109 protein-coding genes, 4 pseudogenes and 1 riboswitch (1 of these 114 only partly in view) are annotated in these 112493 nt (G+C 59.3%); of the genes and pseudogenes, 61 read left to right on the top strand and 52 right to left on the bottom strand.

Annotation, left to right across the window (positions count from 1 at the left end; translation table 11 throughout):
- Positions 1–97: 97 nt before the first annotated feature.
- Positions 98–439 (bottom strand): ribosome hibernation-promoting factor, HPF/YfiA family, encoded by a 342-nt coding sequence (gene hpf / locus WJM78_RS06610; RefSeq protein WP_042034639.1) that lies wholly within the window; start codon positions 437–439, stop codon positions 98–100.
- Between the two features lie 371 nt (positions 440–810).
- Here hpf and WJM78_RS06615 point away from each other — a divergent pair, with 371 nt between their 5' ends.
- The 5 genes from WJM78_RS06615 to yciA all read left to right on the top strand — a co-directional run bounded on the left by WJM78_RS06615 (position 811) and on the right by yciA (position 8104).
- Positions 811–3318, top strand: a complete 2508-nt coding sequence (locus tag WJM78_RS06615; RefSeq protein WP_339014584.1) for a putative bifunctional diguanylate cyclase/phosphodiesterase — start codon at positions 811–813, stop codon at positions 3316–3318.
- Between the two features lie 82 nt (positions 3319–3400).
- A complete protein-coding gene (locus WJM78_RS06620; protein WP_339015779.1) occupies positions 3401–5317 on the top strand; it encodes a transglycosylase SLT domain-containing protein in 1917 nt (638 codons plus the stop codon).
- Positions 5318–5496: 179 nt separating this feature from the next.
- Positions 5497–6495: a LacI family DNA-binding transcriptional regulator gene (locus WJM78_RS06625; protein ID WP_339014586.1), complete on the top strand. Its 999-nt coding sequence runs from the start codon at positions 5497–5499 to the stop codon at positions 6493–6495.
- A 260-nt stretch (positions 6496–6755) separates the two neighbouring features.
- A complete protein-coding gene (locus tag WJM78_RS06630; protein ID WP_339014589.1) occupies positions 6756–7568 on the top strand; it encodes an SDR family oxidoreductase in 813 nt (270 codons plus the stop codon).
- 137 nt (positions 7569–7705) lie between these two features.
- Positions 7706–8104 (top strand): acyl-CoA thioester hydrolase YciA, encoded by a 399-nt coding sequence (gene yciA / locus WJM78_RS06635; RefSeq protein WP_084204563.1) that lies wholly within the window; start codon positions 7706–7708, stop codon positions 8102–8104.
- A gap of 6 nt (positions 8105–8110) precedes the next feature.
- On the opposite strand, the gene WJM78_RS06640 is transcribed toward yciA, so the two are convergent.
- Positions 8111–8335, bottom strand: coding sequence for a hypothetical protein (locus WJM78_RS06640; RefSeq protein WP_042034633.1), 225 nt, complete (start codon positions 8333–8335; stop codon positions 8111–8113).
- Between the two features lie 110 nt (positions 8336–8445).
- Here WJM78_RS06640 and WJM78_RS06645 point away from each other — a divergent pair, with 110 nt between their 5' ends.
- Positions 8446–9291: an endonuclease/exonuclease/phosphatase family protein gene (locus WJM78_RS06645; RefSeq protein ID WP_339014593.1), complete on the top strand. Its 846-nt coding sequence runs from the start codon at positions 8446–8448 to the stop codon at positions 9289–9291.
- Positions 9292–9360: 69 nt separating this feature from the next.
- Here the strand turns inward: WJM78_RS06645 and WJM78_RS06650 are convergent.
- Both WJM78_RS06650 and gloB read right to left on the bottom strand, forming a co-directional pair.
- A pseudogene (locus WJM78_RS06650) lies at positions 9361–10908 on the bottom strand (LysM peptidoglycan-binding domain-containing protein).
- A 69-nt stretch (positions 10909–10977) separates the two neighbouring features.
- On the bottom strand, positions 10978–11742 hold the full coding sequence (gene gloB, locus WJM78_RS06655) for a hydroxyacylglutathione hydrolase (RefSeq protein ID WP_339014595.1): 765 nt from the start codon (positions 11740–11742) through the stop codon (positions 10978–10980).
- A 71-nt stretch (positions 11743–11813) separates the two neighbouring features.
- Here gloB and WJM78_RS06660 point away from each other — a divergent pair, with 71 nt between their 5' ends.
- A complete protein-coding gene (locus WJM78_RS06660) occupies positions 11814–12536 on the top strand; it encodes a class I SAM-dependent methyltransferase (protein WP_339014598.1) in 723 nt (240 codons plus the stop codon).
- A gap of 68 nt (positions 12537–12604) precedes the next feature.
- Here the strand turns inward: WJM78_RS06660 and rnhA are convergent, their stop codons facing one another.
- The gene (gene rnhA / locus WJM78_RS06665; protein WP_042034629.1) at positions 12605–13069 is read right to left on the bottom strand and encodes a ribonuclease HI; all 465 of its coding nucleotides are present in this window, start codon (positions 13067–13069) and stop codon (positions 12605–12607) included.
- A 75-nt stretch (positions 13070–13144) separates the two neighbouring features.
- Between rnhA and dnaQ the strand changes: the two genes are divergently transcribed.
- Positions 13145–13879 (top strand): DNA polymerase III subunit epsilon, encoded by a 735-nt coding sequence (gene dnaQ, locus WJM78_RS06670; RefSeq protein ID WP_042034628.1) that lies wholly within the window; start codon positions 13145–13147, stop codon positions 13877–13879.
- The gene (locus tag WJM78_RS06675) at positions 13876–15132 is read left to right on the top strand and encodes a TIGR03503 family protein (RefSeq protein ID WP_212512427.1); all 1257 of its coding nucleotides are present in this window, start codon (positions 13876–13878) and stop codon (positions 15130–15132) included. Before dnaQ ends, WJM78_RS06675 begins: the two co-directional genes overlap by 4 nt.
- A gap of 81 nt (positions 15133–15213) precedes the next feature.
- Here WJM78_RS06675 and WJM78_RS06680 read toward each other — a convergent pair whose 3' ends face one another.
- Positions 15214–16731 (bottom strand): HD domain-containing phosphohydrolase, encoded by a 1518-nt coding sequence (locus WJM78_RS06680; protein ID WP_339015781.1) that lies wholly within the window; start codon positions 16729–16731, stop codon positions 15214–15216.
- 165 nt (positions 16732–16896) lie between these two features.
- The gene (gene fadE, locus WJM78_RS06685; protein ID WP_339014605.1) at positions 16897–19353 is read right to left on the bottom strand and encodes an acyl-CoA dehydrogenase FadE; all 2457 of its coding nucleotides are present in this window, start codon (positions 19351–19353) and stop codon (positions 16897–16899) included.
- Between the two features lie 245 nt (positions 19354–19598).
- Here fadE and lpcA point away from each other — a divergent pair, with 245 nt between their 5' ends.
- The 3 genes from lpcA to WJM78_RS06700 all read left to right on the top strand — a co-directional run bounded on the left by lpcA (position 19599) and on the right by WJM78_RS06700 (position 21766).
- The gene (gene lpcA / locus WJM78_RS06690) at positions 19599–20177 is read left to right on the top strand and encodes a D-sedoheptulose 7-phosphate isomerase (RefSeq protein WP_005309841.1); all 579 of its coding nucleotides are present in this window, start codon (positions 19599–19601) and stop codon (positions 20175–20177) included.
- 148 nt (positions 20178–20325) lie between these two features.
- Positions 20326–21108 carry a class II glutamine amidotransferase gene (locus WJM78_RS06695; RefSeq protein ID WP_212512425.1) on the top strand — a complete coding sequence of 261 codons (783 nt, stop codon included), beginning with the start codon at positions 20326–20328 and terminating at the stop codon, positions 21106–21108.
- Positions 21109–21430: 322 nt separating this feature from the next.
- Positions 21431–21766 (top strand): Hpt domain-containing protein, encoded by a 336-nt coding sequence (locus WJM78_RS06700; protein WP_042034623.1) that lies wholly within the window; start codon positions 21431–21433, stop codon positions 21764–21766.
- Between the two features lie 49 nt (positions 21767–21815).
- Here the strand turns inward: WJM78_RS06700 and WJM78_RS06705 are convergent, their stop codons facing one another.
- Entirely contained in the window at positions 21816–22727 is a 912-nt protein-coding gene (locus tag WJM78_RS06705) for a gluconeogenesis factor YvcK family protein (protein WP_042034622.1), read from the bottom strand.
- A gap of 113 nt (positions 22728–22840) precedes the next feature.
- Between WJM78_RS06705 and WJM78_RS06710 the strand changes: the two genes are divergently transcribed.
- Both WJM78_RS06710 and WJM78_RS06715 read left to right on the top strand, forming a co-directional pair.
- Positions 22841–24025, top strand: coding sequence for an FIST signal transduction protein (locus tag WJM78_RS06710; RefSeq protein ID WP_339014614.1), 1185 nt, complete (start codon positions 22841–22843; stop codon positions 24023–24025).
- Between the two features lie 20 nt (positions 24026–24045).
- Positions 24046–26142 (top strand): hybrid sensor histidine kinase/response regulator, encoded by a 2097-nt coding sequence (locus WJM78_RS06715; protein WP_339014617.1) that lies wholly within the window; start codon positions 24046–24048, stop codon positions 26140–26142.
- A 228-nt stretch (positions 26143–26370) separates the two neighbouring features.
- Here the strand turns inward: WJM78_RS06715 and WJM78_RS06720 are convergent, their stop codons facing one another.
- The 3 genes from WJM78_RS06720 to narQ all read right to left on the bottom strand — a co-directional run bounded on the left by WJM78_RS06720 (position 26371) and on the right by narQ (position 29921).
- Positions 26371–26946 carry an LON peptidase substrate-binding domain-containing protein gene (locus WJM78_RS06720; protein WP_042034619.1) on the bottom strand — a complete coding sequence of 192 codons (576 nt, stop codon included), beginning with the start codon at positions 26944–26946 and terminating at the stop codon, positions 26371–26373.
- Positions 26947–27570: 624 nt separating this feature from the next.
- The gene (gene narL, locus WJM78_RS06725) at positions 27571–28209 is read right to left on the bottom strand and encodes a two-component system response regulator NarL (protein ID WP_042034618.1); all 639 of its coding nucleotides are present in this window, start codon (positions 28207–28209) and stop codon (positions 27571–27573) included.
- Positions 28209–29921 carry a nitrate/nitrite two-component system sensor histidine kinase NarQ gene (gene narQ, locus WJM78_RS06730; RefSeq protein ID WP_042034617.1) on the bottom strand — a complete coding sequence of 571 codons (1713 nt, stop codon included), beginning with the start codon at positions 29919–29921 and terminating at the stop codon, positions 28209–28211. Before narQ ends, narL begins: the two co-directional genes overlap by 1 nt.
- Before the next feature lie 79 nt (positions 29922–30000).
- Positions 30001–30140, top strand: a riboswitch (molybdenum cofactor riboswitch).
- Between narQ and moaA the strand changes: the two genes are divergently transcribed.
- The 16 genes from moaA to WJM78_RS06810 all read left to right on the top strand — a co-directional run bounded on the left by moaA (position 30128) and on the right by WJM78_RS06810 (position 43270).
- Complete coding sequence (gene moaA, locus WJM78_RS06735; RefSeq protein ID WP_042034657.1) at positions 30128–31123, top strand: GTP 3',8-cyclase MoaA; 996 nt, start codon at positions 30128–30130, stop codon at positions 31121–31123. (Overlaps the previous riboswitch by 13 nt.)
- Before the next feature lie 239 nt (positions 31124–31362).
- Positions 31363–31905: a ferredoxin-type protein NapF gene (gene napF / locus WJM78_RS06740; protein WP_339014623.1), complete on the top strand. Its 543-nt coding sequence runs from the start codon at positions 31363–31365 to the stop codon at positions 31903–31905.
- 29 nt (positions 31906–31934) lie between these two features.
- Positions 31935–32198, top strand: coding sequence for a chaperone NapD (locus WJM78_RS06745; RefSeq protein ID WP_339014625.1), 264 nt, complete (start codon positions 31935–31937; stop codon positions 32196–32198).
- 76 nt (positions 32199–32274) lie between these two features.
- Entirely contained in the window at positions 32275–34764 is a 2490-nt protein-coding gene (napA, locus tag WJM78_RS06750; RefSeq protein WP_042034614.1) for a nitrate reductase catalytic subunit NapA, read from the top strand.
- 16 nt (positions 34765–34780) lie between these two features.
- Positions 34781–35515: a ferredoxin-type protein NapG gene (napG, locus tag WJM78_RS06755; RefSeq protein WP_042034613.1), complete on the top strand. Its 735-nt coding sequence runs from the start codon at positions 34781–34783 to the stop codon at positions 35513–35515.
- The gene (napH, locus tag WJM78_RS06760; RefSeq protein WP_042034612.1) at positions 35512–36387 is read left to right on the top strand and encodes a quinol dehydrogenase ferredoxin subunit NapH; all 876 of its coding nucleotides are present in this window, start codon (positions 35512–35514) and stop codon (positions 36385–36387) included. Before napG ends, napH begins: the two co-directional genes overlap by 4 nt.
- A complete protein-coding gene (locus WJM78_RS06765; protein ID WP_042034611.1) occupies positions 36387–36842 on the top strand; it encodes a nitrate reductase cytochrome c-type subunit in 456 nt (151 codons plus the stop codon). The genes napH and WJM78_RS06765 overlap by 1 nt, the downstream gene beginning before the upstream one ends.
- Positions 36843–36853: 11 nt before the next feature.
- Positions 36854–37444, top strand: coding sequence for a cytochrome c3 family protein (locus tag WJM78_RS06770; protein ID WP_042034610.1), 591 nt, complete (start codon positions 36854–36856; stop codon positions 37442–37444).
- 250 nt (positions 37445–37694) lie between these two features.
- Positions 37695–38201 carry a molybdenum cofactor biosynthesis protein B gene (gene moaB / locus WJM78_RS06775; protein WP_042034609.1) on the top strand — a complete coding sequence of 169 codons (507 nt, stop codon included), beginning with the start codon at positions 37695–37697 and terminating at the stop codon, positions 38199–38201.
- A gap of 50 nt (positions 38202–38251) precedes the next feature.
- A complete protein-coding gene (moaC, locus tag WJM78_RS06780; RefSeq protein WP_042034608.1) occupies positions 38252–38746 on the top strand; it encodes a cyclic pyranopterin monophosphate synthase MoaC in 495 nt (164 codons plus the stop codon).
- The gene (gene moaD / locus WJM78_RS06785; protein ID WP_339014630.1) at positions 38743–38988 is read left to right on the top strand and encodes a molybdopterin synthase sulfur carrier subunit; all 246 of its coding nucleotides are present in this window, start codon (positions 38743–38745) and stop codon (positions 38986–38988) included. Before moaC ends, moaD begins: the two co-directional genes overlap by 4 nt.
- A gap of 100 nt (positions 38989–39088) precedes the next feature.
- Positions 39089–39562, top strand: a complete 474-nt coding sequence (gene moaE / locus WJM78_RS06790; protein ID WP_042034606.1) for a molybdopterin synthase catalytic subunit MoaE — start codon at positions 39089–39091, stop codon at positions 39560–39562.
- Positions 39563–39649: 87 nt separating this feature from the next.
- Entirely contained in the window at positions 39650–40378 is a 729-nt protein-coding gene (gene modA / locus WJM78_RS06795) for a molybdate ABC transporter substrate-binding protein (protein ID WP_339014632.1), read from the top strand.
- Between the two features lie 223 nt (positions 40379–40601).
- The gene (gene modB / locus WJM78_RS06800; protein ID WP_108537441.1) at positions 40602–41282 is read left to right on the top strand and encodes a molybdate ABC transporter permease subunit; all 681 of its coding nucleotides are present in this window, start codon (positions 40602–40604) and stop codon (positions 41280–41282) included.
- A complete protein-coding gene (modC, locus tag WJM78_RS06805) occupies positions 41279–42364 on the top strand; it encodes a molybdenum ABC transporter ATP-binding protein (RefSeq protein ID WP_339014634.1) in 1086 nt (361 codons plus the stop codon). The genes modB and modC overlap by 4 nt, the downstream gene beginning before the upstream one ends.
- Before the next feature lie 129 nt (positions 42365–42493).
- On the top strand, positions 42494–43270 hold the full coding sequence (locus tag WJM78_RS06810; RefSeq protein ID WP_339014636.1) for an alpha/beta fold hydrolase: 777 nt from the start codon (positions 42494–42496) through the stop codon (positions 43268–43270).
- 36 nt (positions 43271–43306) lie between these two features.
- Here WJM78_RS06810 and moeB read toward each other — a convergent pair whose 3' ends face one another.
- Both moeB and moeA read right to left on the bottom strand, forming a co-directional pair.
- A complete protein-coding gene (gene moeB / locus WJM78_RS06815) occupies positions 43307–44062 on the bottom strand; it encodes a molybdopterin-synthase adenylyltransferase MoeB (protein ID WP_339014638.1) in 756 nt (251 codons plus the stop codon).
- Positions 44059–45285: a molybdopterin molybdotransferase MoeA gene (gene moeA, locus WJM78_RS06820; RefSeq protein ID WP_339014640.1), complete on the bottom strand. Its 1227-nt coding sequence runs from the start codon at positions 45283–45285 to the stop codon at positions 44059–44061. The genes moeB and moeA overlap by 4 nt, the downstream gene beginning before the upstream one ends.
- 308 nt (positions 45286–45593) lie before the next feature.
- Here moeA and folE point away from each other — a divergent pair, with 308 nt between their 5' ends.
- Entirely contained in the window at positions 45594–46250 is a 657-nt protein-coding gene (folE, locus tag WJM78_RS06825; protein WP_042034596.1) for a GTP cyclohydrolase I FolE, read from the top strand.
- Positions 46251–46576: 326 nt separating this feature from the next.
- On the opposite strand, the gene WJM78_RS06830 is transcribed toward folE, so the two are convergent.
- On the bottom strand, positions 46577–48307 hold the full coding sequence (locus WJM78_RS06830; protein ID WP_339014643.1) for a formate--tetrahydrofolate ligase: 1731 nt from the start codon (positions 48305–48307) through the stop codon (positions 46577–46579).
- A gap of 66 nt (positions 48308–48373) precedes the next feature.
- Here WJM78_RS06830 and WJM78_RS06835 point away from each other — a divergent pair, with 66 nt between their 5' ends.
- Positions 48374–48811, top strand: a complete 438-nt coding sequence (locus WJM78_RS06835; RefSeq protein ID WP_042034594.1) for a hypothetical protein — start codon at positions 48374–48376, stop codon at positions 48809–48811.
- Between the two features lie 14 nt (positions 48812–48825).
- Here WJM78_RS06835 and WJM78_RS06840 read toward each other — a convergent pair whose 3' ends face one another.
- Positions 48826–49728 carry a LysR family transcriptional regulator gene (locus WJM78_RS06840; protein ID WP_287146567.1) on the bottom strand — a complete coding sequence of 301 codons (903 nt, stop codon included), beginning with the start codon at positions 49726–49728 and terminating at the stop codon, positions 48826–48828.
- A 110-nt stretch (positions 49729–49838) separates the two neighbouring features.
- Between WJM78_RS06840 and WJM78_RS06845 the strand changes: the two genes are divergently transcribed.
- The 4 genes from WJM78_RS06845 to WJM78_RS06860 all read left to right on the top strand — a co-directional run bounded on the left by WJM78_RS06845 (position 49839) and on the right by WJM78_RS06860 (position 52858).
- On the top strand, positions 49839–50414 hold the full coding sequence (locus WJM78_RS06845; protein ID WP_339014646.1) for a YceI family protein: 576 nt from the start codon (positions 49839–49841) through the stop codon (positions 50412–50414).
- Positions 50414–51151: a hypothetical protein gene (locus WJM78_RS06850; RefSeq protein ID WP_339014648.1), complete on the top strand. Its 738-nt coding sequence runs from the start codon at positions 50414–50416 to the stop codon at positions 51149–51151. Before WJM78_RS06845 ends, WJM78_RS06850 begins: the two co-directional genes overlap by 1 nt.
- 188 nt (positions 51152–51339) lie before the next feature.
- Entirely contained in the window at positions 51340–52461 is a 1122-nt protein-coding gene (locus tag WJM78_RS06855) for an adenosylhomocysteinase (RefSeq protein WP_108536461.1), read from the top strand.
- A gap of 88 nt (positions 52462–52549) precedes the next feature.
- Positions 52550–52858 (top strand): SelT/SelW/SelH family protein, encoded by a 309-nt coding sequence (locus WJM78_RS06860; RefSeq protein ID WP_042034586.1) that lies wholly within the window; start codon positions 52550–52552, stop codon positions 52856–52858.
- 114 nt (positions 52859–52972) lie between these two features.
- Here WJM78_RS06860 and pepT read toward each other — a convergent pair whose 3' ends face one another.
- The gene (gene pepT / locus WJM78_RS06865) at positions 52973–54196 is read right to left on the bottom strand and encodes a peptidase T (RefSeq protein WP_339014651.1); all 1224 of its coding nucleotides are present in this window, start codon (positions 54194–54196) and stop codon (positions 52973–52975) included.
- Positions 54197–54791: 595 nt separating this feature from the next.
- A complete protein-coding gene (locus tag WJM78_RS06870; protein ID WP_181364704.1) occupies positions 54792–55247 on the bottom strand; it encodes a hypothetical protein in 456 nt (151 codons plus the stop codon).
- A gap of 27 nt (positions 55248–55274) precedes the next feature.
- Between WJM78_RS06870 and speA the strand changes: the two genes are divergently transcribed.
- Both speA and WJM78_RS06880 read left to right on the top strand, forming a co-directional pair.
- Entirely contained in the window at positions 55275–57176 is a 1902-nt protein-coding gene (speA, locus tag WJM78_RS06875; protein WP_287146565.1) for a biosynthetic arginine decarboxylase, read from the top strand.
- Positions 57177–57461: 285 nt separating this feature from the next.
- Positions 57462–57650 (top strand): hypothetical protein, encoded by a 189-nt coding sequence (locus tag WJM78_RS06880; RefSeq protein WP_339014655.1) that lies wholly within the window; start codon positions 57462–57464, stop codon positions 57648–57650.
- 61 nt (positions 57651–57711) lie between these two features.
- Here WJM78_RS06880 and WJM78_RS06885 read toward each other — a convergent pair whose 3' ends face one another.
- Positions 57712–58002: a hypothetical protein gene (locus WJM78_RS06885; protein ID WP_042034582.1), complete on the bottom strand. Its 291-nt coding sequence runs from the start codon at positions 58000–58002 to the stop codon at positions 57712–57714.
- 163 nt (positions 58003–58165) lie between these two features.
- Here WJM78_RS06885 and WJM78_RS06890 point away from each other — a divergent pair, with 163 nt between their 5' ends.
- Positions 58166–58396 (top strand): hypothetical protein, encoded by a 231-nt coding sequence (locus WJM78_RS06890; RefSeq protein WP_339014657.1) that lies wholly within the window; start codon positions 58166–58168, stop codon positions 58394–58396.
- Between the two features lie 76 nt (positions 58397–58472).
- On the opposite strand, the gene WJM78_RS06895 is transcribed toward WJM78_RS06890, so the two are convergent.
- Positions 58473–59768, bottom strand: a complete 1296-nt coding sequence (locus WJM78_RS06895; RefSeq protein ID WP_042034580.1) for an amino acid permease — start codon at positions 59766–59768, stop codon at positions 58473–58475.
- 249 nt (positions 59769–60017) lie between these two features.
- Between WJM78_RS06895 and WJM78_RS06900 the strand changes: the two genes are divergently transcribed.
- The 6 genes and pseudogenes from WJM78_RS06900 to WJM78_RS06925 all read left to right on the top strand — a co-directional run.
- Positions 60018–60401: a RidA family protein gene (locus WJM78_RS06900; protein WP_042034579.1), complete on the top strand. Its 384-nt coding sequence runs from the start codon at positions 60018–60020 to the stop codon at positions 60399–60401.
- A gap of 22 nt (positions 60402–60423) precedes the next feature.
- On the top strand, positions 60424–61713 hold the full coding sequence (locus WJM78_RS06905; RefSeq protein ID WP_339014660.1) for a serine dehydratase subunit alpha family protein: 1290 nt from the start codon (positions 60424–60426) through the stop codon (positions 61711–61713).
- A gap of 55 nt (positions 61714–61768) precedes the next feature.
- Positions 61769–62422 carry a helix-turn-helix transcriptional regulator gene (locus WJM78_RS06910; protein WP_042034655.1) on the top strand — a complete coding sequence of 218 codons (654 nt, stop codon included), beginning with the start codon at positions 61769–61771 and terminating at the stop codon, positions 62420–62422.
- 153 nt (positions 62423–62575) lie between these two features.
- Positions 62576–63160 (top strand): histidine phosphatase family protein, encoded by a 585-nt coding sequence (locus tag WJM78_RS06915; protein ID WP_339014662.1) that lies wholly within the window; start codon positions 62576–62578, stop codon positions 63158–63160.
- A 93-nt stretch (positions 63161–63253) separates the two neighbouring features.
- Positions 63254–63697, top strand: coding sequence for a hypothetical protein (locus WJM78_RS06920; RefSeq protein WP_339014664.1), 444 nt, complete (start codon positions 63254–63256; stop codon positions 63695–63697).
- A gap of 169 nt (positions 63698–63866) precedes the next feature.
- Positions 63867–64085, top strand: a pseudogene (locus tag WJM78_RS06925) (IS5/IS1182 family transposase); the annotation flags it as partial.
- 113 nt (positions 64086–64198) lie between these two features.
- Here WJM78_RS06925 and WJM78_RS06930 read toward each other — a convergent pair.
- Positions 64199–67342, bottom strand: coding sequence for a DUF3427 domain-containing protein (locus tag WJM78_RS06930; protein ID WP_339015783.1), 3144 nt, complete (start codon positions 67340–67342; stop codon positions 64199–64201).
- 216 nt (positions 67343–67558) lie between these two features.
- Between WJM78_RS06930 and WJM78_RS06935 the strand changes: the two genes are divergently transcribed.
- Complete coding sequence (locus tag WJM78_RS06935; RefSeq protein ID WP_042056561.1) at positions 67559–67822, top strand: hypothetical protein; 264 nt, start codon at positions 67559–67561, stop codon at positions 67820–67822.
- Positions 67823–68025: 203 nt separating this feature from the next.
- Positions 68026–68394, top strand: coding sequence for a VOC family protein (locus tag WJM78_RS06940; protein WP_339014668.1), 369 nt, complete (start codon positions 68026–68028; stop codon positions 68392–68394).
- 140 nt (positions 68395–68534) lie between these two features.
- Here the strand turns inward: WJM78_RS06940 and WJM78_RS06945 are convergent, their stop codons facing one another.
- Both WJM78_RS06945 and gdhA read right to left on the bottom strand, forming a co-directional pair.
- Positions 68535–70124: an alpha/beta hydrolase gene (locus WJM78_RS06945; RefSeq protein WP_042034571.1), complete on the bottom strand. Its 1590-nt coding sequence runs from the start codon at positions 70122–70124 to the stop codon at positions 68535–68537.
- Positions 70125–70332: 208 nt separating this feature from the next.
- Positions 70333–71679 carry an NADP-specific glutamate dehydrogenase gene (gene gdhA / locus WJM78_RS06950; protein WP_275930045.1) on the bottom strand — a complete coding sequence of 449 codons (1347 nt, stop codon included), beginning with the start codon at positions 71677–71679 and terminating at the stop codon, positions 70333–70335.
- A gap of 557 nt (positions 71680–72236) precedes the next feature.
- On the opposite strand from gdhA, the gene WJM78_RS06955 reads away from it, so the two are divergent.
- A complete protein-coding gene (locus WJM78_RS06955) occupies positions 72237–72359 on the top strand; it encodes a hypothetical protein (protein WP_258224700.1) in 123 nt (40 codons plus the stop codon).
- Positions 72349–73383, top strand: coding sequence for a 23S rRNA pseudouridine(2604) synthase RluF (gene rluF / locus WJM78_RS06960; RefSeq protein WP_339014674.1), 1035 nt, complete (start codon positions 72349–72351; stop codon positions 73381–73383). Before WJM78_RS06955 ends, rluF begins: the two co-directional genes overlap by 11 nt.
- 68 nt (positions 73384–73451) lie before the next feature.
- On the opposite strand, the gene WJM78_RS06965 is transcribed toward rluF, so the two are convergent.
- Positions 73452–74693, bottom strand: a complete 1242-nt coding sequence (locus tag WJM78_RS06965) for a cyanate transporter (protein WP_339014677.1) — start codon at positions 74691–74693, stop codon at positions 73452–73454.
- A gap of 176 nt (positions 74694–74869) precedes the next feature.
- Here WJM78_RS06965 and WJM78_RS06970 point away from each other — a divergent pair, with 176 nt between their 5' ends.
- Positions 74870–75712, top strand: coding sequence for a LysR family transcriptional regulator (locus tag WJM78_RS06970; protein ID WP_339014680.1), 843 nt, complete (start codon positions 74870–74872; stop codon positions 75710–75712).
- A gap of 34 nt (positions 75713–75746) precedes the next feature.
- Here the strand turns inward: WJM78_RS06970 and WJM78_RS06975 are convergent, their stop codons facing one another.
- The 5 genes from WJM78_RS06975 to WJM78_RS06995 all read right to left on the bottom strand — a co-directional run bounded on the left by WJM78_RS06975 (position 75747) and on the right by WJM78_RS06995 (position 78004).
- A complete protein-coding gene (locus WJM78_RS06975; protein WP_339014683.1) occupies positions 75747–76136 on the bottom strand; it encodes a hypothetical protein in 390 nt (129 codons plus the stop codon).
- A complete protein-coding gene (locus WJM78_RS06980; protein WP_339014686.1) occupies positions 76133–76945 on the bottom strand; it encodes an MFS transporter in 813 nt (270 codons plus the stop codon). The genes WJM78_RS06975 and WJM78_RS06980 overlap by 4 nt, the downstream gene beginning before the upstream one ends.
- A gap of 88 nt (positions 76946–77033) precedes the next feature.
- The gene (locus tag WJM78_RS06985; RefSeq protein WP_422388436.1) at positions 77034–77186 is read right to left on the bottom strand and encodes a hypothetical protein; all 153 of its coding nucleotides are present in this window, start codon (positions 77184–77186) and stop codon (positions 77034–77036) included.
- Positions 77187–77293: 107 nt separating this feature from the next.
- A complete protein-coding gene (gene rsmS / locus WJM78_RS06990) occupies positions 77294–77449 on the bottom strand; it encodes a pleiotropic regulatory protein RsmS (RefSeq protein WP_287147824.1) in 156 nt (51 codons plus the stop codon).
- A gap of 84 nt (positions 77450–77533) precedes the next feature.
- Positions 77534–78004: an acyl-CoA thioesterase gene (locus WJM78_RS06995; RefSeq protein ID WP_042034564.1), complete on the bottom strand. Its 471-nt coding sequence runs from the start codon at positions 78002–78004 to the stop codon at positions 77534–77536.
- Positions 78005–78206: 202 nt separating this feature from the next.
- Here WJM78_RS06995 and WJM78_RS07000 point away from each other — a divergent pair, with 202 nt between their 5' ends.
- Positions 78207–78857, top strand: a complete 651-nt coding sequence (locus WJM78_RS07000; protein ID WP_212513267.1) for a tellurite resistance TerB family protein — start codon at positions 78207–78209, stop codon at positions 78855–78857.
- A 198-nt stretch (positions 78858–79055) separates the two neighbouring features.
- Complete coding sequence (locus WJM78_RS07005; protein ID WP_339015786.1) at positions 79056–79514, top strand: N-acetyltransferase; 459 nt, start codon at positions 79056–79058, stop codon at positions 79512–79514.
- A gap of 50 nt (positions 79515–79564) precedes the next feature.
- On the opposite strand, the pseudogene WJM78_RS07010 reads toward WJM78_RS07005, so the two are convergent.
- The 9 genes and pseudogenes from WJM78_RS07010 to WJM78_RS07050 all read right to left on the bottom strand — a co-directional run.
- Positions 79565–80104: pseudogene (locus tag WJM78_RS07010) on the bottom strand (aminotransferase class I/II-fold pyridoxal phosphate-dependent enzyme); the annotation flags it as partial.
- 220 nt (positions 80105–80324) lie between these two features.
- Positions 80325–80621: a putative quinol monooxygenase gene (locus WJM78_RS07015; protein WP_339014690.1), complete on the bottom strand. Its 297-nt coding sequence runs from the start codon at positions 80619–80621 to the stop codon at positions 80325–80327.
- Between the two features lie 158 nt (positions 80622–80779).
- A complete protein-coding gene (locus WJM78_RS07020; protein WP_339014693.1) occupies positions 80780–81328 on the bottom strand; it encodes a hypothetical protein in 549 nt (182 codons plus the stop codon).
- Between the two features lie 12 nt (positions 81329–81340).
- Positions 81341–82030, bottom strand: coding sequence for an RES family NAD+ phosphorylase (locus WJM78_RS07025; protein WP_339014696.1), 690 nt, complete (start codon positions 82028–82030; stop codon positions 81341–81343).
- The gene (locus tag WJM78_RS07030) at positions 82030–82434 is read right to left on the bottom strand and encodes an MbcA/ParS/Xre antitoxin family protein (protein ID WP_042034553.1); all 405 of its coding nucleotides are present in this window, start codon (positions 82432–82434) and stop codon (positions 82030–82032) included. Before WJM78_RS07030 ends, WJM78_RS07025 begins: the two co-directional genes overlap by 1 nt.
- Before the next feature lie 674 nt (positions 82435–83108).
- Positions 83109–83285: a DUF3606 domain-containing protein gene (locus tag WJM78_RS07035; RefSeq protein ID WP_080741165.1), complete on the bottom strand. Its 177-nt coding sequence runs from the start codon at positions 83283–83285 to the stop codon at positions 83109–83111.
- Between the two features lie 419 nt (positions 83286–83704).
- Positions 83705–85696 (bottom strand): MtrB/PioB family decaheme-associated outer membrane protein, encoded by a 1992-nt coding sequence (locus WJM78_RS07040; protein ID WP_339014701.1) that lies wholly within the window; start codon positions 85694–85696, stop codon positions 83705–83707.
- A gap of 11 nt (positions 85697–85707) precedes the next feature.
- Positions 85708–86682 carry a DmsE family decaheme c-type cytochrome gene (locus WJM78_RS07045; RefSeq protein ID WP_287147615.1) on the bottom strand — a complete coding sequence of 325 codons (975 nt, stop codon included), beginning with the start codon at positions 86680–86682 and terminating at the stop codon, positions 85708–85710.
- Positions 86683–86735: 53 nt separating this feature from the next.
- Complete coding sequence (locus tag WJM78_RS07050) at positions 86736–88169, bottom strand: OmcA/MtrC family decaheme c-type cytochrome (protein WP_422388437.1); 1434 nt, start codon at positions 88167–88169, stop codon at positions 86736–86738.
- On the opposite strand from WJM78_RS07050, the pseudogene pdsA reads away from it, so the two are divergent.
- The 4 genes and pseudogenes from pdsA to nrfD all read left to right on the top strand — a co-directional run.
- Positions 88127–88675: pseudogene (pdsA, locus tag WJM78_RS07055) on the top strand (periplasmic diheme shuttle PdsA); the annotation flags it as partial. The gene WJM78_RS07050 and the pseudogene pdsA overlap by 43 nt on opposite strands.
- 160 nt (positions 88676–88835) lie before the next feature.
- Entirely contained in the window at positions 88836–89468 is a 633-nt protein-coding gene (netB, locus tag WJM78_RS07060; RefSeq protein WP_108538000.1) for an Nrf-like electron transfer protein NetB, read from the top strand.
- Positions 89465–90133 carry a 4Fe-4S dicluster domain-containing protein gene (locus tag WJM78_RS07065; protein WP_339014711.1) on the top strand — a complete coding sequence of 223 codons (669 nt, stop codon included), beginning with the start codon at positions 89465–89467 and terminating at the stop codon, positions 90131–90133. Before netB ends, WJM78_RS07065 begins: the two co-directional genes overlap by 4 nt.
- A 45-nt stretch (positions 90134–90178) precedes the next feature.
- On the top strand, positions 90179–91132 hold the full coding sequence (gene nrfD, locus WJM78_RS07070) for a cytochrome c nitrite reductase subunit NrfD (RefSeq protein ID WP_339014714.1): 954 nt from the start codon (positions 90179–90181) through the stop codon (positions 91130–91132).
- A gap of 98 nt (positions 91133–91230) precedes the next feature.
- On the opposite strand, the gene lpxH is transcribed toward nrfD, so the two are convergent.
- The 3 genes from lpxH to WJM78_RS07085 are packed head-to-tail and all read right to left on the bottom strand — an operon-like array spanning position 91231 to position 93132.
- Positions 91231–91968, bottom strand: coding sequence for a UDP-2,3-diacylglucosamine diphosphatase (lpxH, locus tag WJM78_RS07075; RefSeq protein ID WP_339014717.1), 738 nt, complete (start codon positions 91966–91968; stop codon positions 91231–91233).
- A complete protein-coding gene (locus tag WJM78_RS07080; protein WP_339014720.1) occupies positions 91965–92645 on the bottom strand; it encodes a DUF4269 domain-containing protein in 681 nt (226 codons plus the stop codon). Before WJM78_RS07080 ends, lpxH begins: the two co-directional genes overlap by 4 nt.
- A complete protein-coding gene (locus WJM78_RS07085) occupies positions 92635–93132 on the bottom strand; it encodes a peptidylprolyl isomerase (RefSeq protein ID WP_042034542.1) in 498 nt (165 codons plus the stop codon). Before WJM78_RS07085 ends, WJM78_RS07080 begins: the two co-directional genes overlap by 11 nt.
- A 226-nt stretch (positions 93133–93358) precedes the next feature.
- On the opposite strand from WJM78_RS07085, the gene cysS reads away from it, so the two are divergent.
- Positions 93359–94735 carry a cysteine--tRNA ligase gene (cysS, locus tag WJM78_RS07090; RefSeq protein ID WP_339014723.1) on the top strand — a complete coding sequence of 459 codons (1377 nt, stop codon included), beginning with the start codon at positions 93359–93361 and terminating at the stop codon, positions 94733–94735.
- A 207-nt stretch (positions 94736–94942) separates the two neighbouring features.
- On the opposite strand, the gene WJM78_RS07095 is transcribed toward cysS, so the two are convergent.
- The 10 genes from WJM78_RS07095 to WJM78_RS07140 form a co-directional block, all read right to left on the bottom strand.
- Complete coding sequence (locus tag WJM78_RS07095; protein WP_339014726.1) at positions 94943–96631, bottom strand: ADP-ribosylglycohydrolase family protein; 1689 nt, start codon at positions 96629–96631, stop codon at positions 94943–94945.
- A 10-nt stretch (positions 96632–96641) separates the two neighbouring features.
- Positions 96642–97271, bottom strand: a complete 630-nt coding sequence (locus tag WJM78_RS07100; protein ID WP_339014729.1) for a DarT ssDNA thymidine ADP-ribosyltransferase family protein — start codon at positions 97269–97271, stop codon at positions 96642–96644.
- On the bottom strand, positions 97271–98695 hold the full coding sequence (locus tag WJM78_RS07105) for a 3'-5' exonuclease (RefSeq protein ID WP_339014732.1): 1425 nt from the start codon (positions 98693–98695) through the stop codon (positions 97271–97273). The genes WJM78_RS07100 and WJM78_RS07105 overlap by 1 nt, the downstream gene beginning before the upstream one ends.
- Positions 98696–99877: 1182 nt before the next feature.
- Positions 99878–100624 carry a substrate-binding periplasmic protein gene (locus WJM78_RS07110; RefSeq protein ID WP_339014735.1) on the bottom strand — a complete coding sequence of 249 codons (747 nt, stop codon included), beginning with the start codon at positions 100622–100624 and terminating at the stop codon, positions 99878–99880.
- A gap of 113 nt (positions 100625–100737) precedes the next feature.
- A complete protein-coding gene (locus WJM78_RS07115; protein ID WP_339014738.1) occupies positions 100738–101484 on the bottom strand; it encodes a substrate-binding periplasmic protein in 747 nt (248 codons plus the stop codon).
- A gap of 73 nt (positions 101485–101557) precedes the next feature.
- Positions 101558–102061 carry a GDYXXLXY domain-containing protein gene (locus tag WJM78_RS07120; protein ID WP_339014741.1) on the bottom strand — a complete coding sequence of 168 codons (504 nt, stop codon included), beginning with the start codon at positions 102059–102061 and terminating at the stop codon, positions 101558–101560.
- Positions 102058–103077 carry a DUF4401 domain-containing protein gene (locus WJM78_RS07125; RefSeq protein ID WP_339014744.1) on the bottom strand — a complete coding sequence of 340 codons (1020 nt, stop codon included), beginning with the start codon at positions 103075–103077 and terminating at the stop codon, positions 102058–102060. Before WJM78_RS07125 ends, WJM78_RS07120 begins: the two co-directional genes overlap by 4 nt.
- 36 nt (positions 103078–103113) lie before the next feature.
- On the bottom strand, positions 103114–104052 hold the full coding sequence (locus tag WJM78_RS07130; protein WP_275930068.1) for a DUF2157 domain-containing protein: 939 nt from the start codon (positions 104050–104052) through the stop codon (positions 103114–103116).
- Positions 104053–104293: 241 nt separating this feature from the next.
- Positions 104294–104851, bottom strand: a complete 558-nt coding sequence (locus WJM78_RS07135) for a TMEM165/GDT1 family protein (RefSeq protein ID WP_042034535.1) — start codon at positions 104849–104851, stop codon at positions 104294–104296.
- Positions 104852–105095: 244 nt separating this feature from the next.
- Positions 105096–105425 (bottom strand): translation initiation factor, encoded by a 330-nt coding sequence (locus tag WJM78_RS07140; protein WP_042034534.1) that lies wholly within the window; start codon positions 105423–105425, stop codon positions 105096–105098.
- A 119-nt stretch (positions 105426–105544) separates the two neighbouring features.
- Here WJM78_RS07140 and WJM78_RS07145 point away from each other — a divergent pair, with 119 nt between their 5' ends.
- The 3 genes from WJM78_RS07145 to WJM78_RS07155 are packed head-to-tail and all read left to right on the top strand — an operon-like array spanning position 105545 to position 108278.
- Positions 105545–105772 (top strand): FeoA family protein, encoded by a 228-nt coding sequence (locus tag WJM78_RS07145; RefSeq protein ID WP_042034533.1) that lies wholly within the window; start codon positions 105545–105547, stop codon positions 105770–105772.
- A complete protein-coding gene (gene feoB / locus WJM78_RS07150) occupies positions 105769–108039 on the top strand; it encodes a Fe(2+) transporter permease subunit FeoB (protein ID WP_339014750.1) in 2271 nt (756 codons plus the stop codon). Before WJM78_RS07145 ends, feoB begins: the two co-directional genes overlap by 4 nt.
- Positions 108036–108278, top strand: coding sequence for a FeoC-like transcriptional regulator (locus tag WJM78_RS07155; protein WP_042034531.1), 243 nt, complete (start codon positions 108036–108038; stop codon positions 108276–108278). Before feoB ends, WJM78_RS07155 begins: the two co-directional genes overlap by 4 nt.
- A gap of 163 nt (positions 108279–108441) precedes the next feature.
- Here the strand turns inward: WJM78_RS07155 and glpK are convergent, their stop codons facing one another.
- Together glpK and WJM78_RS07165 are read right to left on the bottom strand one after the other, a co-directional pair.
- The gene (gene glpK, locus WJM78_RS07160) at positions 108442–109944 is read right to left on the bottom strand and encodes a glycerol kinase GlpK (RefSeq protein WP_212512608.1); all 1503 of its coding nucleotides are present in this window, start codon (positions 109942–109944) and stop codon (positions 108442–108444) included.
- Between the two features lie 54 nt (positions 109945–109998).
- On the bottom strand, positions 109999–110847 hold the full coding sequence (locus WJM78_RS07165) for an MIP/aquaporin family protein (RefSeq protein ID WP_042034529.1): 849 nt from the start codon (positions 110845–110847) through the stop codon (positions 109999–110001).
- A gap of 488 nt (positions 110848–111335) precedes the next feature.
- Between WJM78_RS07165 and glpT the strand changes: the two genes are divergently transcribed.
- On the top strand, positions 111336–112493 hold the 5' portion of the coding sequence (glpT, locus tag WJM78_RS07170) for a glycerol-3-phosphate transporter (RefSeq protein ID WP_042034528.1). It continues 201 nt past the right edge of the window; the window shows 1158 of its 1359 coding nt (coding positions 1–1158); its start codon is at positions 111336–111338; the stop codon falls past the right edge of the window.

Raw genomic sequence — 112493 nt, forward strand, 5'->3', positions numbered from 1 at the left:
GGTAAGGAGGGGGCATCGACTCGCGGCAACGTCAGGATGCAAAAAGGCGGGAAGATCCCGCCTTTATTATTGTTTGATTCGTGCGATGTACTGCAGATTATGCGTCGGCTTCATCCACCTGGGGTACGACTTCCTTGGTACTGGCGGCCGCACGACGGGCGATGGGCTTCTCGATGTGGCGGTTGAGCTGACGTTCCAGCTTTTGCCCCAGTTCGGTGATGGCGGCGTACATATCCTCGTGTTCTGCCTGTGCAAACAGTTTGCCGTTGGGGATGCCAGCACTGGCTTCAACGATAAACATCAGACGCTCTTTGGAGACAATCACATGGGGGGTGATAAGAGGCACCTGAAGACGTTCGAGCTTTTCAAAGCGGGATTCAATGCGCTCGCGGATAGCCGGGGTGATGTCGATGATTTTGCTGGTAATTTCGATTTTCATATTGGCCCCCTTCGGGTCGTCTTGCTTGTGTCTTCACCTTCAGAGTACTCATGGCAGAATATTGAAATGTGATCTTTGTCACGAAATGAATCCTTTACTATCACGCGACTTATAAATTGTGATCTTTTCCCGTTCTGCGTCAAAAAGCACTTGAGCTCCATGAAACTGGCAGGCAGTATGGGAAACTTGGATCGTTTCTGTCCCCCCTTGGCAGCGCCGCATGTCGACCTCATGTCCGGTTTTCACCGCATAGTCTCGCTTCTTTCGCACTCCTCACCTATCGCGCTATGCCCGTAGTGCGAGAGGGTATTGTGTGGCTCTATCAAGTTGTCAGGGTATTGAACGTGGTTGTCGTGGTGTTGGAGTAGTAGATGAAACAGCAGGGCACTCAGATGATGTGGTTTTATGATCGGCAACATGAGCAGTGGAGCCTGTCCGATCATGCCTCTTACCAGTTATGGCAAGGGGAGGGGGCACATCCCTGGGCCGGTCAGCTGGCCGTGGACGATGAACCCGGATTCTCTGATTTTCTCTCCAGACTCTACCACTCACGCCAGCCAGCCCAGTTCATCGGTCACCTGATGGACGAGCATGGCGAGGTGCGCCATGTGCTCTGGAGCGGCCAGTACGTCTCTGCCCAGCAAGTATGCTGTGGCTGGCTGGCCCCGCTGGATACCACCCGCAGTACGCCTGAACTGTCCCAGCAGCTCCCCCTGTTGCAAGATCCCCTGCTGGCCCAGCTGGCCCAAGCGCTGTCGGCCAGAACCGGGCTCGACTTTTTCGATACCCTGATCAACCAACTCGCCCATATTCTGGTCGCGGATGCGGTATGGCTGGCAGAGCGCACCAGCAGCGACCGCCTCAAGGTACTGGCCTGTCACGGTATCGACCTCAAGGAGTACGAACTCGCGGGCATGCCCTGCCAGCAGCTCTATCGGCGTGGTGAGGCCTGCGTGGTCACCATCGAGGCCGATTGCCAGCTTAATCCGCAGTTGAAAGCGGGGCAGCGTTATTACGCCCAGCCGCTGTTCGACAGACAGGGTCAGATCCTGGGCCATCTGGCACTGCTCTTCTCAGGCGAGATCGAGATCCCCAACCTGGATTCAGTGCTGACCATTTTCTCTGTGCGCATGGTGGCCGAGCTCGAGCGGTTGCAGAGCGATGCCCAGCTGCGGCTCTCTGCGGTGGCCTTCGAAACCCACGAGGGCATCATCATCACGGATCCCGACTTCAAGATTTTGCGGGTCAACCATGCCTTTAGCCAGATTTCCGGCTTTGACAGTCAGCGGGTGATTGGGTTGCATCTTGGCAATGACCTCTGGTCAGGGCTGGGGGGGCTGGGCTATGAGCTCAATACCTTGAGCCGCTGGCAGGGAGAGACCCGGCGCCAGCACGTCGATGGTCACATCTATCCCCAGTGGGAAATCGTCACGCCCGTGCAGGATGACAAAGGGGTGATCAGCCACTTCGTCATCTGTTTCGAAGACATCTCGGAGCGCAAGGAGGCCGAACGTCGCATCCAGCATCTCGCCTACTACGACGAGCTGACCGGTCTGCCCAACCGCCGCCAGTTGCACGAGACCCTGGCTCAGGCGTTCCGTGAGGCAAGCCGCGATCACCTGATAGGGGCCCTGCTGTTCATCGATCTGGATCACTTCAAGACCATCAATGACTCCCTGGGTCATGCCACCGGCGACTGGCTGCTTAAGGAGGTGGCCACTCGCCTCAAACGGCTGGTGCGCCAGGGGGATTGTCTGGCGAGGCTGGGTGGCGACGAATTCGTGCTGCTGTTGCCCTCGCTGTCGGCCAGCCCGCCCCAAGCGGAGATGCAGGCCGACATCATCACCGAGCGGCTCATCAGCGAGATCGCCGCCCCCTACACCCATGGCCAGCAGGTGCTGCACATAGGCGCCAGCGTCGGCATTACCCTCTTCCCCGGCCGTGGGCAGGGGGTGGACGATCTGCTCAAGCAGGCTGACACCGCCATGTATCAGGCCAAGTCGGCGGGCCGCAAGACCCGCCGCTTCTTCGATGCCTCCATGCAGCAGCAGGCGGATCGTCGGCTACTCATTCACAACGAGCTGCGCAATGCCCTCAGCCAGCAGGAGCTGACCCTCTACTACCAGCCGCAGCACATGGTGGAAGGGGGGGACATCATAGGGGTCGAGGCGCTGATCCGCTGGCAACCGCCGGGGCGGGCGCTGGTCTCTCCCGCCGAGTTCATTCCCATTGCCGAGGAGACGGATCTCATCGTTGACATCGGTAACTGGGTGCTGCACGAGGCGTGCGCCCAGTATGTGCTGTGGGAAGAGAAGGGCATCCACATCCCCCAGCTCTCGGTCAATGTCAGTGCCAAGCAGTTCCATGCCAGCGACTTTGTCGAGCGCATTCATGATGTGCTGGCCGCCACCGGCATGGATCCCGCCTGCCTGAATCTGGAGATCACCGAATCTGTGGTGCTCGGCCATGCGGAAGATACCATCAGCAAGATGAGCGAGCTCAAGGTGCTCGGCATCAGTTTCGCCATCGATGATTTCGGCGCCGGTTACTCCTCCCTGAGTTACTTGAAACGGCTGCCGGCCGATGAACTCAAGATAGATCGCTCCTTCATCCAGGACATTCCCAAGGATGGCGACAACATGGCCATCGTCGAGGCCGTTATCGCCATGGCTCGCCACATGGGGTTCAACGTGACGGCAGAAGGCGTGGAGTCACGCCAGCAGCTGGAGTTTTTGCAGGCACAGGGCTGCCATTTCTATCAGGGGTATCTGGCCTCCAAGCCGTTGCCAGTGCCTTATCTGGAACGTTATGTCAAACGTCTTACCCGCAGTGATGGCGTTGTTTCAGGCGCGAAAAATAGTGTGGTGAGCGAGCTGTAGCCCTTCACGTTAACGAGTAGAATGAGTGCACGACACCACCGCCAACGGGCTGTGGTATTACTGCGCAATGGAGACGTCTTTGGTGAAAGCCCTGCAGGGAATCATATTATCGGCGCTGTTCGTGCCCGGACTTCTGATGCAAGTCGCAGCACAGACTATGGATCAGTCCCTCTATCGTCAGGCCCATGAGGCAGTAAGAGCAAACGATCAGGCCCGTTTCCAGCAAATTCGCGCCCGTTTGACCCATTATCCTTTGTTGCCCTATCTGGATTACTACCAGCTGGCCTTCCGGCCCGGGGCGGCAGACTATGACAAGGTTGTCAGCTTCATTCGCGATCACGGTGACACGCCCCAATCCAACCGGCTGGAACGCAGTTACCTCACCTATCTGGCCCAGAGTCAGCAGTGGTCCCAGTTCCTGCGTTTCTACCCGGCCAAGCCGAGCTCCACCGATCTGCTCTGCATGCACTATCAGGCGCGCTACTACACGGGGCACCAGACTCAGGCCTTGCAGGAGGCGGGCAAGCTCTGGTTGAGCGGCCAATCCCGTCCCGATGCCTGTACCCCTTTGTTCCAGCTCTGGCAGCAGGCTGGATTGCGTACCCAGGAGAAGGTCTGGACCCGCATGACCTTGGCGTTTGAAGCGGAAAACCCCAACCTGATACGCCATCTGGGCGCCCAACTTGGCAGCGGCATGCGGCCCTACGCCGATCAGATGATCGCCTTGTTCGAGCTGCCCGCCAAGGCGATGAACCCGGCCTATTTTTCCACCACAGCCCCCTCAAAGCGGCTGTTGCTGCTGGGCTTGGCCCGTTATGCCAATCAGCAGCCCGAATCCGTGCTGGGCCAATTGCCCACGATGCGCACGCGCTTCGGGTTGACCACCACAGAGCTGGAGCCGGTGGAGCGAGCCGTGGCCCGTCGCCTGCTGTTGGCGCGATCCACTTCCCAGCGCAGTTGGGTGGATGCCACTGTCGTGCGGCTGGCCGATCCCGATCTGCTGGAGCTGCGTGCCCGGCTCGCCATCTGGGAGCAGGACTGGCACGGGCTCTCCGGCTGGGTGAAGCGCATGCCGATGGCGTTGCAGAAAGAGGATCGCTGGCGTTACTGGCTGGCGCGCTCGCTGGAAGTACAGGGGCAAAAGAAACCGGCGTGGGATCTCTATCTGGAAACGGCCAACTTGCGCGGTTTCTATGGTTTCATGGCCGCTCAGCGCACGGGTGTGCCATATCGGATCAAGAACCAGAGCGCCGGCACCAAGGTACCCGACTGGCGTACTGCAACTCAGCATTGGCCCTTCTTGCTGCGGGTGCGTGAGCTGCTGGACATGAATGAAATCACGGCGGCGCGCGCTGAGTGGGTCCACAACATGGATCGCAACCCGGTGGCCCAGCGTATCGAGTTTGGCCACATAGCGCTCAATCAGGGATGGCATGAGCTGGCTATTCTGGCCAGCATCCGTGCCGAAGCCTGGGATGCGATCGAGTTGCGTTTCCCCAAACCCTACAAGCAGACCTTCAGCCAGATGGCGCGGGAGCGCTCGGTGGATATGAGCTTGCTCTATGCGGTATCGCGCCAGGAGAGCGCCCTCTATCCGCGGGCAGAATCGCCGGTGGGTGCGCGTGGTCTGATGCAACTGATGCCAGCCACCGCCAAGGAGACCGCCAGCAAGTTGGGGGTGCCCTATCGTAACGAGCAGCAGCTGTTCGATCCCGCCATGAACATCCGCCTTGGCAGCGCCTATCTCAAGCGGCTGCTGGATGTGTATGACGGTAATCGCATTCTGGCGACGGCGGCTTACAATGCCGGACCTGGCCGGGTCAAACGCTGGCGCGATCAGAGCACTGACAAGCCAATGGATGTCTGGGTCGAGAGCATCCCCTACAAGGAGACGCGCAACTACGTGCAGAACGTGCTGTCGTTCGATCTCATCTATCAGCACAAACTGCAACAACCGCTGCGCTTCATGTCCGAACGCGAGCTGAGTCACGCTTATTGAGATGGCAGCCGCGGCGGCGGCTGCCCAATTCCCTTTCCTCCCCCAAAATGGTTATTATCCCATAAGGTTTTGTGACAAAAGGAAGCCTGTCAGGTGATCGGGCGCCATATCTTGGTCTGACAGGCTCGATATCATCGCCCGATCAACACAGACAGGCTTCCCCAACAAAGGAATTGATAGTGGCAACGATTAAAGACGTTTCTCGGTTGGCTAATGTGTCCATTTCAACTGTGTCGCGGGTGATCAACAACACGGCTCAGGTGGCACCAGAAAAGCGTGAGGCCGTATTGGCGGCCATGAAGGAACTGAATTTTCGTCCCAACAGTTTTGCCCAAGCGCTGGTCAGTAAGCGGTCCAACTGCATCGGCGTTCTGGTGGGGGACCTGTGTGGTGGCCCCTTCTTCGCCCAGATGATGCGCGGCATCGAGACCATGGTCGACAAGGCGGACAAGTTCACCATCGTCATGTCCGGCAACCACGATGCGGTGCGCGAGCGTCATGCCATCCAGGCGCTGCTGCAGCGTCAGTGCGATGCGCTGATCTTGCACAGCAAGGCGCTGCCCGACGAGGAGCTGAGCGAGCTGGTGACCGGTAATACCCCTATCGTCTTCATCAACCGCCAGGTGCCGGGTGCCGAGGATCGTTGTGTCTGGCTGGATAACCAGGCAGGCATCACCACCGCCTGCCAGCATCTGCTGGATGCGGGTCACCGCAAGATTGCCTTCGTGACCTCGGATGACGAACAGTTCGTCGACGGTCAGCAGCGGATGGCGGGCTACCGTTACGCTCTGCAGCGGGCGGGCTTGGCGCTGGATCCTGCCTTGATTGGGCGAGCCTTCGCCGATGAGAATGGCGGTTATGTAGCCATGGGTGAGCTGCTGGAGCGAGGCGTCGAGTTCACCGCTGTGCTCGGTTTCAACGATGCCATGGTGGCGGGGGCCATCTCCTGCCTGCTGGAGCGGGGCTACAAGATACCGCAGCAGATCTCTGTGGTGGGTTTCGATGACATACCCTACGCCCGTTACATCTACCCCAAACTCACCACAGTACGTTATCCCATCGAGGAGATGGGCGGCCGGGCGGCCGAGCTGGCCCTGCGCCTGCTGGATCACAAGCCGGTCGACGGGCTGGTGCTCAAGTTCGAAGCCGAGCTGGTCAGACGCGAATCCGTCGCCTGACGAGACAGAATTGGCCCTGAATGGGCCAATTCTTCGTCGATGCGTAGCCCAAAAATTGAAAGCGTTTTCAGAAATCCTTTTCAACTGTGATCCGCTTCAAAGCTTTTTGGCCAGCCTGCCACTAGCATAGGCCCCACGAATTAGGAGCCTGCGCTCCCGATTTTCCCGCTGTGGGAGGTAACTGGTCAATCCAGCTATTTCCTTCGTTACTTTCGACGGTCATCATGGATGACCGTTTTTTTTTGTCAGGATTTTTGCCAATGACCACAAAATGTATACAGCAGACGGGGATAGTGGGGGCGGGTTGGCTGGGGCTGCCGTTGGCTCGGGCGCTGCAGGCGCAAGGCAAGGCCGTGGTGGTGACGGTCAGCTCGGCCGAGAAGGCCGCCCGTCTGACGGCCGAAGGGGTGCCGGCCTGGCCGCTGCAACTGTCGGTCCAGCTGGAGGCCCTGCCGTTTCAGTGTCGCGAGCTGGTGATCTGCGTGCCGCCGAGCAAGACAGAGGATTACCCTGAGGCCATCGCCCGCCTGTGCCAGCTGGCAAAAGCTACGGGAGTGCAGCGGGTACTGTTCGTGAGCGCCACCTCGGTATGGGCGCCGGGGCAGGGGGAGGATGAACCGCCTGCCCCTGCCCACGCTCGTGGTATGCGGATGCTGGCCGCCGAGCAGGCGGTACTGGACGCAGGTATGGAGTGTGCCATGGTACTGCGCCCGGCCGGCTTATATGGTCCGGAGCGCCATCCCGGGCGTTTCCTGGCGGGCAAGACCCTGGAAGGGGGTGGGCAGGCGGTGAACCTGGTGCATCTGGATGATGTGGTGGCCGCTTGCCAGCTGATGCTGGCGCAAGGCGAGAACCGGGATGCCTACAACCTGAGCGCCCCCGTTCATCCGCGCCGCGAGCAATTTTATCCCTTTGCGGCCCGCCAGCTCGGCTTGCCGGCCCCCGTCTTCATCGAGCCTGCCGGGATCTTTGCCCCGGTCGAGGGCAGCCTCATCTGTCAGCGCCTCGGTTTTGCCTATCGCTGGCCCGATCCGGCCCACTGGTTTGCCGAGCTGGCCGCACGGGGCAACTGAGGTACGTCTGGCCTGCTCACGGAGTGTCTCCTGCGCGGTGGTATGCAGCGCCAGGGCTGGGTCCGTGGGGTAATTGAGGTTTGCCAAGGCGGGGCTCGCCCCCTATCATGCCGCCATCCATGATAGAGAGAGCGGTAATGATGGTAGATACAAAACGTCACCCTGACGGGGAGCTGTTGCTGAGAACCCTGGCGATGCCAGCCGATACCAACCCCAACGGCGATATTTTCGGGGGCTGGATCATGTCCCAGATGGATATAGGTGGGGGCATCATGGCCAAGGAGCTGGCAAAAGGACGTATTTGTACCGTTTCTGTCGAGGGCATGACCTTTCACAGCCCGGTGAAAGTCGGTGATGTGGTTTGTTGTTATGGGCGTTGTCTGAAGATTGGCCGCAGCTCAATGCGCCTTAAACTGGAGGTCTGGGTCAAGCCGGTGCTTCGTGCAAACGAAGCCCAGCGTTACTGTGTGACCGAGGGGATTTTCACCTACGTTGCCATCGACGATCAGGGCAAATCCCGCCCGGTTCCAGTCTGATCCGGCTCAGATAAGCCGGGCGTTGATGATGGATAATTCCTGCTCAAAGCCGGTTTTTTGCCGTATCATGCGTTCCAGCATCTCTTCCGAACCGACACAATGCTCACTGTCGAACAGGCAGAGATCGCATTGGGGATCCCGTCTGATCTGGTAGACGGTGGAAAGATCCACTTGATGACAATTTCCTTGTTGATCATAAAATGTCACGCGGTACTGGTACTGTCTCGCCATCGTTGAATTCCTTTTGGATGCGCCGGCCGGACACGATTCATGAGCCTAGTCGGTTGCGATGACATTTGTGATGGTCATGACACAATGCAGAGGCAGGTGGTTGTTAGCCAATGAAAAATAGTTATCGCATTCTGGGAACGTCGTTGCTGACGTTGGGGTTGGTCGGTTGTTTCGAGGTGCCGGATCAGGATCATATGGTGACGGCGCAGGGCATCATTCCCGGCGTCAATTGCCAGCAGCCGCCACTGGTGGCGCTGGCTTCCACCGCCTTGCCCCGCGAGTTTGGCGTCACTGTCTGGAACCTCTACAAGGGTCAACGTAAAAACTGGCGCGAGGGGTTGGACGAGTATGCTAAATCCCAGGATCTGGTGCTGCTGCAGGAGTCGGCGACCCACCCGGATATGCTGGCGTGGCTCAAGGCTGGTGAGTTCCAGTGGCAACAGTTGCAGGCGTTCACCCAGGGTGGCGTCTCGTTTGGCGTCATGACGGTCGCCAAAACGCCACAGGCCTTCGTCTGTGGCGTTCGTTCGCCAGAGCCGCTGCTACGCATTCCAAAGTCCGGTCTGGTCAGCCTGTACCCCTTGCAGGGCGATCCTGACGGTGTGCTGGTGGTGAACTTGCATGCGGTCAACTTCGAACTGGGCATGGCCACCTTTCGCGAGCAGCTCAATGATCTGACCGCCCTCATCCATCGCCATCAGGGACCTGTCATTCTGGCGGGGGATTTCAACACCTGGAGCGACAAGCGCGAATTCTGGCTGAACAAGCTGGTGGGCGAGCTGGGACTGCAGGAGGCCATCCCGGTGCCCGATCTGCGCCGTACCGCGTTCGGCCGTCCGCTGGATCACCTCTACTACCGCAATCTGGACCTGGTGGAAGTGAGCAGTCCGGCGACCGACGCCTCGGATCACAATCCCATCATTGCACGCTTCGCGGCCCAGGCCATTACTCCCTGATGGCCCTCGGCGCCGATAAAAAAAACACCCCGCACTTGGCGGGGTGTTTTTTTATAAAGTGACGGTCACTCAGCTGTTGTTCTTCACGAACAGGGTCAGCTCCTGAGCCGGCTTGAGGTCATCGCTCTTGCCGGGCTGATTCCAGCGCATCACATCCATCGCAGCGACCTGAAAGCGGGCGGCGATGGAGGGGAGTGAGCCACCCCGACCAACCTGATAACCCATGGACTTGTTGCTGCTCTTGTCCTACTTGGTCCAGACCACCAGCTTCATGCCGGGTTTCAGGGCCGACTTGGTATCAAGACCATTCCACTTGGCCAGTTGATCATGAGTCACCCCGTGAGCCTGGCTGATGCTCCAGAGGTTGTCACCGGAACGTACCTTGTACTGGATCTTGCTGCCGCTGTGACTGGCAACCTGCTGCGACTTGCTCTGGGCTGCCTGGCGGGTGACCTGTTTGCTGCCACCGGTCGGAATCATCAGGGTTTGGCCACGGCGCAGGTTGTCGCCACGCAGGTTGTTGGCCAGTTTGAGCTGCTGCACGCTCACCCCGTTGTTCTGGGCGATGCGGGAGAGGGTATCGCCACTGGCTACCTGGTAGGAGCGGGTGCGGATACGCTCGCTCTGGGGCAGATCGGCCAGGGCCAGCTCCAGGGTGTCGGCATATTCGACCGGCACCAACAGGCGATAAGGGCCCTGGGGAGAGGTCGACCAGCGGCTCAGGGCCGGATTGACCTCTTTCAACTGGGCCGGGCGCAGACCCGCCAGCTGGGCGGCCACGTTCAAATCGATCTGCCCCCCGGTGTTAACCACCCGCAGTTGAGGTTTGTTGGCCAGTACCGGCAGGGAGACATTGTATTTGTCCGCGTTGCGGATCATGTCCGCCATGGCCAGGATTTTGGGCACATACATGCGCGTTTCACGCGGCAGATCGAGGGACCAGTAGTCGGTTGGACGACCGGCCTTCTGATTGCGGACTATGGCATTGCGCACACGCCCTTCACCGGCATTGTAGGCGGCCAGGGTTTGCAGCCAGTCACCATCAAAGAAGCGGTTCAGGTACTCCAGATAATCCAGCGCAGCATGGGTGGAAGCCAGCACATCGCGGCGGCCGTCATACCAGTTGTCGTGGCGCAGGCCGAAGTTCTTGCCGGTCGCAGGGACGAATTGCCACAGCCCGACCGCATTGCTCCGGGAGCGGGCGTGGGGATCGAACATGCTCTCGATCATGGGGATGGTAATAAGCTCCATTGGCAGCTCACGCCGTTCGATTTCCTCTACCATCAGATACAGGTAGGGCTCAGCCCGGCTGGCAATGGTCGCCAGATGCTTATCATTGCGCAACAACCAATCACGCTGCTGGCGGACACGGTCGTTATCCTGTGGATCAAACTGCATATCCTCGCTGATACGCACCCACAGATTCTCGGTGTCATTCAGTTCGTCTATCTGTTCATCACCGAACAGGAAGCGCGAAGAATGTTTTTTATATGCTTTTTTGTTGACTTGGGGGGACTTGATCGGCTCGATTGCCGTTAGCGCCCGGTCATCCTGATGGCTCAGGTTTTGGCAGCCGCTGAGAAACAGCGCCGTCAATAAGGCCGTTCGTACCTTCATCTCGCTCAGGTCATCTCTTGAAAAACAGCTGGCATCATAAGGGGCAATGGCCCCCTGATCAAGGTTTGTTCAAAAAACGTCCTTCCAGCTGCGTAGGACGGCGAAAGTATCCTCTGGATTTTCCAAGCATTTTAAGGCGTATTTCTCAGCAGAAAATTTCACAGAATCGTGCTCGCAACGCAGAAAAACGTTGAACTCACGTTCATCCCCCAGCCGGGAGGGGAGACTCGGAAGGCCCTGCTGACGCAGTTTGCTGATCAGCCCGATCCGCTGCTGGATCGCCCTGTTGTCAGGCTCGACCGCGTAGGCGAAACGCAGGTTGGAGAGGGTGTACTCATGGGCACAATAGATGAGGGTGTCGTCGGGCAGGGCGGCGAGCCGTTGCAGCGAGTCATGCATCTGGGCCGGGGTCCCCTCGAACAGGCGACCACAACCGGCGGAGAAGAGCGTATCACCACAGAACAGCATGCCATGGCCGTGGTAGGCGATGTGGCCACGGGTATGGCCGGGCACATGGATGACATCCAGGCTCAGGCCATGCCAGTTGATCTGATCCCCGTTATCGAGCCACTGACCGTGGTGCTCGGGCATGGGATCATGTTTGGGGCCATATAGCCTTGCATGAGGGAACTGGGTGAGCAGGGCAGTGACGCCGCCCACATGATCCTGGTGGTGGTGAGTCAGCAGGATGGCGTCGAGTTGCAGCTCCAGCGCTGCCAGCCGCTCCAGCACGGGGACCGCATCGCCCGGGTCGACCACCAGACAGTGATTTTCGTGTCGGATCAACCAGATGTAGTTGTCGTTAAAGGCTGGAACTGTGATAACGGTATACATGAGTCTGCTTCTCTTTATGGAGGGTATCTTATATAACTGGATGGCGTTCGAACCCCAAGTTGAGCCCTATTATGCAGGTGGCACGTACCGAACAACAAATTGAGATCCCGACCAGCTGGTCGGCATTACCCATGGGGGACTGGGTGGCGGCCGAGATCCAGGAGCGGCTCGACAACTGGTGCCCACATCTGTTTGGTTATCATCTGCTTAAAGTCGGCGCCCTGAGCGCCGAGCTCTCCTGTGGCTGCTCTTCCATACGCCACCAGATAGGGGTGGCGACCAGTGGTCGGCTGCTGGATATCAAGGGCGATCCAGTGGCCTTGCCGGTGCGAACCGGCAGCGTGGATGCCTGTCTGCTCGCCCATTGCCTCGATTTCTCGCCCGACCCCCATCAGGTGCTGCGTGAAGCCGAACGTGTGCTGACCGACGATGGCTGGCTCATCGTCAGCGGTTATAACCCGCTCAGTCTGGTCGGTATCGGTCATTGTCTGCCTTTCCTGCGTCAACATCTGCCCTGGTCGGCTCGCATGTTCACCCCGGCGCGGGTTACCGACTGGTTGCACCTGCTTGGTTGCGAGGTGATGTTTGATGAGCGCTTTGGCTATTCGTTTATGGGCAAGCAGAGCCGGATTGGCTGGTGGCGGGAGAGTGTGGGGCGGGATTACTGCAGACCCTTTGCATCTGTCTATGTGATAGCGGCGCGCAAACGGCGTTTTCCACTCATCCCGGTGCGCCGTCGCTGGCGTGTGCCTGAGTCGATTGCGGCACCGGGCATGGCGCGTCAGGGCTGGTAAGCCATACCCTCGACGAGCGACTCTCGACCTCTCGGGTCAAAGACGCTCGTCACCCCTTGAGAGAGGGATCAGGGTTGATAGCCGGTGTCTTCGGCGAGCTGCTTGCCACTGGCCGCATCTCGCGCCAGCTCATCGCAGCGTTCATTCTCGGGGTGACCCGAGTGTCCCTTGACCCAGAGCCACTCTATTTGATGGCGGGCCACTTCCGCATCTAGCGCCTTCCAGAGATCGACGTTCTTGACCGGCTGGCGGTTTGAGGTCATCCATCCCTTCTTTTTCCAGCCGATGATCCACTGGGTGATCCCCTGGCGCACATACTGGCTGTCGGTGGTGAGCCGTACCTGGCAGGCTGCATTGAGAGTGCGCAGCCCCATGATGGCGGCCATCAACTCCATCCGGTTATTGGTGGTCAGCCGAAAACCACCGGAAATTTCCTTGCGGTGATCGCCATAGACCAGAACAGCACCATAGCCACCCGGGCCAGGATTGCCTAGGCAGGAACCATCCGTGTATAAATCAATGTGTTTTAACATGAGCAATCGATCTTTTTTAGCATGAGTCTTGGGGTAAACTAGCGGGTAAGGCCGAAGTTTGACATAGATTGGATCATGAACACACCCCAACTGAATCGCCAGATCATTCTGGATACTGAAACCACAGGTATGAACACCGCCGGTGGCCCCATCTATCTGGGGCACCGCATCATAGAGATCGGCTGTGTGGAGGTGATCAACCGCAAGCTGACCGGTAATCACTACCACGTCTATATCAAGCCGGATCGGCTGGTGGATCCCGAGGCCATCCAGGTGCACGGCATCACGGATGCCTTCCTGGTCGACAAGCCCCCGTTCAGCCAGATCGCCAACGACTTCATCGAATTCATTCGTGGCGCCGAGCTTATCGCCCACAACGCGCCCTTTGACGTGAGCTTCATGGACTATGAGTTCGGCAAGCTCGGACTCAACTTCAAGACCAAGGATATCTGCAGCATCACAGATACCCTGGCGATGGCGCGGGATCTCTTCCCGGGCAAACGCAACAACCTGGATGTGTTGTGCGATCGCTACGGCATAGACAATTCCCACCGGACCTTGCACGGGGCCTTGCTCGATGCGGAGATCCTGGCCGACGTTTACCTGCTGATGACGGGTGGCCAGACCAAGCTGAACCTGGCCACCGAAAGCCAGGAGAACGAGCGCAACCAGGACACCAGCATCCGTCGATTGGAGAGCAACCGTCCACCACTCAAGGTAGTGCGTGCCGGCGCCGACATCGAAGCCGTGCACGAGGCGAGGCTGGATCTGGTCCAGAAGAAAGGAGGAGCCTGCCTGTGGCGGCAATGAGTAAGCTATGGAGTGGCCTGCTGCTGCTGACCTCACTGACGGTCACAGCCAACGAGGTGTTTGCCCCCTCTGACATTCCCCTGCTCGATAACCGCTTTCGCATCGATTACGGGGTGAAGGAGATCACTTTCATAGTGACGCGCAAGCCGGGCACCCCTTCGGTGATACTGGTGAGGCCCGATGGCAGCAAGCTGTATGTCGGTAAGGTAACCCCGCCCGATGTGGGCTGGCTGGCACTCAAGGATCAGGATCTCATCACCATCCGTGACCCCATGCCGGGCCCCTGGCAGGCCATCGGCGAGGTGGATCCTGAAAACAGGGTGCGGATCCTGTCGAATATCAAACTGGAAACCGATCTGCTGCCGACTCAGCTCTATCAGGGGGAAGTCGTCAAACTCAAGTCCTGGTTGCTGATCGACGATGCCCCGCCCAAAGAGGGTTACTACCTCACGGATCTCGGCATGACGGTGAAGCTGCAGCGCTTCAACGATGCCCAGCAGCAGGGCGAGCCCATTCTGGATGAGCTACTTGGACATTATCGCGATGATGGCAAGGGGCTCGACGAGGTGCCGGGTGATGGCATCATGACCGCCAAGGCGGTATTGGATGTCCCGGCCGGCAAGTATAGAGCGCTCTACAGCACCGGCAATCAGGTCTTCTCACGGGCCCGTCATCAGGATGTGCTGATCTACCCGCTACCGGTCGGTTATAGCTTGGCGGTGCCGTCAAAAGAGTACGGTGCCAGGCTCTCCTTCCTGATTGACAGCGATGAGCTGGATCCCGCCTCCGTGATCATCAAGGGCAAGGCTGCCAATACCGTAGGAGCCAGCATGGCGTTCAGCGCGGTGGCGACCGAGCCCAGAGTGGAGATCGATCTCTCCGCCATCAAGGAGGTTGGCCAGTATGATGTGACCGCCACCCTGTTTGGAACTACCCGCTTGGGCCGCGAGATCCAGGTCACTCTGCCGGCCAAGTCATTCAACATCTTGCCTGTGCTGGCGCAGCCCCCTTCAGCCGCGTCCGTTGCCTCAGCAGCCGTACCCATCCAGGTGAAATTTGAGGAGAAAGAGAGTCGCGGTTGGTTGCTCTGGTTGCTGGGCGGCGTCGGTATCCTGGTGGCTCTGCTCGGTGGGGTTGGGGTCATCCTGTTGAAAAAACGCCGGGCATTGCAAAAGGCGATGGCTGCGCAGAAGGCAGAAAATGAGGGAGCCAAATCCGAGGCCAAGCTGGACTTGAACCTGCCCGAGCAGTAAGAGTCTGCCCTGAATGACAAAGCCGCCCTGTTGAGGCGGCTTTGTCATCTGTGGCTGCTGGCCGGTTGGCGTGAGGGAGGATCAGTGATCCCCGACGTAGATATCCTTGTGCTGCTCGCGGATCTTGAGGAACTTGTCCAGATTGGCCAGCATCAGATCCACCAGCTGGGGATCGAAGTGCTGCCCCTTTTCCTCTTCAATCAGCGCGAGCACCTTATCCAGCGGCCATGCCTTCTTGTAGCAGCGATCCGAGCCCAAGGCATCAAACACGTCGGCCAGCGCCACCACACGCCCCTCGAGCGGTATTGAATCGCCCTTGAGGCCACGGGGATAGCCGCTGCCATTCCATTTCTCATGGTGGTTGCCGGCTATGGTGGCGCCTATCTGGAACAGCGCCAGATCGCTGCCGGAGAGCATATCCTGCCCCAGTTGGGCGTGGGTCTTCATGATCTCCCACTCTTCCGGGGTCAGCTTACCCGGCTTGTGCAGTATGGCATCCGGGATCCCTACCTTGCCGATGTCGTGCAGGGGAGAGGCGCGCTTGATGAGCTCGCTCTGCTCTTCGCTCATACCAAGCAACAGGCAGAACAGCTCGGTGTAGAGGGCGACCCGCTTGACGTGCAGGCCAGACTCCTTGGAGCGGGTTTCCACCAGCTCCCCTATGCGGTAAATGATCTCGCGCTGGTTGTCGGCGATGACTTCGTTGAGCCGGATATTTTCCAGCGCCACTATGATGTTTTCAGTAAACAGGCTCAGCAGGCCCGTGTCCATCTGGCTGAGATGGCGGGTCGTCTCGATATGAAACAGCAGGTGATGACGGGGATTCTGGCAGTAGAGCACCATCTGATTACCGTCATAGACGGTAGCCCGGTTGGCCATGGCCTGGCGCAATATCAGAGGGGCATCGACCAGCCGCACGGACGGATGGCCAGGCAGCAGTGGCTCCAGGATCTGATCCCGTACCTCGTAGGTAAACTGCTTTACATCATAGATCTGGGACTCTTCCTGATTGATCAGGGCATCTAGCTGCTCCTGAGCTCCTTCGACAAACTGGCGCAGTGACCGTTTCTCAAAGATCCCCTTGGAGGCTTCGATGACTTTCTCTAGTCCCTGACGATTGCTCTCCAGGGTACATATATCGCGATATGAACGCAGGCTGGCCCGCAACAGGGTCCGCAGCTTCTGGGAGGTGAGCTCGGTCTTGTCCTTGTAATCGTTGATGTCGTAGTTGGTGACCACATCATCTTCCGGTGCCTGACCCGGTTGTCCGGTTCGCAACACTATGCGCACCATCTTGTTCTGCAGATCCTCGCGCACGAACTTGACCACATCGAGACCGGCGTGATCGACTTCCATTACGACGTCGAGCAGCAACAGGGCTACATCCGGGGTCTGGGCGAGCAACTCCTTGGCCTGTGCGGCTGAATAAGCATGCAAAAATTCAATGGGTTTGTTATCGAATTCAAATTTGCTCAGGGTGATCTTGGTGATGCGATGCACTTCGGGTTCATCGTCCACAATCATCACCTTCCATCCAGCCTGCTGGTTATCGAGAAGGGGCAGATCGTCATCGTCAATAATCAGGATTTGGTCATCCATCATGCAATCCTGTTTGGGATCCTGTGCTTACATTAACTGCTTCACTAAGGATAGGAAACTTATTGAGAAATAAAATTTGATCTATGAAATCTCTTTGTTGTTATCGTGATCCGGGCCCATAAAAAACGCCTCCCAACGGGAGGCGTTTGACGACTTTTCTGTGTGTCAGGCTGCTCTGTGATAGGCAGAAGGCTCGAACAGGGCCTTGTTGGCAACCAGATCTATGGGGTCGAAATCATCGACGTTGATGGTGCGCAGGCGGCTCTCTTCGGCGCGGCGCAGCAGGTCAGCCTCGGTCTGGTTGAGCACTCCCAGCGTCAGACCTGCATCCGCCACCTTGTTCAGCTGCATAAACGGACGCTTGATACCGTCAGCCTTGCATACTTTCTCAAACAGCGGTTCGGCAGAGAGCACGTCATCGAGCGCCTGTTCCAGCAGACCGAAGGGGTTGCCCTCTTCGCGGGTCAAGTATTGGCCCTGGGCCAGACGGCTGCGCGTCTCGCTTGGCGTTTGCAGCAGACGGGCAACCTGGCTGTCCAGCTTGTCGCTCGGACGCTTCATGTCACGGCCAAGGGGCAGCACTATGACGCGCAGCGCCAAGCCAATCCAGCGGTTCGGGAAGTTGCGCAGCAGCTCGTCGATCGCCTCTTGTGCTTTGAACATGGCATCTTGCAGTGCCCAGTGCAGCAGCGGCAGGTCGGCCTGCTGGCGTCCCTCGTCTTGATAGCGCTTGAGGGCGCTGGAAGCCAGATAGAGCTGGCTCAGCACGTCGCCGAGACGGGCGGAGACCCGCTCCTTGCGCTTGAGCTCGCCACCCAGGGTGCCCATCGCCATGTCTGACAGGAAGGCCAGGTTGGCCGAGAGGCGGGAGAGCTGCTGGTAGTAGCCCTTGGTCTGATCTTTGTACGGTGCAGAGGCAAAACGGGCGCCGGTGATACCGAGCCAGAAGCTGCGCACCAGGTTGCTGATGGCAAAGCCGACGTGGCTGAACATCGCCTTGTCAAAGTCCTTCAGCGCCTGACCCTTGTCAGGGTGGCTAGCCGCCAGCATCTCCGGCAACACATAAGGGTGACAGCGGATGGCGCCCTGACCGTAGATGATCATGCTGCGGGTCAGGATGTTGGCCCCTTCCACCGTGACGGCGATGGGGGCACCCTGATAACCACGAGCCAGATAGTTGTTGGGGCCCATGCAGATGGCCTTGCCGCCGTGGATGTCCATGGCATCGATGATGCACTTCTGGGCCCGGTCGGTGAGGTGGTATTTGACGATGGCGGAGATGACCGAAGGTTTCTCACCAAGGTCGATACCGGTCACGGTCAGGTTGGCGGCGGCGCCCATGATGTAGGCGTTGCCGCCGATGCGGGCCAGCGGCTCTTCAATGCCTTCCATCTTGCCGATGGGCAGCTTGAACTGGCGACGGATGCGGCTGTAGGCACCGCTCGCCAGGGCCAGCATCTTGACGCCACCGGTACTGTTGGAGGGCAGTGTGATGCCGCGACCGACCGACAGACACTCGACCAGCATGCGCCAGCCCTGACCGGCCATGGCCGGGCCACCGATGATGAAATCGAGCGGGACGAACACATCCTTGCCCTGGGTCGGGCCGTTCTGGAACGGCACGTTGAGCGGGAAGTGGCGACGGCCAATGCCAACACCCTTGATGTGAGTGGGGATCAGGGCGCAGGTGATGCCGAGCTCCTCGTTTTCCCCCAGCAGGTGATCCGGGTCGCGCAATTTGAAGGCCAGCCCCAGTACGGTGGCGATGGGCGCGAGCGTGATATAGCGCTTGTTCCAGGTCAGCCGCATGCCGAGCACCTCTTCCCCTTCCCACTGGCCCTTACAGACGATACCGAAATCGGGGATGGAACCGGCGTCGGAACCGGCTTCCGGGCTGGTCAGGGCGAAGCAGGGGATCTCTTTGCCGATTGCCAGACGGGGCAGGTAGTGGTCTTTCTGCTCATCGGTACCGTAGTGCTGAAGCAGTTCGCCCGGGCCGAGCGAGTTGGGTACGCCCACGGTGGAAGCCAGCACGGCACTGGCGCCACACAGTTTTTGCAGTACGCAGGACTGAGCATAAGCGGAGAATTCCAGACCACCGTATTTCTTCTTGATGATCATGGCGAAGAACTTGTTGTCCTTCAGGTATTGCCACACCTCGGGGGAGAGATCGGCCCGCTCGTGGGTCACTTCCCAGTCGTTGACCATACGGCACACTTCCTCGACCGGACCATCCATAAAGGCCTGCTCTTCGGCTGACAGCGTACTGACCGGGATGGCATGCAGCTTTTTCCAGTCCGGGTTGCCGGCAAACAGGTCTGCTTCCCACCAGGTGGTACCCGCTTCGATGGCTTCCTTCTCGGTGCGGGACATCTCCGGCATGATGGACTTGTAGATCTTGAACAGCGGCTTGGTCAGCTGATTGCGGCGAAAATCCACCAGATTGAGGGGGATGGCAATCACGGCGAACAGTACCCACACCAGCAGGGGGGCATGGCCATAGAATGTGCCGGCGATAAGTGCGGCTGCCGTGGCAAGCGTGGATGTGAACAGAGACGCCCGGCGATAAGCCATGGCGCCGATCACCAGGATCACCCCGAGCAGAGTGAGTGTCGTCGTCATATTTCGCTCCTTGCATGAGTTGCCGAAGTTGGGTGAAAAGTGGGTTAACTGATTCAGAGGTCTGACCTGTTGAACATGGCCCATGTTGTAATTCATACGCACAAACTTATCAAGATGTTTACAAGCTTGTTACTTTGGCTATGTGATCGGCATAACGTCCTGCCGGCGGCATCTTGAGGGGCGGGGGGCGACGATTGGATTGGCTTGTGCGACAATGGCGTCGCCCACATTTTGGAAGAGACATCATGTACCAAGAACTGATCCGCAATGAATTGACCGAAGCTGCCGGCGTGCTCCAGGCGTTCCTGGCAGATGAACAGAATCTGAAAAACATTGAAGCCGCTGCCAAGCTGCTCGCCGACTCCTTCAAGCAGGAAGGCAAGGTGCTCTCCTGTGGCAACGGGGGCTCCCACTGCGATGCCATGCATTTTGCCGAAGAGCTGACCGGCCGTTATCGCGAGAATCGTCCTGGCTATGCCGGTATCGCCATCTCGGATCCCAGCCACCTCTCCTGCGTCTCCAACGACTTTGGTTACGACTACGTGTTCTCCCGTTATGTGGAAGCGGTCGGCCGTCGTGGTGACGTGCTGCTTGGTATCTCCACCAGCGGCAACTCGGGCAATATCCTCAAGGCCATCGAAGCTGCCCATGCCAAGGGTATGAAGGTGATAGCACTGACCGGTAAGGATGGTGGCAAGATGGCGGGTCTGGCCGACGTCGAGATCCGGGTGCCGCATTTTGGCTATGCAGACCGCATTCAGGAAGTGCATATCAAGGTGATCCATATCCTGATCCAGCTGGTCGAAAAAGAGATGGCCAAGTAAGGAAGTATCGTCAGCCGGGATGTGCGAGCCTCACCAGGCCATATTTCGGTTGTACCTGCCCTGATAAGCGGCGGGATCGGCGGTGCTTTGCATCAGGCTGGTCCTGCTGATTGAAAAAAGATGCCCAGTAATAAGGAGTCCGCTGGTTATGTGCGAACTGCTCGGCATGAGTGCCAATGTGCCGACCGATATCTGCTTCAGCTTTACCGGTCTGATGCTGCGCGGCGGCAAGACGGGGCCCCACAAGGATGGCTGGGGGATTACCTTCTATGAGGGGAGGGGTTTTCGCACCTTCAAGGATCCCGAGCCCAGCGCCCAGTCGCCGATAGCCAAGCTGGTACAGGCGTTGCCTATCAAGAGCCGCGCTGTAGTCAGCCATATCCGGCAGGCTAACCGGGGCTGCGTGTCGCTGGAAAATACCCATCCGTTCACCCGTGAACTGTGGGGCCGCTACTGGACCTTTGCCCACAACGGCCAGTTGACTGGTTACAAGCGACTCGCTACCGGGCGGCACCGCCCGGTGGGGGACACCGACAGCGAGCATGCATTTTGCTGGCTACTCAACCGGCTGGAGCAGAAATACCCCAAGCGTCCCGCCAACTTCCCCGCCATGTTTCGCTATCTGTCCACCCTGTGTGACGAGTTGCGCGGGCTCGGGGTATTCAACATGCTGCTGTCGGATGGGGAGTTTGTGATGACCTATTGCAGCAACAACCTGCACTGGCTCACCCGGCGGGCGCCCTTTGGCGAGGCGAGGTTGCTGGATGAAGATGTAGCCATCGATTTCCAGAGTGAGACGACCCCGGATGACGTGGTGACCCTGATCGCAACCCGTCCACTGACTGGCAATGAAAACTGGGTCAGGATGGCGCCCGGCGAGTTCAGCCTGTTTCGGCTGGGTGAGCGTGTATGCGGCAGTCAGACTCGGTAATTAGCTGATTTAAATATAAAAAAATACCAGGGTAGAATCCTACCCTGGTTCTTCGCAGCAGCCATACAGGCAAAAGGGATGAGAGAGGTGTTGCTGAGTCGCATCATTCTCACTGCCACCAGTGTTGTATAAATGTTAATTGGTTGGCAACATTTATGTTTCAATCTGGTCTGCCTATCGCCACATTCCTAGAACCGGATCACATTTTTCGTTTTTGCGGCCGTTCGCCGGTCGACAAGCAGAAGGCGAGCGAGGAGTGACGTTGTCACGCCAGGCATCTATAGTATGTTCTGTTTGAATACCGCCAAATGAGGACTGAGGGATGGAATGGTTGGATCAAAAGGTGCTGCGACAGCTGGCGGAAGACATTGGCGAGGAGATGATGCCTGTGGTGATCTCGGTGTTTATCGAGGAGGTGGGTGAGCAGCTCGCCCAGCTGCGCCCACTCTATGAGCGGCAGGATTGGCCCGCACTGGCGCGGCTTGCCCACAGCATGAAATCCTCCTGTGGCAGCTACGGCGCACAGCTCAGTTACCAGCAGGTGGCGGCACTGGAGCTGGCTTGCAAACATGAAGATGCCGACGACGTCGCCCGGCTACTGACCCAGCTGGAGCAATCTTTGCCCCAGGTGCTCTCTCACCTTGCCAACTACCACTGAGCTTGCTGCGCAGGGGAACCAGCCGGTTCGCCGCTGCGCATAGCTGTCATTAGCGTTGATTGACCAGTTGCTGGATCACCCGATCCAGCGCCAGCTTGAGCTTCAGTCTGTCGTGGCGGTGGGGGAGTTCGGCCTCGCCCAGCTCGGCCTGGATCAGGCGACTGGCCAATTCTGCCGGATATTCCCCAGCGGGCGCCAGAATAGCATCGACGCGACCCGTACCGACTCGTGACTCCAGCCAGCGCCATTGGTTGAGCAGACTCAGCTGACTGGCAGGCCCACTCTCGGCCACCAGATTGCAGATGAACACCAGCATGGCATCGCTCTCATTGATGGCTTGTGCCACCTCGGCCAGCAGCAAGGGAGGCATGATGGAGGTCAGGAAGCTGCCAGGCCCGAGTATGATCATGTCGGCCTGAGCCAGCGCCTGCACAGCCTCACGAGTCGCCGGCACTTCCGGGCTCAGACTCAGGGAGAGGGGTGGCGTATCGAGCTGATCGATGGAAACCTCTCCCAGGATCTGCTTGCCACAGACGGTGTGGGCACACAGGTCGGTGGGAAACTCTGACATGGGTAACAATTGTGACTCTATTTTCAGCATGTCACTGATGAGCTTGATAGCATCAAGGGGACGCACGCAGAGGTTGTCGAGTGCCAGCAACATCAGGTTGCCGAGGTTATGACCCGCCAGCTCGCCGCGGCCGGCGAAGCGATATTCGAATAACAGGCTGCCGATGCTGGGATCGGTCACCAGTTGATTGAGGCAGTTGCGCAGATCTCCCCAGGCGATACACTCCTGACTCTTGCGCAGGCGCCCGGTGGATCCGCCATCGTCCGTGGTGGCGACGATGCCGGTCAGCCGCTGGCCGAGAAACGAGAGTGAAGAGAGCACGCGGCCCATGCCGTGGCCGCCACCGATGGCGACGACCCGATCAAAGTCATTGATGTTTTTCTGCCACATGCAGCAGTCCTTTGGTTGGGCTCATTTGAGGGTCATTCTAGCCCATAAAGTCAGATAATTGTTTGATAAAGGTATGATTTTTGCTTACCCCTAGCATCACGAACAACTAGGAGATGGTGTTGAACTTTCTGACGGCTCACTCTCTTGAAGAGACCCCCCTGCTGGCTGCCCGGCAGGTCAGTGAGCGGCTGCTCGCTCAATCGCCCCATTCCCCTTCACTGTTATTGGTCTATTTTACCCAAGCGCACGATGCCGAGGAACTGCGTCGTCACCTCAAGCAACAGTTTCCGACGACCCGACTGATCGGTTGTAGCTCCTGCGGCGGCGTCATGACCCAGGTTGGCCACCACGCCCGTCAGGGGATAGGGCTGGCAGTGGCCGCTCTCTACGATGGCAAGGGCGCCTACGGGGTGGCAGGGCAGGCGGGGGAGGACGTGGATATTCGCCAGTTGCTGCGTGCCGCCATCGCCGATGGCGGGCGTCCCGGCGAGCTGCCTCAGCTCATCCTGTTGCACGCCAGCCCGGGCCAGGAGGAGGCGATGCTGACCAGCATTGAAGCAGAGCTTGGAACGAGCGTCCCTGTCGTGGGAGGCTCGGCAGCTGACAACAGTGTCAGCGGCGATTGGCAGCTGTGCTGGGATGAGGGCAGTGCCCGTGAGGGAGTCGTGTTGGCGGTGCTCTATCCCGATTGCCAACTGGCGTTTCAGTTTCATTCGGGCTATGTCCCTACCGAGCATCGCGGCACCATCACAGCCCTGGCGGGGCGCGAGATCCTCACCATAGATCATGAGCCCGCCGCTGAGGTCTACGCTCGCTGGACCGGGCGAACCACTGCCTGGCCGGTGGGCCCCATATTGCGGGATACCACCCTCTCGCCGCTGGCCCGCCAGGTGGGCACCCTGGACGACATGCCCTATTACAAGCTATCCCATCCCGAGGTGGTGACAGAGGGTGGCGGATTGCGCCTCTTTACCGATATCCAGCTCGGCGAGCGACTCTTGCTGATGTACAGCAGTCAGGAGGGGCTGCTGCAGCGCAGCCTGAATGCGACCCACATCGAACCCGAGTACGGCATGAGCGCAGAGATGCGGCCGTTCGGGGCCCTTGTGATCTTTTGTGCTGGTTGTCGCTTGGCTCTTGGTGATAGTTTATGCCAATTTGTCGATCAATTTCACACTCGGCTGGGGGACATCCCCTTCATTACCCCGTTTACCTTCGGTGAGCAGGGGCGTCTGCCCCACGGTGAGCTGGCACACGGCAACCTGATGGTATCGAGTGTGATCTTCCTCGACAGCTGATATATGGCGCTGGAAACAAGATGATAGGTAATACGGAATTGGAAGCCCTGGGTGACAAGCTGCAGACCACGCTGGTGGAGCTGGTGCGTTGTCGGGAACGCGAGGTCAAGTATCGCCAGGAGTCGCAGACCCTGCTGTGCGGGGTCGCAACACTGGCCGATGCCCAGACCCTGGAGCAGGTGCTGGACAGCCTTATTCAGGTGCTCAAGCCCTTCATTGGTTTCGAACATGCGGATGTGGTGGCCTGGGAGGCTGGCGATGGCATCACCCACCTCAGCACCCAGGATGGTGAAGTGGGGCGACACTGGCCGCTGACCCCGCTCTTCTCTCGCGCCATCGAGGGTGAGACCCTGGTCATCTATGATCCGACCCAGTTGCCTGAGCTGGCACCACTGGCCGATGTAGCCGGCTGGGCCAGCGTCATGATGACGGGGCTGCGCGCGCCCGGTTTCTCCGGCGTCCTCATCTGTCGTCACGCTGTGATGGGCACCTTCGATCTCAAGAGCAAGGCGGCGATGCAACGCTGCCGTCCGCTCATCTCCCAGGCGCTGGTCAACATCGCCTATCGTGCCCGCTTGCAGGAGCAGGTCGAGCTCAAGACGCTGGCACTGCAGGCCAGCGAGCAGCGTTTTCGCAGCTTCGCCGGAATGGCCTCCGACTGGTTTTGGGAGACGGACACAGAGCACAGGCTCAGCTATGTGTCGGCACCTGGCTATCAGGGGGATGTGAAAGCGCATCCGCCCGGTCAGAGTCTCTACGATTACGTCTATGATCGGCGGGATCCCGAGTGGGGCAAGTACCGCCGCCTCATCGAGCAGCATCTGCCGGTACGGGCGGTGCGAGCCCAGGTCAGCTTGGCCATCGGGCCCTGCTGGATGGAGATCAATGCCGAGCCCTGCTTCGACACTGCCGGTATCTTCATCGGCTATCGGGGCACGGCGCGGGATGTGGGCAACCAGATCCGCCGCGAGCAGGAGCTGGCCCGGGCACGGGATGAGGCAGAGGCGGCCAACCGCGCCAAGTCGCAGTTCCTGGCCATGATGACCCACGAGATCCGCTCCCCCATGAATGCGGTGCTGGGCATGCTGGATTTGTTGCAACATGCCCAGCTCGAGCCTCAGCAGCAGACCCTGCTCGGACATGCCACCCACTCGGCTCGTCTGCTGCAGACCATCATCGACGATGTGCTCGACTTCTCGAAAATAGAATCCCATACCCTGGAATTTCATTGCGAGACCCTGCTCCCTGCCCAGCTGTGCCAATCCCTGATCGAACCGCTGCAAGAGCGTGTCAGGAGCAAGGGCATAGTCCTGCGCTGGCGGGTGGATGAGGCGGTGCCACCCCAGCTGCAGGGGGATCCGGTGCGGCTGTCACAGGTGATCAGCAACCTGCTCGGCAATGCGGTGAAGTTCACCAGCCAGGGCAGCGTCTTGTTGCAACTGAGTTGGCACGAGCAACGGTTGCGGGTGTCGGTCACCGATACCGGGATCGGCATCTCGGCCGAGGATCAGGCGCTTCTGTTCGAGCCCTTCTCCCAGGTTGACAGCTCGGCGACCCGCCGTTTCTCCGGGACAGGGCTGGGGTTGGCCATCAGCAAACGGCTGGTGGAGTTAATGGGTGGGGAGATCCGTCTGCAGAGCGCTCCTGGTCAGGGCAGTTGCTTCTGGTTCGAGCTGCCCGGCATGGCGCTGCCGTGCGAGTGCAGCAGCCGGCCCGAGCCGGATCAACTGCCCATTCAGGATCTGGATGTGCTGGTGGTGGAAGACAGCCCGGTCAACCAGTTGGTGGTGTCCCTCATGCTGCAAAAATTGGTTAGCCGGGTACGGCTTGCAGCCAATGGCCTAGAGGCGCTGGCGCAGGTAGCGGAGCAGCAGCCGGACCTCATCCTGATGGATATGCGGATGCCGCAGATGGATGGACTGGAGGCGACTCGCTGCTTGCGGGAACTGGGTTGCAAGGTGCCCATAGTGGCCTTGACGGCCAATGCCATGGCCGAAGACAGGGCCCGTTGTCTGGCTCAGGGAATGGATGATTTTCTGGCCAAGCCCATCAGTCTGATGCGACTGAGAGAGTGCCTGCAGCGTCATATCAGCCCCGCGCTAGCGGATCGCAGGTAAAAAAAATGGTCAACCTAGGTGGTTGACCAATTCTTCAGCAAATACTGAAGAGAGCACGGGATAAATCGGGTTGTACGGTTCTATATGAAAAAGTCGTGCCAACTTTTCAGAACCTGTTTATGCGGCTTGCGGCTGTGTTATTGCTGTTATCTATCGCCGATGTTTGCAAAATGCGAAAATGTTATTTTCATTGTGGGAATATTCGCATTTTGCAATGTTCTTTTTGACTCACTGTGTGATCAGTCGGCGCAAGAATTGACGAGCCGCTTCGCTATTTTGTTTGGCAATCAACATCTGTTTTTCATAGATGGGCATGGGCAGAATTTCGAGCCAGCGTTGGCAGAGCCAGGTCGCATCGTCAAACTGCTTGTCCGGGTAGAGCTCGTCGAGCTCCGGATACTGCTCGAACACTTCCCGCAGCCGGATGACCAACTGTTTGTCACTGAAGTTTGAGTGGGCACTCGGCCAGTTGGGCAGCGCTTCGACCTTGGCCCGGCGCAATCCCATCTCGTCCGTTTCCATCTCATGGATGCAGAAACGTTCCATGCCGAGCACTGTGACGCCGAGCAGGCCGTCATTCAGGGTGTAGAAATCGGTCACCTTCACCCGGGTACCGACCGGCAGGATGCGCCCGGACTTGCCCGTGGTGGTCGCTTCTTCCATCACTATGCCGAAACCCTGGTCATTGATGAATGACTCTTTGAGCATCTGCAGGTGGCGCGGTTCAAACAAACGCAGTGGAAGCTTGCCGCCTGGCAGTACGTGGGAAGGCAAGGGGAACAATGCCAAAGGTTGAAGTTTCATGTTCCGTCCTCCATTGAGTAGTGTCTGACTAGGACAATGCAGCGACTATGCCAGAGGATGAAAAAAGCCCCAGAATAGGGGCGAAAGCCATCCGAGATGAGACAAAATACATTAATAATCAGATGGTTATATTTTTATTTTTTCTGTGGTGGCGATCCCGTAGTCAGCTGAATACGGCCGGTTTCTGATTACTTGGCTCCCGCTCTCTTCGCGTCCTGAATTGAAGCGCATCGCATCTTGCAAAGAGCCAAGCGCAAAATGCGCATGGTGAGAGAGCGGCAGAGACGTAGCTGATGGTGCCCTTGGCGCGGCGGTTTGAGGGCGGGCAGATAGAAGTGTGTCGCTGCTATGGCGATGCGGTGAGTCGGTGGGTGAATACCCTTTCCATACAAGCGGGATTGTGCGGGTCGCCCGTCTTGCTTGTTGTAGATACAAAGGGGGCGCGGCAGTCTCGGGCCGGCCGAGGTCCGTGCAAATAAGGAAAGCCCCGACGATGCGGGGCTTTGGTTTTTTCTCAATCTGGTCAAGGCATGGATATAGAACGAAACAAGACTCTTGTTGTTGCATGCGTTGAGCCATCTCTCCCGGCGCGCAGAACCGCTGCGCCTTGAGAGGGCGAACGGGTTATTTGCGCTGTTCCAGGTACATGACGGCCGCTTCCACGCGGCTCTGGGCCTCGAGTTTCTTCAGCAGGCTTTTCACGTGCACTTTGACCGTGCCCTCGGAGATATGCAGTACGGAGGCGACCTGTTTGTTGGAGAGGCCCTTCGCAATCTCGCGCAGAATTTGCATCTCGCGACGGGTCAAGCTCTCCAGCTTCTGTTGCAGATGGTCCAGCTCGTAGATGTTCTCGAGGTAGGGGCGCAGCGGCTCGCTCAGGATCTGCTTGCCGGTCATCACGTCCGCCAGCTGGGCGAGTAGCATCTCTGGCTCGGTATCCTTGAGCAGATAGCCATCGGCGCCGGCCTTGAGCAGGGCGACCACGTCCTGGCGGGCGTCCGAGACGGTCAGGATCACCACCCGTGAGGTAACCTCTTCGGTGCGTAGCGCCTTGAGAGTATCCAGACCGGAGAGGCCTTTCATGTTGAGGTCGAGCAGGATCAGGTCCGGTTCTGACTCCTTGGCCATGGCGACGGCGTCGGTGCCGTTGGACGCCTCACCGACCACCTCTATGTTCTCTTCCAGGGCCAGCAGTTGCACAATCCCTTTGCGCATGAGGGGATGGTCATCCACGACCAGAACACTATATTTCATCTCGTCCATCAGGCATCTCTTGTTAGGCTGGTGGGAAAGGTCAGATGTACGCAGGTGCCTCTGGGCGGCTGCTCGCTGATGGTCAGCAGACCATGCAACTTGCTGGCGCGCTCATTCATGATGCTAAGGCCATAGTGGTTGACCGCCGAACTTGCGATCCCTATTCCCACACCGTCATCTGAAATCTGAACCTGAATGTTACCATTGGCGAGCGTCTCACAGCTAACAGCAATCACTTGTGCGTTGGCATGTTTGATGGCGTTGAGCACTGCCTCACGGATCAGCTGCAGAATATGGATATGTTGGCCCGCCTCCAGATCCGTATCGGTCAGGCCGTAATGGAGCCCTATTTCGGCCTGGGTCTGTGGCTTGAGCTGTTCCAGCATGACCCTGATGGCTTCCCCCAGATTGGCGTCGCCGATACTGAGACGGAAGGTGCCGAGCAGTTCACGCAGCTGGGTGTAAGCGCTGCTGAGCCCCTCGTCGATCTGTTGCATGGCGGCTTCTGTCTTGCCGGATTCCCCCTTGGCGAAGGCACGTTTGAGCAGGGTGGACTGAATCTTGAGATAGGAGAGCGCCTGGGCCAGCGAGTCATGCAGCTCGCGGGCGATGACGGCCCGCTCTTCCATCAGCAGCAGTCGCTGATGTTGCAACAGCGTCTGATCCTTGTGCAGCACCTGGGCCAGCAGCATGGAGAAGTTCTTCATCAGCCGCTCGTCTATGGGGTGGCTGCTGATCACGTCAAGCCGGCCGTACTCCTGCTCATCCATCTGCAGATGAAAGCTCACCATAGAGTCGAGATCGCCCGGCCAACCCTTGCGCCCCGTGATGTAGTCAGGCATGGCGTTGTGTTCGAAGCGGGTCAGCCGTATGTGGTCTATGTGCTGATGGGCCGCGGCCCGCTCCAGTAGCTTGAGCAGGGTGCGCCGACTCAGTGGCGCCGCATGCAGCTTCTGGGCTGTGCTGTAGAGGAAGGAGAGGGTGTCGTTGGCCTGCTGTAGCTTGGCGGTCTTCTCTTCCACCTTGCTCTCCAGTTCCCGATAGAGTTTGCCCAGCTCATCGGCCATGGTGACGAAGGCACCTGACAACTCCCCCAGCTCGTTCTCGCAATGGGGGGGCAGGGTGAGATCGAACTCCTGGCGCTGGATCTGGCGGGCGCAATAGACCAGCTGGTTGAGCGGTGCCACCACCTGCTGGCGGGTAAACCGCACGGTAAACCAGGCGATGGTGATGATGGATAGCAGCCCCAGCCCTTCCGCCAGCGCCAGCATGCGCACCTTGAACTCCACGTGGTACTGCATCTGGTTGACGAAGTCGTCGATGGCCGCCACAAACTGCTCCGTGTTGTCGGTGTAGCGTCTGGGGGTGGCATTCTCGATGTGCTCGCGCATCACCTGCCATTGCAGCAACACCTCGCCATAGGTACGGCGCAGGGAGGCGGGGGTGATCCAGCGCTGGGTCTCTTGCAACTCGGCGGCATGCAGCGTCTGTTCAAATTGATCGAGCCGTCCCAGCACAGGTTGGCCCTGCTCTATCTCGTAGGCCATGCGGTAGGCCTGCATCCGCAGCGAACCCGACAGGTTGATCGCCTTGGCATCGGGCACCGAGTAGAACAGGGTTACCATGGCCACCAAGGCGATCAGGCTCGCCATGAACAGGATGAGTACCATGGAGCGTCCGATGGCGCTGCTGACCGAATGCACTTTGAACCACTTTTCCATCCCGATCGTCTTCCTTCGCATCAGACAATAACCCCACAAAGTAGCATGGGAGTGTACTCCAACTTGTGCTAGCATCGAAAAACTAGATGAACTCCGAGCTGTTTTGCCTAAGTCCTTGCGATAGGGGAAAACCGCCGTCAGCCGATGTTCGAGCTGTAAGGGTCAGGAAAGAAATGCCCTGGCCTCCCGTATTTGGAAAGGTGTTTATGTTGCCACTGCAAGATGGTTTTTCCCGTCGTTTTTACTATTTGCGCCTGTCGGTCACCGATGTGTGCAATTTTCGTTGTACCTACTGTTTGCCCGATGGCTATCGTCCCCCGGAAGGGAGCAAAGAGGGGCGCAATGCGTTTCTCTCTTTGGACGAGATCCGCCGCATTGTCTCAGGCTTCGCCGCCATGGGCACCCGCAAGGTGCGCCTGACCGGGGGTGAGCCTTCCCTGCGCCGGGATTTTACCGCCATCATAGAGACGGTGGCCAATACCCCAGGCATAGAGAAGGTGGCCATGACCACCAATGGCTACCGTTTGAAAGAGCGTGCCCAGGCGTGGTTCGATGCGGGTCTCACCGCCCTCAATGTCAGTGTCGACAGTCTCGACCCGCGCCAGTTTCACCAGATCACCGGTGAGAACAAGCTGGTAGAGGTGATGGAGGGGATCGCAGCGGCGCTGGCGGCCGGTTTCAAATCGGTGAAGATCAATGCGGTGCTGCTCAAGGGGCTCAACGACCACCAGCTGGATGCCTTTCTCGGCTGGATCAAACACAAGCCGATTGAGCTGCGCTTTATCGAGCTGATGCAGACCGGCGAGATGGATACCCTGTTTCGCGACCACCATGTGAGCGGCGAGCAGATCAAGCGGCGCCTGCTGGAGAGCGGCTGGGCGCAGCAGTTGCGGGGCAAGGATGATGGTCCGGCGCAGGTCTTCATGCACCCCGGCTCGCAGGGTAGGGTTGGTCTCATCATGCCTTACAGCAAGGATTTCTGTGCCGGTTGCAACCGGCTGCGGGTCTCCTCCGCAGGCAAGCTGCATCTCTGCCTGTTCGGTGACAACGGGGTGGCGCTGCGAGACTTGCTGGCGGCAGACAACCAGCAGGATGCGCTGCAACAACGTATTCGTGCCGCGCTGGCGGGCAAGAGTGCCACCCATCGCCTCCATGAGGGGAATGCTGGCATGACCCCTCATCTCGCCTCCATCGGCGGATAACCACAAAAAATCGCCAACGATTAAATAGCAATCCTCACATGGAGGTATTTTAACCGATACCTCCATTTTTATTGCGCTGCAAGGCTTTGATCTGGCGCAAGTCTCCCCCCTGTTTATCTCCCTAGTGGTATATCCCTGACCGTGTCAGGACCGCAATATACCCCCACTTTTATAATTGGTATCACAAATGCCAATCATGGACTCGCACTGCACCCTTCCTCACCATAACAGGAGTCAATATGCCGGATGAGATCGATCTTGCCCGCCGTGGCCTGTTTCGGGGACGACTGAGAACCGCCGAACCGCCGGTGCAGTTGCCCTGGTCAGTCAACTGGTCGGCATTTGTCGCTGACTGCACCCGTTGTGGTGACTGCCTGGCCGCCTGCCCTGAGCAGATCCTGGTGATTGGCGAGGGTGGTTTTCCGGTGGTCGATTTCCAGCGTGGCGAGTGCACCTTCTGCGCCGAGTGTGTCTCGGCCTGCAAGGTGCCGCTATTTCGCCCGACAAGCGAGTCTCCCTGGCACTACAAGGCCCATATCGAGGCCAACTGTCTGGCCAATGGTCAGGTGTTCTGCCAGCGCTGTCAGGACAGCTGCGAGCCCAATGCCATTCGCTTTATTCCGGTGCTGGGGCGCGTGCCCACCCCGACGGTCGAGCCGGATCGCTGTAACGGCTGCGGCGCCTGCGTGCGGGACTGTCCGGTTGGCAGTATCAAGGTCGATGGGCGAGTTGCCACATCTGATTGTGCGGGCCAGCCCACTCTCAAGCAGGAGTCAGAATGAGTCAGGAATCGTGTGACACAGGATCCAAAATGAACCAAGAGTTCCATGTATCGAGCCTGGTGGTGCTGACCCAGCCCCCCTTGCGCCATCAGCTCGCCGAGCAGATTGGTGCCCTTGAAGGGGCCGAGATCCACGCCGTCAGTGAGACCGGCAAGCTGGTGGTGACCCTGGAAGGGCCCAGCCAGCGACCCATCATGGCAGCCATAGATGCGATCAATGCCATGCCGGGCGTGTTGTCCGCCGCCCTGATTTACCACCAGTTCGATGAGCTTGATGTCGAATGCAAAGAATAAAGCGCCATGAGGCTGAGCCAGAGCGGCTCGTCACAATGGCTGTCATTGATGTGATTAAGCAATGCGAGGAAATGTCATGAAGCTGAATCGACGCGACTTTATGAAGGCCAATGCGGTGGCTGCTGCCGCTGCCGTGGCCGGTGTCAGTGCCCCTGCGCTGGCGGCCAACCTGATCACCAGCACCGACAAGACCGCCATCACCTGGGACAAGGCCCCGTGCCGCTTCTGCGGTACCGGCTGTTCCGTGCTGGTGGGCTCCCAGAATGGGCGCGTCGTGGCGACCCAGGGCGATCCCGATGCGCCGGTCAACCGTGGCCTGAACTGCATCAAGGGCTACTTCCTGTCCAAGATCATGTATGGCCAGGACAGGCTGACCCAGCCCATGCTGCGGATGAAGAACGGCCAGTTCGACAAGGATGGCGACTTTGCTCCCATCAGCTGGGATCAGGCATTCGACATCATGGCCGAGAAGTTCAAGGCGACCCTGAAAGAGAAGGGGCCGACCGCCGTCGGCATGTTTGGCTCTGGCCAGTGGACTGTGTGGGAAGGCTATGCTGCGGCCAAGCTGATGAAGGCGGGTTTGCGGACCAACAATCTGGATCCCAATGCCCGTCACTGCATGGCCTCGGCCGTGGTTGGTTTCATGCGCACCTTTGGTATGGATGAGCCGATGGGCTGCTACGACGACATCGAGCAGGCCGATGCCTTCGTGTTGTGGGGTTCCAACATGGCCGAGATGCACCCCATCCTCTGGTCGCGGATGTCTGATCGCCGTCTCTCCAACCCGGATGTGCAGGTGCACGTGCTCTCCACCTTCGAGCACCGCAGCTTCGAGCTGGCGGACAACGGCATGGTGTTCACCCCACAGACCGATCTGGCGATCCTCAACTATGTCGCCAACTACATCATCCAGAACGACAAGGTGAACTGGGACTTCGTCAACAAGCACACAGTGTTCAAGAAGGGGGTCACCGACATCGGTTACGGCCTGCGCCCGACTGATCCGCTGCAGCAGAAAGCGAAGAACCCGGACAGCGGTGACGCCACTCCGATGACCTTCGAGGCGTTTGCCAAGTTCGTGGCAGACTACGATGTGGAGTCGGTCTCCAAGCTCTCCGGCGTCTCCAAAGAGAAGCTGGAGAAACTGGCCAAGATCTATGCTGACCCGAGCAAGAAGGTGGTCTCCTACTGGACCATGGGCTTCAACCAGCATACCCGCGGTGTCTGGGCCAACAACCTCTGTTACAACATCCACCTGCTCACCGGCAAGATCTCCGAGCCGGGTAATGGTCCTTTCTCCCTGACCGGTCAGCCTTCCGCCTGCGGTACCGCGCGCGAAGTGGGCACCTTTGCCCACCGTCTGCCAGCCGACATGGTGGTGACCGATCCCAAGCATCGTGCCATTGCCGAGAAGATCTGGAAACTGCCGGAAGGCACCATTCCCGACAAGGTGGGTTTCCACGCCGTGCTGCAAGATCGCATGCTCAAAGACGGCAAGCTCAATGCCTACTGGGTGATGTGCAACAACAACATGCAGGCCGGTCCCAACATGAATGCCGATCGCTTGCCTGGCTACCGCGATCCGCGCAACTTCATCGTGGTCTCCGACCCATACCCGACCGTCACCGCCCAGGCCGCTGACCTCATCCTGCCCACCGCCATGTGGGTGGAGAAAGAGGGGGCCTACGGCAACGCCGAGCGCCGCACCCAGTTCTGGCACCAGCAGGTGAAGGCGCCGGAAGGGGCCAAGTCCGACTTGTGGCAGCTGATGGAGTTTTCCAAGCGCTTCAAGGTTGAGGAGGTGTGGCCCAGCGAGCTCATCGCCAAGATGCCGGAAGTGAAGGGCAAAACCCTGTTCGACGTGCTCTATGCCAACGGTCAGGTCGATCAGTTCCCGAAAGAGCAGAGCAAGGGCGTGCTCAACGACGAAGCGGATCACTTCGGCTTCTACGTCCAGAAGGGGCTGTTCGAGGAGTACGCTACCTTCGGTCGCGGCCATGGTCACGATTTGGCGCCGTTCGATCAGTATCACGAAGCGCGCGGTCTGCGCTGGCCGGTCGTCGATGGCAAGGAGACCCTGTGGCGCTATCGTGAAGGGTTCGACCCTTATGTCAAAGCGGGCGAGGGGGTGCGCTTCTATGGCAAGCCCGATGGCAAGGCGGTCATCTTCGCTCTGCCGTTTGAGCCCGCTGCCGAGTCACCGGATCAAGAGTTCGATTTGTGGCTCTCCACCGGTCGGGTGCTGGAGCACTGGCACACGGGCACCATGACCCGTCGGGTGCCCGAGCTCTATCGCGCCTTCCCGGATGCGGTGCTGTTCATGCACCCGGACGATGCCAAGGCCCGTGGCGTGCGTCGTGGCGAAGAGGTGATTGTCTCCTCCCGCCGTGGCGAGGTGAAGACCCGGGTCGAGACCCGCGGCCGTAACCGTCCGCCCAAGGGGCTGGTGTTCATGCCCTTCTTTGACGCCAGCCAGCTGGTTAACAAGCTGACCCTGGACGCCACCGATCCGCTCTCCAAAGAGACGGATTACAAGAAGTGCGCCGTCAAGGTCGTCAAGGCATAAGGCGGGGGAGCGAGAGATGAGTCGTAGTCGTCGCCAGTTTCTGGCCGACATGGCTAAAGGGGCCTGCGGTGTGGGCCTGCTTGGCGTGGGGCTCGGTGGGGTGGCCCGCCAGCAGGCACAAGCGCTGCCTGCCCAGGCGCTGCGTCCCCCTGCTGCGCTCGACGAGGCTGAGTTTCTCAGCGCCTGCGTGCGCTGTGGGCTCTGCGCCCAGGCCTGCCCCTACGACACCCTCAAGCTTGCCCGGCTGTTTGATCCGGTGACCACCGGCACACCTTACTTCAAGGCGCGCGCCGTGCCGTGCGAGATGTGTGACGACATCCCTTGTGTGGTGGCTTGCCCGAGCGGGGCGCTGGATCAGCAGATGACCGATATCGATCAGGTGCGGATGGGGGTGGCAGTGCTCATCGATCACGAGACCTGCCTCAACTATCTGGGCCTGCGCTGCGATGTCTGTTATCGGGTCTGCCCCTTGATTGACAAGGCGATCACCCTTGATTTGCAGCATAACCAGCGCACCGGCAAGCACGCCATGTTTCTGCCCACGGTACACAGCGATGCCTGCACCGGCTGCGGCAAGTGCGAGCACGCCTGCGTGCTGGAGGAGTCTGCCATCAAGGTGGTGCCCCGCCAGCTCGCCAAAGGTGAACTGGGTCATCACTACCGGCTCGGCTGGGAAGAGAAGGCCAAGGCGGGCAAGTCGCTGATCGGTGAGCGGCTCACTCTGCCCACCCGCAAGCCGGAGGGGTTATGAGTCGTTATCCGGGAGCCGAGGCGCGGGCGAAGCTTGGCTGGTGGCGGTCACATCGCTTCCTGCTGCTGCGTCGGCTGAGTCAGTTGAGTGTGCTCGGGCTGTTTTTGCTGGGGCCGCTGGCGGGCATCTGGATCCTCAAAGGCAACCTCTCCAGCTCGCTGTTGCTGGAGACGGTGCCGCTGACCGATCCCCTGACGCTGTTGCAGTCGGTGGCGGCGGGCCATTGGCCCATCACCACCCTCTGGCTGGGGGCGTCCATAGTGCTGCTGGGTTACTGGCTGGTCGGGGGGCGGGTCTTCTGCTCCTGGGTCTGCCCGGTCAACCTCATCACGGATGCCGTCGCTTGGGCCAGGGCCCGGCTTGGTCTCAAGGGCAACGGTCAGTTCAACCGCAATACGCGCTACTGGCTGCTGGCCATGGTGCTGGTGGCCCCGGTCATCGCGGGCGTGCTGGTGTGGGAGCTGATCAATCCGGTCTCGCTCACCTTGCGCGGTCTGCTGTTTGGTATGGGGGCGGGCTGGGCCCTGCTGGCGGCGATCTTCCTGTTCGACCTCTTTGTGGTGGAGCGGGGCTGGTGTGGTCATCTCTGTCCGGTAGGGGCCTTCTATGCGCTGATCAACCGGGTCGGATTTATCAAGATTTCTGCCAAGGGGCGCGAGCGGTGTAGCAACTGCATGGATTGTTATGCGGTCTGTCCCGAGCGTCCCATTCTGCGCGGCCCCGTTCACGGTGCCAAGCGCGGTCACGGGCCCTTGATTGCGGCTCAGGAGTGTACCAATTGTGGCCGCTGCATCGATGTCTGCGCGGAACAAGTTTTTGAAATCACTGTAGGTTTTGCCGTCACGGCAGAAAAAACGTCGGAGAAAAAATAATGAAAAAGCTGATTGGAGCAATGCTGGCCTGCCTGATGGCGGGAACCTTGATGGCAGCAGCCCCCGAGATCACCAACAGTACCGGTGGGCTCAAGTCCGAGCGTGGCGCCACTGATCTGGTGACCGATGCCACTGCCGCGCCGCTGAAAAACTTTCGCAAGGATGGCGCCCCGTATGATCGTCAATACATGCACCAGCCACCGCTGATCCCCCACGACATCCGCAACTACGAGGTGGATACCAAGGTCAACAAGTGCTTGGCGTGCCACAGCTTTAAAAACGCCAGTGCCATGAAGGCCCCCAAGATCAGTCCGACTCACTTCGAGACCCGTGACGGCATGACCCTGGGTGACGTCTCGCCTCGTCGCTACTTCTGTCTGCAGTGCCACGTGCCGCAAGCGGATGCCAAGCCGTTGGTGGAGAATACCTTTAAGCCAGTTGAAGCGCTGAACTGAGGAATCCATAGATGAAATTACCCGGTTTTATCCAGCGTCTGTGGACCACCTTCAAGTCACCGTCAAAGGCAGCCCTTTGGGTGCTGCTGATGATGGGTTTTTTTGGCGGCGTGATTTTCTGGGGCGGTTTCAACACCGCCATGGAAGCGTCCAATACCGAGGCGTTCTGTACCGGCTGTCACGAGATGAAGGACAACGTGTTCGAGGAGTACCGCGACACTATCCACTACGCCAACCGCTCCGGCGTGCGGGCCAGTTGCCCCGATTGCCATGTGCCCCACGAGTGGAGCTACAAGATCATCCGCAAGGTGCAGGCCTCCAAGGAGCTGTGGGGCATGTTGACCGGCAAGGTGGATACCCCCGAGAAGTTCGAGAGCCACCGCCGCGAGATGGCCGAGCGGGAGTGGAAGCGCATGAAGGACACGGATTCGAGGGAGTGTCGCAACTGTCACAACTTCGAGTACATGGACTTCTCCCTGCAAGGCAAGCGAGGGGCGCAGATGCACTCCACCAGTCTGGCCAGTGGCGAGAGCACCTGTATCGACTGTCACAAGGGTATAGCTCACAAGCTGCCTGACATGACAGGGGTGAAGGGCTTCTAGGGTAGCCAGATCCAGGCCGGGCTTGCCCGGCCTGTTCATATTGCAGCCAGCCTAACCAAAACGGCATTTGTGTGTCCTTTTAATCCCCCCTATGGCACGAGTTTTGGTAGAATCGGGCCGCCGTGAGTCGCAGCGAGTGACCATGTGGCAAGGGCCATGCCTGCGCAGGTATGGATCCCCCCAAATCAAGCGCTGCACACCAGGATCCGTCTTCTCTTTGCTCACGGTCCTTTGTTATCAGGAGCTGCCCATGGGACAGAACATGACCGCATTCATTCCCCTCAAGATCGCCGTGTTGACGGTCTCCGACAGTCGTACCAGCGCCAATGACAGCGCGGGCGACTATCTGGTCGCGGCCGTGACCGACGCCGGTCACCAGCTGGCCGATCGGGCACTGCTCGCCGACAACCTCTATCAAGTTCGCTCTCGGGTCAGCCAGTGGATCGCCGATGAGGGTATCCAGGTGGTGCTGGTCAATGGCGGCACGGGGTTTACCGATCAGAACTGGGTACCGGAGGCGGTCGGCGTCTTGTTTGACCGCACCGTCAAGGGCTTTGGCGAGCTGTTCCGTCAGCTCTCGTTTGCCGAGATCGACGGCTCGGCCATGCAGAGCCGTGCCCTGGCCGGGCTGGCCAACCGTACTCTGGTCTGCTGTCTGCCCGGTTCTCCCGGCGCCTGCCAGCTGGGCTGGGAGCAGCTGATCCGGGATCAACTCGATGCCCGTACCCAGCCCTGCAACTTCGTGACCCATCTCTGAGAGCACGAGCCATTGATCCCGGTACTATTTCAGCCTTCAAGGGGAGCGTGATGAACCTGACCCATCTCAACCAAAGCGGCGAAGCCCATATGGTGGACGTGACCGACAAGCAGGTCACCGAACGTGAGGCCCGCGCCGAGGCCTTCGTCGCCATGGCACCTGAAACCCTGGCGCTGATCCTGAGCGGTCAGCACCACAAGGGGGACGTGTTCGCCACCGCCCGCATTGCCGGCATCATGGCGGCCAAGAAAACGGCGGATCTTATCCCCCTCTGCCATCCGCTGGCCTTGACCAAGGTGGAGGTGGAGATAGTGCCCTTGCCCGAACAGCATCGGGTTCATATCCGTACCCTCTGCAAACTTTCTGGCAAGACAGGGGTGGAGATGGAGGCGCTGACCGCGGCCTCGGTGGCGGCGTTGACCATCTACGACATGTGCAAGGCGGTACAAAAGGACATGGTGATCGAGCAGGTGCGACTGGTGGAGAAAAAGGGCGGCAAGTCCGGTCATTTCCAACTGGGGTCAAATAGCGGGGAGCAAGCATGATCAAGGTACTGTTTTTTGCGCAAGTAAGAGAGCTGGTGGCCTGTGATGAGCTCTGCCTGCCGTGCAACTACGCCACCGCCGAGCAGCTGCGCTGCGACTTAAGTGAGCGCGGCGACAAGTGGGCACTGGCCCTTGAGGCGGGCAAACTGCTGGTGGCGGTCAACCAGATGCTGGTGCCCCTCGATACGCCTATCAATGATGGCGATGAGGTTGCCTTCTTCCCACCGGTGACCGGAGGCTGAGAATGAATGAGATAATGACCGTGGATCGTACCACTGAGCTGTGCGATGGCGATGAAGTGGCCTTCTTCCCTTTCCCTCCAGTAACGACCGGAGGTTAAAGATGAGCGACGTAACCATCACAGATCGCATTCTGGTGCAGCGGGAGGACTTCTCGCTGGCGGACGAATATGCCCGCCTCGCCACCCGCCCAGACAGTGGCGCCATCGTCACCTTCGTTGGCAAGGTGCGCGACTTCAATCAGGGGGAGGCGGTGAAGGGGCTGGCCCTCGAGCACTACCCCGGCATGACCGAGAAGGCGCTGGCCGATATCGTGCAGGAGGCCCGCGAGCGCTGGCCGCTGCAGGAGTGTACCCTCATTCATCGTATCGGCGAGCTGTGGCTTGGCGATCAGATTGTGCTGGTGGCGGTGAGCAGTGCCCACCGCGATGCGGCGTTTGATGCCTGTCACTTCATCATGGATTTCTTGAAAACCCGGGCACCGTTCTGGAAAAAAGAGCTGACCGCCGAGGGCGTGCAACGCTGGGTCGAGGCCAAGGAGAGTGACAACACGGCCGCCGCCCGCTGGCAAGCCTGACCTGTTCATCACGAGGGGCGCAGGTTCAACGGGAACCACGGCCCCGTTTCGGGGCGCGGATGTGCGGGCCCCATCAGGAGAAAGGGAATGAAACCGCTGTTATCTGTTGTCATGGCAGGGGTCTGCGCCGCCACCTTGTATTCCGGTGCCGTGCAGGCTGATGAGGTGAAGGTGGCCGTGGCCGCCAACTTCAAGGGCACCATGGAGCGCATTGGCAAGGAGTTCACTGCCAAGACCGGCCACACGCTGGCCATCTCTTCCGCCGCCACCGGGGTGCTCTACACCCAGATTAGCCACGGCGCGCCGTTCGATATCTTCCTCTCCGCCGATGTGGCCACCCCCGAGAAGCTGGAAAAAGCGGGCAAGGGCAGCGATCGTTTCACCTACGCCATTGGTCAGCTGGGGCTGTGGCAGAAGGGGGGCCCGGCCCCTGACGAGGCGACACTGCGCAACTGGAAAGGCAACCTCGCCATCGCCAATGCCCGCACCGCCCCTTATGGCGCCGCCGCCATGGCGACCCTGGCGAGCCTCAAGATCGATCCCAAGCAGTACCGGCTGCTGACCGGCGCCAACATCGGCCAGACCTGGCAATTTGTCGATACCGGCAACGCCGAGCTGGGTTTCGTGGCTTGGGCCAACCTGGTGGACGCCGGTAAAACCGGCGAGGCCTGGGCTGTGCCGGACACACTCTATCCGGCCATCGAACAGCAGGGGCTGGTGCTGAAGAAGGGGGCCGCCGTCGAGGCGCTGGTCGCCTGGCTCAAGGGGCCGGCTCAGGCGCAGATCAAGGGCGCTGGCTATGCCCTGCCCCAATGAGGGCATGAGCCTGATGCGTAGCCATGAGTGGTCGGCCTTAGGGTTGACCACTCTTTGCAATGAGGATGCACACCATGCCGTTGGCTGATTTCAACCGGGAGCGTGGCGATGAGTATTGAAAGAGATCTGCTGGCAATGACTTGTCTAGCTCGGGATCCGCTCTACCGGGAGTGCGGCTCATTCGCAGTGTCTGGTGCTGGACCTGGCGTTGGGAGTGAGTCCGATGAGTGAAGGGGATCTGCTGGCCATCTGGCTCACCCTGAAGCTGGCGGCCAGTACCACCGGCATTCTCTTGCTGTTGTCGCCGCCGCTGGCCTGGTGGCTGTCGCGCAGTCAGAACCGGCTGCGCCCCTTGGTGGAGGCGCTGGTGGCGTTGCCGCTGGTGTTGCCCCCCACTGTGCTGGGGTTTTATCTGCTGCTCGCCTTCTCCCCTGAATATGGCTTCGGCGCCTGGTGGCGGGACACCTTCGGCGCCCCGCTCGCCTTCAGCTTTTTCGGCTTGCTGCTGGCCTCCATCCTCTATTCGCTGCCGTTTGTGGTACAACCGCTCACCTCCGCCTTCGTCAACATGGGCAATAAGGAGCTGGAGGCGGCATCCACGCTGGGGCTCGGGCCGCTTGAGCGCTTTTTTCAGATCATTTTACCTATGACCCTGCCCAGCTTTGTGATGGCGGCGGCGCTTGGCTTTGCCCACACCCTGGGGGAGTTTGGCGTGGTGCTGATGATTGGCGGCAATATCCCGGGGGAAACTCAGGTGCTCTCCATCGCCCTGTTTGATCATGTGGAGGCGATGGATTATCAAAACGCCCATATTCTGGCGGGCGGTCTGATGGGCTTCTCGCTGGTGATGCTGGTACTGGTCTACGGGGTGTTGCAGCGCAGGCAGCGGAGACTGTTCGGATGAACCAGACAGCCACTATGGCGCAGGGCAATTCCCTGAACCTCACGACCCGGCGCGCGTTCGGCCCCTTTACCCTCGATTGTGCACTGACGCTCGAGCTGGGGGGGATTATCGGTCTGTTTGGCCCCTCTGGCTGCGGCAAGAGTACCCTGCTGCGCATTATCGCCGGGCTCGATCGCCAAAGCGGGGATCGCATGCGCTGGCGCGGGCGGGAGTGCGCAGTGCTGCTACCCGAAGCGCGCCGTATCGGGCTGGTGTTTCAGGATTCGCGGCTCTTCCCTCATCTGACGGTGCTCGGCAATCTGCAACTGGCGGCCCGCAAGGGGCGCGGGGGCTGGCAACCCGAAGTGCTGGCCGTGCGGCTCGGCTTTGCCGATCTGTTGGGGCAGCCAGCCCATGGCCTCTCCGGTGGGCAACGTCAGCGGGTAGCGCTGGCTCGGGCCCTGCTGGCGGAGCCCGATCTGCTGCTGCTCGATGAGCCCTTCTCTGCGCTGGACAGGCGTAGCCGCATCCATCAGGCCCATGTGCTCAAGGGATTGCAGCAGGAGAGTGGTATGCCGATGATCTTCGTCAGCCACGCCATGGAGGAGGTGAGTTTGCTTTGCGATCAGCTGGTGCTGCTGGCGGGGGGCCGGGTGGAGGCGCAGGGGCGGCCGAGCGAGATCTTCGCCCGCACCGATCTCTCGCTCGCCAGTCGCGACGATGCCGGGGTGATGCTGGATGCCACTTTGGCCCACTACGATGACGACGAGCAGATGGCGACCCTGCTGCTCGGCGAGCAGCGTCTGCGGGTCACCATGACCCATGTGCCGGACGAGAGCGGCCCCTTGCAGATCAAGGTGGCGGGGCGAGACGTGGTGATCGCCACCGCCCCCATCGAGCATTCCAGCCTCTCCAACTGCCTCGTCACGCGCTTGCTTGCGGTGCACGAGGTGCGCCCCGGCCAGACCCTGTTGCAGTTGGCGCTGGGTGAGCAGATACTGCTGGCCCGGATCACCAGCCGCTCCGCCAAGCGTCTGGCGTTGGCGCCCGAGCAGCAGATATATGCCTATATCAAGGCGGTCAGTCTGGTCAGCGAGGGCTGAGTCTGCGTCGTTCTGATACATTGTGGTGCGACATGCCCGGCGGGTGCCGGGGGGGGCCCGCAAGCGGGTTGGTTACAATCGGGATAAACAAGGCATGGTTCAGACGATGAGTCGAGAGGCAATGAGCTGATGCGTCGCAATCAGGTGATGAAATCCAACGGTCTTGCCCTGCGCAGTGCGGGGGAGGGCCCCTTGCTGTTGCTGTTGCACGGGCTGGGCTCCTCCAGTCTCGACTGGCAGGCGCAGATCGAACGTTTTTCCGATCATTACCGGGTGGTGGCCCTTGACCTGCGTGGCCACGGCCAGAGCATGCAGGAGGGGCCATTCGACGTGGCCACTCTGGCCGCCGACGTGGTGAACTGGCTCGATGAGCAGCCGGAGCCTGCCTGGGTGGTGGGCTTGTCGCTGGGAGCCATGGTGGCGTTGGAGTTGGCCTTGCAACTTCCTCACAAGGTGCGAGGTCTGGTACTGGTCAACGGCGTCAGCGAGTTTCTGCTGGAAACGCCGAAGGAGCAGGAGCGTTACGCCCAGCGCCTCAAGTGGTTGCGCTGGTTTGGCATGCGCCCGCTTGCCTGGTGGCTCGGTCGCGAGCTCTTCCCGGGCCCGGATCTCGCCCGGGTGCGCCACACCTTCCGGCTGCGCTTCGTGCGCAACCGGAAGCGGGTCTACAAGGCGCTGCTCGACGCCTTGCCCGGCTGGTCGGTGCGCGCCCGGCTCGGCGCTATCTGGCAGCCGGTGGCCATCATCTCCACCAGTCACGACTACCTGCCGCTCGCCAAGCGAGTAGAGCAGTTTGCCGCCCTGCCCAACGCCACCATCCACACCCCCAACGGCCACCACGCCTGGCCGGCAGAAGATCCCTCAGGGTTCAATCATTTGCTGCAGCGGATCCTCACCACCCACTGAACGCAGGTTCGGCTTTTTTGTGGTTATCGCTCGGGTTCAAGGATGGGAGCAAACCGGGCAGTCGGGGCGCTTGGGCAGCTTCATCTCGCGAAAGGTACCGGTGAGGCCATCGATCATCAAGAGGCGGCCGCTGTAGCTACGTCCCGTGGCTGCCAGCAATTTTATCGCCTCCAGCGCCTGCAAGCTGCCCACCAGACCGACCACGGGGGCGAGCACACCTGCCTCGACGCAGGTAAGGGCCTGCTCGCCAAACAGGGCGCTGAGGCAGGCGTAGCAGGGCTCATCCTCCTGCCAGGTGAAGCTGCACAGCTGTCCCTCCAGCCGGATGGCGGCGCCGCTGACCAGGGGCACCCTGTGTTTGCGCGCGTATTGGTTGAGCAGATTGCGGATGGTCAGGTTGTCGGTACAGTCGAGCACCAGCTGATGACGGGGTAGCAGGGCATCGAGCAGCGCCTCGTCGGCCATGGCGGCATGGGTCTCCACCTTGAGCCAGGGATTGAGCGCGCGCAGCGACTGGGCGGCAGAGTCCACCTTGTACTGGCCGATGCGCTCATCCGTGTGCAGCACCTGACGTTGCAGGTTGGAGAGCTCCACCTTGTCAAAGTCCACCAGGGTGAGTTGGCCAATACCGGCCACCGCCAGATACTGGCTGGCGGCGCAGCCAAGGCCCCCGGCACCGATCACCAGCACCTTGGCCTGCTTGAGCGCCTCCTGCCCCTCGAAGTCGAAGGATTTGAGGATGATTTGGCGGTTGTAGCGCAAGAGCTCGGCATCCGAGAGAATGTCGCTCACAGCAGCAATCCCCCGAATGGTTCGACAGTGACTGTTTCGCCCGCAGCAACGCGGCCCCGCTCACGTTCGAGGATGATGTAGCAGTTGGCCCGCGACAGTGAGCTGAACACGGCGGAATCCTGGGAGCCTGTGCTGCGCACCTCGAGGCCGTCTGGCCCCTGGCGCAAGATGCCGCGCTGAAAGTCGAGTCGACCCGGCGCTTTTTTCAGGGGCTCGCTGGCGATGGCCTGCAGTTGCAGCGGTCGTTCGAACTGCTGCCCGGCCAGCTTGGCCAGCGCAGGTTGCACCAGCTGATCGAAGGTGACCATGGCGGAGACAGGGTTGCCCGGCAGGCCGAAGAACCAGGCGTTGGGCAGGCGGCCGAAGGCGAATGGCTTGCCTGGCTTGATGGCGAGCTTCCAGAAACCGATCTCGCCGAGTTCCTCAAGCAACTGCTTGGTGAAGTCTGCCTCACCGACCGAGACGCCTCCCGTGGTGATGAGGGCATCGGCCTCACGGTCGGCCTGCTGGAAGGCGGCGCGCAGTTGCGCGGGGTCGTCCGGTATGATGCCAAGGTCGAGGCATTCACAGCCAAGGCGCGCCAGCATGGCCTTGACCCCGTAGCGGTTGGAGTCATAGATGTCGCCGTGGGCGAGCGAGGTGCCGACCGGTTTGAGCTCGTCCCCTGTGCTGAAGATGGCGACTCTCAGCGGGCGGCGCACCGGCATGGTGGCGATGCCGAGGGATGCCAGCAGCGGTAGCTCGCGGGGGGTGAGCCGGGTACCGCTGCTGAGCACGCTGGCCCCCTCGCGGATATCTTCGCCGCGGCGGCGGATATTCTGGCCCGGAATGGGCGGTACCAGAAAGGCGATCTTGTCACCGTCGGCCCGGGTTTCCTCCTGCATCACCACCGCATCCGTGCCCTCTGGCACGGGCGCACCGGTCATGATCCGCACGCAGTGACCCGCGGGCCACTCCCCCTGATAGGGCTGACCGGCGAAGGCCTTGCCCGCCATGATGAGCGGGGTGCCGGTCGCCAGATCGGCGAGCCGTACGGCGTAACCGTCCATGGCGGCGTTGTCGAACGGAGGCACTGACAAGGGGGAGGCGATATCTGCTGCGAGCACCCGGCCAAGGGCGTGGGGCAGGGGGACTTGCTCGGTGTCGCAGCAGCAGGCGAGTTGGTCCAGCATCCCTTGCAGGGCATCGCTCAGGGGGAGTAGTCCGCTGGTATCAAATCCCATCGTCATTACCTCTTTGGTGTGGTTGAAGGCGGATTATCCCAAAAATCACCGTGGATGGGCAGGCTTATCAGGGGCTGATACCACGCTGCCTGGCACCGGGGATGGCGGAAGATGACTTGTTTGTTGCAACCCTCCCCGTATGGGGGCGGCCATCAAGGGGCAAAACCCGACGGATTGGCATAAAGTCAGGTGGCGGACTTGAGTTAGCTTGAATTATGGCAATAATCGCCGTTTACTATTGCGCCACAACAAAGTGCCGTCACAGACAAGACGGCCATCACAGTTAATGAGCGTGGGAGAGGAACAAGATGACGAGCTTAAGCCAGGAAGCCCTGTTGGTCAGGGCAGCCCTCGAGACCGAGGGCCTCGAGACACCTCTGGTGGCCAATACGTTGAATGGTCAGCAGAAGAAAGAGAAGATCGAAGGCCACATGCGCGCCATCATGGAGACGCTGGGGCTGGATCTGACTGATGACAGCCTGGCGGAGACGCCGCACCGCATCGCCAAGATGTACGTGAACGAGATCTTCTCCGGCCTCGATTACAGCACCTTCCCCAAGGTGACTGTCATCGAGAACAAGATGAAGGTGGACGAGATGATCATGGTGCGGGATATCAGCCTCACCAGCACCTGTGAACACCACTTCGTCACTATCGATGGACAGGCCCACGTGGCCTATATCCCCCGTGGCAAGGTGATCGGGCTGTCGAAAATCAACCGCATAGTGCAGTTTTTCGCCCGCCGTCCCCAGGTGCAGGAGCGGCTCACCCAGCAGATCCTGCTGGCGTTGCAGACCTTGCTCGGCACCAAAGATGTGGCCATCAGCATCAAGGCGACCCACTTCTGCGTAAAGGCGCGTGGCGTGATGGATTCCACCTCCTATACCACGACCACCTCTCTCGGTGGCGTGTTCAAGACCCAGCCCGACACCCGTGCCGAGTTTCTGGGCGGCCTGAAAGGCTGATCTGTCAGGAGGCATGCTGCCATGGCGGTATGCCTCCTTTCTTCCTCCTTCCTCTTTTGTTCATGGGGCCAGTCGGCCATCTCTCCTGTGTCATCCGTCAATGTCCTTCAGGGATGGACCGGTGCGGTCAACCCGTGATTGAACAGGTGATCGCTGTCATAACACAAGGCCCCGCCAATTGGCGGGGCCTTGTCGTGTCTGACGATCTTGAGCGTGGAGGCTCAACCCGATTATCTCGCCCTACTCGTTGATATCGATATGGCGATAATCGGTGGCAGGCTGCCGGGGCGGTGGCTTGGGCTGCTGCTGCCAGTCACCATCATCCATCAGCTCAGTCCGACGATCTCGCCGTCATCATCGATGTCGATATGACGGTAGGCTGGCAGGCTGCCGAGCCCCGGCATTGTCATGATGGGACCTGCCAGCGCATAGACAAAACCGGCGCCAGCGCACAACCTCACCTCGTCGATGGGCACCTCGAAATCAGTCGGTACTCCCTTCCTGGCGGGATCATGGCTGATGGAGAGCGGCGTCTTGGCCATGCAGATGGGCAGGTGATCCCAGCCTGCGCGCGAGAGCGCCGCCAGCTGTCGGCGTGCCTTGTCAGAGAGCAGGACACCGCGCCCGCCATAACCGCACTCCACCAGGGTGGTGAGCTTGGCACACAGGCTCATCTCATCGGGATAGAGCAGCTGGATTTGGCTTGGCATCTCGCAGGCGGCGACCACGGCCCTGGCCAGTTCGCTGGCACCCGCGCCCCCTTGCGTGAAGGCGTGGGAGATGGCAGCGCCACAGGCACCGGCCCGCAGTGCCTCGCGCATCAGCAGCGCCAGCTCGGCCTGGCTATCGGTGGGGAAGCGGTTGACCGCCACCACCACGGGTACGCCATAGCGGCGGGCATTGTTGATATGCCAGGCGAGGTTGGTGCACCCCTGCTCAAGGGTGGGCAAGTCCTCCTCCAGCAGGCTCTCGGGCAGGGGCTGGCCGGGGCGGATGTCGAGCAGGCCGCTGTTGGCCTTGAGGCCGCGCACCGTTGCCACCAGCACCACGCAGGCCGGCGTGATACCGGACTGGCGGCTCTTGATGTTGAAGAACTTCTCCAGCCCCATGTCGGAGCCAAAACCCGCCTCTGTCACCACATAGTCGGTCAGTTGCAACGCCATACGATCGGCGATCACCGAGGAGTTGCCGTGGGCTATGTTGGCAAAGGGGCCCGCGTGCACCAGCACCGGGGTCTGCTCCGTGGTCTGCATCAGGGTCGGTTGCAGCGCGTCTTTGAGCAGCACCGTCATGGCGCCCGCGACTTCCAGCTGCTCGGCGGTGATGGGGTTGCCCTGGTTATCGAGGGCCAGCTGGATGCGACCGATGCGGGTGCGCAAGTCTTTCAGGTCGCCGGCCAGCGCCAGAATAGCCATCAGCTCGGAGGCGGCCGTGATGACGAAACGATCCGTGCGCTCCACCCCATCGCCTGGGCCACCCTGACCGATGCTGAGGTGGCGCAGGGCGCGGTCATTCATGTCGAGGGTACGCGGCCAGAGGATGTTGGCAGGGTCGATGTCTAGCCGCGGCAAACCGGTTCTGGCGGTGAACTCATCGCCCAGTTTCTGCTCGTGGAACAAGCGGGCATCCAGCGCGGCGGCGGCCAGGTTGTGGGCGGCGGTGAGAGCGTGAAAATCGCCGGTCAGGTGGAGGTTCATCTCCTCCATCGGCACCACCTGGGCATGGCCACCCCCGGCGGCGCCGCCCTTGACCCCGAATACCGGGCCGAGACTCGGCTGGCGTATGGTGGCGATGCTGGGCTGGCCTATGTGGTTGAGCCCCATGGAGAGACCGAGGGTCGTGACCGTCTTGCCCTCGCCGAGGGGCGTCGGGGTGATGGCGCTCACCAGTACCAGCTTGCCCGCCTTGCCAGCAGGTTGGTTGAGCAGGCCGAGGCTGAGCTTGCCCTTGTAGTGACCGTGAGGACTGAGCAGGTGAGCCGGGATGCACAAGTGTTCGGCCAGCACCTGGATGGGAAGACGGGGGGACTGGCGGGAGATCTCGATATCGCTTAGCATCAGCACCTCGTTGGCATGTCAGGTCAAATATGCGGCGCAGTCTAGTGGAATCAACAGGGTTATCCAATGAGTAATAACATTTTATCCGGCAGTCGTGAGCTGCATCTAACGCCCATACTGCTGGATCTCAACGCCCTCTACCACCCGCCCAAGCGGCCGCTCACCGCCCTTGGCATCGTCAGCGCCTTCATGCCGCTGTTCGGTTATGGCTGGCAGGCGATGATCCAGGATCCCGAGACCCACTTTCGTCACGAACTGGGCAAACGCATCAACAAACACAAGACGGATGAGGCCAATCTCATCCTGATATTGCAGCTGGCCGGCATGCTCGATTGTCACTGCCTGCACATCAGGCTGCCCTATGTCTTGAGCGAAGAGCAAATTGCCACCTTGCGGCGCCGCCTGCCTCGCTGGCAAATAATGCAGACCGATCAGCTGTTGGTGGCCGAACTGCCGCAGCCAGCCGAACCTGGGTCGCCACCGTCTGGCGCCTCCACATCATAAATCCCGGCTCGGGCTTATTCTTTGCGATCCCAATAGTGGGGGGCAAGATAACGCTCCTGCACGAATTCGATGAAACAGCGCACCTTGGCCGACACGAAACGGCGGTGCGGATAGAGGGCATAGAGCCCCACCTGCCCCTTCTCCCACTTCGGCAGCAGTGACACCAGCGCCCCCGAGCGCAGTGCATCGCCGACGATGAAGGTGGGCTGCAATATGATGCCCTGATGATCGCAGGCGGCCCGGGTCAGGGCCACACCGTTGTTGGCGCGAAGCGACCCCTGCGGGCGAATGCTCAGCTGCTCACCATCCCGTTTGAAGACCCAGTCCGGCTGGGTCAGGGTGTAGATGAGGCAGTCGTGTTGCTTGAGATCCTCCGGGCTCTGCGGCGCGCCCTTGCGGGCCAGGTAGGCGGGGCTGGCACACACCTCCAGCTTCATCATGGCCAGCGGTTTGGCCACCAGGGAGGAGTCTGGCAGGTTGCCGATGCGCAGCGCCAGATCGAACCCCTCTTCCACCAGGGCCACTCGCCGGTCGCTGTACTCTATCTCCAGCTTCAGGTCCGGGAAGCGTTCACGAAACAGCGGCAGGGCGGGGGAGAGGTGCAGGTAGCCAAAGTCCATCGGCACCGATAGCTTGAGGGTGCCCTGAGGCTGCTGGTTGTTGCGGGTGAGCTGGCTGTGGGTCTCTTCCAGCTCTGCCAGCAGGGCCTGGGATCGCTGGTAGTAGAACTGGCCCGCCTCTGTGGGGTTGACCTGACGGGTGGTGCGCGACAGCAGACGGGTGGAGAGAGACTCCTCCAGCTGCTGCATCAGCTTGGAGGCCATGGCGACCGAGATGCCGAGCTGGTTAGCGGCCTTGGTAAAACTCTGACACTCCACCACCTTGATGAAGGTGCGCATGGCGGCTATCTGGTCCATTTTTCACTCTCAGTTGATAATTATTTTAATAAATCGCTGATTATCTATTCTGCTATGGAGGTTAGCATCTTGGTTGTTGTTGTGAACCCCCAATATGAAGGAACGAACGGATGAAAATGACCAAGGCCCTGCTGGCCTCCTGCCTGTTTATGGCGGCCCCCCTGATGGCGGCCCCCCTGATGGCGGCCGATTACGACGTCGATGCGGCTCACACCACTGTCCAGTTCAAGGTGGGGCACCTCGGCTTCTCCGAGCTGGTCGGTCGTTTCAACACCTTCAGCGGCACTTTCAGCATGGACGATGCCAATCCGGCTGCGGCCAGGGCGAGCTTCGAAGTGGATGCCGCCAGCGTGGACTCCAACCACGAGGCCCGCGACAAACACTTGCGCAGCCCCGATTTTCTGGACGTGAAGCAGTATCCCAAGATGACCTTCGTCAGCTCTGCTTATGAGGGCACCACGGATAAAGGCGTACTGAAAGGGACCCTGACCTTGCACGGCGTCTCCAAAGAGGTGGCCTTCGATCTGGTCAAGATTGGCGAGGGCAAGGATCCTTGGGGCGGCTATCGCAGCGGCTTCAACGCCTCCACCACCATCAAGCGCAGTGACTTCGGTGTGAGCTACATGTTGCCCGGCATTCCGGACGAGATGAGTATCAACCTGTTTGTCGAAGGCGTGCGCAAGTAATGGGCGCAGCACTCCTGCTACAAACCCTGGCGGCTCCTTTAGGGGCCGCTTTGCTGTCATGGCGCTGGCCGCGACTGGGGTATCTGTGGGGCGCCCTGGCGCTCTGGCTGGTGGGCTGCCTGCTGGGTGGCGCCTATGGGCTGCCAGCCAAGGCGTGGCAATGGCTGCCGCTGATCTTGCTGGTGCCGGCGATTGCGGCGCAACTGGCGGACAAGCGGGCCGCGTTGTTGCTGTTCGCGGCGCTCTCCGCTCTGGTGTGGTGGCAGGGGATGGCCTCTGTGCTGAGCAGTGAGCCGCGCATCTGGCTGGCATTGCTGCCCGCCATCGCCTGGCTGGGGTGGACCGAGCTGCGTGGTGACTGCCGCGAAGGGCTGGGCTTTGCCCTTGGCTTCATCTGGCTGGCGCTGGTGATCGGCATCGACGGTAGCTTGCTGATTGCCCAGTTGGCGGGTGCCCTGGCTGCCTTTGCCGGTTTCCGCGCCCTGCTCGGCGCCTTTGCCGGCATTAAGGCGGCGCCTGCCGCGCTCGGGTTGGCACTGGCCTTCATGCAGATGCTCGCCTGGCAATACGTGGAAGTGCCGCTTGTGGTCTTGCTGCCGGTCTGGTTGTTGCCACTGCTGGAGTGGGCCTTGCGCAACAAGCCCTGGATCCCGCGTTGGGTTGCGCTGATCCTGCTGGCGGGAGTGGGCACTGGATTGAGTCTGTGGAAGGTGTGGCCAGAGGCCTCTTTGTACTGACTTTTAGCATAAAAAACAGTCGATTAACCCGAAAGTTGACGACTTCGTCATAGACTGTATAGATAAAGATTGAGCCCCCCTGTGGATTCAGATAAAAAGGTTTTTCAATTATCTGGACACACAAACAGAACCCGGTGATACCGGGTTCTGTTTGCCTGCTTGTTTGCGGCGCGCTAAGGAGGCCACAGTTGCGCAGTCAAGGATCTGAGCATCTGTTTTTTCGCCATTTCACCGAGCAGGGCCGCCTCGATGGTCTCTGTATCCTGCTGGTTACCCACCTGCTTCCCGATCGCCCCCAGTTTATCCAGGCCCTCGATCACATCGGGCGGATCGGCGCCATCCTGCCCAAACCCAAGTCAGTGCACGGCCCTACCCTGACCTGGGCCCAGCAGCATTACCCCGTGCTGCCGCTCAACCGCCAGTGGACCAATACGCCGCAGGGGGTGATAGAGCACATAGCCCCCCTGGTGGCCCCCCATGAACGGCTGATTATTCTGGACATAGGTGGCTACTTTGCTAAAACCCAAGCGACCCTGAGCGAGTATTTCGGCCCCCGTTTCCTCGGGGTGGTGGAGATGACCGAAAACGGCCATCAGCGCTACCAACAGGAGGTGCTGGTGACCCCTGTCATCTCGGTGGCGCGCAGCCCCCTCAAGCAGGCCGAGGATATCCAGATTGGTCTGAGCGTGGTCTACTCCGCCGAGTCGTTGGCACGTACGCTAAACCGCACCTTCAACGTCTGTCAGGCCGCTCTGTTCGGCTATGGCAAGGTGGGGCGCAGCATCGCCCGCGAGCTCAGGTGCCGCAACCTGCATCTGGAGCTGGTGGAGACAGACGTGCTGCGTCAGGTGGAGGCGCTCTCCCACGGTTTCAAACTGGTGGGCAAGGCCGAGGCGCTCAGTCGGGCCGAGCTGGTCATCTGCTCCACCGGCAACGGTGCGCTGGACCTGGCCGATCTGCAGCAGTTGCGCCCTGGCGCCATGCTGGCCTCGGTCACCTCGGCCGATGACGAATTCGCATTTTGTCTCTCTCGGCTGCCCTGGCCGAGCGAGGAGGTGTGCCCCCATGTGCTGGCGCTGACCCGGCCCGATGGCAGCACCATCTTCCTGCTCAACCGGGGGGAGGCGGTCAATTTCGTCCACGGCGCTGTCATCGGCGAATATGTCTATCTGGTGCTGGCGGAGATCATCGAAGGGGTGCGCCAGCTGGCGCAGCAACCCCTGGCCCCTGGCCTGTTCGATCTGCCGCAGTCGACCATGCGCACCATAGCCCGTCACTGGCTAAGCGATTTCCACGGGGTCAGCCAGTGAGCCAGGCTGCACTCTTGGCTATAGCAGCAGACATGGCGGGTCATCATTATCCCCCTTCCCCGCTGGCCGATTTTTATGGAGTCACCCAATGACAGAGTCGTTAATCCCCATCAGCAAGCCCCGCATCGAGATCCGCTACTGCACCCTCTGTCGCTGGATGCTGCGCGCCGCCTGGCTGGCGCAGGAGCTGCTCTCCACCTTCGACAGCGATCTTGGCGAAGTGGCGCTGGTGCCCGCCAGCAAGGGGGAGTTCCGTATCTTGGTAAATGGCGTGCTGGTGTGGGACCGGGTGGCTGACGAGGGCTTCCCCGAGGCCAAAGAGATCAAGCAGCGGGTGCGCGATGTCATCGCCCCACAGCGGGATCTGGGCCACTCGGATCGCAAGGCGGCCGAGTAGCCTCAACTTGGCATATCGCCTGCAAAGGTTGCCAGCAATATAGAAAAAGGAGAGGGAGGCCATGGCCTCCCTCTCCTTGTTTAGTTTCCCGCCTGCGGGGAGGTGGCAATAACCTTATGCGCGCCAGGCGGAGGTGAGGCGCACCAGCTCCACCAGGGTGGCGACCGCTTTTTCCATGGATTGCAGCGGGATGAACTCGTGCTTGCCGTGGAAGTTGTGGCCACCGGTGAAGAGGTTGGGGCAGGGCAGGCCCATAAAGGAGAGGCGGGCACCGTCGGTACCGCCGCGGATCGGCTTGATCTTGGGCTCCACGTCTGCGGCCTCCATGGCGGCGCGGGCCAGCTCGACTATGTGCATGTGCGGCTCAATCTGGCTGCGCATATTGCGATAGCTGTCGGTCAGGGTCAGCTCGATGCGGGCCTTGGGATACTCGGCCTGCATGGCGGCGACCCGGCTCTGCATCTCGGCCTTGCGCGCGGCGAAATGTTCGTCGTCGAAGTCACGGATGATGTAGTGCAGGGTGCTCTCCTCCACGGTGCCGCTCATCTGGGCCAGATGGAAGAAGCCCTCATACCCGTCGGTGCACTCAGGGGTCTGCCCGGCGGGCATGGCGGCGTGGAAGCGGGCGGCCAGGGTCTGGCTGTTGATCATGCTGCCCTTGGCGGTGCCGGGGTGGACGTTGTTGCCGACAAAGCGCAGGTTGGCGCTGGCGGCGTTGAAATTTTCATACTCCAGCTCCCCCAGTTCGCCGCCATCCACGGTATAGGCCCAGCGAGCCGGGAAGCGGTCCAGCGGGAAGCGATCTGCGCCGCGGCCTATCTCTTCGTCCGGAGTGAAGCCGACCCAGACGTCGCCACGGGGGAGCTCGGGGTGGGCCTGCAGATGGGCGATGGCACTGAGGATCTCGGCGATGCCCGCCTTGTCATCGGCGCCCAGCAGTGTGGTGCCGTCGGTGGTGATGAGATCCTGGCCCAGGTAATTTTTCAGGAAACGGTAGTCACGGATGGCGAGCACCTCGTCCCCCTTGCCCAGACAAATGTCCCCTCCCTGATAGTGCTCGATAAGCTGGGGGACCACCTGCTCGGCCTCGTAGTCGGCGGTATCCATGTGGGCAATCAGGCCGATGGCGGGGGCATCCGGCTGGTTGCCCGGCAGGCAGCCGGTGAGGTAGCCGTGCTCGTCCAGGGTGACCCGGGTCAGCCCCATCTGCTGCATCTCATCTTGCAGGGCACGGGCGAAGATCAGCTGGCCTTCGCTGCTGGGGCAGGCGGGATTGGTCGCATCGGAGCGGGTATGAAACGTCACGTAACGCAAAAAGCGCTCAAGCAGGGTATCCATTGGCAAGCCTCAAACCTGTGATGAAGGACCATTGTGGTCAATCTTGCCGGGGCGCTTATTGCGTCAGCGCAGTTTTTGTCACATTTTTTGGCGAAGATGTGGTGTGAAGCGTGTAAGGTAGAGCAAGCGGTGGTTAGTGATATTTTATTTAGAATAAAGTAACGATAAATCTGCATTTTTAAGCGTGTTGTCATGAGACCCTATGAGATGTGCGGCGGGGTGCCACAAGGGCTCTGCCCGAGGGGGCCAATCCCGCGCTATTTTCAGGGGCAAGACTGACCTGCGGGTGAGCCTCGGCATCCCAGTGCCAGCCTCATCGGCAGCAAGATTTGATCGCCTTATTAAAAGCAGTTTTTGAACACTATTTTTTATTGTCACCGCTGGCGGTAAGTGTGTACACTCCGCGCCGATCCAAGGGTAACCCTGAAGCAGGCTGAGGCCGCCAGAAACCTGAAAGATCATACGCCTATAGGGCGAGGCACGCAGAAACGACAGACACTGCTGGGGTATGGTTTCTTTAATACCGGTTAGGCTCCGGTATCAGGGAGAACAACGGACACTCATTATCCATCTGACCGAGTGAGCCAATGGCTCATCATCTTCCCTTGTCATGGGCGGTCACGGGTATTGGGTTGGGCTGTGGTCGTGGTCGTCTATCAACACGCTTGCGTGCTGGCGCCCTCGCTTTCTTCTTTGAAACCTCCCTTGTCGTCGTGATGCTGCCGAATGATGAACTGACGGCGTGGCTGATGTCGTCTGTCATCAAAGTACCGCGGCGCTGTTTGCGCAGCACCGCATACCGTTGAGCTTGATGTAAAGCCACCAGCCCCACATCAAGACTCGTTACTTCCCAAAATCCACCAGGCAGCCACAGGCTTGCCGCGATGTGCAAAGAGATGGTCTGGATGTGACAGCGAGTCACGGTCGAGGTCAAGCGGCCCTGCGCCGCGGGCTCAGACAGAGGACTTTCCAGACTCCAGCAGGCAGCGTTGGCTCGCCACGCTTTGCACGAGATGGTCTGGATGTGATTGAGGGTAACGAAGGCGGCCACTGGCCGCTCATTTGCGAGGCATAGCCCATGACTAACTGGTCCAGCAAGGACTCCTTGAAGGTCTACAACGTTCCCTACTGGGGTGCGGGTTTTTTCAACATCAATGACGCCGGTCATGTGACCGTCGCGCCCGACAAATCACGCCCTGACGCACACATCGTCATCTCTGATGCTATCGAACAGTTGCGTCAGTCCGGGCTGACCACCCCCGTGTTGCTGCGCTTCCCTGACATCCTCAAGAGTCGGGTCGATGCGCTGTTCAACGCCTTTGGTCAGGCCATCGAGAAGTCAGGCTATGAAGGGGACTACCTCTGTGTTTACCCGATCAAGGTAAACCAGCAGAGTCGTGTCATCGAGACCATCAGCCAGTCCTACAGCGACAAGCCCCGGCTTGGCCTGGAAGCTGGTTCCAAACCGGAACTGCTGGCCGTGCTCTCCCATCACCATGAGCAAGGCTCGGTGATCGTCTGCAACGGTTACAAAGACCGCGAATATATCCGCCACGCCCTGTTGGGCAACCTGATGGGCCACAAGGTCTATATCGTGGTGGAAAAACCCTCTGAACTGGAAATGGTGCTGGACGAGTCAGCTCGCCTCAACATCAAGCCCAACATAGGGGTGCGCGCCAAGCTTGCCTCCACCGGCTCCGGCATGTGGGAATCGAGCGGCGGCTCCATGTCCAAATTTGGCCTCTCCGCCTCCCAGATCCTGGCGCTGGTCGAGCGTCTGCGCAGTGTCGGCAAGCTGGATTGCCTGCAACTGCTGCACTTCCATCTGGGCTCCCAGATCGCCAACATCCGCGACATTCAGGGCGGGATCCGCGAGTGCGGCCGCTTCTATTCCGAGTTGCGTCGTCTGGGCGTGCCCGTCGACGTGGTCGACGTGGGGGGTGGCTTGGGTGTGGACTATGAGGGCACCCGCTCCCAGAGTCACTGCTCCGCCAACTACAGCCTGTCCGAGTACGCCAACAACGTGGTGTGGGGTATCGGCGATGTGTGCCGCGAGTTTGACCTGCCGCACCCGACCATCATCAGCGAGTCCGGCCGTGCCCTGACCGCTCACCACGCCGTGCTGGTCACCAATCTGATTGGTGCCGAAGGGGTAGAGATGAGCGACATCAGCGCGCCGGATGACGACGCCCCCACCATTTTGCAGAACATGTGGAAAGGCTGGCTGGATCTTCGCAGCGAAGATCCCTCCCTGCTGGAGATCTTCCACGACTCGGTGGCGGATCTGGGCGATGTGAACACCCAGTACACCATGGGCCTGCTCAACCTGGAGCAACGTGCCTGGGCCGAGATGCTGCACCAGAACACCTGTCTGATGCTCAAAGAGCTGCTCAACCCGGTCAACCGCAACCACCGCGCCTTGGCTGACGAGCTCTCCGAGAAACTGGCCGACAAGTGTTTTGCCAACTTCTCCCTGTTCCAGTCCCTGCCGGATGCCTGGGGTATCGGTCAGGTATTCCCGGTGATGCCGCTGACCGGTCTCGATCGTCCGCTCAGCCGCCGCGGTATTCTGATGGACATCACCTGCGACTCGGACGGTCAGGTAGAGCACTACGTCGACGGTCTGGGTGTCGAGAGCACGCTGCCGATGCCGGAGTACGCCGAGAACGAAGTGTGCCACGTCGGCTTCTTCCTGGTCGGTGCCTATCAGGAGATCCTGGGGGATCTGCACAACCTGTTCGGTGACACTCACTGCGCGGAAGTGTGTCTCGATGAAGAGGGCAAGATGGAGATTCGCAATGTGGTGCGCGGCGATACCGTCGATCAGCTGCTGCGTTACGTCAACATCGACCCCTCCGTCATTCGCGAGAACTATCAGCGCATCGTCTCCCACCCGGTGCTGGACGACGCGACCCGCAAAGCCCTGCTCGACGAGCTGGAGCTGGGTCTGCAAGGCTACGCCTATCTGGAAGACGAATAAGCCTCGGGCTTGTTCGCCCCGTCGGTGGCAACAAAAAGACGGGAATGAAAAAACGGCGCCTTCGGGCGCCGTTGTTGTTGATGGCATCCTCATCTTCTTGAGGGGGGAATGCGGGGCGGCCAGCGTCATGCGACGAGTGGCGGCGGTCGTGCGCGGCTCGGGGCCCGGTTCCTGCAGATATCGGCCTCACTCCGCCTCTTCTCTTGATCTGCATCAAGCCTGACGCGGGCGGGGTATTTTACGGTCAGGAGTGATGTGGGTGACAGGTAACAAAAGGATGTGAAGATGGAACTGGAAAGGGACCCGAGATGCTATACCGACCTCTGTATCGACGGTAAGTGGTATCACTATGACCACTGCAGCACACATGTCTATATGCTGATGGGGGGCGCGGCCCCGAGTCTGGAGCTGGCCCATGAGCCCAGCAGCGAGGAGGAGCTGATCGCCATGCTCCAACAACTGGCCCGCTTCTGAGCAGGGCTGTCTCATGGCCATCGGGCAGTGCGCCGCGATGGCCACCTTCTGTTTTTTTCCGTCAGCCGTTCGCCTTGCGGCCAAACAGTTTCTTGCCCATCTCCATCAGGGCGGTCGCCGCGGCGTAGCTGCTGTCTGACTTGCCAATCTCATCGGCCACGTAGAGGAAGTTGGATCGGTACTTTTCCACCGCCTCTTCCCGGCTGTGAGCATCGATAAAATCCTCTTCCACCTCGAATCCCTGTGCCAGCAGCGCCTCTTTCTCAATCAGAAAAGTGGGGGAGGCCATGTCGACAAAGGTGTACTGCTGCCGGTTGGATGCCGGGACGGTAAAAAACTGATATCTAGCCATGCGCGATTCCTCGCCTGAACGGGTGATAAATGATGTGACCTTCTGCTCGCCGAACTGTCCCCCTGGCCATCTCATCAAGGCGCAAAAAAAAAGCAACGTTCGAGTCTTTTTTGTCGTTCGAGCCTACCCGGTCCCACTTGGGGGCACAAGGGGAACATGGGCCTTGTTTGCCAGACAACGCCATGGCGCCGCACGAGCCGCATCGCCAAAAAACCAGCCTCATCAGGGGGCTGGCGGCAAGGTTATCGAACCCGCTATCAACCGGCGTCAGAGCACTGAGCGCTGCACCCCGCAGGGTCGTGCACCGCGATGGCGGGATATGACCCTGAGCCGACAACGTCCGCTGACACAGGGGGCAAGTGGTGATGTGTCGGTGCAGGCCGGGGTGGCATGAGTCAGACAAACGGGCCCCCGGAGAGGGGGCCCGTTATTGGGCGAACAGCGGGCTACGCGGCCCGGTTGGCGGCGGGTCAGTTGAACGCCAGGAAGGGCGAGACGCAGAGCAGCAGGCCGGTGACGATGATGATGTAGAGGGAGGCGCCCTTGTACTTGTGCAGCGCCGGTACCTGATAGACCAGATAGGCCGGGATGAGGCAACCCACCATGCCGAAGATGGGGCTGCAGATGGAGGTGAAGCTCAGTACGGGGGCGTTGAGCACGATGGCGCCCCAGGAGAGCAGCACGGTGAACAGCATGATGCCGCGACCCACCACTCCCTTGTTGATGCGCTCTTCCGGCATCACCCGGCGCAGCAGGTTCATGGCCAGCCCCTGACAGGCTTCACGAAAGCCCAGGTAGACGCCGAAGTAGGCGGTCATCACCGCAAAGATGTTGAGAGTCAGGCTGAGCAGCTTGAGGGTCTGGCCCGGCATGCCTTGCGCCACCATGGCCAACGCCGAGATGTTCTCTTCAGAGGCTTTGACCGCCTGCTCGTGGCCCATGGCCAGGGTGAAGGAGATGGCGTAGAAGAAGACCACCACGAACAGGATGCCGAAGGCGATGTTCATGGCGCGCATCGCCTTGAAGCGGGCCACTTCCAGCGACTTCTCCCGCGAGCGGTAGGAGATCACCATGGGGCTCAGGCTCTGGATAAAGAGGATGGAGGTGAGGGTAAAGGGCAGCATGATGATGGCGTCCTTCATCCAGTCACCGGCTGCCGGCATGGCGGTGATGTTGGCCGCATCCCACTTGTCGACCATCATGAGGCCGAGCAAGGCCACCACGCTGATCTTGGTCAGCACCATGAAGGTGGAGATCTTGAACAGCAGGTTCTCGCCGCGCGACGCCAGCGCCACCAGACCGCAGATCAGCACCAGACCGTAGAAGGGGTTCTCGGAGAGCAGGTGGCGGGTCACGCCGAAGCTCTGCAGGAAGGAGGCGCTGTCATTGGTGATGGCGGTGGAGTAGACGAATACCCAGATCACCAGCATCACGAAGTAGAGGGCGCCGAGCAGCATGCCCCAGTTCTTGCCGAGGTAGCCCGTAATCACGCTGGGGTAATCCTTGCACTCGGGCGAGGTGGCCAGGGTATTGATGAAGAGGCGCTGGAACATGTACATGGCCGGGTAGCCGATCACCGCCGACAGCAGAAAGACCCACAACCCCATTAGCCCCACCTGTACCGGCAAAAAGACGATCCCCGCACCGATGGCCATGCCGATGCTCATGATGATCCAGCCCCAGTCGGTGCTGTCAAAACGAACTGCTTCTTTCCATTCCAGCGTGCCCGTGGCGGGCCCGGTGAGTGTCGTGCTGTGAGCGTCCATGGTTGACCTTGTTGTTATGTGAGTGATTATTGGCGCAAATATAGTTGAATAAAAAGCCCTAAACAATGGCGGGTTTCTCCCAGTGGTTCAAATCGGAATGGCGCTCACAGTTTCTGTTAATACGGCGTTATCGCGCAAAAATCGGCTTTAAATTTATAAAATAGTTGAACGAATGGTTTTAAAAGCAAATAATGTTGCATGAAATAAGTTTCGCGAGTTCAACATTATTTGAATGCAAGTGGAGGCCATATGAAAACCATCATAACATCAGCCGCAGCACCCGATGCCATCGGTCCCTACAGTCATGGCACCGCCTATGGCGATCTCATCTTTACCTCCGGCCAGCTGCCGGTGTGCAAGCAGCTGGGCGGCGTGGTGGAGGGGGGGATCGCAGCCCAGACCCGCCAATCGCTGGAAAACCTGAGATCCGTGCTGGAAGCGGCCGGTGGCAGCCTGGATACCGTGCTCAAGACCACCTGTTATCTGGCAGAGATCAGCGATTTTGCCCAGTTCAATGCCGTCTACAAAGACTATTTCCAGAAAGATTGCCCGGCCCGCAGCTGCTTTGCAGTGAAGGATCTGCCGATGGGCGTCAAGGTTGAAATCGAAGCGATCGCCCATATCGCCCGTTAATGCTGATAAAAAGGTCCCGGTAATGAAGCAAGCATGGCAGCAGTATCTGCAGATTATTCAACAGGTTGTCAAACCGGCCTTGGGGTGTACCGAGCCCATCGCCGCCGCTTATGCCGCCGCCGTCGCGGCTCGGCAGCTGGGCTGTGAAGCCCGGCGCATCGAGGTCGTGGTGTCGGATAATCTCTACAAGAACTCCATGGGGGTCTATGTGCCCGGTACCGACAAGATAGGGCTGGCTATCGCTGCCGCAGCCGGTGCCATCGGCGGCAAGGCCGATGCCGGACTGGAGGTGCTGGCCGCCATCACCCCGGAGCAGGTTGCCCGTGCCCAGAGCCTGATCGATGCCGGCGGCGTTCAGGTCAGTCGCACCGAGGCCCCCGAGTTCATCTACTGCCGTGTGACCCTGTTTGGGTGCGATGAGAAGGGGGAGGAGCACAGCGCCGCCGTGACCCTGTGCGGCGGTCATACCCGCATCGTCGAGCAGCGCCGCGATGGCGAGGTGACCTTCGTCGCCGATGAGAGCCTGCGGGGTGCCACTGGCGCCATCTGTGACGGTGTCGACATCAGCATCGCTGCCATCCATGCGTTCGCTACCCAGGTGGAGTTTGAGCAGATCCGCTTCATCCTCCAGGCCTCCGAGCTCAACGGCAAGCTCTCCGACGAGGGGATGAAGCACCCCTATGGCCTGGAGATAGGCCGCACCATGCAAAAGAGCATCCGCGCCGGCTTCATCGGCGAGGATGTGATGAACCGCATCGTGATGCTTACCGCCGCCGCCTCCGACGCCCGCATGGGGGGCGCCAGCCTGCCAGCCATGAGCAACTTCGGTAGCGGGAATCAGGGCATCGCCGCCACCATTCCCGTGGTGGTGATCGCCGAGCGTTACGGCGCCAGCGAGGAGCAGTTGGCGCGCGCTCTTATCATGAGCCACCTGGGGGCCATCTACATCAAGTCCCACTATCCCCCCTTGTCGGCGTTTTGTGGCAATACCGTCACCAGCGCGGCGGCTGCCATGGCCATGGTCTATCTGGCGGGCGGCAGCCTGGCGCAATCCTGCCACGCCATCCAGAACGTGCTGAGCGACAGCGCCGGCATGGTGTGTGACGGAGCGAAAGCCTCCTGCGCCATGAAGGTGAGCACCTCCTCCGGCGCGGCCGTGCGCGGTTTCCTGATGGCCATCAACAGCCACTCGGTGTCCGGGCAGGGGATCGTCTCGCACGATGTCGAGCAAACTATCAAAAATATCGGGCAGATGGTAAAAGACGGCATGTCTGCCACAGACACCACCATTATTGACATCATGTCTGCTTGATCACGTGACCTGGCTGCTGCCGGTGACGGGCAGCAGCGTTACCATGAAGGCCCCCATGAAACTGCAAGAGCTGACCCCGACTGACTTCGAGATCCTCAAGGCGATGGAGATCATAGTGGACGGCATCGCCGCCATGTATGGCCAGCACACCGAGGTGCTGCTGCACAGCCTGGATGCGCGCAATCCTGCCATCATCAAGATTGCCAACGGCCATATCACGGGCCGCAGTGTCGGGGCCCCCATCACCAATCTGGCGATGATGAAGCTCAAGAGCGGGCAGGATATCTCCAGCCCCTACATGACCAGGTGCGCCACCGGCAAGACCCTGCGCTCCCTGACCACCGTCATTCGCAATGGTGAGGGGCAGGCCATCGGGCTGCTCTGCATCAACACCGACATGGACGCCCCGCTGCAATCCGTGTTGCGTACCATGATGCCCGAATGCATACAGCACCATGAGCCGAGCACCACGCCGGAAGTCTTTGCCCGCAACATAGACGAGGCCCTCAACAGCACCATAGACACCGTCAGTGCCGAGGTGCGTGGCAACGATGCCGTGTCCCCGTCCCAGAAGACCCGGGTCATGGTCAAGCAGCTGCATGATCTGGGGATCTTCGAGCTCAAAGACAGTGCCCAGATAGCCGCCCGCCAGCTCGATATCTCGGTGCACTCCATCTACCGCTATCTGCGGGAGATCAAGAAGGGCTGAGCCGGCTCACCCCGGCTGCTTTGGCAGCAAACGGGTCAGCAGTGCCCCGTTTTTACGCCCGGTTTTGCCTCCCTGTTTGCGTCATCCCCCGTGTTCATCTGCTATCATCGTCCCCCTTCATTTTTCTATCTATTTGAACGTGCTGGAGAAACCATGTCTCGACTCATCTATCTGCTGCGCCACGGCCAGACCCGCTATAACGCCGAGCTGAGGCTGCAAGGGCGCTGCAACTCGGACCTGACTGCCAAAGGGGAGGCGCAAGCCACCGCCATGGGCGCTCGCCTGCGCGACTTGCTGGATGACGCCACCCGCTGGACACTCTACGGCCGTGCCCGGCAGACGGCGCACCTGGTGTGTCAGCAGCTTGGGCTCGATAGCGATCGCATCGTCTGGGACGAACGGCTGGTGGAGCTGGGCATGGGGGAGTGGGAGAGTCGCCGGGTGCCCGAGCTGCTGGCGGCCCACCCCGAGCTCGACCTCGAACAGCCAGACTGGTATCTGCAGGCCCCTGATGGCGAGACTTTTCAGAGCATTCAGCGCCGGGCCCAGGCGTGGCTGCAGGATGAGCGCATTGCCGAGCGCGCCATCGTGGTCTCCCACGGGCTGTTCGGTGCCATGCTGCGCGGCGCCTATGCCGACCTCGACTACACCACCACCTGGCTGCAGGAGCTGCCGCAAGATGCCTTCTACCAGCTGCAGGACGGTCATATCACCCGTATTGCCTGCCAGTTGCCCTGAGGTTGCCACCATGCCATGGGCGATGGTGGAAAAATGGCGTGAATATTGCTGAGTATTGCCGTATGTCGAGAGATACAACGCAGAGAGGGCATTATGATCATCGGCGCGGCTCAATATCAATTGGTGCAACCATCGCAGGTTGCTGGGCAAAGTACGGCCCAATTTGGTGAACAACAAAAAAGCATCAAGCTTGCTGAGGATAAGGTCACCCTGAACGGCAGTCATGGTGATGCCTCTCCCACTTACGATCGCTCTGGTCTGGTCAGGAAGGTGCCGGAACGCAGCCTGACCCAGATCGCGTTGGAACACTTGTCTGCGCAACGAATTGGACTCAGCAAAGAGAAGATCGAGGAGCTCGAGCAGCAGAAGAAAGAGGTTGAGGCGAATACCGATCTATCCGACAAAGAACGCCAGAAGTTGCTGGCGGATCTCGACCTGCAGAAAGAGGCGCTGATCAAGGAAGCAATTGAGCGACGTCAGACCGGTGACGATGAAGAGCAACAATCCAATCCTTCTTCTGGCAAGGCCCCTGAATAAAGATGCCATGAGCGGCAATAGTTTGCCGCTTTAATGATTGCTCCATGTTCCCCGGTGGTCTTGTCCATTTTTGGCGGCGGGCTACACATACGGAAACCCGTCTTTGCCGCAGTTCAACACATCAGAACACCTTATCGCGGCAAGATGAGGCATCTTATATCCCAGATTTCTGGTGATGCGAAAGGAAGGGCTGACGCACAGGAAGAAGGTCTCGAGGTATCACAGTCGTTCACTAGCGAAGGCGGCAATGTATCGATTCAAGCCGTTGCTGGCGGGCAAAATCACTCTGCGAAGATACCACGGTCAAGTAGGAGAAGTGATAGCGTATGTGAGCGCGATAAACACACAGAACACCCGTGGTCAGCCTCTAGGACAGCCCCGAGTGTAGCGGTCACTTGGGGCTTTGGAAGTCATGGCCTGCTGACTGATTTAGGTAGCAATACCGTGCCGACATTAATGAAAACAGCTCGCAGATAGGCGAGGTGTTTTATCTAACCGGAGTTAGCCAACCGCCAGCTTTGCTGCTTCTTTCCACATGAAAGGTGGCATCGGAGTGGTGAGGCGCCATTTAATGTTCATTGGCTGGCTGCCGCTGTGGGAGATGTACTCCACCTCACCAAAGTTCACAAAGCCAAGGGTGCGGCCAAATTCATCTTTGCTCTGCTCACGGACGAACAAAAACAAGCGCTTACCTTCTGTTCTGTGTTGAATGTAACTCAGCCCCTTACCCCGCTCGGGGCGAGCGCTGTTTTGGCTTTGCCAATGGAACAGTGACTCGTTGATGGCGTAGTCGTGATAACGGGTGGTCGGGGAGAAGTGCTGCTCCGTTTTGTTCAGGGTCACGAACAGCAACTCGATATTTTGCTCTGCGATGACATACACCCCTTCGCGAGCAGTCGGTTGTTGCGCGAAGGTGGTCGCGCCAAAGCCAACCAGCACCTGCTCTCTGGCATATCGGGCATGCAGTTGCAGCGGATTACCGGGAAGGTCTGACATGGCTCGTTGCTCGTGCTGCACCCGGTTGATCAGCATGGGCAGCAGATCTGCCAGCTCGGCCCTTAACGCTGGTTGATTGAGTTGTTTCAGGCTGTGCGCCAAGGAGCTAAAGCCTGCGTTGGGGCCGCTCTGTTGCCAGAAGTCGTAATGGCACATCAAGGCCATCCGCTCATCGTGCTCACCCGTTAAGGTAAAGGCGTCTGCGACCAAGGTTTGTAAGAATTTCAAGTAATGGAGCGCATCGCAGCCCAATAGTCGGGTTTTGATGGCCCGAGTGTAGAGGGTTGATAACTTCTCATCGCTCATTTCAGAAATGGTATGGTTGTGGGCCTGTTTGACCAAGGAGCTCCAGTTACCGCGCTTGTAGATCTCTTCAAGGCTGATGTGAGGGTAAAACTTCAAAAAGTTCGCCAGCGTCAGCGGTAAATTACAGTCCTGCGAGAAACGGCGGATCAGGCCCATGAGTCGCGAGGTATTGAGGGTCGCCTTCTTGATATTGCTCAGAATTAACTCTTGGGTCTGTTTTGATAACTCGATACGGCAGCCCAAGGGGGCATGAGGGAAGCCCTGTTTGATTTCGTGGCTGATCGCTTTATTGGTTTTACCCACCAGTGCCCGGAATTTCTGGGCAAAGTCATACTCCGCACGAGCATTGCCAACAAAATCCAACACGGTGCAGCACTCTTTATCGCTCGCCAGCCGCAGGCCCCGCCCTAATTGCTGCAAGAAGATGGTGAGGCTTTCCGTTGGTCGTAAAAACAGCAAGGTATCGACTTCTGGGATATCGACCCCTTCGTTGAAGATGTCCACTACACAGAGAATATTGATAACCCCGGTACGCAAATCCTGTTGTTTACTATGCCGCTCGTCTCTGTTATCGCTGGTGAGGATGCCAGCCTTAATACCTTTCAGTAAAAATGCTTTGCACATAAAGTCTGCATGTTCACGGCTCACACAAAATGCCAGCGCTTTTATCTTGGTAATATCGGTGACGATCTCATACAGGCTCTGGACTATTTTCTGCACCCGCTGCTGATTGTGGGTGTAGATATTGGTGAGTTCACTAATGTCATAGCGGCCATTTTTCCAAGCGACTTGGCGCAAGTCGGTATCATCATCGATGCCAAAATATTGGAATGGACAAAGATGGCGACGATTGATGGCCTCGGGCAAGCGGATTTCTGCTGCGATGACACCACAAAAGTCAGCGAGAATATCACCGCCATCATGGCGCTCTGGCGTTGCGGTCAATCCCAACAGAATGTGAGGTTCAAAGGCGGCGAGCAAACCACGATAACTGGCCGCCGCAATATGATGAACCTCATCAATGACGATGTAATCGAAATAGTTAGGGCTAAGGCGCAACGTAGCCAGTTGGTTATTCAAGGATTGCACCGAGGCAAACAGTTGATGGTAGTGGGTTGGCAGGGCGCCACCGACCAAAAGTTCGCCAAAATTGGATTGCTTAAGCACTCCGCGGTAAGAGGCCAATGCTTGGCGCAAGATCTCCTCTTTATGGGCGACAAACAGGAACTTGGCGTCGGGTTTGGTTTTCAGAAAACGGGCAAAATCAAAGGCGGAGATCAGGGTCTTGCCCGTCCCGGTGGCCGCTACCACCAAGTTACGAAAGCGCTGATGTAAAGCGCGCTCCATTGCCAATTGCTCAAGGATCTCCTGTTGATGGGGAAACGGCGTGATATCAAAGAAATAGGCAGGACTATTTTTGTCACCATCCCCACGGGCCTCTTGCAGCGCATGCTGTAATTTTGTACGGCTTTCGAGCTTGCCATCAAACAGCTCAAAATCATCGGATTCCCAATAGGTTTCAAAGGTACTCAGGGATTTCTCGATAATATGAGGGATCTCTTGCGAGGTGATTTTTAGGTTCCACTCCAAGCCACTGGTGAGGGCAGAATGAGAAAGGTTGGATGAACCTATATAGCCGGTATGAAAGCCCGTATTTCGGCAAAAGAGATAACTTTTGGCATGCAACCGCTCGCGCTGGGTGTTATAGCTGAGTTTGACTTCGGTGTTGGGCAGGCTGGCTAAAAATTCGACCGCCTTGGCGTCGGTTGCCCCCATGTAAGAGGTGGTAATCACTTTTAATTGGCGGCCGCTGCGGGTGAACTCCTCCAGCTCATGACGGAAAATCCGGATACCTGCCCATTTGATAAATGAGACCAACCAGCAGATGCTATCTGCCGATAATATTTCCCGTTTAATCTCTGACTCCATCGATAATCCAGCATTGCTACCGCAGAACAGCTCACTTTGCGTTAGACCGGTCAGAGGGAAAATATCTTCGGCATATTGCTTTAAATTGGCTGAGATGGGGTTATCCAACTGGTAGAGCGCCGTCAGGATTTTCCCCTGACTATCGATGAGGTTCTCGCCAATAAAGTCTGGGTCTTGCGTGCGATCTTTTAGCCAAAGCAATAACTGGTTAGCCAGTTCAATTTGCCGTTGCAGCTGATCCTCTCCAGTGACCGAACCCACCGCATATTCCAAAACACGACTCAGAAATCGTGATAACCAGACTGCCGCTTCGGCAGGTTCAAGCTGGCGTTCCCCTACGTAAAAGCGCTCGCGGTCGAGTCGAGATGTCAGCAGTTGAGTCATGAGTTGTTCATAAATTCCGCATTGCTGCATCACGCACGAGCCTCGAATATTGTCTATAGAAGAAAGAGATAATATCATTTTTTCATCTAAATCAGCATGTTATTATCGGTGGCATGTTTGGCTATGGAGCCCGTATTATTAATTTTTTTACGTGGCTCACAGATTCAAGATGTGGCAGCATAATTTTTTGCTTACCCCCTGCGGGGCTTTTTTACTGCCACTATCTGCAGTGACTGAGGAGTAAAGATGTTCAAGAAACCGGTAGCGGTTGAACTGGAGGCCATCAATCAGGAAGGTGAGATACAGGTGGTGCGTGACAGCGGTCTGACCGTTCAAGGCTACAGCGTTTACCTGCGAGTCGAAGAGAGCAACGGCTGTGCCTTGGCAACCTGTGTGGCAGACTACGACACCATCGGCCCTGCCTACGAACTGGCGGAGCGGTTGAGTCAGGCGCTGGCCATCCCGCTCATTGTGATGACTCCAGAAGCATTAATGCCAGTGAAGAGTTAGCCGAACGCGACAACAGCAGCTATTGCAACGCCCAACTGAACACCCCTTAAAAATTACATCATCATTTGCACTCTCTTTGCGCGCCACGGCACACATGGGCTCCCCCTTGCCGGGTATGATGGGGTTGCCCGCAGTGGCGGCGACAGTCGGATGCTTGCGGGCATATGCCGGTCACATCAGCCAGATCACCACCAAGAGGAACCATGATCAGCCATATCGACCATCTGGTATTGACGGTCAGCGACATAGAGCGGGCCGTGGCGTTTTACAGCGCTGTGCTCAATATGGAGGCCATCACCTTTGGCAAGGGGCGCCGGGCGCTGCGCTTTGGCAACCAGAAGATCAATCTGCAACTGCCGGGGCAGGAGCCGCGTAACCGGGCGCAGGTGGGGGCGGGGGATCTTTGCCTTATCACCCGCTGGCCGCTGGAACAGGTCATCACCCAGCTTCACTGTCACGGGGTCGAGATAGTGGAAGGGCCCGTCACCAAGCGCGGCGCCTGCGGGCCCATCGAATCCGTCTACTGTCTGGATCCGGATCAGCATCTTATCGAGATCAGCCGCTATCCCTGATGGCGTGACCTGAGCCCTGCCGGGAGATGATGGGGTCGTTCCACCGTTTGCGTCCCTCAGACCCTATCGTCAGCAGTCGTCACCGGAGGGGGGACGACCCCCTCCGGTGACGGTTCGCGCGTTAGGTCCTGCTGACCGCCCTAAAAGGGCCAGTCCGGTGCGTCCGCTTCATCCAAAAACGCGTCTATGTCGGCCCGATAGTCGGCATCGCTGCGATCGTTGCCGACCGGTGCCGCCAGCCCCACTGCTGCAGACGGGGGCTGGGCCGGCGCCGTCAGCGTCTCCATCACCCTCTCTTGCAGGTAGGGATAGAAAGGGTTGGAAGAGGTGCGGGTGAGGGAGCCTGGATTGACGATCAGCACCCCGAGTTCCCCGCGCAGGGCCAGGCCGCCCAGATTGATGCCGTACTGGTTCATCTGCTCGGGGCGTGGCGCCATGCCGTAGAGGGGATCGTCCATGGGGAAGGGCAGGGCCACGTGGGAGAGGGAGAAGATATCCTTGGGATAGTCGATGCCAAGGGGCTGGATCTGCTGTGACCCGCCGCCCGCCGCCAGGGTGCTGGCCTGCGTCTGTATACGGGACGTCGCCTTGTTGCCCACCACTGTCAGCGTGTAGCGCTGGGGCTGACTCGGCAGCAGGTGACTCAGGGCCAGCTCGGAGGCGCTGCTCATCAGGGGGCCGAAGACAGAGCCGCGATTAATGTCGAACAGCACCAGTTCGCTGCCGTTGGCCGGCAGGAAGTGGTAGAGATCGGCGATGATGGAGCGGGTGCTGACGGTGTAGTCGATGACAGACTGGAAGGTGAGGGCCGGGGGAAATGCCGCCAGCTCGCCACTGGCTGCCAGCTGGCGCACCTGCTGCTGGATGGCGTGGGTCAGCCGGAAGGATTGGCGTGCCCCGTTGACCGGGAAGGAGTTGTATTTGAACGGATTAAACTCCGGCATGATGCCGAGCCAGGCCGCGTTGGCAAAGGCGGGCAACAGGGCGGGCACCGCCTTCAGGCCGGCGAAGCGGGCAAAGCGGGTCACCCCAATCATGGGGGAGATGAGCACCAGCTGATCCGGCCTTGTCAATGTGCCTGTCTTGTCTTCCAGCGCATCCAGCGCGTATTTCACCGCCAGCGCGCCGCCGTTGGAAAAGCCCACCAGATGCAGCGGCAACTTGCCCGGGGCCAGCACTCTGGCCTCGCGCACGGCCAGTCGGGTCGCCGCCAGCCAGGTTTCCCACTCGATGTTGACCAACCCGGCGGGCACGGTGCCGTGGCCCGGAATACGGAGGCCCAGGGCGATGAAGCCCTGCTCGCGATAACGCTGGGCCACGTGGCGAAGACTATAAGGGGAGTCGGTCAGGCCGTGCAGGAACACGGCCACCCCCTTCACCTCGCCATCCGGGCGCAGCAGGTAGGATCGGTTCCAGTTATCGCGAAAATGGGCGGGATTGATGGGGGCGTTCTGAAAGTAGCGATTGCCCGCCAGCTGTTGCTCCGGTGGCGTCTTGGCGACCACCTCCTGTTCCACCAGATCGATCAACTGCTGCTCGCGGGTCAGATAGGCTTGCCAGTCGCTGTTATCCAGTTCGTCGGCACTGAGCTCGGGGGGAATAAAGGTATGCCACAGCTGCAGCGGCGCAGCCTGCCAGGCGAAGTAGGCGATCAGCGCCCAAGCGGCCAGCAATATGAGCAAGAGGGTCAGAAGAGAGCGTCGAATGAGACGACGGGTACGAGCCAGCATAGAACTGTCCTTGGCGAGGAAAGAGGGGGGCGGCACCGGTTGGGCTGGGCTGCCGGGATGAGTGTAGCGATTTTAATGCTTGGATATTGTCTAAATTCTAATAGAAACAAGGTGATAAGTACAGATGAAGCGAGCGGTGACAAGGCCATGAAAAACGCGGCAGTCCCGGGCTGCCGCGTGGTGTGTGGAGCCTGGTCGCCGAACTGGGCTAGCAGACCCCCTGCGCCAGCATGGCATCGGCCACCTTGACGAAGCCGGCGATGTTGGCGCCACTCTCGTAGTTCACATGGCCCTCGCCATCTTGTCCGAATCGGACACAGGTGGCGTGTATGCTGGTCATGATCTCCCTCAGACGAGCGTCCACCTCTTCCCGGCTCCAGGGGAGGCGCTGGGCATTCTGGCTCATCTCCAGCCCCGAGGTGGCTACGCCCCCCGCATTGGCTGCCTTGCCGGGGGCAAACAGCACTTTCGCCTCGTGGAATACCTTGATGGCAGCGGCGCTGCTTGGCATGTTGGCGCCCTCGGCCACCAGCTGCAGGCCGCTGGCCACCAGTTGTCTGGCGTCCTCTTCCCCCAATTCGTTCTGGGTGGCGCAGGGCAGGGCGATTTGGGTGGGCAGGTGCCAGGGCGTGCGGCCGCTCAAAAACTCCAGCCCCAGTTCGTTGGCATAATCGGCAACCCGCTGGCGCTGTTCGTTCTTGATCTCCATCAGTCTGGCCAGCTTCTCGGGGGTGAAACCATCCGGATCATGGACGGTGCCACCGGAGTCGGAGGCGGTGATCACGCGGGCACCCAGTGCCATCGCCTTCTCGATAGCGTATTGGGCCACGTTGCCGGAGCCCGACACAGACACCGTCATGCCCGCCAGCGACTGATCGCGATGGGCCAGCATGGCTTCAACGAAATAGAGCAGGCCGTAGCCGGTGGCCTCGGGGCGGATGAGGCTGCCACCAAAGGAGAGCCCCTTGCCGGTGAAGACGCACTCGGCGCTGTTGGTGAGCTTCTTCATCATGCCCGCCATGTAGCTCACCTCACGCCCACCCACCCCGATGTCGCCGGCAGGCACGTCGGTGTTGGCCCCCAGATGGCGATAGAGCTCCAGCATCAGCGCCTGACAGAAGCGCATCACCTCCCCCTCGCTCTTGCCCTTGGGGTCAAAATCGCTGCCGCCCTTGCCGCCACCCATGGGCAGGGTGGTGAGGGCGTTCTTGAAGGTCTGCTCGAAGGCGAGAAATTTCAGTACCGAGAGATCCACCGAGGGGTGAAAGCGCATGCCGCCCTTGAAGGGGCCAATGGCCGAGTTGTGCTGGATACGGTAGCCGCGATTGACCTGTACCTGACCCTTGTCGTCGACCCAGCTGACCCGAAACTGGATCAGCCGCTCCGGCTCCACCAGCCGCTCCAGCAGACCATGCTGCAAATAACGGGGGTGGCGTGCCACATAGGGCCAGATGGAGGCGACCACCTCGCTCACCGCCTGAATGAACTCGGGCTGGTGGGGATTGCGGCTGGCCACCTGGGCCAGAAAATCCGTCTGGGATAGGGAATGACTCATCTGTAACTCCTGTAGTGAATGATGAAATGGGCCTCTTGCCAGAGAAAAAACCCATGCCGTGCATCCAAATTTATGATTTGTGTTGGGGATGAATACGGACAAAAACGTGGGTTTGTGTCTGGTTTGCCAACGATTGTTGTGTTGGCCGCCGAAAGTCACAGAAAACCGGAATGGCTGCAGTAAGATAATGTGCGACAACGAAAATCTTTTTATGCATTTTAAGTTAATAAATAGCAAGTGGTTATTGGTGCTGTGTGGCGCAGGCGCAAGCCGATTGCATATGGCGTGAATGTTTTCAGGGTGAAAGCGTGGGGATCTTCTGTCTCGCTCGGGTCGTCATTTTTACCTTTCTCTTCGCCCCATCCTGCCCTTGCCGTGTGAGGGGCTGAGCAATGCGCCAGCGGTGCGCTCTCATCATGGCATGACGCCCCGCACATTTTGGTGCGGCGCGTCGCCGTGAATGGCAAGTATCCGGCGTGCTGGACGGGGCAATATGCTACTGTAGCGGCGTTTTTTGATGGTTAAGCTGGCCTTGGCCTTTTTGAAGATGGAATGGTATGCAGAACTTTGACGTAGTGAATCGGCTGATGCAGCAGACAGCCTCCCCGGCTTGGCCGGAACCCGCAACCGCACAACTGGATGGGGCTATCAGCCTGTGGCAGGTGACCCATGCTGGCTGATGAATCCATGCGCCTGAACAAATACATCAGCGAGAGCGGCATCTGCTCGCGCCGTGAAGCCGACCGCTTCATCGAGCAGGGCCAGGTCTTTATCAATGGCAAGCGGGCCGGGATCGGCGATCAGGTGTTTGCCGGGGATCTGGTCAAGGTGAACGGTCAGGTGATCGAGGCGCGGGAAGCCGACAGCCTGGTCTTTATCGTGCTCAACAAGCCGGTGGGCATCGTCTCCACCACGGAGGCGGGCGAGAAGGACAACATCGTCGACTTCGTCAACCACAGTACCCGTATCTTCCCCATCGGGCGGCTCGACAAGGATTCGCAGGGTCTCATCTTCCTGACCAACCACGGCGATCTGGTCAACAAGATACTGCGGGCGGGCAACGATCACGAGAAAGAGTACCTGGTGACCGTCGACAAGCCGGTGACCGACGAGTTTATCAAGGGGATGGGGGCCGGGGTGCCGATCCTCGGGGCCGTCACCAAGAAGTGCAAGGTGAAGAGAGAGGCGCCGTTCGTGTTTCGCATCACGCTAGTGCAGGGGCTTAACCGCCAGATCCGCCGCATGTGCGAGCACTTCGGTTTTGAAGTGACCAAGCTTGAGCGCATCCGCATCATGAACGTCAGCCTCAAGGGGTTGCCGGTGGGCGAGTGGCGCGATCTCACTGACGACGAGCTGATCGAGTTGTTCAAGCTGATTGAGGACTCCTCCTCCGAGGTGAAACCGGCCAAAGGCGACAAGCCCAAGGTCGCCAAGGCCCCGGCCACGCAAAGCGGCAAAGCGGCGCAGGGCAAGAAGCCGCGCCGGGATGATGACCACGAGATAGGTGGTCGCCCCAACGTGCCGGGCCCGGAGGCCTTCGAGAAGAAGATCCCGGTTGGCAAGGTCGGCGCGTGGAAAGGGGCTGCCAACAAAGGCGGCGCAGGCAAAGGCAGTGCGGGTAAAGGCGCCCCCAACAAGGGCAGCAAACCGGCCGCAGGCAAGCCGCGCACCGCTCAATCTGGCCGGCAGAAGAAGGGGCGCTAAGGTGCCACCCTGAGCGGCGTCAGCCTCTTCTTGTTATCCCCAACACGGTTATCCCCAACACACCGGCCTCAGGCCGGTGTGTTGCGTTGGGCCGTACTGCTACCCATGACCGCAGGCGCGGGCAACCTCATCACCTTGGCATAGCCGCGCGGATCCAGGCGCAGCACCAGCAGGCTCATCAGCGCCAATCCCCCCAGCTGCCACTGCCAGGCGGCCGCGAAGTCGCCACTCAGGTGATAGAGGCGGGCGGCCACCCAGGGGCCGGTCGCCGCCAGCATAAAGCCGAACCCCTGCATCAGGGCACTCAAGGTGCCGGCGCGGCGCGGGTCGGGCAGGTGATCCAGCGCAATCACCATGATCAGCGAAAAACTGCCGCCAAGCCCTGCGCCACACAGCATGCACCAGAGGATGGGGGCGCTGGCAGGGGCGAGCCAGAGGCCGCCAAAACCGGCTAGCTGCATGACAATCGCCAACCCCATCCAGGGGCGCCGGTCTGTGTTGCGGGCGGCCAGCAGCGGCAGGCCGAGGCCGCTGGCGGTCTGCGCCAGTGCCAGCCAGGCCACCAGCTCGCCCGCCTGTGCTGGGCTCCACCCTTGCGCCATGTAGGCGGGGGCCAGCCAGGCGACGACGATGCCGTAACCGCTGTTGATGATGCCAAAGCAGCCGATCAGCAGCCAGCTGCGGGGCAGGGCAATCAGGCGCTGCTCGCCGTGGGGAATCGCGACCGCAGCGGCGCTTGGCAGGCGTACCCGCCAGATAAGCCAGACCATGGCCAGCAGCACCGGCAGGCTCCACAGCGCCAGTGCCCGTGACCAGTCGAGGCTGGCCGCCAGTTGCGGGGTGAGACTGGCCCCCAGCGCCCCGCCCCCCATCATGCAGGCGGAGAAGATCCCCATCACCAGCGGTACCTTGTGGGTGAAGGTCTGCTTGATAAGGCCGGGCAGCACGCCTTGCACCAGTGCCGAGCCCAGGCCGCAGAGCGCCGCGCTGGCGATCAGCAGGGCGCCGCTCTGGGCATCAAAGCGCATGGCGTTGCCCATCCCCAGCAGCAAGAGGGCGGTTCCCAGCAGTTGGCGCGGGCTGGCGCGCCGACGCAGGCTCGGGGTGAGCAGCACACCAATTCCGATCAGCCAGAGCGGCAGCAGGGTGAGCCAGGCCAGGGTATCCATGCCCAGCGCCAGCGCGTCGGCAATGTCGCGGCTCAAGGGGCCGATGGCGGTGAGGAAGGGGCGCAGGTTGAGGCCAATCAGGATCACCAGCACCAGCAGGGCGGTGTGGCCTGGGTGTTGATCCGTATTTCGTTGATTCATCAGGCATCGCCCTCGGCGCAGAGGGAAACGGGGAGCATTCGGGAAGCAGAAGCATCGGGGCTGAACATGGCAGAACACCGTCAAAGGGGGCAAAAACGCCAGCCTAGCGGGGTTGAAAGTCATTTGGAAATTAAATGATAGAATGACATTCAGTGGTTTTGTAAATGGAGTGCCCCATGCTGGATCCCCTGTTACTGCGCAGTTTTGTCGCCATTATCGACACCGGCAGCTTCACCCGCGCCGGTGAGCGGGTGCACCTGACCCAATCCACCATCAGCCAGCAGATACGCCGCCTTGAGCAGCAGCTCGGCTGCCCGCTGCTGGATCGCGCTGGCCGCCAGGTGGTGGCGACGGCGGAGGGCGAAAAATTGTTGGGGCTGGCCCGCCGCATTCTGGCGCTGCTGGCACAGGCCGAGGAACAGGTGACCGAAGGGAGCCTGCAACTGAGTCTGGGAGTACCGGAAGACTTTGCCGCCGGTGCCATGGCCCCGGTGCTGGCGGCCTTTGCCCGCGACTATCCCGAGGTGCGGCTGGAGGTGCACAGCGGCCTGAGCCACGAGATCTGGCAGCACTTCGAGGCCGGTGAGCTGGACTTGGCGCTGGTCAAGCAGGCGCGTGGGCAAGGCACCCCCCTTGCCAGCTGGCGTGAACCCCTGGCCTGGGTCGACAGTCGCGACTGGCCCGCCAGCGAGCGTGACCCTTTGCCGCTGGTGGTGTTCCCGAGCGAAGGCCTCTATCGGCGGCAGATCACCGAGGCGCTCGATGGACAGGGGCGGCGTTGGCGCATCGCCTATGTCAGCGCCAGTCTCGCCAGTTTGCAGGGGGCCGTGAGTGCGGGGATCGGGGTGAGTTTGCTGCCCAAACGGCTGTTGCAACCGGATCAGGTGACCCTGTCGCACTGGCCCAAGATCAATCCGGTAGAGCTGGCGCTGCATGCCGGGGCGAGTGGGGGCGAGCCACTGACCCGCTTGAGCGCAGCCCTGATCGCCCTTTGTGACGAGGTGATGGGGCCGCAGTAAAGTGAATGAGTGCGTGAGCGGGTCGAGTCAAGCGCTAGCGCACCTTGCCCTTCACGATGAGCAGGGTGATGATGGCCAGAGTGAAAATGAGCGGGGCCCAGGCTCCGTGATGGCTTACCAGAGTCGCTCCGGCGGCAGCAACCCCAGCCACGCTCTGTTGCAAGAAACCGCACAGGGCCATGGCGTAGGCGCCGTGCTCCCTGCCATCACTCACTGCCAGCGCCATGCTGTTGGGAAAGAGCACCGCCTGACCGAAGATGATGAGGCAGTAGCAAGCCATCATGGCCACCAGTCCGCTGCTGCCCTGCAATGCGCCCAAGGTCCAGAGTAACAACATCCCGCCCGCGGCCAACAGAATGAGGGCGGCCCCCTGATGCATCAGTTGGCGGCTACCCACTCGGGCGACCCGCCTGTTAACCGTCATGGCACCAGCAAAATAGGCGACCCCGATGAGTAACCCCAGGGTTCCGAAGGTGGTGACTCAAGCCCGAATCCTTGTTGTAGCACGAAGGGGCTTACCTCTTGCAGGGTGACCGTGATGGCAAAGCCGAGCCCGCCAGCGAAGGCTGGCCAGAGAAAACCGGGGCGACGCAGCAGGCTGGTATAACGTGACCACATGCCACCGCCTGTTGCTGCTGGATTGGGGCCTTGCAGCGGCAGGCTGTTCATCAGCGCCAGTGCCAGAACACCGACCCCGGCCATCAGTACGAATCCCAACTGCCAGTGGGCATAACGGCTGATGATACCGCCTATCCACTGACCACCGCCGAGAGCCGTGATGAAGGCGATGGAGAGTACCGAGAGGCGGCGCGCCAGCTCATCTCCCTGCCAGTGATCCCGCACCAGAATGCGGGCAATGATGGTGGCCCCCCCGGCGGCCACCCCTTGCAGTGTTCGCAGGATCAGCAGCAGCGGCCCTTGGCTGGTGGTAGCCAGCAGCAGGCTGAGGCCGACAAACAGCAGCAGTGATAGGGCGAGGGGCAGCCGACGGCCGTAGCGATCGGCGGCCGCGCCCCAAAACAACAACGGTAGGGCGGCCCCAATAACGAACAAGGAGATAGAGAGTTCAGCCTCCAGGCGGGTTATGGCGAGATCCGTCATCACAACGGGCAGGGAGGGGAGATAAACGGTGGTAGCCATCTGGGCCATGAATACGATGAGGCAGGCCAGCGTCATGATGCGGGCGGAGAGGCTCCAGAGACCGGCCTGGTCGATGCAATCCTGGTTATCCATAACAACGCTCGGGCAATGAGGGGGCGATATCATTGCACTGCCCGCAGGCCGAGTCAGCTCCCCATCTGGTTTAAGTCTTGCCCGGCGGTCAGCGGGGACTCGGCCCATGGCCTGGCAGCACGGCGAGCCAGAGCTCGACCTCGTCGTGGTCTGTGTAGGGGTCAAAGGCTGCGCCATCGCGCTCGGCGTCTTGGGCCGCACCGCCAGCGCAGCGACGTCCACCGTACAGATATATTCGCATTCCGTGGCACTCACGCCGCAGATGACGCCATAGGCATGCTCGCTCGGTTTCGAAACGGATAGGATCTGCTATGGCACTTGCTGTGTGGGGCGGCAGTGCTGCCGTGCTCAGTGATCTTTACCTTCTTTCAGCTTGCGTTGATAGTCCTCAGAGACGATGGCCAGCGCCGCCAGGGCAAGTGCCGGATCGATCCGGTTGCTTTCCAGCAGCTCGATAAGATCCACCGCGAGCTTGACCTCGGGCGGGGCATTTTCCAGTGACATGACAGACTCCGTAATGGGGAAAATGCCATTATACAGAGCCGCACCCGGATAGGGACCGGCTCTGTGTCACGGGTGATGGAGGGCTCAGAGGTGCTGGCGCATCTCCTTGTCGATCTCCTCGCGCAGGGCCATCAGCTTTTTGGCGTAGAGCTGTAACTGCCGATCACTCTCGCTCACCGGTTGCCACTGGGGCACAGGGGTCGGTGTGCCTGTCTCGTCCATGGCCACGAAGATGATGATGCAATGGGTGGTCTTGTGGCGCTCCCGGCTGGCCGGATGGCGGCTGTAGACATCCACTGCCAGGTGCATGCTGGTGGTGCCGGTGTGGATCACCTGGGCGTGAACCTCCACCAACTGGCCTATCTGGATGGGGCGCAGAAAGCGAATGCCCCCCACGTAGACAGTGACCGCATAGCCGCTGCACCAGCCGGCGGCGCAGGCGTAACCCGCCTGATCGATCCACTTCATCACCATGCCGCCGTGTACCTTGCCGCCGAAGTTGACGTCGGCGGGTTCGGCCAGAAACTGCAGGGTCAGTTCGCGGGGTGGGGTCATACACTCTCCTTTTCCTGACAATAGTCGCGGGGCCGGTGGGCTTACCGGCGCCCTGGCTGGCCCGAGAAGCAGGCCCGCATGTATGTCAGGTATACCGTGAATAAAGACAAGATGCACAGGACCCGGCGCGATATTGGGCAGGCATTCACTCTTGGTTCATAAACGTGGCGCGAGCATGGGGATTCCATTGCGAGGAGTCATGATGAAACAGATGCTGGATCAGTTGTTGGGCGCTGGCAAAGGCTGGCTCAACGAAGGCGGCGACAGCCGCAAGTCGCAGATGAAGGGCATGGCGCAGGGCGGCCTGGCCGCCGGTGCCATGGCCTTGCTGCTTGGCAACAAGAAGGTGCGCAAGTATGGCGGCAAGGTGGCGGCGGTAGGCGGGGCGGCGGCCCTCGGTGGCCTCGCCTACAAGCTTTATCAGGATTGGCAGGCCCAGCAGAGCGGAGCCACGCAACCCACCCAGCCCCTCGATACCCTGCAGGGGCAGGCGCTGGATGCGCGCGCCACCCTGCTGGTGCGCGCCATGGTGGCGGCGGCCCGGGCCGACGGCCACATCGACGCGGCCGAGCGCCAGAAGGTCCAGGATTACCTGACCGAGCAGGGCCAAAGCGATGCGGCGCGCTGGATTGACGCCGAGCTGGCCCGTCCCCTCGATCCGCAGGCGCTGGCTCGGGAGGTGACCGACATGGAGCAGGCCACCGAGGTCTACCTCGCCTCCCTGCTCGCCATCGATGTGGATCACTTCATGGAGCGCGGCTATCTGGATGAGCTGGCACGGGCCTTGAAACTCGATGACAACCTCAAGGTGAGTATCGAGCGGCAGGTGGCCCAGCTGGGATCCCCGAGCTGACGCTGTGGTAGCGGGAATGGTCATAACGCCCCGTCACGGGGCGTTGTTGTTGCCCGCTGTGAGGCTCACACTCGGCCACAAGTGGATACGATTGACCCTTGCAATTGCCGCTGACTCCCATAATGATGGGCTTTTCGCCCATCCCAAAGAGGATGGACGTGCCCACCTGTTAGCAAGCACCAGAGCAAGGAGCACATGTTGGAGATACGCACGGCAACCGGGCAGGATATCGACGCCATTCTCGAGCTGAATCGACAGATAGGCTTGATCCACTTTGAGCATGCCCCCGAGGTGTTTTGTCCGCCATCACCGCAGGAGCGGGATTTTCTGCTCAATGCCATCGGCAGCGAAGGGCGACTGTTTTGTGTCGCCGTGCTGGATGCCGATGTGGTGGGTTTTCTGACCGCCAGAATAGACATCAATGAAGCCATCCCCTTTCTCACCAGACTTCCCATCTGCCGTATCGGCTCAGTGGTGGTTGACGAACACCACAGATCCCGAGGCATAGGCAAGGCCTTGATTGCCCATTGCGACGACTGGGCCAAGGCCCGTGATGCCTGTCAGATCCGGTTGGAAGTCATGTCCTTCAATGAGAGAGCCAAGTCGCTTTACCAATCCCTTGGCTTTCAACGCCAGTCTGAAATTTATGCCAGATAGCCCCCTGTCGCAGGGCTGGCCTGCACCTCTTTACGATCAACCAGGCCCCGTCACGGGGCCTGGTTGTTTTCGTCTGTCCGGCTCGTGCCGAGCTGCTGGTGGACAAGCTGTGCCAGTCGGGCGAGCGCCTGCTCCAGCTGCGGGCTCCAGGGATGGGAGCTGTTGAGACGCAGGCAGTGGTTGTGTTGCCCCTGGCTGGAAAAAAGCGCGCCGGGGGCCACTGAAAAACCACTGGCAAGGGCCTTGGCGTGCAGGGCGCGGCTGTCGAGGCGGGTGTCAAACTCCAGCCAGAGGAAGTAGCCGCCATCGGGGGTGGAGATGCGCACCTCATCCGGGAAGAGGCGCAGCAGGGCCGCCCGCATCTGCTGCTGGCGCTGTGCCAGGGTGTGGCGCAGACGGCGAAAGTGGGCATCCACGCCGCCGTTGAGCAGCATCTGGGCCAGTGCCAGCTGGCTCGGAACATTGGTGGAGAGGGTCGACATCAGTTGCAGCCGCTGGATGCGTTCGGCATGGGGCCCCGCCACCACCCAGCCGACCCGAAAGCCCGGTGCCAGGCACTTTGAAAACGAGCTGCAGAGCAGGCTATCGCCTCTGGCCGACTTGCGCAACAGGCAAAATAACAGGGCGTGAAAAGAGATGAGCGGCCCTTATACCTCGCAGTTGGGGGCTCACATGCTCTTAACTGACTTGCATTAACGGCATGGGCCACTTGTTTTTATGCGGCAAAGAGTTAGGGAGGCGTGTTGTTCAAGAGTGGGGACAAGCTTGCGCCATGCAGGGCTGCACGGCGGCAAGTGGCACAAGGGCAGATCAGGCATCCAGCGGTTGATAGCGGCGAATATTGCTGCTGGCAAGCCAAGGCTCGGCTCTGGCGATAAAGTCGATGAAGTGGGGCTGCTGCTGGTGGGCGGTGAGGGCGGAACCGCTCTCCCACTCCTCGTGCAGCATCCAGCTGTGGGGATTGTCCCGATCCTGATGCAGCTGATAACGCTGGCAACCGGCCTCTTGCCGGGTGGCCGCCATCAGCGGCTCAAGGGCGGCGCGAAACAGCTCGGCACATTCTGGCTTGGCTTCAAGCTGGGCAATCACAATCACGGGTGATGACATCTGAACCTCCTTGGCAAAAAAGAAGGGTCAGTATGCCTGTCGCTACTTGCTGAAAACAGGGCGCTGGTCGCAAAACAGTATTGAGGGGAATAGCAATAATGGGAGTAAATAAAGGCAATAGTGCTGGAACCCACTATTGCCTTATACGGTTCTTAGTCTTATCTAGGATTAATTCTGGCATTGCCACCAAAGAAACCAACTGTCATACCGCCCCCCTTGAACCAGCTGTGGTCACTTGATGCATTTTTATCTTTCATGGTGATAGATGAATACAGGAAGGACGCGTATCGGAAGGTGCCAGAGCGCCCACGCAGTTGATCTTTAGGATAAATCGATGTCCATACACCTTCTATATAGCCATATCCAAGGCCCCCACCTTCACCGGTGAACGTCAGATAGTTGTAGTTTGCCGCTTCTGCATCAATCTGACAGCTTATGATGCCGCCGCCAACCGCCAAGCCGGCACACTTGGTATACCATCCGTAGTTGAATCCAGAAGCCGTTTTAGTGATGGCGTTCTGAGTCAAAGGCTTGTTCTCTGCATCCATAGCAATGGATATGTAGGAGTCATCTTGATTGGCCTCTGAGGCTGAGCGGCCTTGCCGAGAAGAGCACTGGGTTTCATCAAGCTGAATGGATATATTTCTCGGGCTGCTTTTTTTGGCAATGGTTGATTCTACAAGAGTTGTCTTAGAACTTATTATCAATAAGACGAAAGCTTATTCCCCATAAAGCTTGATCTCCAATACATTGGCGATGGCACTGCCATTCCAGTGGTATTCCAGATGCTGGGCTTGGTGGATCTTGGTGACCAGGCGGGGGCGATAGAGCACATGGCAGTTATGACCGCTGTGGCGCACAGAACGGTAGTGGATACCGTCCATCCCCTTGGTTTTCTGCTCTTGGGCGAAAGCTTGGGATTGACCATAGCTGGTTGCGTGATAAAGCGGGGTGGAGAGAAATTCCGCGCTGGTGATATCGACCAGATTGGCGTTGAACTCGGTATAGAGCACCCGCATCTGTACTTTCTGAGCGGGTTCGTTGGTGTAGCTGAACATCCGCTCCTGGTGATAGACCGTCTCTTTGATGGCGGTATCGAGTAGGGGCGCACAGTAATACCCGCCGAAATCGCCAGTGGTGAATCTGGCCCCTTCCGGGTTGATATGGGTGAAGGCTGCCATCACATAGCTGCTGCCATTCAGCCCCACCAACCAATCCTCTTTCGGTACCAACGACAGATCTCCCGCCGCTTCATTCAACCGATCATTGGTCAGTGACTCGATGGCCCAGACGGCCTCCAGTTCGTCCGCATTGGCCACGTCTTCATAGAGATCGATGGTGGGGTAGCGGCTTGGAATGATCCGATAGGCTCGATCCCCCTTGAGTTCAATCAGTGGCGGCTCTTGCATCAGGCCATTCCCCCGCGCCAGGCATGCAGGCGGGTGGCGACCTCATACAAATCAGCCACGCGGCCAGCGTTCATAATGTCCATCGCGCTGCGCCCGGCAAAGAAGGGGTGGCTGTTGGGTTTACGCACCCAGCCGTAGATGCTGTCGTCGGCACTGAACAACATCCTCAGACACTTGTGGATATTGAGGATGTAGCTCATCCGTTCTTGCATATCCACGGTCAGGCGGATCCCACCGCTTGATTCCTTGTATTTGTTCAATGTTGAACGAGATGAGATGCCAAGAAGCTTCAGCTGTTCATCCGTATTGCATTGCCACTTATCCAGAATACGGAATACCACAGGCAGTGCCTTGCTGGGGTCAATGGCGCCATTTTTCAGGGCTTTTCGTGCTGTATTGGCCATATCTCCTCCTTAATGTAATCAGCGCCAGACTGCTGTCTGGCGCGTGAAATGTTAACTTGAGTTTAGTGTAGAAGAAATGTGCATGCATGTACACATGCATACACACATGTACAAGTGTGAGTGGATATGAACATTAATGCTCTTGTTTTAGGTCACGTAAAAACGCTTTGTTGTCAGACACTACCTGATGCAGTGCAGGCTGGTACCTTGGGTTGGGCTGTTCGGCAGCGGGTCGGTAATGCTGCCCGGAGCGATAACGAGGGTGCGGCCTGTGACGGCGTACCTGATGGCGCTGCGCTGGTAGATGACCACGGTGGTGAGCCCGGCGGCCAACCGGTCGGCCATCAGCTGAGTGCACCGACACCGTGGGACGGTTGGCTTTGGTCTGAAACTGGTTCGGTAGACCTTGCCGCAGAGTTGGACCCACATCGGCCAGGCCTGGTCATTGGCCGGGATCACGTATTCATCCGTTCCTGCCTGTTCGGCTGGTGGCTGGCCATCTGGCATCCAATCTGGCTCATTGGGGAGCACTCGGCGCGGGTAGCCAGCGCCTGCCCATGCCTTTGAGATAGCAGCGGAAGAGGCCGTTATCAGCGGCATTGCGGCCCGCCGCAAAGCGCGGGTTTCGCGCGGGGGGGCTTGTTGTCAGGTGATGGTTACCCGGAGCTGGGTGTCTATTTCTTGAGGTGCTTTCTGATGGCCTTGCCCGAGGTGCCGACGGCTTTCACCGCCCTTTTCAGCTGTACTTCGGTGCACTCGAAGGTCTTGATCCACAGCTTCATCTCATAGGGGTCGTTGACGTTGATGCTTTTGGCATCGAGGGGATGGGCGATGGTATTGTTGTCAGGCATAGGAACCTCAACTTGTTGAAATGGTTGGCGAGACAGCGGTCCTGACTCTGTGCTCATGTTCCTCCATATCGGTCGTGGGCGTGGTGATGGGGCTCACACAATGCAGGTAGCGGGTGAAACAAGGCCGCTCACGACCCGAATCATCGGACCCTGTGGCTGGATGATGCGCATTGCACACAAAGCGGTTGTCAGATCAGGTTGCTGATGGGGTCATCCATTCCGGGCATTCCGGGCATTCCGGGCATTCCGGGCATTCCCAGCATTCCGAATACCCCGATCATCTTGATGGTCAGGGTAGGCTTGCGCCCGCAGTCCCCGTGGCCAAAACAGCGCGCCTCAGGGCGGGGCGGCGAGGATGGACCCCTTTATCAGGCAAGAGAAAGGGGAGCCAGGCTCCCCTTGGGTTTACTGCACAGCGGTCAGAACTTGTAGAGCCAGGAGACGGCGGTGAAGTAGCCGTTGTAGTCCTGGTTCAAATTGCCGAGGTTGCGCTCTTCGCCGGTGTAGAGGTAATCCACATCCTGGAAGTATTCGTAGCGCACATCCCAGCGCAGCGAGTGCTGCCGGGTGAGCTGATAGAGGGCATAACCTTCCAGCCGGTGCTGCTTGCTGGTGAGGTCGGGGTAGTTATAGCCCTTGCTGGCGTCCGTCTTGCCGCGACCATAGGCGAAGCTGTAGTCGAGCCCCAGCTCCAGATCCCGGTCAAACGCCTTCTTCTGGGTCAGTCCCAACCCCAGGGTGGTGATCTCGTCGCGCACCGCCGTGCGGTAGGGATCCCAGTCCGGCGCGCCTGTGTAGGCGTGGTTCTGCTTTGATGTGATCCACTGCAGGTTGCTGAACAGATGGCCGCTCAGGTTGTCGTCAAACTGCTGGTTGAGGGTGAGGTCGAGGCCATAGTCCTCGCCCTCGCTGCGCCCTATGTCCGGCTCCTTGTAATCATCCTTGGCCCACCAGCCTTCCAGGCTGGCATCCCGCCCCTCGCTGAACTGGTAGCCGAGATCGGTTCTGAGCTCCACCCTGTCCTTATCCGCCAGATAGAATTGGCGCAGGGTCGGGCTGCCGTTGCCGCCAGCGTTGTCGTGACGCCAGTCAGAGCCGTTGCGGGTGCCCCAGGCGAGTTTGCCGCCCAGTTGCAGCGGGCCGGCCGGGCGGTAGCGTCCCTTGACGAACAGGGTGTGCTCGTCGGTGTCCTGCCGGTCGGCCTGTTCGCGCTGATCGGCCTTGTACTGGTAACCGGTGGTGAGCTTGACCGCGCGGCTGAGCCTGTAGTCGGCCTCCAGATCCGCCTTGCTGCGGGTATGATCACGCTTGCTGCGCGGCTTGCCGATCACGGCGTATTCGTCTGACTTGTCCTTGCGATCCCGATACTCCCCACCGGCCCGCAGGGTGAGATCCCGGCCAACGCGGCCCACCCATTTGGCATCGGCCTGGAAGGTGCTGATCTCGCCGTGGAAGTCATCCTGAGTGACGGGGGCATTGCGAAAGGCGGTCAGGCTGCCGTTGGAGGTGGCCTGGCTGCTGAGGACGCGGCCAGTCAGGCTCTGCCTGTCCCAGTTGTACTGGCCGGAGAGGCTCAACTGGTGGAAGTTGTTGTCCGGTTCATAGGCGCGTTCGTTGGCGTAAGGGTCGGTGACGCTGCCGTAATAGAGGGCGGTGTCATCGGTGCGGTAGAGGGAGCCGTTGTAGGCGAGATCGACCAGCCAACCTTCGCCCAGATAACTGACGCCGCTCTTGACCAGGGTGGTCGAGGTATCGTCGACGGGCTTGGGCAAGAGGCCGGGCACGCCGCCGACCCCGGGCACGGTCGGCTGGTAGTAGGCGAGGGTGGCCTCTTTTTTCTCATGAGAAAAATCGGCATAGGGGCGCCACGGGCTCTTTGGCGTATAGGCGAGCCCAGCGGCCAGCTTCTTGCGCACCACCTCCTTGTCAAATTCGGCCAGCTGGCCCTGGGTCAGCGGGCTGTCCCCCGGTCGATAGACGCTGCGCCCATGGCTGTTCCAGTAAAAGGGGGACTCCGAGTAGCCCATCCTGGCGCGAACGCCATCATAGTGACCCTGCTCCAGCGCCAGGCTGAAGCGCTCCATGCCGAGGTTTTTTGCCTCGAGGGAGCCGTAGCGGGAGCCTTCTCCCCGGTATTGCAGATCGGCGTTGAATATGCCGAGCATGCCGCTCTCCTGCGGGCTGGGTACCCAGTTGCGAAAGCGGGGGGCGCCGTCATCGTTGGCATAGCCGGCCCCCAGCCCCACCTCGCCAAACCAGCCGCTGTCGCGCTCGCATGACTTGCAACTCCAGCGTTCAGTCTTGGCCGGCTTGGCCTGTTGCAGGGAGTAATCCCCGACTGCCAGCGGCGCCTCGGCCGCCTGGGCCGAACAGACCGCCAGCAGGGAGAGCCAAAGTGTTGAATATTTCATGACTTCTCTCCTCAGCGTCGCAGGGATTGACCATTGGGGTGGTTGGTCCCGTGGATCTGGTTATGACAATTCAGGCAACTGCCGCCACGCACCTTGAGATCCCCCTCAGGGATGGAGACGTTGGCATGGGGCACGCTGTGGCACTCCTGACACAGCTGCGGCACCCGCTTGTTGAGCAGCGCCTGGTTGATGGAACCGTGCGGGCTGTGGCAGAGGGAGCAATCCTCGGTCACCGGCTCGTGTTCCCACAGGAAGGGGCCCCGTTTCTCGGCATGGCACTCGTAACAGCTCTCGTTGAGGCTGGGCTGCTTCAGGCTGGCCTCGTTCTGCGACTGGTGCGGGTTGTGACAGCTGGAGCAGGGCAGTTCGCCATTGAGAATGGGGTGGCTGGTGCGCTTGTGCAGATCGGCTTTCTGCTGGGCATGGCAGCTGGTACAGGTCTCGACCTGCCGCTTGCTGTCCATCACCGGATCCTTGGCCTGATGCAACGCGTGGCAACTGGTGCAGGAGAGATCCTCCACCGCGTGGGCGCTGGCATGCCAGCCCATCCGCTTGGCGTCGGTATGGCAGGAGAGGCAGACGCTGTTTTGCTTCTCCACCGGTACCGGTGAATCGGGGCCGAAGGTGATCATGGGTTCCCGCTGTTGGCCCTTGCGGGGGGCGCGGGGGTGGTTGCCAGCGGGGCCATGACAGGCTTCGCACTGCTTGTCTGCCATGGGGCCATTCTGGTTGCCCAGGTTGCCGTGCACATTGTGGAAGATGCCGGTCGCGGGCTTGCGCGAATCGGCGTCGTGACACTTGAGGCAGGTATCGGCGCCCTTGGGGGAGTATTTTCCCTGATCGAATTTCTGGTCGAGGGTCGCCTCGATCTGCAGACGGGGATCGGCATCGGCCGCTGCCGGCTGGGCATCACTCTTGGCCCAGACAGGCAGGCAACCGAGTGCCAGCAAACCCGCGAGGAGCCACTGCGGGGTGGTTATTTTCATATCGTGTCCTTCAACGGCAAAGGGCCAGGGGCAAGTCCCCTGGCCTGATGGTTTCAACGGAAGTCATACACCTTGTGAACCTTGTCGACGCCCTGCTCATGCCCGACGGCATGGCAAGACGCGCACTGTTCAACCCCGGTGGCGGCCTCTATCGTTTCTGCACCAAAGATGGCGCCGTTGTTCTTCATGTGGGTTGCCCACTCGTCCCCGGCGACCGGGTTGTCCGGTTTGACCAGACCCAGCGGCGACTTGAGGTGGCAGCTGGCACAGACCACCAGCATCGGGCTGAAGAACTTGGGCTGCTTGTTGTCTGCCGTGGTGCTCACCAGGGAGGGGCGCTCGTTCTGCTGGTTGGGCAGGTTGTATTGCGCCTTGGTGTGGCAGGACTCGCAGTTGTTCAGCTTGCCCGGGAAGGTGGCATCCCCGCTGCGGTGGGAACCGTAGGCGTGGAAGGAGTGCACGTGGTACTTGAGATCACCCGGCACGCCCGCGTAGAAGGCGCTGCGGGTGGCGTTGTGACAGCTGGTGCACTGGGCAAAGTCCTTGGAGGCGTGGGCCGAGCCCGCGTTCCCCTCGGTGTGGACCGCCAGATCCTTGTGACAACCGTTGCAGGAGGTCAGATCCGCGCCCGCCTTGAGCACATAGCGGCTGTCGACCCAGCCTTCGACCCGGAAGTAGGCCTTGGCCGGGTTGATGGTCACGTAGGAGAGGGCGCTGGCGGTGCTGCTGCAGGGGAGCAGATCCCCGGCGGCGAAGGCGCCGTTGCGATCCGTCTTGCGGGCCACGCACACCTGCAACTCGGCGACCGTGGCCGCCAGGGTGCCGGTGACCTCGTTGCCCACCTCTTTGCGGCACAGGAAGCGGCCACCACCCTGGCTTTCGCACTGGGTGAAGTCAATCTTGTTGCCGGTGACGAACGTTTGCGGGTTGGTATAAGCCAGCTCGAAGCCGCTGCCCTGATCCCAGTTGACCAGGATGTAAGGGGCCTTGGCCAGATCGCCGTACTTGATGTATTTGAGCACCTCGTCCAAGGTCTGGGCCGGGCTGCCATCGGCGGTCACGGTCAGCTCGACCTCGATGTTGGGCGCCGCGTATCTGACGTCATCGAATGTGAACACCAGCTTGTCGCGACCGGCGGCTTCATTGGCGAGATAGCCCATGTGCACGCTGCTGGGGGACTTGGTGTTGCCTGGCTCTTCCGCATGGCACTGGGTACAGAGGGCGCCGCTCTTGATCTTGCCGTTGATGTGGCTGACGTAACCGGTCTCCGTGGTGGAGTCCGCATGGCAGGCACCGCAGGGTTTCTCCTGGGCGTGTTGCCAGTTGTTGGCGTTCGGCGTGGTCGGGGTGACCTCCTTGTGGCAGGTGTCGCAGTTGCGCGGATCCTGCGGGAAGTGGCTCACCAGTTTGGTGTCTTTCTGGTCCAGATTGCCGTGCAGCTTGTGCACATGCCAGCATGGCTGCGTTGGTGGAAACATGTAATGCATGTCATGGAAGTCAGGGGATCAGCACCCATAATGACATCCCGACTATCGCCGGACTGGCAGAGGCCAACCTCAGCGAGCAGCTGCGCAGCTACCTGGATGGGCGCCCTGCCAAGACCGTTAATCATGTCACCGGTGATACCAGCAAGCAGGGGAACATGACCGACATAGTTAAGGGCCTTAGCGACGATCAGATCGACGAGCTGGCGGCCCATTATGCCGAGCTGCCCTACCAGCCGATGAAGCAGCCATTCGATGCGGCGCTGGCCAAGGCCGGGCAGAAGCTGCACGAAGAGTCCGGTTGCAAGAAGTGCCACTCGGAAGGGGGCTCTGTGGCGGAAGATGAAGCCTCCATCCTCGCCGGTCAGCCCAAGGGCTACCTGCTGACTGCACTGCAGGAGTTCAAGGCCGGCAAGCGCAGCAACGACGAGAAGATGAACAAGCCGCTCATCGCCATGAGCGATGCAGACCTCAAGGCGCTGGCCGAGTATTACGCAAGCCAGCAGTAACCGCCGCCGCACCCGCTCCCATTGACGCAGCCACCTCGCCGCCCGCCGGTGGGGTGTGCTCCTGCTACCCGGTCATGACCGTCAAAGGCGCTGCTATCCGCTCCTTTTTTGCGCACTGGGGGAGATGACACCCGCCGGGTGTCCCTGATCCGGAGTTTTTATGAACGCTGTCATTAAGTGGCTGCTGCTCGGCAGCCTCTGCCTGGGCACAACCCAGTTTGCCAGGGCCGAGGTGGCCCCGGCGACCGATACCCCGACCACCCACACCCAGGCCTCATCCACCGCCGCACCAGCCGATCAGTCAACCCTGGCCGAACGTCAGGCCAAGGCGGAGAAGAAAAAGGCCGCCGCCAGAAAAGCGGCTGCCCGCTTTGCCAAGTGCGACAAGTGTCACGATGGGGAGGAGGGGATGCACGGCAAGCACGGCAGCGTCACCAACCCCAACACCAATGAGGCGGTCACCTGCACCAACTGTCACGGCAATGCGTCGGCCGATCACCGTAAACAGCGCGGCGGCATGGTCGATGTGATGCGTTTTGGTGACGAGGCGTTTCCCCTCAGCCAGCAGAACGGTGTCTGCATGAGTTGCCATGAGCCGGACGATCTGCGCAAGGCATTATGGGCCCACGACGTGCACGCCACCCGGGTGAGCTGCACCAGTTGCCACCAGCTGCACCCGGCCAAGGAGCCCATGGTCGGCATTCCCGAAAAGTCCCGCATCAAGCTGTGCGTCGACTGCCACAGCAAGCAGCATGAGGCCAAGCAGCAAGCTGCCGTCAAGGAGGGCGCATGAGCACGACCCGTCGCGAGTTTATGGTGGGGATGAGTGCCAGCGCCTTGATCCTGATGACAGGTTCGCCCCGCGCCCTCGCCAACAGCATGACCATAGAGGGGGTACGCTACGGCATGATCCACGACGAGACGGCCTGCATCGGCTGCACCGCCTGCATGGATGCCTGCCGCGAGGTCAATCAGGTGCCACCAGAGGTCTCCCGGCTGGAGATCCTGCGCAGTGGCCCCGTGGGGGAGTATCCGGATCAGGCGTACCGCTTCTTTCGCAAATCCTGCCAGCACTGTGACAATGCCCCCTGCGTGCATGTCTGCCCGACTGGCGCCTCCCATATCCGGGCCGAGGATGGCATCGTCGACATCAATCCCGATCTCTGCGTCGGCTGTCGCTATTGCCTCGCGGCCTGCCCCTATCAGGTGCGTTTTATCAACCCGGTGACCCGCGTCGCCGACAAGTGCGATTTTTGCCGCAAGACCAATCTGGCCAATGGCAAGCAGCCTGCCTGCGTGGAGGCATGCCCCACCAAGGCGCTGGTGTTCGGCAATCTGGATGACCCCCAAAGTCCCATCGCCAGGCGGTTGGTGCAGGAGACCACCTATCGCTACAAACGGTTCCTCGGCACCTCGCCCAAGATGTACCGGGTGCCCAAAGGGGAGGTGGCATCATGAGCGCACATCGGTCTGATGGTCTCTGTCTGATGGGAGGTATGCACCATGTGGCATGACGCATTTCACTTCGACTCGCTGGTGTGGGACGGCCCCATCGCCATCTACCTGTTCCTGCTTGGCATCTCGGCGGGGTCGACCACCCTGTCGGTGCTGCTGCGGCGCCAGGGGGCCGGCAGCGAGAGTGGTATCATCAGGGCCACCGCCATACTGGCGCCGCTCAGCGTGATCCTGGGGCTCTTGATCCTTATCTTCCACCTGGCCCGTCCCTGGACCTTCTGGAAGCTGATGTTCCACTACCAGTTCGACTCCGTCATGTCGATGGGGGTCATGCTGTTTCAGGTCTATATGGCGGTGTTGTTCGCCTGGCTGGCCGTGGTGTTCAGGGCCGAGATCGGGGCGCTGCGTCGGCAGTGGCTAGGGGACAAGTTCGCCTTTATCGACACCCTGATTGGCAAGCTGGCGCAGCTTGAACGGCTGCTCAGCCCCTTGCTGTTACTGCTGGCGGTGTTGCTCGGGGCCTACACCGGCTTCCTGCTCTCGGCCCTCAAGACCTACCCCATGCTCAACAATCCCATCCTGCCTGCACTGTTTCTGGTATCCGGCATCAGCTCGGGCATCGCCTCCACCATCTTGCTGGCGGTGACCCTGTTTCGGGAGGATGGCCACAGCCAGGGGGTGAGTTTCGTGCACAGGTTCGAGCGGCCCATCGTCGCCATCGAGATCTTCCTGCTGGTCTGTTTCTTCACCGGCCTCTACTTCGGTGGTGGTCAGCGCGAGGCAGCCATGTGGGCGGCGCTTGGCGGCGGTTTCTGGTCCCAGGTGTTCTGGTTCGGGGTGATAGGCCTTGGCATAGTGCTGCCCCAGTTGCTGGGGCTGTTTGGCGCTAAGGCGCGGGCGCACCAGCCTGCCCGGTTGGCGCTGATCTGCAGCCTGAGTCTGGTGGGCATATTGCTGCTGCGTTACTTCATCCTCTATGCCGGTCAGATGACGGTGATGTAACGCGCTCGGCTCTGCCTTGGCGCCAGAGAAAAAGCAAAAAGGCGGGATGATCCCGCCTTTTTCATGGCCGTGCGTCGCGGTTGTTCGCCAGCGACCGCTCAGTCACTGGCCCCTTGCAGGGCCCGCACTTCGAGGTGTTGCTCGCCGGGGCGGCACACCAGCACGGATCCCTGCTCGAACCAGTCCCCCAGCACGATGCGGCGGGCGGGTTGACCGTCGAGCGTGAAGTCGTGGATGGCGGGCCTGTGGGTGTGGCCGTGGATCATGGTTCGGCAGCCGTGCTGGCGCAGCATCTCGTCCACCGCCTGTGGCGTCACATCCATGATGGTCTGGCGTTTGACAGTTTTCTCCATCCGGCTTTGGCCACGGATCTTGTGGGCGATGGCCTGACGGCGGGTCAGTGGCAACCGCAAGAACAGCCAGCGCAGCCACTTGAACTGGGTGATGCGGCGATATTTCTGATATCCCTCATCCCGGGTGCAGAGCAGATCGCCGTGGCTCAGCAACACCCGCTCCCCATAGAGCTCGATGACGCAAGGGTCGCCGAGCAGGGTCATGCCAGCCCGCTTGGCAAACTGCTGGCCCAGCATAAAGTCGCGGTTGCCGTGAATGAAATAGAGGGGCACCTGCTGTTGGCTCAGGGCCGCAAAGGCCTCGGCGATCTGCTGGAGGAGCGGATTGGGATCGTCGTCGCCAATCCAGAATTCAAACAGATCCCCCAGTACATAGAGGGCGTCGGCACCGGGTGCGTCGTGCTCCAGAAAGTGCACCAGCGCGGCCGTCATGTCGGGCCGATCGCTGCACAGGTGAATGTCACTGATAAAGAGGGTGCTCATGATGGCGTGCGAGGTGCCCCGATTCTGGCTGTATGGGTCATAGGGTGAGGGTGCCAGTCAAACTGGTCAAGGTTGCGGCCTTCCAGGGTCAACAGCGCCTGATAGGGATCGCCGGACAATTTCAGCAGGCGGCAGATGGCCGCTTCCCCTTTCAGCCCTTGCTGCAGGCGCAGGGCGAGCAGGGTGCGGTAAAAGGGGTGACCAAAATGCTCGATCAGGGCGGCCATCAGGCTGAGGTGGCGCCAGCCGTTGAGGGTCTCGACCCTCGCCGGGGTGACATAGAGCTCGATGGGCCAGCTGCGGCCATCGGCGTCGGTCAGGGTCTGCTCCAGCAGCCAGATGTCGCTGCCCAGGGCGCGGCGTTGCCAACCCAGTTCGGCCAATTGGGCGGCCAGTATGGCGGGCGTTTCATGCTGGCAGAGGATATCGAGATCGCTGCCGGGCCGGTCGAGCCCGATGGCCAGGGTGCTCACCAGCGCCACGTCCAGACACCGGCTTTGCAACTCGCGCCACAGGGGCGTGCCGGTCAGCAGGGCATGGGCCGCGCGCTGGCGCTCGTTGCCGTGAGCCAGATAGTCGAGGCGGCGCCAGTTCGGGCCCGTGGCAAGTGCAGATGGAAAAACTGCGGCCGGGGCCGCAGTCAGTTCATCTCGCAGAAGGCAGAGATCAGTCAGCAAGGGTCACCTTGGTGATCACCACGTCCTCTACCGGTACATCCTGGTGCATGCGGCCGGCGTTACCGGTCTTGACGCCCTTGATCTTGTTGACCACGTCCATGCCCGCAGTCACTTCACCGAATACGCAGTAGCCGAAGCCCTGGGTGGTGGCGGATTTGAAATCGAGGAAGTCGTTGTTGCTTACGTTGATGAAGAACTGGGCGCTGGCAGAGTGCGGCTCCATGGTGCGGGCCATGGCGATGGTGCCGACCTTGTTGGACAGACCGTTGGCCGCTTCGTTCTTGATGGAGGCGCGGGTCTCTTTCTCTTCAAAGCCAGGGGCATAGCCGCCGCCCTGGATCATGAAGCCGTCGATGACGCGGTGGAAGATGGTGTTGTCGTAGTGACCGTCACGGCAGTATTGCAGGAAGTTGGCCACGGTTTCCGGGGCTTTTTCCGCGTTCAGGGTCAGAGTGATGTCGCCGTGATTGGTGTGCAGAGTAACCATGATATGTCCTTTCATTCTTTGGGCAAAAGTTGCGCGGGCAGATAAGCGGCTCGCAGCTTGTTGCAGGGGCTATGGCATAAAGTGGTGGCAATTCTAGCCCATAGTGGTCGTCTGGCATAGCGCTGACATGGCTGTGAGGCCGGATCCGCCCTGTTTTCTGCCTCGTTTTCTCCACCGGATGCGGGTAGAATGGCAGGCCATTTTACTCACAGGCAGTGGTCATAAGATGCTGAAGATATACAACACACTCACTCGTCAAAAAGAAGAATTCAAACCTATCCACCCGGGCAAGGTGGGCATGTATGTGTGTGGCGTCACTATCTACGATCACTGTCATATCGGCCACGGTCGCACCTTCGTCGCCTTCGACGTGGTGGCCCGTTACCTGCGTTACAGCGGTTATCAGCTCAACTACGTGCGCAACGTCACCGACGTGGATGACAAGATCATCAAGCGCGCCGCCGAGACCGGCGTCACCTGTGACGATCTCACCGAGCGCCTGATCGGCGACATGCACCAGGATTTTGATGCCCTCGGTATGGTGCGCCCGGACGTCGAGCCCCGCGCCACCCAGCACATCAGTGAAATCATCGAACTGGTTGAGAGCCTGATCGCCAAGGATCACGCCTACGTGGCCGACAACGGCGACGTCATGTTCATCGTCGACTCCTACGCCGACTACGGCAAGCTCTCGGGTCAGGATCTGGAGCAGCTGCAAGCCGGTGCCCGGGTCGGCGTGGTGGATGCCAAGCGCAACCCGCTCGACTTCGTGCTGTGGAAGATGTCCAAGCCCGGCGAGCCGACCTGGGAAAGCCCCTGGGGCCCGGGTCGTCCTGGCTGGCACATCGAGTGCTCCGCCATGAACTCCAAGCACCTTGGCAACCACTTCGACATCCACGGCGGCGGTTCCGATCTGCAGTTCCCGCACCACGAGAACGAAATTGCCCAGTCCTGCTGCGCCCACGGTGGCGACTACGTCAACACCTGGATGCACAGCGGCATGGTGATGGTGGATAAAGAGAAGATGTCCAAATCCCTTGGCAACTTCTTCACCATCCGCGATGTCTTGGCTCACTACGATGCCGAGAGCGTGCGTTACTTCCTGATGTCCGGCCACTATCGCAGCCAGCTCAACTACTCGGAAGATAACTTGAAACAAGCCCGCACCGCGCTGGAGCGGATGTACACCGCCCTGCGCGACCTGCCGCTGGCCCCTGCTGCCGGTGGTGACGAGCAGGTGGCTCGCTTTAAAGAGGCGATGGACGACGACTTCAACACCCCGGAAGCCTACTCCGCCCTGTTCGATCTGGTGCGCGAGATCAACCGCCAGAAGGCCGAAGACATGAGCGTGGCCGCAGGCCTGGGTGCCCGTCTGCGCGAGCTGGGCGCCGTGCTCGGCATCCTGCAGCAAGACCCGGACGCCTTCCTCAAGGGCAATGACGCCGATGACGAAGTGGCCGAAATCGAGCAGCTGATCGCCCAGCGCAATCAGGCCCGCGCCGACAAGAACTGGGCCGCCGCCGACGCCGCCAGAGCCCGTCTCACCGAGATGGGTATCGTGCTGGAAGACAGCGCCGGCAAAACCAGCTGGCGCCGTGCGTAAGGGCCGTTGCCCTGTTGCTGCCAACAGGTTGACCCAATAAAAAACCGCAGCCTTCAAAAGGCTGCGGTTTTTGTTTGTGGCCTGCTGTGACGCCTCGGTATTCTTCGGTCTGATCCCCTCGCCCTTGGGGGGAGAGGGGAAATTGAATTTGGCATCGGTGTACAATTAGATCAATAAAAGCCGCAGTTTATGACTGCGGCTTTTATTCTAACTACGAATATTTTTTTCTCTTCTTATTACTCTTGCTTTAGAAATTATTGCTGCGTACCCAATAACACCATTAGTACCTAGTGTGGAATCTGCAATCATAAGAATATGTTTGCCAATTACCTCAGGATTGAAGTTTGAGCTTAATGCCTCATGAGTTAATTTATCAAGGTTGATATCATCGTCTTTTTTTATAAAATCATTACTACTTGTAGTAATGATTGAGTCATCTGTACTTAGTGGTATTTCATATTGGGTAATATTTTGAGCATGAGCCTTATATGTAGTTCTCGATGTAAGGTATGCATCATTAGCATCGTTCGGATTGTTTTGGCTTAACGCTGATGCCATATAGTTAGAACTGCGTTTTTTTACTAAATAGCTTTGACCGAAAGTAGATTTAGCCCACTGATAATGATAGTTATTGTTTTGATCTCCTCGAATAGGGAATTCTTCAGAGATAATATCAAGAGTACCAAAGGGGTATAGTTCTAGTTTATTTTTTGTAGTGTTAATAGTTATATAATCTAATGGTGAGTTTGGTGACTTCCAATTCAAAGCATCATAATAATTAAAGTTGTCAGCAGGTTTTTTCTCTGAAATAGAAACAAGTCTATTTGCTTCATTTATAATATACGTTTCGTCTTGAACACTCTGTGGAGGGGCTGAATTATTTAAAATTCCCAGCATAGCTCCGGCCATAGTGGCGATAGAATCAGTATCTGTGCCAAGTTCATTCACAATATCGAGAATAATATTGTGAGAGTCTTTATCTGGATATAAGAGGGAAACAGCTGATGCTGCAACGGATGTCAGTATCCCAGAGCCTCTTATGGCTGGATTATCTAAATGCAATATATTGGATAAATTTCTGTAAGAGCGATCATTTCCTTGAAGCCAAAATTCTACATTATCAATTATATTGAGAGCTTCTTTATGTACTTCTATGTATTTATTATGCAACTCACTTTTTCTACTATGAGCAGACCAAACAAAGTCCAAATTAGGATCTTTTAATATGTAATTTGGAATGTCGATAATATGGCCACTAAACTCTTTCATATCATCAATCGATGGTGTACTGTTATGAGTGATTGTATATGCCAAAGATAAGGCATGAAAAACAGACCCAGCAATTGCTCTAGGATGGCCATGAGTTGTTAAGCTATTTTTAATTACATCATCTAAGAAACTTGATGGTATATTGGGGGTGGCCGAAGACCAAACATGTGGTTGAATACGCATGCATGCCCCATTGCCACCCGCTTCAAAGTAGTCTGCTTTCTCTGTCTTGTATATATTATTAAACCAGAGGTTATTACGTTTACTTAAAAAATTTGCCGCAACCTTAGAGCCAATACCTGCACCCAAGGCATAACTTTGCCATACAGGGATTTCAATTTTAGAAAAAGTATGTAAATCAAAAGTTCCATTGTTAGTGATAGAACGAGAGGTTGCAAGCCTCAGTTGTGTATCATCAGAATATGCACCAATAGGTAGTGTTACCTCGGCTCCAAATCTACCACCAATTAACCTTTTCCACTCAACCAGACGGGTTACTCTTCGAGTCCCAATTCGAGCCTCAACAGTTCTTGCATTATTAGCCAACTCAGTCATGAAGCCCATAGCATCACCGTATGCAGCCCAGAGTGCTGAGTTTTTAACTTTACCTAGTTGATTATGTGACATGACTGAGTTCCTATCTTTCAAAGATGCTAGGGTCAACGATTATATCAATTTTTTCAAAAAATGACAGTTGCCCTGCAACTGAGAATCTATCATCATCACAACAAACGTATATTTTATTCACATATGACATTGGGATTACACCCGGATACAACACTTCTGCCTGTTCGCAGGTTGTTTGATTTGTGGGCGAATTTACTTTCCTTATGACATCACTCTGATATTTACCCGTTATTTTTTCAGCAAACATTCGCTCAAATGCCTCATAACCTGTGTTTCTTACACATGAGGGGTAAATATTATTTGTGGTTGTAAAATAGACATTCTCATGTGTCAATATTTCTGGTGATATTGAAAGTAGTACCCAGAAAATATCTTGATGTTGCCGTCTGTATTTTGAGTATGACAAAAAATCATAATTCGGTTTAGATATTGATAGGTTAACGTAGTTAAGCCATTTTTTATCACGCTCTTTTCTAGACTCTGAATTTTGTTCAAATATGAAGGATAATGTTTGTTCTTCTTTTAATTGTGCATTTGGAAGAATGCCATTACTTACCAACATGCCTAATAGTCCGGAGTTAGTTGTAAAGTGAACAACCTCAGTGATATCTCGTTTTTTGATTGCATCGCTAACATTCATTATAGAACCCTAATCAAGTTATATGTTTTTGAATGAAAAAGATTAAGAAATGCTGGCTTACTTGCATCTTTGTATGTGATTACGGCAAATTCTCTAGCTCTGGTGATAGCCATTGCTAACAGCTTTAATGCTGTTGGATAGTTTGAGTCTTCAACGTCAGCTTCTCCAAATATAAAGTGACGATCTTCAACTCCGACTATAAAAACAAAGTCAAATTCCAAGCCTTTGGCTGAATGAATAGTAGATAGTGCTATATTAACGCCATTATCCAGGATTTCGTCTCTACGGGAAATTACTTCATAATCTAGATTGTTATTTTTAAGTTGTTCTTCTAAATAACTAAACCAACGACCACCCTTTGGATGTAGAAAACCAACGGTTTGATTTTTAAGATCTACTCTTCTTTTGATGAACCCAACAATCCAATCTATTTGATTGGAAAATGAGCCTTCAATTAGAAGCGGTTTTTCACCATGGCGAGTTATTTCTTTAATATTCGGCAGTGTAGAATCTTCATCGTAGGAAATGTTCGATGCATTTAATAGGCTAAGTGCAAAGTCAGCTATTTCATAGGTGTTTCTATAATTGTGTTCTAGGCGTGCGTATGAGGCATTTTTAATTCCAACCTCATTCCATGTAAAACCTCTGTTGTAAATTTTCTGTGCCCCATCTAAAACAATAGTAATAAATGCCGTATTAGAGCACTGATTTAATATTGCACGTAATTGGTTTGCTGAAAAATCCTGAGCTTCATCAATTACCGCAATATCTATATCATCAACCTTATTTTCACTTAAATAAACGGCGATGTCATTCCAATCTACAATGTTGTTGCTCTTCTTGTACTCATGGTAAGGATATACAATTTCATCTAGTATTTTTCGGCGTAGAGTTTTGTCTACTCTGGGTTTATTACCTCTCCCAACCCGCTCTATATCTATATAGCTTTCAAAATGTTTGTATGGTAATTTTCCCATTAAATATTCAATCTCATCGATGATAAATTCCAAGTCGAGGAGGATGTTTGAACTTAAACGTTGTATTAGGTTTCTATACTTTCTGTCTTCAGGGCTTATTATCTCATGATTTTTAAATGGTGTATTTTGATAAAAATACTTACTTAGAGTGGATACGAATATATTGGGCCTTGTGTCCGCGACCTCTTTCGTTGTGTCATCTACAAGATTTTTCACGTAACCAGTTAATGTTTTGTTGAAACCGAAAACGATAGCGTTAATGTTATGATTGGGGTCTCTTGCTTTATAATAATCAGATAGGTAACCTAGAGACATTTTCATCATTAATATTGACGTTGTTGTTTTACCACTTCCTGCTGCACCTCTTATTATCCTTACTCCTGGCCGAGGAAGGGTGATTAGAGTAAGTTGCTCTGCTGTTGGGGTGATATGATTTAATGTTTTCAATCTATTCTCCTTCATTGATAACTAATTATGTAAATAGTTAATTTAAGAGGCGCATGTACGATTGGTAAAAGGTAATCAGGCATCCTGTAAATATGTTTTTTTGACTCAATAGTTAACTATCTACCATTTAATATAAGGCCACTCCCCGTTAGGGCTGCGTGGGGCTTGCAGCTGCATTCAGATAAACAGTTTCGCTTATGCGACTAAGTAGATTTCTTTGTTGTATTGGGACGACAACCTGACCTCGGGGCTACGAGTTGGGTGTTGCCCCCTGTTGTTCGCCGAGGTGAGGGCACAAGGTCAGGAGCGCCGTCATGGACGACGGCGCAGACGCAGGCGGTACAGGGATGTACCGTCTGCGTCGTTCCGCCAGACCTTTTGCCTGAACCGAGGGAACCCGACACAGGAGGGCGAACAAGTGGGGTGGCCTTTCTTTTGGTGACTTTTCTTTGGCCACGCAAAGAAAAGTCACTCGCCAAGCCGCGCAGCGGCGGCGAAACCCCGTCGAGGGCAGCGCCCTCGTGTCCTGCATGGCGAAGCCATGCCAATAAGTTGCCGGTGCAATGCGCTTCGCTTATTGGCACCCTACCTTTCTCCCGCAAGGTGAGAGGGGACTGTTGCGCGGTGCAATGCGCTCCGCTTATTGCACCCTACGTGCTGCCCCCCGTTAGGGGGCGTGGGCACAGCCCCGAGGTGGCGACTGGAACGCCCGTCGAGGGTGCAACCCTCGGGTCACGGCGCAGGGGCGGGAGTCCGGCTGGACTGCGCAAAAGTTGCTACCGCCCCTGACTGTCGCTGCCACATTGCGCCGTTGACCATTGATCACGAGAAGGGGGCCAACAGGCACCGTGGTTATTTTACGGAGCCATTTCGGCCCGATCCATGAAATTCCATTGATTTAGTGACGCAAGTGTCAGAATTGAATGGTTTTTTGCGCCAGCGCAAGGTTTCGGCGCCGATCTGGCGGGGGCGCGGGGTGGTGGCGGGCCGCATGGCCCCGGCAGGGGGATCTTGGCCACGCAGATCAGGGGGCAAGGCCGGTGGGCGTGATGCGGGCTGGCCCTAAGGCTGTCGAGGCGGGGAGGGCGGGTCTGGGTAGCGCGTTGGCGAGAGGGCTGGCGTGATGCCATGGCGACACCAGACATCACACGGGGCCCCATGGGCCCCGCATGATGGGTTCGCCTAGCGGGCGGGGAAGTACTTGTGCTGGATCTGCTGGAATTCGCTGCTGGCCAGCACCTGGGTCAAGCCGGTCTGGAACTCCTTGACCAGCTCGTCGCTGATCGGGTGGCTGAAGGCGAAGCAGAACTGCTCCGAGCTCAGCGTCCAGGCCACCTTGAACTGGGCGGGATCCAGCTGCTGGGTGGCGATGAGATCCATCAGGGTGGTCTTGTTGGTTGAGACAAGATCGACCCGGCCCGAGGTGAGCATCTTGAGCGCCTGTGGCAGGCGGTTGGCGGCCATGATTTTCTGCTCGTCAAAGCCGTTGTTGAGCAGCAGCTGTTCCCCCACGTCGGCGCGCACCGCCCCTATGTTGTACTGCTGGGCATCCTCCAGCTTGGTGAGGGTGAGCGGGTGCTTGGCCAACCCCATCAACACAATCTCGGCATAGCCGATGGGGCAGGCCCACTTGAACAGCGGATCCCGCGCCCCGGTACGGGCGGTGGAGAAGAGCACCACATTGGGTTTTTGGGTCAGCAGGTAGTAGCCCCGTGCCCAGGGCATGATGGTGATGGTCTGGGCCGGGGTGTGGGTCTTTTGCCACACCTGATGCAGCAGCTCGACGGCGAGGCCGGTGGGGGCGCCGGCTTCGTTGGCGAAGTTGTAGGGTTTGTACTCTTCGGTGAGGTAGTGCAGCTTGCCAAGTCCAGGGCTGGCCTGGGTGATGGCGGTAACCATGAGCGCGGCGATTCCAATCCATTGTTTCATCTTGGCCATCCTGATGGGGTGTTCCTTCACCCTCAAGTGTTACCAAAGCATGATTATTCGCCAATCGGATCGGCGCGGGCATCAGGGGGATGGGTCGCCAGGTCGCGCTGGATTCAAGGGGGAGAGAGGTATTTGAGCCGCAGGCGCTGAAACTCCGGCGAGGCCAGCGCCCCGGTCAGGGCGTGCTGGAACTGCTTGACCACGCTGTCATCCACCTGATGGCTGAAGGCGTAGCAGAGCGCTTCGGCATCCAGCACCAGGGCCACATTGAAATCATCGGGGTTGAGCTTGAGCTCGTCGATGGCGTCATAACCGGCCAGCTTGCTGGTGGCCAGCAGATCGGTGCGGCCCGCGACCAGCATGCGCAGCGCCTGGCTCAGCCGCTTGGCCGGTATGATGCGCGATTCATCCATGCCCCGGTTGAGCAGCAACTGTGCGGAGGCATCGGCCCGCACGGCGCTGATCAGGTAGGCGTTCATCTGCTCGGGGGCGGTCAGGCTGATGGGGCGCTGCTTGTGGGCCAACAGTATGTATTCGGAGTCGTCGATGGGGCAGGCCCACTTGAACTGGGGGGCGCGGGTGTCGGTGCGGGCGATGGAGAAGAGCACCACATTGGGTTTGTGGGTCAGCAGGTAGTAGCCTCGCGCCCAGGGCAGGATGCGAATGGGCTGGGCAGGGGTGCCGCTGCGCTGCCAGACCATCTGCAGCAACTCGACCGCCAGCCCGCTGGGCTGACCGGCCTCATCGCTGAAGTTGTAGGGGGGGGACTCCTCGGTCAGGTACTCCAGCTTGGCCAGATCTGCCTGTGCGGAACCAAGGCACGACATCAACAGCAGATAACAGCACAACTTTATCCTCATGAGCCCATCCTTGGTGTAAAGCCTGTGATCCTCTTGTGCAGAGTGGGTAAAAAGGTCTGATATTGCAAGTGTGTTACCAGCGCCCCCTACTGGTTCCCATCAGCTTGAACTGCTCATCACGCAGCCCGACCAGCAGCGCCTTGCCATCTGCTTGCAGCCGAAATTCGCCGTAGCGTGCCCCTTCATACTGCGCCCCTGTGCCCTCTTCGAAGAAGAAGGCATCGGGCCCGATCAGCCACTGGCTGTCGCTGCGCCGCACCTGTAACAGCCGCTCATCCGGCGCCAGTTGCGCGGGCGTGCCATCGGCCACCCAGCTGGCCACCTGTTGCCCATCGAGGCGGATCACCAGGGTATCGCTGCCATTGGCGCGTTCGCTGTCGCGATGGGCACCGAGCTGGCGGGCAATGTCGTAGTTCAGCCGCATGTAATCCCCCTGCATCAGGGAGCGGGGGTCGACCGGTGCCAGCCTGAGCAGCACCCTGTCGGCGCTGCTGATGGCGCGCTCGTAACTCCAGACGGTGACGTTGATGGCTGCCAGTATGGCGAGGCCGGTCAGCAGGAGCCCAAGCCGTCTCATGATGGTGTCCTCCCATTCAGAACCTTCAGTAGCTGGCGGGTGCCGAGCAGCAGGGTGCCCGAGCCCAGTAGCAACCAGGATTTGGTCATCAGGGTCAGCCCCAGATCGTAGTAATAGAGGGAGCCAAAGCCGAGCAGCAGCAGGCCCGCCAGCGTCATTAGCCCCATGCTTCCGGCATAAAAGCCGAGCACCAGCACCAGCGTGCCAGCCCCCATGCCGGGGATGAGGGCGCTGATCAGCACCAGTGGCAGCCCATACCGCAGTGGCAGCTTGAGCCGGACCATAACCCCGAGCAGCAGGGCTGCACAGAGCAGGGGATTGAGCCAGAGCGGCAGGCGGGAGTGGCCCAGCTCGTCGAGCATGTTGGCGCCTGCGTCCCACAGCGGCTGGTGCAAGCGCCCCAGCACCAGCAGGGAGAGCGCCAACCCCAGGGTGAGGGATTCGTAGCACTGATGGTGGACGGGCTGACGCTCCGCCTGCAGCCAGCAGAGGGTGATGGCCGCCATCACCAGCGGCAGCGCCAGCAGCTGCAGGCCGAGACAAGCCAGCCCAAGCGTGAGCAGTATGGCGGCGGCGAAGCTGTGGAACAGCCGGATCAGCCAGTGCTCGAACAGGGCGGCGATGGCCAGCGAGAGCAGCGCCAGCCCCAGCCAGAGCGGCGCCGAGTGCGGGTCAAGCTGATCGATGAGGCCATAGAGCAGCCAGGCATCGGCGGCCAGCGCCAGCGCCAGCACGAACTGATCCACCAGATCGCTGGATGTGGCATTGCGCTGGGCGAAGCGGTTGAGGCTATAGGCGATGGCCATCAGCACGACGCCCATCATCAGGGCGCTGTTGGCATCCCGGGTGAGCTGCGAGAACGACATGAACAGGAAAAACAGCAGGAAGAGGGCGGCGATCCAGCCCACCATGCCGAGCAGGAAGCGGCTCGACCAGTGGGGCCGGGTATCATGGGGGGCGTCCCCTTCCACCAAATTGGCCTGTTGCAGCCGCTGCCAGGGGGTCAGATCAGCCATGGTGCCTCCTCTTGACGGGCTTGCCAGATACCTTGCTTAGGCATGGGACCTCCGTTGCTGTTGCAGCCAGCGGCTGGCGGCCACTGACAGGCCGATGGCAATCAGACTGAGCAGCAGAAAGCCGTTGATGTCGGGCTCCATCCACTTGCCAAGGGCCGCCAGGATCACGGCGATCAGGCTCAGGCAGCCCATGGCGAGCCCGGCGATAAATCTGTGGTGCCAGCACAGATAGGCGGCGCCCAGCCATGCGATCCAGGCGGGCCAGACCCAGGGGGAGGCGGCATCAAACAGCGCCAGCAATGCCAGCAGGGTGACGCCGAGGCCGGCGGCCAGGCCCGGCAGCCAGGCCGGTAGCAGCGTGTGGCGCGCGGGCACCAGCGAAAGCAGACCCCAGAGGGCGGCGTTGAGTAGGGTCAGGCTCCAGCCGAGCGCCTCTTCATCGAAGGCAACGAAGAGGGTGAACAGGCCGAGCCGCCAGTAGAGTACCAGCGCCAGCTGGCCGAGCAGCCAGCTCAGGGTCCACAGCAAGGGGCTCTGGCCGAGCGCCGCCAGTGGCAGCAGCATCAGGGCCCAGGTGGCGAACAGCTGCCAGGGGTCGGCGCCTGTCTGGTAGGTCTGCCCCACCAGGGCCAGCAGGGCACCGATAGTGAGCGCTGCGGCCAGCAGCAAGGCCTGGCGGGGCGTGTCGGCCAGGGGCTTGCGCCATAGCAGCACCAGCATGGCGAGCAGGGGCAGCTCCAGCAGGGCGAGGCGGGGGAGACGGCCCAGCTCCTGCCAGTTGAAGGCGACGAAGAACACCAGTCCGGCGCCCAGGCACAGGCTGCCAAGCCAGAGCAGCAGGCGATCGAACAACCATTGCCAGCGGCGGTGGCCGGGTGGCAGCTCGCACAGGGCGAGGGCGGCTGGCAGTTGCGCCTGGGCGAGGCGTCCGCGTCTGACCCAGTCGAGCAGCGTCTGTCTTGAGGTGAAGTGCATGGGAGGCTCCATGAGGTTTGCCGCATTATGCCACCGTCATGGCACTGCGGAACACTCCCCGTGTGTGGGCGTGCGGCAGCGGGGTGGGTGGCGCAGGGTTAGGCTGCTGACGCGGCAACAAAAAGCCCCGCCTGTTTGAAGAGAGGCGGGGCTGGCTTGGTAAAACACCACATGTATGCCGGCACGGGGCGGGGTAGGCAAGTGCTCACGCTTGCCTCGCCGCCTTCGGGGCCGGTCTGTGTCAGGCGAAGATCAGGGTGCTTACCCCGAGGCCGACAAACAGGATGGCGCAGGCGATGCGGATCCCCTTGAGCGGCAACTTGTCGGCGCCCAGCTTGCCGAGCAGCACCACGGGCACGTTGGCCAGCATCATGCCGAGGGTGGTGCCTGTGATGACTTGCACCAGCGAGTCATATTTGGCCGCCAGCAACACTGTGGCGATCTGGGTCTTGTCGCCTATCTCGGCGATGAAGAAGAGCACGAATGTGGCCATGAAGGGGCCGTACTTGTCGAGCGAGCTCTCCTCGTCGTCCATCTTGTCCGGCACCAGGATCCAAGCTGCCATGGCAATGAAGGCGCCGGCGACCAGATAGATCATCACTTGGGGATCCAGCCAGCGGCTGATGAACTCGCCAAACCAGGCGGCGGCGGCGTGGTTGAGCAGGGTAGCCGCCAGCATGCCGGCTATGATGGGCCAAGGCTTGCGAAAACGACAGATGAGTAGCAACGCCAGCAGCTGGGTCTTGTCGCCGATCTCGGCGATAGCCACGCTCAGGGTTGAGGTTAACAAGGCTTCCATAAAAATGACCGGGGGACGGAATTGTTATACCTGAGACAAGCCTGCGCCATCCGTCCCCGGTATTGGCACTGGCCCGTCAAAGGTCTTGTCAAATCCACGGATTAGATGGATCACCCTGACCATGGTGAGTTGGCACCAAGCATGTTGATCAGGGTCGCAAACCGGTTTGGGATCGGGTTGCGAGACTACTCCCCCTCGATGGGAGCGGGCATTCTAGGGAAAAATCATCCGCCAGACAAGTGGGTTAGCCACCGACCAGCTTGACGCTGAAACCGGCCTTCTCCAGTTCGGTTTTGATCAGGTCCCGTTTATCCCCCTGGATCTCGATGATCCCCTCTTTCAGGCCGCCGCCGGTACCGCACTTTTTCTTGAGCAGGGTGGCGATGGCCTTTTGCTGTTCGGCCGGTACGCCGTGAATGCTGATGACGCCGGCGCCCTTGCGCCCCTTGGTCTCGCGCCGGATGCGCACAGTGCCATCCTGCGGGAAGGGGGAGGCAGATTGAGACTGGGTCTGTTCCTTGATGATGCCGCCATCTGTGCTGTAAACCAGGCGGCTGTTGTTGTCGTGACTCATGGCAATACTTTATGGGTTAGCTAAGCGGAGTTTGATTTTACTCAAATAAAAGTTGAAGACACAGCATATAATGCCCGGAGTAAAAGCGAATTATTATTGTTTAACTTCAGGAGTCAGTCATGGTACTCACGCAGTTGTCACCGGGACAGAGTGCTCGCATCAAGAACATGAACCAGTTGACCCGCCCCCTGCGGCGCAAATTGATGGTGATGGGCTTGTTGCCACAGACTGAAGTCATCTATCTGCGATCCGCCCCGCTGGGGGATCCGCTTCAGATCCAGTGTCAGGGGATCTGTCTCTCCATGCAAAAGAGTCTGGCCCAGCAAATCGAGGTCGAACCGGTATGAGTTATTCCCTGGTAACCGTCGGTAATCCCAATAGTGGCAAGACCTCCCTGTTCAACGCCCTGACCGGTGCCCGCCAACAGGTGGGCAACTGGAGTGGCGTCACCGTCGATAAAAAGATGGGCGAATTTTCCGCCGATGGTCACGACTACAAGCTGATGGATCTGCCCGGCATCTATAGCCTGGCCAATCAGGAAGGGAGTCTGGACGAGCAGATTGCCAGTCGCTTCGTTCAGGGTCAGCAGCCGGACCTGTTGCTCAATGTCATCGATGCCGCCAACCTGGAACGCTCCCTCTATCTCACGCTGCAGTTGCGCGAGCTGGGGCTGCCCATGGTGGTGGTGCTCAACAAACTGGATATCCTGCAAAAGCGTCGCATCGTTATCGACGAGAGCAGGCTCGGCAAATCCCTCGGTTGTCCGGTGGTCGCCCTCTCTGCGCACAACAGCAAGCAGGTTGCCGCCTTGAAGCAGCAGATCCAGCAGTTCATTGGCCAGCCCCAGCAGGCGCTGCGGCTCGATTACGGCCGCGACCTTGAACACGATCTGGCGGAGCTTGAGACCCTGCTCGCCCCCCATCACCTCACCCCCCGTGGCCGCGCCCTGCGCCTGCTGGAAGAGGATGTGGTGATGCAGGAGACCCTGTTGCCCGGCCAGCAGGCCGCCGCCACCAACGTGGTGGCCCGCGCCCATCATGCCCAGGACATCGATCTGCAACTGGCGGATATCCGCTATGGCCACATTCACCAGTGGGCCGGCCAGGCGTGTCAGCAGAAGGGCAAGCTCACCGTGGCCCAGAGCGAATGGCTGGATCGGGTGCTGCTCAACCGCTGGGTTGGCATCCCCTTCTTCCTGCTGGTGATGTACCTGATGTTCATGTTCGCCATCAAGGTGGGCAGCGCTTTCATCGACTTTTTCGACATCATGGGCGGTGCCCTGTTCGTGGATGGCGTGCACCACCTGCTGGGGCTCTTCGGTGCCCCTGACTGGCTGGGGGCCATACTGGCGGACGGCTTCGGGGTCGGCTTGCAGACGGTGGCCACCTTTATTCCGGTGATCGGCTGCCTCTATCTGTTCCTCGCGGTGCTGGAGAGCTCAGGCTACCTGGCCCGTGCCGCCTTCGTGGTGGATGCCCTGATGCGCCGCCTCGGCCTGCCGGGCAAGGCATTTGTGCCCATGCTGATGGGCTTTGGCTGCACCGTGCCGTCGGTGATGGCGACCCGCACCCTCAACTCGGAGCGGGAGCGGCTGATGACCTCGGCCATGGCCCCCTTCATGTCGTGCGGTGCCCGCCTGCCGGTCTACGCCCTGTTTGCGGTGGCCTTCTTCCCCGAATCGGGTCAGAACCTGGTGTTCGGTCTCTACCTCATCGGCATTGTGGTGGCCGTGCTCACCGGCCTGCTGCTGCGCAGCACCCTGCTGCCAGGCAAGAGCGACGCCATGCTGATGGAGATGCCCGATTACGAGTGGCCGCGCCCCATCAACGTGGGGATCAAGACCTGGCAGAAGCTCAAATCCTTCGTGTTCGGCGCCGGTAAAACCATAGTGCTGGTGGTCGCCGTGCTGAGCGTGCTCAACTCGCTGGGCACGGATGGCAGTTTCGGCCACCAGGATCAGGAGAGCTCGGTGCTGAGCAAGATAAGCCAGGCCGTGACCCCGGTGTTGCACCCCATAGGCGTGCGTGATGACAACTGGCAGGCCACAGTGGGTATCGTCACCGGCATCTTCGCCAAAGAGGCGGTGGTTGGCACCCTCAACAGCCTCTACGCGGGCAAGAGCGGTGGTGAGGAGGCGGGCGAGTTCTCGCTGGTGGCCAGCTTCCACGAGGCCGTGGCTGCCGTGTCTACCAATCTGGCGGAGATCAACCCGACCGACCCCATGGGGCTTGCCGTTGGCAATCTCGGCGACCAGCAAGCCGCCGCTGACGCGCAGGAGGTCGATGTCTCCACCTACGGCAACATGCAGGCCCACTTCGACGGCGCGGCCGGTGCCTTTGCCTATCTGCTGTTCGTGCTGCTCTACATGCCCTGCGCCGCCGCCATGGGGGCGCTGGTGCGGGAAACCGGTCGTCAGTGGGCGCTTTTGACTGCCGCCTGGTGCAACTACGTGGCCTTTATGTGCGCCACTGTCTTCTATCAGCTGGCAACCTTTGCCGCTCATCCCGAGCAGAGCCTGTTCTGGATCGGCAGCTATGGCCTCTCCCTGCTGCTGCTCTGGTGGCTGGGCCGTCGTCACGGCGACATAGTCGCCCGCAAGGTGGTGGCCCTGTGATCCTGCGGGAGCTCGGCGACTATCTCGCCGCACAGCAGAAGGTGAGCCGGCGGGATCTGGCGCGCCACTTCCACACCTCGGAAGATGCGGTGGAGGCCATGCTCGGCGTCTGGATGCGCAAGGGCCGGGTCGCCAAGCGGGAGACCCAGGTGTGCGGCGGCAGCTGCTGCGGCAAGCGTCAGGAGGTGATGTTCGAGTGGTGCGAGCCGGGCCAGATTGGCCTGGTGCAAAAGCGCTGAGCCTGCGCCCTGGTCCACCTCACTCCATGACAAGGGGACGGGACTGACCGGCGGGTGCCTGCGGTGGTGAATGCCCACTGTGGATATCTGGCTGAATAAAGAATAGGCCGACATCGCTGTCGGCCTCTTTGTATTTTCATCTCAGAAGACGTCGGCTGCCCGATTAATCCTCTTCGGCCCAGCGGCGTGAACGCTCAACCGCTTTTTGCCAGCCGTGATAGCGCTTGTCGCGATCGGCGTGATCCATCTGCGGGATAAACTCGCGATCCACGCTGAACTTGTCTTCCAGCTCGTCAGAGCTCTTCCAGAAGCCGACGGCCAGACCGGCCAGGAAGGCAGCGCCCATGGCGGTGGTCTCGATGCGGGTCGGACGCACCACCGGGGTGTGCATCATGTCGGACTGGAACTGCATCAGGAAGTCGTTGGCGACGGCGCCACCGTCTACCTTGAGGGCCGCCAGCTTGATGCCGGAGTCCTGCTGCATGGCATCCAGCACATCGCGGCTCTGATAGGCGATGGACTCCAGCGCAGCACGAATGATGTGGTTGCGGTTGGCGCCACGGGTCAGGCCGACCATGGTGCCGCGCGCATAGGGATCCCAGTAGGGTGCGCCCAGACCGACGAAGGCTGGCACCAGATAGACGCCATTGGTGTCACCCACCTTGGAGGCGAAGTAGTCAGTATCGCGGGCATCGTGAATGAGTTTCAGCTCGTCACGCAGCCACTGCACGGTCGCGCCGCCCATAAAGACAGCCCCTTCCAGCGCGTAATTCACTTCTCCTTTCGGGCCGATGGCGACCGTGGTCAGCAGGCCGTTGCTGGAGCGAACCGGCTCTGTGCCGGTGTTCATCAGCAAGAAGCAGCCGGTACCGTAGGTGTTCTTGGCCATCCCTTTTTCGAAGCAGAGCTGGCCAAACAGGGCAGACTGCTGGTCACCGGCAATGCCAGCGATGGGGATACGGGAGCCGCCGCCACGGGTGGTGTAGCCGTACACTTCGGACGAGGGCTTGACCTCTGGCAGCATGGACAAGGGAATGCCCAGCTCGTCCAGCATCTTCTTGTCCCACTTCAGGTCGCGGATGTTGTAGAGCATGGTACGGGAGGCGTTGGTCGGGTCGGTGACATGCACTTCGCCGTTGGTCATCTTCCACACCAGCCAGGTGTCTATGGTGCCGAACAGCAGCTCGCCGTTCATCGCCTTCTCGCGGGCACCTTCGACGTTGTCGAGGATCCACTTCACCTTGGTACCGGAGAAGTAGGCATCCAGCACCAGACCGGTGTTCTCGCGCACATACTCTTCCAGGCCACGGGCCTTGAGCTCTTCACAGATGGCGGCGGTGCGGCGGCACTGCCAGACGATGGCGTTGTAAATGGGTTTGCCGGTGGCCTTTTCCCATACCACTGTGGTTTCACGCTGGTTGGTGATGCCGATGGCGGCAATCTCTTCGCTGCGCAGGCCCGTCTTGGCCAGCACTTCGGTGAAGACGGAAGACTGGGTCGCCCAGATCTCCATGGGGTCGTGTTCTACCCAGCCCGCTTTCGGGTAGTGCTGGGTGAATTCGCGCTGGGAGGTGCCGACGATATTGGCATCCTGGTCAAACACGATGGCGCGGGAAGAGGTAGTACCCTGGTCCAGAGCGACGACATATTTTTTTTCAGCAGACATGATGTTCTCCACGTTTTTATTTTCCACGTTTTTACACGTTGGGGAGGGCCGCTCTTATGCGGCGGCCTCTTCGTTGGCGGTTTGGGCAGCTTGCTCGGTGGCGGCAACACGGTTGCCAGGCACACAGGGGGCCAACACTTTCACGTACAGGGCGGTACCAAGCTGGGCACCGACGATGGGGCCAAGGATGGGTACCCAGAAGTAGGGGTTGTCACGACCACCGGTCATGGCCACGTCACCCCAGCCTGCCAGGAAGGCAAACAGTTTGGGGCCGAAATCGCGGGCCGGGTTCATGGCAAAACCGGTTAACGGGCCGAGGGAGGCACCGATCACGGCGATCAGGATACCGATCAGCAGGGCAGCAGCGAAACCTTTGGGGGCGCCGTTGTTGTTGTCACCCAGCGCCATGATGCCCAGCATCAGGACGGCGGTGATCACCAGCTCGACCGCGAAGGCTTGCATGTTGGAGAGCAGCGAATGCGGATAGGTAGAGAAGATGCCAGCGGTGCCAAGGCTCTCGACGCTGCCGCGCACCACGTTGTGGGTCACTTCCCACTGGGTGAACAGGCCGCTATAGAGGAAGTAGACAAGGGCGGCGAAGCAGAAGGCGCCTGCGACTTGAGCGATGATGTAGGGCACCACTTTACGTTTGTCGAACCCGCAGAAGGTCATCAGCGCCAGGGTCACGGCCGGGTTCAGGTGGGCACCTGAAATACCCCCGGTCACATAGATGGCGATGGCGACACCCAGACCCCAGGTAATCGAGATTTCCCATTGTCCGAAGTTGGCGCCTGCCAGCACCAGGGCGGCCACACAACCGACGCCGAAAAATATCAGCAGGCCGGTGCCGATAAATTCGGCGATGCACTCGCCAAGCAGGGTATTGGGTCTTTGTATGCTCATACCGTTATTCCTTATATCTACCCAGAGTAGGTTTGATGTTCTGTTTTGTTGTTTTTTTCAGTCCCATTATTTCGTTGGAAAACGTTTTTCTTGTTTTTTGAGCTGACGCAAACGTTATGCTCGTTTGTGCTCGTTCCAGGACGAGGGAGAAAATAAACCTAAATCGAACATTCACCACCTCCTCCCCGCAGGAAGTGTGGACAAGATCCCACTCATTGCTAAAAAACTGTGACGGAAAGCAAGATGCAGCCATGCTTGTACCACTTAGTGGGTAGCTGTAAGCCTTGCTATATAAGGGATTGCGGCTGATACGCAACTACTCAACTGGCGCTTTCTTTTGTAATAAAACTGCAATATTTGAGCCTCCATCACAGATTAAATGTTCATATATGAGCACAATAGGCTCGCTTTCGAATCAGGACTCCTCTGGTTGGTCAGCATGGACAGGGCACCCTCAACCGCCCACAACAACAATAAGGACGCAGAACATGCTTAGTCTCTTCAGGCCTGCCCCACATATAGACAGGCTCCCGGCCGACAAGGTCGATCCCTTCTACAAACGCATGCGTTGGCAGGTGTTTTTCGGGATCTTCTTCGGTTATGCCGGTTACTATCTGGTGCGAAAAAACTTCAGTCTGGCGATGCCTTATCTGATTGAACAGGGATTCTCCCGCGGCGATCTGGGCCTGGCCCTGTCGGGGGTTTCCATCGCTTATGGTCTGTCCAAGTTCCTGATGGGGAACGTCTCTGACCGCTCCAATGCCCGTTACTTCCTCTCCGCAGGCCTGCTGCTCTCGGCCGGCATCATGTTCATGATGGGGACAGTGCACTGGGCCACCTCCAGCATCGGCATCATGTTTGTGCTCTTGTTCCTGAACGGTTGGGCACAGGGCATGGGCTGGCCGCCCTGCGGTCGCACCATGGTGCACTGGTGGTCACAGAAGGAGCGTGGCGAAGTGGTCGCGGTCTGGAACGTGGCGCACAACGTCGGCGGCGGCATGATAGGCCCGCTGTTCATCCTCGGGATGGGCTGGTTCAATGACTGGCGCAGTGCCTTCTATGTGCCGGCGGCTGCGGCGGCTGCCATTGCGGTGATCACCTTCTTCGTGATGCGCGATACCCCGCAATCCGTGGGTTTGCCCCCCATCGAAGAGCACAAGAACGACTATCCGAAGGATTACAACGAAAGCCATGAGCAGGAGTTTTCCGCCAAGGAGATCTTCGTCAAGTACGTGCTGCACAACAAGCTGCTGTGGTATATCGCCATTGCCAACGCCTTCGTTTACCTCATTCGTTACGGCGTGCTGGACTGGGCCCCGACCTACCTGAAAGAGGCCAAGGACTTCAGTGTCGATAACTCCTCCTGGGCTTACTTCCTGTACGAGTGGGCCGGTATTCCGGGCACCCTGCTGTGCGGCTGGATCTCGGACAAGCTGTTCCAGGGTCGCCGTGCCCCGGCCGGTATCCTGTTCATGGTGCTGGTGACCGTTGCCGTACTGGTTTACTGGTTCAACCCGGCTGGCAACCCGACCATCGACATGATGGCACTGGTGGCCATCGGCTTCCTGATATACGGTCCCGTCATGTTGATCGGCCTCTATGCGCTTGAGCTGGCACCGAAGAAAGCAGCCGGTACTGCGGCAGGT

This window comes from Aeromonas popoffii (assembly GCF_037818705.1).
GTDB lineage: Bacteria > Pseudomonadota > Gammaproteobacteria > Enterobacterales > Aeromonadaceae > Aeromonas > Aeromonas popoffii.

Bases quoted from the DNA above. Each gene is read 5' to 3' on its own strand.
- hpf (WP_042034639.1), bottom strand. From the start codon at position 439: ATGAAAATCGAAATTACCAGCAAAATCATCGACATCACCCCGGCTATC.
- WJM78_RS06615 (WP_339014584.1), top strand. From the start codon at position 811: ATGAAACAGCAGGGCACTCAGATGATGTGGTTTTATGATCGGCAACAT.
- WJM78_RS06630 (WP_339014589.1), top strand. From the start codon at position 6,756: ATGACCACAAAATGTATACAGCAGACGGGGATAGTGGGGGCGGGTTGG.
- yciA (WP_084204563.1), top strand. From the start codon at position 7,706: ATGATGGTAGATACAAAACGTCACCCTGACGGGGAGCTGTTGCTGAGA.
- WJM78_RS06640 (WP_042034633.1), bottom strand. From the start codon at position 8,335: ATGGCGAGACAGTACCAGTACCGCGTGACATTTTATGATCAACAAGGA.
- WJM78_RS06645 (WP_339014593.1), top strand. From the start codon at position 8,446: ATGAAAAATAGTTATCGCATTCTGGGAACGTCGTTGCTGACGTTGGGG.
- gloB (WP_339014595.1), bottom strand. From the start codon at position 11,742: ATGTATACCGTTATCACAGTTCCAGCCTTTAACGACAACTACATCTGG.
- WJM78_RS06660 (WP_339014598.1), top strand. From the start codon at position 11,814: ATGCAGGTGGCACGTACCGAACAACAAATTGAGATCCCGACCAGCTGG.
- rnhA (WP_042034629.1), bottom strand. From the start codon at position 13,069: ATGTTAAAACACATTGATTTATACACGGATGGTTCCTGCCTAGGCAAT.
- dnaQ (WP_042034628.1), top strand. From the start codon at position 13,145: ATGAACACACCCCAACTGAATCGCCAGATCATTCTGGATACTGAAACC.
- WJM78_RS06675 (WP_212512427.1), top strand. From the start codon at position 13,876: ATGAGTAAGCTATGGAGTGGCCTGCTGCTGCTGACCTCACTGACGGTC.
- WJM78_RS06680 (WP_339015781.1), bottom strand. From the start codon at position 16,731: ATGGATGACCAAATCCTGATTATTGACGATGACGATCTGCCCCTTCTC.
- fadE (WP_339014605.1), bottom strand. From the start codon at position 19,353: ATGACGACGACACTCACTCTGCTCGGGGTGATCCTGGTGATCGGCGCC.
- lpcA (WP_005309841.1), top strand. From the start codon at position 19,599: ATGTACCAAGAACTGATCCGCAATGAATTGACCGAAGCTGCCGGCGTG.
- WJM78_RS06695 (WP_212512425.1), top strand. From the start codon at position 20,326: ATGTGCGAACTGCTCGGCATGAGTGCCAATGTGCCGACCGATATCTGC.
- WJM78_RS06700 (WP_042034623.1), top strand. From the start codon at position 21,431: ATGGAATGGTTGGATCAAAAGGTGCTGCGACAGCTGGCGGAAGACATT.
- WJM78_RS06705 (WP_042034622.1), bottom strand. From the start codon at position 22,727: ATGTGGCAGAAAAACATCAATGACTTTGATCGGGTCGTCGCCATCGGT.
- WJM78_RS06710 (WP_339014614.1), top strand. From the start codon at position 22,841: ATGGTGTTGAACTTTCTGACGGCTCACTCTCTTGAAGAGACCCCCCTG.
- WJM78_RS06715 (WP_339014617.1), top strand. From the start codon at position 24,046: ATGATAGGTAATACGGAATTGGAAGCCCTGGGTGACAAGCTGCAGACC.
- WJM78_RS06720 (WP_042034619.1), bottom strand. From the start codon at position 26,946: ATGAAACTTCAACCTTTGGCATTGTTCCCCTTGCCTTCCCACGTACTG.
- narL (WP_042034618.1), bottom strand. From the start codon at position 28,209: ATGGACGAGATGAAATATAGTGTTCTGGTCGTGGATGACCATCCCCTC.
- narQ (WP_042034617.1), bottom strand. From the start codon at position 29,921: ATGGAAAAGTGGTTCAAAGTGCATTCGGTCAGCAGCGCCATCGGACGC.
- moaA (WP_042034657.1), top strand. From the start codon at position 30,128: ATGTTGCCACTGCAAGATGGTTTTTCCCGTCGTTTTTACTATTTGCGC.
- napF (WP_339014623.1), top strand. From the start codon at position 31,363: ATGCCGGATGAGATCGATCTTGCCCGCCGTGGCCTGTTTCGGGGACGA.
- WJM78_RS06745 (WP_339014625.1), top strand. From the start codon at position 31,935: ATGAACCAAGAGTTCCATGTATCGAGCCTGGTGGTGCTGACCCAGCCC.
- napA (WP_042034614.1), top strand. From the start codon at position 32,275: ATGAAGCTGAATCGACGCGACTTTATGAAGGCCAATGCGGTGGCTGCT.
- napG (WP_042034613.1), top strand. From the start codon at position 34,781: ATGAGTCGTAGTCGTCGCCAGTTTCTGGCCGACATGGCTAAAGGGGCC.
- napH (WP_042034612.1), top strand. From the start codon at position 35,512: ATGAGTCGTTATCCGGGAGCCGAGGCGCGGGCGAAGCTTGGCTGGTGG.
- WJM78_RS06765 (WP_042034611.1), top strand. From the start codon at position 36,387: ATGAAAAAGCTGATTGGAGCAATGCTGGCCTGCCTGATGGCGGGAACC.
- WJM78_RS06770 (WP_042034610.1), top strand. From the start codon at position 36,854: ATGAAATTACCCGGTTTTATCCAGCGTCTGTGGACCACCTTCAAGTCA.
- moaB (WP_042034609.1), top strand. From the start codon at position 37,695: ATGGGACAGAACATGACCGCATTCATTCCCCTCAAGATCGCCGTGTTG.
- moaC (WP_042034608.1), top strand. From the start codon at position 38,252: ATGAACCTGACCCATCTCAACCAAAGCGGCGAAGCCCATATGGTGGAC.
- moaD (WP_339014630.1), top strand. From the start codon at position 38,743: ATGATCAAGGTACTGTTTTTTGCGCAAGTAAGAGAGCTGGTGGCCTGT.
- moaE (WP_042034606.1), top strand. From the start codon at position 39,089: ATGAGCGACGTAACCATCACAGATCGCATTCTGGTGCAGCGGGAGGAC.
- modA (WP_339014632.1), top strand. From the start codon at position 39,650: ATGAAACCGCTGTTATCTGTTGTCATGGCAGGGGTCTGCGCCGCCACC.
- modB (WP_108537441.1), top strand. From the start codon at position 40,602: ATGAGTGAAGGGGATCTGCTGGCCATCTGGCTCACCCTGAAGCTGGCG.
- modC (WP_339014634.1), top strand. From the start codon at position 41,279: ATGAACCAGACAGCCACTATGGCGCAGGGCAATTCCCTGAACCTCACG.
- WJM78_RS06810 (WP_339014636.1), top strand. From the start codon at position 42,494: ATGCGTCGCAATCAGGTGATGAAATCCAACGGTCTTGCCCTGCGCAGT.
- moeA (WP_339014640.1), bottom strand. From the start codon at position 45,285: ATGGGATTTGATACCAGCGGACTACTCCCCCTGAGCGATGCCCTGCAA.
- folE (WP_042034596.1), top strand. From the start codon at position 45,594: ATGACGAGCTTAAGCCAGGAAGCCCTGTTGGTCAGGGCAGCCCTCGAG.
- WJM78_RS06830 (WP_339014643.1), bottom strand. From the start codon at position 48,307: ATGCTAAGCGATATCGAGATCTCCCGCCAGTCCCCCCGTCTTCCCATC.
- WJM78_RS06835 (WP_042034594.1), top strand. From the start codon at position 48,374: ATGAGTAATAACATTTTATCCGGCAGTCGTGAGCTGCATCTAACGCCC.
- WJM78_RS06840 (WP_287146567.1), bottom strand. From the start codon at position 49,728: ATGGACCAGATAGCCGCCATGCGCACCTTCATCAAGGTGGTGGAGTGT.
- WJM78_RS06845 (WP_339014646.1), top strand. From the start codon at position 49,839: ATGAAAATGACCAAGGCCCTGCTGGCCTCCTGCCTGTTTATGGCGGCC.
- WJM78_RS06850 (WP_339014648.1), top strand. From the start codon at position 50,414: ATGGGCGCAGCACTCCTGCTACAAACCCTGGCGGCTCCTTTAGGGGCC.
- WJM78_RS06860 (WP_042034586.1), top strand. From the start codon at position 52,550: ATGACAGAGTCGTTAATCCCCATCAGCAAGCCCCGCATCGAGATCCGC.
- pepT (WP_339014651.1), bottom strand. From the start codon at position 54,196: ATGGATACCCTGCTTGAGCGCTTTTTGCGTTACGTGACGTTTCATACC.
- speA (WP_287146565.1), top strand. From the start codon at position 55,275: ATGACTAACTGGTCCAGCAAGGACTCCTTGAAGGTCTACAACGTTCCC.
- WJM78_RS06880 (WP_339014655.1), top strand. From the start codon at position 57,462: ATGGAACTGGAAAGGGACCCGAGATGCTATACCGACCTCTGTATCGAC.
- WJM78_RS06885 (WP_042034582.1), bottom strand. From the start codon at position 58,002: ATGGCTAGATATCAGTTTTTTACCGTCCCGGCATCCAACCGGCAGCAG.
- WJM78_RS06895 (WP_042034580.1), bottom strand. From the start codon at position 59,768: ATGGACGCTCACAGCACGACACTCACCGGGCCCGCCACGGGCACGCTG.
- WJM78_RS06900 (WP_042034579.1), top strand. From the start codon at position 60,018: ATGAAAACCATCATAACATCAGCCGCAGCACCCGATGCCATCGGTCCC.
- WJM78_RS06905 (WP_339014660.1), top strand. From the start codon at position 60,424: ATGAAGCAAGCATGGCAGCAGTATCTGCAGATTATTCAACAGGTTGTC.
- WJM78_RS06910 (WP_042034655.1), top strand. From the start codon at position 61,769: ATGAAACTGCAAGAGCTGACCCCGACTGACTTCGAGATCCTCAAGGCG.
- WJM78_RS06915 (WP_339014662.1), top strand. From the start codon at position 62,576: ATGTCTCGACTCATCTATCTGCTGCGCCACGGCCAGACCCGCTATAAC.
- WJM78_RS06920 (WP_339014664.1), top strand. From the start codon at position 63,254: ATGATCATCGGCGCGGCTCAATATCAATTGGTGCAACCATCGCAGGTT.
- WJM78_RS06930 (WP_339015783.1), bottom strand. From the start codon at position 67,342: ATGCAGCAATGCGGAATTTATGAACAACTCATGACTCAACTGCTGACA.
- WJM78_RS06935 (WP_042056561.1), top strand. From the start codon at position 67,559: ATGTTCAAGAAACCGGTAGCGGTTGAACTGGAGGCCATCAATCAGGAA.
- WJM78_RS06940 (WP_339014668.1), top strand. From the start codon at position 68,026: ATGATCAGCCATATCGACCATCTGGTATTGACGGTCAGCGACATAGAG.
- WJM78_RS06945 (WP_042034571.1), bottom strand. From the start codon at position 70,124: ATGCTGGCTCGTACCCGTCGTCTCATTCGACGCTCTCTTCTGACCCTC.
- gdhA (WP_275930045.1), bottom strand. From the start codon at position 71,679: ATGAGTCATTCCCTATCCCAGACGGATTTTCTGGCCCAGGTGGCCAGC.
- WJM78_RS06955 (WP_258224700.1), top strand. From the start codon at position 72,237: ATGCAGAACTTTGACGTAGTGAATCGGCTGATGCAGCAGACAGCCTCC.
- rluF (WP_339014674.1), top strand. From the start codon at position 72,349: ATGCTGGCTGATGAATCCATGCGCCTGAACAAATACATCAGCGAGAGC.
- WJM78_RS06965 (WP_339014677.1), bottom strand. From the start codon at position 74,693: ATGAATCAACGAAATACGGATCAACACCCAGGCCACACCGCCCTGCTG.
- WJM78_RS06970 (WP_339014680.1), top strand. From the start codon at position 74,870: ATGCTGGATCCCCTGTTACTGCGCAGTTTTGTCGCCATTATCGACACC.
- WJM78_RS06975 (WP_339014683.1), bottom strand. From the start codon at position 76,136: ATGACGGTTAACAGGCGGGTCGCCCGAGTGGGTAGCCGCCAACTGATG.
- WJM78_RS06980 (WP_339014686.1), bottom strand. From the start codon at position 76,945: ATGGATAACCAGGATTGCATCGACCAGGCCGGTCTCTGGAGCCTCTCC.
- WJM78_RS06985 (WP_422388436.1), bottom strand. From the start codon at position 77,186: ATGCGAATATATCTGTACGGTGGACGTCGCTGCGCTGGCGGTGCGGCC.
- rsmS (WP_287147824.1), bottom strand. From the start codon at position 77,449: ATGTCACTGGAAAATGCCCCGCCCGAGGTCAAGCTCGCGGTGGATCTT.
- WJM78_RS06995 (WP_042034564.1), bottom strand. From the start codon at position 78,004: ATGACCCCACCCCGCGAACTGACCCTGCAGTTTCTGGCCGAACCCGCC.
- WJM78_RS07000 (WP_212513267.1), top strand. From the start codon at position 78,207: ATGAAACAGATGCTGGATCAGTTGTTGGGCGCTGGCAAAGGCTGGCTC.
- WJM78_RS07015 (WP_339014690.1), bottom strand. From the start codon at position 80,621: ATGTCATCACCCGTGATTGTGATTGCCCAGCTTGAAGCCAAGCCAGAA.
- WJM78_RS07025 (WP_339014696.1), bottom strand. From the start codon at position 82,030: ATGCAAGAGCCGCCACTGATTGAACTCAAGGGGGATCGAGCCTATCGG.
- WJM78_RS07030 (WP_042034553.1), bottom strand. From the start codon at position 82,434: ATGGCCAATACAGCACGAAAAGCCCTGAAAAATGGCGCCATTGACCCC.
- WJM78_RS07035 (WP_080741165.1), bottom strand. From the start codon at position 83,285: ATGCCTGACAACAATACCATCGCCCATCCCCTCGATGCCAAAAGCATC.
- WJM78_RS07040 (WP_339014701.1), bottom strand. From the start codon at position 85,696: ATGAAATATTCAACACTTTGGCTCTCCCTGCTGGCGGTCTGTTCGGCC.
- WJM78_RS07045 (WP_287147615.1), bottom strand. From the start codon at position 86,682: ATGAAAATAACCACCCCGCAGTGGCTCCTCGCGGGTTTGCTGGCACTC.
- WJM78_RS07050 (WP_422388437.1), bottom strand. From the start codon at position 88,169: ATGCATTACATGTTTCCACCAACGCAGCCATGCTGGCATGTGCACAAG.
- netB (WP_108538000.1), top strand. From the start codon at position 88,836: ATGAACGCTGTCATTAAGTGGCTGCTGCTCGGCAGCCTCTGCCTGGGC.
- WJM78_RS07065 (WP_339014711.1), top strand. From the start codon at position 89,465: ATGAGCACGACCCGTCGCGAGTTTATGGTGGGGATGAGTGCCAGCGCC.
- nrfD (WP_339014714.1), top strand. From the start codon at position 90,179: ATGTGGCATGACGCATTTCACTTCGACTCGCTGGTGTGGGACGGCCCC.
- lpxH (WP_339014717.1), bottom strand. From the start codon at position 91,968: ATGAGCACCCTCTTTATCAGTGACATTCACCTGTGCAGCGATCGGCCC.
- WJM78_RS07085 (WP_042034542.1), bottom strand. From the start codon at position 93,132: ATGGTTACTCTGCACACCAATCACGGCGACATCACTCTGACCCTGAAC.
- cysS (WP_339014723.1), top strand. From the start codon at position 93,359: ATGCTGAAGATATACAACACACTCACTCGTCAAAAAGAAGAATTCAAA.
- WJM78_RS07095 (WP_339014726.1), bottom strand. From the start codon at position 96,631: ATGTCACATAATCAACTAGGTAAAGTTAAAAACTCAGCACTCTGGGCT.
- WJM78_RS07100 (WP_339014729.1), bottom strand. From the start codon at position 97,271: ATGAATGTTAGCGATGCAATCAAAAAACGAGATATCACTGAGGTTGTT.
- WJM78_RS07110 (WP_339014735.1), bottom strand. From the start codon at position 100,624: ATGAAACAATGGATTGGAATCGCCGCGCTCATGGTTACCGCCATCACC.
- WJM78_RS07115 (WP_339014738.1), bottom strand. From the start codon at position 101,484: ATGAGGATAAAGTTGTGCTGTTATCTGCTGTTGATGTCGTGCCTTGGT.
- WJM78_RS07120 (WP_339014741.1), bottom strand. From the start codon at position 102,061: ATGAGACGGCTTGGGCTCCTGCTGACCGGCCTCGCCATACTGGCAGCC.
- WJM78_RS07125 (WP_339014744.1), bottom strand. From the start codon at position 103,077: ATGGCTGATCTGACCCCCTGGCAGCGGCTGCAACAGGCCAATTTGGTG.
- WJM78_RS07130 (WP_275930068.1), bottom strand. From the start codon at position 104,052: ATGCACTTCACCTCAAGACAGACGCTGCTCGACTGGGTCAGACGCGGA.
- WJM78_RS07135 (WP_042034535.1), bottom strand. From the start codon at position 104,851: ATGGAAGCCTTGTTAACCTCAACCCTGAGCGTGGCTATCGCCGAGATC.
- WJM78_RS07140 (WP_042034534.1), bottom strand. From the start codon at position 105,425: ATGAGTCACGACAACAACAGCCGCCTGGTTTACAGCACAGATGGCGGC.
- WJM78_RS07145 (WP_042034533.1), top strand. From the start codon at position 105,545: ATGGTACTCACGCAGTTGTCACCGGGACAGAGTGCTCGCATCAAGAAC.
- feoB (WP_339014750.1), top strand. From the start codon at position 105,769: ATGAGTTATTCCCTGGTAACCGTCGGTAATCCCAATAGTGGCAAGACC.
- glpK (WP_212512608.1), bottom strand. From the start codon at position 109,944: ATGTCTGCTGAAAAAAAATATGTCGTCGCTCTGGACCAGGGTACTACC.
- WJM78_RS07165 (WP_042034529.1), bottom strand. From the start codon at position 110,847: ATGAGCATACAAAGACCCAATACCCTGCTTGGCGAGTGCATCGCCGAA.